The organism is Falsiroseomonas sp. CW058 (assembly GCF_050563535.1).
Classification (GTDB): Bacteria; Pseudomonadota; Alphaproteobacteria; order Acetobacterales; family Acetobacteraceae; genus Falsiroseomonas.
The window spans coordinates 54,303-166,758 of the sequence record NZ_JBNXUO010000001.1 but is presented as its reverse complement, the minus strand read 5'-3'; the positions used below and the strand labels follow the sequence as shown (position 1 = coordinate 166,758).

Sequence of the window (112,456 nt, the reverse complement as noted above, 5' to 3'; positions counted from 1 at the left end):
GCAGGCTGCGGCGGCTGGCGCGGGCCAGCGCGGCGCCGAGGACGTGCGTGCTGCCGGTGGAATAGATCATCGCGCCGCCCGGCTCGTCCACCATCGGGCGGGACAGGGCGAAGCGCAGCCAGTCCCGGCTGGCGACCCAGGCGCCGTAGTTGCGGCCGGAGGTGGATTCGAGCCCCGCCCGCATCGCCAGCAGGTGGCCGACCGTCACCTCCCGCAGCCGCGGATCGGCCTCGGGCGGGATGCGCCCGGCCAGCAGCGGGGCGACCGGCTGGTCCAACCCGTCCAGCACGCCGCGCGCGATGGCGATGCCCGCCAGCATCGCGACGACCGTCTTGGAGGCCGACTTGATGTTGACCGGCGCATCGAGCCCCGGCCCGCGGAAGGCGCGGGAAAACAGGACTTCCCCCTGCCGCGCGACGATGAGGCTGCGGAGGTCGGCCGTGGCCGCCGCAGCGCGCAGCACGGGATCCGTGTCGATGTCCTGCGCCAGGGCGGGCAGGGGCAGGAAGGACAGCAGCGCGGCACGGCGACCGGGGCGGGGCGGCATCCCGCGCATATGGGGCCCGGCCGCCATCCGCGTAGCCCGCCCCCGCTACCGTTCCGGCAGGAGGCTCCGGATGCGCGGTCGGAAGACGTTCACGAGCGCGCAGGTCAGCGGCACGAGCCAGGCCAGGTGGCGTTCCGCGGAGTCGGGCTCGAAAGCCTCGGTGCGGTACACGTCGACCGAGGTCGCGCCCTTCCCCTCGCTCCATTCCGACCACTTCAGCGGCACGCCGGGCATGGCGGCGGCGAAGGCGGCATCGATCGCGGCCGCATCGGCGCGGAGCGCATCCCAGATGCGCCGGCCTTCCGCTCCGCGCAGCCGGACGAAGCCGCCGATCTGCGCCCAGCCACGGGCGCGATAGATGGTGACCCAGACATCGGGATGGCCCAGCGAGGCGCGCGCATTGCCCAGGCTGCGCGGCGTCGGCACGGGCTGGGCGGGGTCGTCGAAGGCGAGGCGGCGGGCGAATTCCGCCCAGAAGGCACGGTCTTCCGCCAGGGCGCGCAGCCTGGCCTCGCCCTGCGGGGCGGCTTCCTCGGCGGGTTCCTCCGCCACCGGCTCCTCGCTGCCGGCCGGCGCATCGACCGTACGCACCACGATCCGCTCCACTTCCCGCGTGCGGGCCAGCAGGCGAGGCTGCACCAGCAGGCCACCATCCGGAAGCGCGAAGCCGCGCACCTCCATCAGGCCGAGCGTGAAGCGCAGCGCGGCATGGTCCTGCACGTATTCGGCGATGGCCTCCGTCTCCTGCCGGATGCCGTCGCCCGCCACGAGCAGCAGGAAGCGCCCGCGCGCCAGGTTGCGCGACACGGCATCCACGAAGGCCGCCTCGTCCAGCCCCGGATGCCGAGCCGCCACGGTGCCGAACAGCGAGGATGCGCGCCCCAGCCGCTGGCTGACCGCCGCCTGGAGGTCGGCATAGCCCCAGCGCGACAGTTCCTTCGCATAGTCCAGGATCTGCGCGATCACCTCCCGCCGGGCCTGCGGGTTGCGGAACAGCTTGCACTCCACCAGCAGGATGGCGCCGTGGCGGTTCACGAACAGGGCGTCGAGCGGCCCGGCGGGGGTCCGCAACTCGCTGCAGATTGCGACCGGGCCGTCGAAGGCCGCGTCGATCTCGGCCGCGGGCAGGACCTCGGGATGGTCGAGCAGGAAGTCGCGCAGCCACGCCTCGTTGCGCGCGCCGCTCGCCATCGGCACCTGCGGCAGGACCAGGCCCGGGCCCGCCCCGCCGCCGGTGAGCACGAGCCGCGGGAAGGCGCCGGCGCTCATTCAGCCATAGACCTTGCGCGCCTGTTCCTCGCTCACCAGCCCATCGGCCAGGTCGCGCTCCACCAGGGCGCGGTCGCGCTGCCGCGGGTCGCCCATGCCGCCGCCGCCGGGCAGCTTCAGCAGCAGGTGGCGGCCCTTCGGGATCACCTGGAAGCCCTTGGTGCGCAGCCGCGTCCCGTCATCGAGCCCGACCCAGCCGGGCGCGCCGTCGCCGCCGCCGTCGCGGCCGCGCGGCGCATTCGCCACGCGGTCGAAGATGGCGTTCACGGCGAATTCGGCATCGCCCTTCGCGCCGATCTCCATCACCTTGCCGAAGCCGCCGCGGGTGCGGCCGGCGCCGGCGGAATCGGGGCGGATCTCGTTCTTCCAGAAGATCACCGGCGCGACGTTCTCCGTCGCCTCCACCGGCATGGTCCGCACGCCCGACGGGAAGGCGGTGCCGTCCAGCCCGTCCTTCGTGGGGCGCGCGCCGGTGCCGCCGGAGTTGAAGGTGATGATCTCGAAATCCGGCAGTTCGGCCGCCGCGCCGCTCACCTGCGCCCCGCCCCGCAGCGGCGGGTTCCAGAGCGCGGAGGAGCCTTCCGCATTCACCCGCCCCGGCACCGCCTGGTGCAGGCAGCCCATCATCAGGTCCGGCAGCAGCTGGCCCACCACATGCCGCACGCTGACCGGATAGGGACGGGGCGCGTTCAGGATGCAGCCTTCCGGGATCTCCATGCGGAAGGGCGCGAGCGAGGCCCAGTTGTTCGGGATCTCCGGCGCGACGACGCATTTGATGCCGAAGCAGGCATAGGCGCGGCAATAGGCGGCCGGCACGTTGATCCCCCGCCCCGACAGGCCGGAGGTGCCGGCGTAGTCCACCACGATGCCGTCGGTCTCCACCGTCATCGCCGCCTTCAGCGTCACCGGTGCCTCGTAGCCGTCGCTGGTGATCTGCGCGCGCCAGGTGCCGCGCGGCAGCTTCGCGATCTCGGCGAGCGTGGCGGAGAGCGAGGCGTCGAAGATGTATTCGGCAAGGGGGTCGATGCTCTCCATGCCGTACTCGTCCATCATCTCCACCAGGCGCTTCGCCGCGGCGTCGTTGCAGGCGCAGAGCGAATAGACGTCGCCCTCCAGCTCGACCGGCGTGCGGGAACCGGCGCGGAGGAAGTCGAAGAAGGTGTCGTTGGCGCGGCCCTGGTCGAAGCACTTGACGATGGGGATGTAGAGCCCCTCCTCGAACACGCTGCGGCCTTCCGGCCCCATGCCGAGCCCGCCGACATCGATGACATGCGCGGTGTTGGCGAAGAGCCCGACGATGCGCCCCCCCCGGAAGGCCGGCGTGACGACGGTGAGGTCGTGCAGGTGCCCGGTGCCGAGCCAGGGGTCGTTGGTGATGTAGTGGTCGCCCGGCCGCATCGTCGCGGCCGGGAACTTCGCGAGGAAGTGGCCGACGCTCTCCATCATCGAATTGACATGGCCCGGCGTGCCGGTGACCGCCTGCGCCAGCATCCGCCCCTTGAGGTCGAAGATGCCCGCCGAAAGGTCGCCCGCTTCCCGCACGGTGGTGGAGAAGGCGGTGCGGATCATCACCTGCGCCTGTTCCTCGACCACCGCGATCAGGCGGTTCCACTGGATCTGGCGCTGGATGGTGGCGAGGGCGTCGCTGGCGGCCATCACGCTTTCTCCCGCGTCAGTTCAAGGTAGCCCAGCCCGTCCACCGCGGCGCGCCAGCCGGGGCCGACCAGGGTGCTCGTCTCCGCCTCGGCCACGATGCAGGGGCCGCGCACGCTGCAGCCGGCGGGCATCGCCGCGCGGTCGTAGATGGCCCAGTCCGTCACCTCGCCCGTCGCGGTGTCGCGCACGGACTGCGTCCGCAGCGGCGGCGGGGCCGGCGCGGCGGTCACGGCGGCCACCGGCTCGATCGCGTCGACCGGCGTCGAGACCGTGACGGCGAAGGCCAGGATCTCCACGTCGCTGCCCGGCACGGGGCGGTCGTAGAAGCGGGTGTATTCGGCGTCGTAGGCGGCGCGGATCGCGGGCACGTCCGCTTCCGCCAGCGCGCGCGCGGGCAGCGCCACCGCGATCTCGTGCCCCTGGCCGACATAGCGCATGAAGGCCAGCCGGTGCTCCACCGTCGCGGCGCCGAAGGCGCCTTCGGCCACCACGCGCGACGCCTCGGCCGACATGGCGCCGAGCAGGGCGTTCACCGCGCCGAGGTCGAAGCTGCCGAAACGCTGGTAGAGCGACTTCACCACCTCATACGCGACCGGCGCGCGCAGGAAGCCGATGGCGCTGCCCACCCCCGCGCCCGACGGCACAAGCAGGCGGTCCACGCCGATCTTCTCGGCCACCCGGCAGCCATGCACCGGCCCGCCGCCGCCGAAGGCGATGATGGCGCGGCCGCCATAGCCCTTGCCGGATTCGATGGCATGGACGCGGGCGGCATTCGCCATGTTCTCGTCCACCATCTCGACCACGCCGAGCGCCGCCATCTCCGGCGACAGGCCGAGGCGGTCGCCCACATCCGCGGCCAGCGCGGCGCGCGCGGGCCCCGTATGCAGCTTCAGGGCGCCACCCGCGAAGCGGTCCGGGTCGTAGCGGCCGAGCAGCAGGTTGGCATCCGTCACGGCCGGGTGCGTCCCGCCGCGGCCGTAGCAGGCAGGCCCCGGATCGGCGCCCGCGCTTTCCGGCCCCACCTGGATGCGGCCCATCGCGTCGAGATGCGCGAGGCTGCCGCCGCCCGCGCCGATCTCCACCATCTCGATCACCGGGATGCGCAGCGGCAGGCCGGAGCCCTTCCTGAAGCGGCCGACGCGCGCCACCTCGAAGCTGCGGCTGGCCTGGGGGGTGAAGCCGTCGATCAGGCAGACCTTGGCGGTGGTGCCGCCCATGTCGAAGCTCAGCACCTCGCCCCAGCCGCGCTGGCGCGCGACATGGGCCGAGAAGATGGCGCCGCCCGCGGGGCCGGATTCGACCAGGCGGATCGGGAAGCGCGCCGCCGTTTCCAGCGTCGTCAGCCCGCCGCCCGACAGCATCAGGAACAGCGGGCAGGTCAGCCCGGCCTCCCGCAGCCCGACCTCCAGCCGATGCAGGTAGCTGGCCATGCGCGGCTGCACATAGGCATTCGCGGCGGTGGTGGAGAACCGCTCCCACTCCCGCATCTCCGGCGAGACCTCGCTGCTGAGCGAGACCGGAAGGTCGGGCCACATCTCCCGCAGGATGGCGGCGGCCCGCTGCTCATGCACCGGATTCACGAAGGCATGGAGGAAGCCGATGGCCAGCGCCTCGATCCCCTCGGCGCGCAGGAACTCCACCTGCCGGCGCACCGCCGCCTCGTCCAGCGGCAGCAGCACCCGGCCCTCGTTGTCCAGCCGCTCCGGCACCGTCACGCGCCAGCGGCGCGGGACCAGGGGCTGCGGCAGGTCGATATTCAGGTCGTACTGGTCGTAGCGGGATTCGTTGCCGAGCGCGAGGACGTCGCGGAACCCCTCCGTCGTCAGCAGCGCGGTGCGCGCGCCCTTGCGTTCGATGATGGCGTTGGTGGCCAGCGTGGTGCCGTGGATCAGCAGCGCGACGTCGCCGGGCGCGAGCCCGGCGCGCGCCAGCACCACCCGCACGCCTTCCAGCACGCCCCGCTCCGGCGCGGCGGGGGTGGTCAGCACCTTGGCTGTCCAGCGTTCTCCGTCGCGTTCCAGCGCGAGGTCGGTGAAGGTGCCGCCGATGTCGACGGCAAGGCGTGCGGTCACTGCGCCATCTCCTGCGCCCAGCGCGTGACGACCGCGCAGGCGGCGGCGAAATCCTCCATCCGCATCGCTTCCTTCGGGTTGTGGCTGCCGTTCTGGTTGCGGACGAAGACCATGCCGGCCGGGATGCCCGCCTGCGCGAAGGCCGCCGCGTCATGCCCCGCGCCCGACGGCATCATCCGGTGGGCGATGCCGAGCGACCGCGCGGCGCGCACCAGCCCCGCCTGCACGTCGGCATCCATCGGCGCCGCCTTGCTGCCCGTCTCGGCGCCGAGTTCGAAGGTCACGCCGCGGCGCGCCTCGATCCCGGGGATGCAGTCGTAGAGCGTCTCCATCAGCGCATCGACGCTGTGCGGGTTGACGCTGCGGACATCGAGCTGGAAGCGCGCCTCGCCGGCGATCTTGGTGAAGCCCGCCTCGGCGGTCGTGCCCATGACGCAGAAGGTGCAGACCAGCGTGTGGCCCATCGCCTCCAGCTCCACCCAGCGGTCGTCGACGCGGTGGGCGAGTTCCGCCAGCGCCACCGCGGCGTCGCGCCGGTACTTGCGCGGCGTCGCGCCGGAGTGGTTGTACTCGCCCAGCACGCGCGCCGCGCGCAGCCGCCGGCTGCCGGGGATGCCGGTGACGATGCCGACGGGGATGCCCTCCGCCTCCAGCACCGGGCCCTGCTCGATGTGGAGTTCGAGGAAGGCGGCGGTGTCCTCGGCGCTGAAGGTCGTCCCGCCGCGCTCGGCGAAGGCGGGATCGAAGCCTTCCGCGCGCATGTGCTCGGCCAGGGTGCGGCCGGTGTCCTGCCGCTTCACCGCCAGTTCGGCCGGCTTCAGCAGGCCCAGCGCGCCGCGGCTGCCGGGGTAGGAGATGGGGAACCAGCTTCCCGCCTCCTCCGCCCGCACCGCCACCACGGCGACGTCGCGCGCCGGCACGAAGCCCGCGCGCTTCATCCCCGCCACCGCGGCGAGGCCCGCCAGCACGCCCGCCGCGCCGTCGTAGTTGCCGCCCTCCGCCACGCTGTCGAGATGGCTGCCCAGCAGCACCCGCTTCGCCGCGCGGTCGGCGCCGGGCAGCGTCATCACCAGGTTGCCGACCGGGTCGGCGCGGCAGTCGAGGCCGATCGCCTCGGCCGCCTGCCGCACGATGGCATGCGCCTTCCGCTCGCCCTCGCCATAGGCGTCGCGGGTGATGCCGGTGCCGTCGAAGGTCGCGTCCCGCAATTCGGCGAACAGGCGCTCCGCCAGCTCCAGGTCCGGCGTCAGGTTGGGCAGCATGGCCACCTCCGGTCAGAAGCTGCGGACGATGCCGCCGTCGATGCGGATGATGTTGCCGGTGATGTAGGCGCCATGGGCGGAAGCGAGGAAGGCGGCCATCGGGCCGAACTCCTCCTTCGTGCCGAGGCGGCCGGCCGGGATCTGCGTCGCGCGTTCCCTGATCTGCTGCTCCACCGGGATGCCGCGCTTCTTCGCCAGGCTGCCCTGCGTCTCCAGCTGCCGGTCGGTCAGGATCGCGCCGGGGGCGAGGATGTTGCAGGTCACGCCATCGGCCGCGACCTCGCCGGAGAGCGACTTGTTCCAGCCGACGATGGCGGCGCGCAGGATGTTGGAGATGGCGAGGTTCGGGATGGGCTGCACCATCCCGGTGGAGCCCACCGTCATGATGCGCCCGTAGCCCTGCGCGCGCATCGCCGGCAGCAGCTTCATGGCGAGTCGGATCGGGTGCAGCACCATGCGCGGGAACCATTCGGCCAGCTGCGCCTCGGTGATCTCGAGCGCGGTGCCGGGCGGCGGGCCGCCGTGGTTCAGCACGAGGATGTCGACGCCGCCGAGCAGGCGCACCGCCTCCTCGCCCAGCCGGTCGATCCCCGCCCCGTCGGCCACGTCCGCCGGCACGCCATGCGCGGCCGGCGCGCCCGCCGCGCGCAGCTCGGCCGCCGCCGCATCCAGGCTGCCCTGGTCGCGGCCGGAGACGACCAGCGACACCCCTTCCGCCGCCAGGCTGTCCGCGATGGACCGCCCGAGGCCCTTGGAGGCGCCCATCACCAGCGCACGCTTGCCCCTGAGACCGAGATCCATCGCGACCACTCCTTTCCGGCGAGAGGGCGCGAACCTGCCGCCGCCCGCCCCGGCTGGCAAGGCGTGCCGTTCCTGCTACCACCCGGGGAAAGCCAGGAGACGTCACATGGCCAAGCCCGTCCTGCTGATCACCCGCAAGCTGCCGCCCGCGATAGAGGCGCGCGCCGCGCGCGACTACGACGCGCGGCTGAACGCCGCCGACGATCCCTGGTACCGCGACGGCGCCGAGATCGCGCGGCGGGCGGCGGAATGCGGCGCGGCCGGCATCCTCTGCGCCGCCGGCGACCCGATGGGGGCGGCGACCATCGCGGCGCTGCCGGATTCGGTGAAGGCGGTGGCCACCTTCTCCGTCGGCTACGACCATGTGGACGTGGCGGCGGCGAAGGCGCGCGGGCTGGTGGTGACGAACACGCCGGAGGTCCTGTCCTTCGCGACCGCCGAATGCGCCTTCACCCTGATGCTGATGGCCGCGCGCCGCGCCGGGGAGGGTGAGCGCATGGTCCGCGCGGGCCGGTGGGAGGGCTGGGCGCCGACGCAGCTGATGGGCGTGACGCTGGAAGGCAAGGCGCTCGGCATCGCCGGCTTCGGGCGCATCGGGCGGGAGCTTGCGGCGATGGCACGCGGCTTCCGGATGCGCATCCACTACCGCGACCTGCACCGCGCGCCGCCGGAGCTGGAAGGGGACGCCACCTTCCACGACACCGACGAAGGCTTCCTCGGCGCGATCGACATCCTGTCGATGCACATGCCGGGCGGCGAGGCGACGCGGAAATGGCTGAATGCGGACCGGCTTTCCCGCATGCGCAAGGGCAGCATCGTCATCAACACCGGCCGCGGCGGGTCGGTGGACGACGCCGCGCTGGCCGAGGCGCTTCGCTCCGGCCACATCCGCGCCGCGGGGCTCGACGTGTACGACGGCGAGCCGAAGGTGTTCCCCGGCTATCTGGGCCTGGAGAACGTGGCCCTGCTGCCGCATCTCGGCAGCGCGACGGAGGAGACGCGGGACGCGATGGGCCACCGCGCGCTGGAGAACCTGGACGCCGTGCTGCGCCACGGCACCGCCCCACCGCACCGCGTCGCCTGAGTCGCGCGGCATGAGGCGGGCCACGCGCGTCACCCTGTTCGTGCATGACAACAACCCGCGGGCGGACATGGTGCCCGACATGGATGTGCTGCACCTGCTGCTGGAACAGGTGCCGCTGATCACCCGCAACGACGACGGCAGCCGCACCTTCGTCTTCGACCTGGCGAACCCGGCCGAGGCGCTGGCGGGCATGCCACCGGCCGCGCCCTCGCTCGACCGCCTGCGCCATCTCAGCCACGCCCTCGCGCAGGAGGCGCGCGCGCTCGGCCTCGACCTCGCCGCCGGCCTGGCGGAGTCGGCGGAACTGGTGGCCGAGGCCGAGGCGGGGATGCGCCGCCCGCCGGGCCGGGCCTGACCTCGACAGCGGCCGCGCCCTCGCACAGTCTGCGCCGCGATCGACCCCTGAAGGCTCCGGCATGCTGTTCGACTTCGACGCCATCCCCAAGGCGAACCACTACAAGCTCCTGGTCTCGACCATCGTGCCCCGGCCGATCGCCTGGGTGGTGACGCAGGACGCGCAGGGCGTGTACAACGCCGCGCCCTATTCCTTCTTCAACGCCTTCGGGGACGACCCGCCGATCATCGCCATCGGCGTCGGGCCGCGGCCCGGGGGGCAGCCGCAAGGACACGCTGGCGAACATCGAGGCGGTGGGGGAGTTCACGGTCTGCCTGGTGCCGGAAGCGGCAATGGAGCGGATGGTGGTGACCGCCGCCGATTTCGCGCCGGGGGTGGACGAGATCGCGGAAGCCGGGCTGGCCACCCTGCCCTCGGCCAAGGTGAAGCCGCCGCGCATCGCCGAAAGCCCGGTGGCGATCGAATGCGTGCTGCACCAGGTCGTCCCGATCGGGCACCACACGATGGTGCTCGGCCGGGCCGTGGCGGTGCATGTGGCCGACGAGGCGGTGCTGGACGCCGCGCGCTGCTACATCGACACGCCGAAGCTCGGCCTGGTCGGGCGGATGCATGGCCGCGGCTGGTATGCCCGCACGGCGGACCAGGTGGAGGTGAAGCGGATCACCGCCGCGGAATGGGAGGCCCGCAAACGCGGCGGGGTGTAGTCGGCGCGGGGCTGGTGTAGTCCTCGACCCATGTCCGCGACCTCGGCGGGACCCCTGCCCGCCCCCCTGCCCCGCCCCGCCGCGCCGCGCCGCCGGCGATCCGCCCCCGCCTGGGCCTGGGCGTCGGTGGTGGTCGCGGCGCTGATGGCGGCGCCGCTCGCCTCCGTGCTGGTCACCGCCGCGGCGCCGGGGGGGGAGGCCTGGGCGCATATCGCGCGCACGCTGCTGCCGGACCTGCTGGTCAATTCCGTCCTGCTCGCCCTGCTGGTGGGGCTGATGGCGGCCAGCATGGGGGCGGTCAGCGCCTGGCTGGTCGCCGCCTGCAGCTTCCGCTTCCGCGCGGTGATCGAGGTGGCGCTGCTGCTGCCGCTGGCGATGCCGGCCTATGTGTGCGGCTACGCCTATGTGTGGCTGCTGGACGTGGCGGGACCGGTCCAGGGCGCGCTGCGCGATGTCACGGGCCTGTCCTGGGGGCAGTACTGGTTCCCCGAGATCCGCAGCCTGCCGGGCGCCGCGCTGATGCTGGCTGCGGTGCTGTATCCCTATGTCTACCTGCTGTGCCGCAGCGCCTTCCTGACGCAGAGCGTCTGCCTGCTGGAGGCGAGCCGCACGCTGGGCCACGGCCTGCCCCGCACCTTCCTGCATGTCGCGCTGCCGATGGCCCGCCCGGCGCTGGCCGGCGGCGTCGCGCTGGCGCTGATGGAGACGCTGGCCGACTACGGCACGGTGCAGCATTTCGCGGTGCGGACCTTCACGACCGGCATCTACGACGCCTGGTTCGGCCTGGGCGACCGGCCCGCCGCCGCGCAGCTGGCCGCCTGCCTGATGGGCATGGTGGCGATGCTGCTGCTGGCGGAGCGGCTGTCGCGCGGGGGGCGGCGCTTCCACCCCACCACCACCCGCAGCCCGCCGCTGCGGCCGGTGGTGCTGCGGGGCTGGAAGGAAGCCCTGGCGATCCTGGCCTGCGCCATGCCGGTGCTGCTGGGTTTCGTCATCCCCGCGGGCACGCTGCTGGCATTGATGCTGCAGGCGGGCGACCCGCTGGACCCACGGCGGACCGTGCCCTTCGCGCTGAACAGCCTGACGCTGGCCGCGCTGACGGCAGGGCTCGCGGTGGCGCTGGCCGCGCTGCTGGCCTGGGGGCAGCGGCTGCATCCCTCCGCGCTGCGGGCAGCGGCGAACCGCGTCGCCTCGCTCGGCTACGCCGTGCCGGGATCGGTCATCGCAGTCGGCGCGCTGGTGCCCTTCGCGCTGTTCGACAACGCGCTCGACGCCTGGATGCGGGCGCGCTTCGGCGTCTCCACCGGGCTGCTGCTGTCGGGGACCATCGCGGCGCTGGTCTTCGCCTATCTGGTGCGCTTCCTCGGCGTCGCGCTCTCGGCCGTGGAAAGCGGGTTGACGCGGATCAAGCCCAGCCTGTTCTCCGCCGCCCGCGTGCTCGGCCGCAGCCCCGGCCAGGCGGTGCGGGAGGTGGAGTTGCCGCTGGCGCGCGGCGCGCTGCTGACCGCGGCCGTGCTGGTCTTCGTGGACACCATGAAGGAACTTCCCGCGACGCTGATCGTGCGCCCCTTCGACTTCGACACGCTGGCGGTGCGCGTCCACAGCCTGGCCGCGGACGAGCGCCTGGCGGAGGCTTCGACCGCCGCGCTGCTGATCGTGGCCGTCGGGCTGCTGCCGGTGGTGGCGCTGGTGCGGGCGATGCGGAAGCCCTGACCGCCCGGCCTTGTGGCCGGGCGGGGCGGGGCGTCAGCCCTTGGCGGCGTCGCCGCCTTCCTGTTCGTCGGCGGGTTCGCTGTTGAGGAGGATGTAGCGCTCGATCCCGATCTGCTTGATGAGGTCGAACTGGCGGTCGAGGTAGTCCTCGTGCTCCTCCTCATTCGCCAGGATGCGCAGCAGCAGGTCGCGCGAGACGTAGTCGCGCACGCTCTCGCAATAGGCGATGCCCTCCCGCAGGTCGGCCAGCGCCTTCTCCTCGAGCTTCATGTCGGCTTCGAGGATCTCCTGCACGCTCTGCCCGACCAGCACCTGGTTCAGGCGCTGCACGTTGGGCAGGCCGCCGAGGAACAGGATGCGCTCGATCAGCCAGTCGGCGTGCTTCATCTCCTCGATCGATTCCTCGTATTCCTTGCGTCCCAGCCGCGTGACGCCCCAGTGGCGGAGCGTCCGCGCATGCAGGAAATACTGGTTGATCGCGGTCAGCTCGTTGGTGAGCTGGATGTTCAGGTGTTCGACCACCTTGGGGTCGCGCAGCATCCCGGTCCCTTTCCTTCCTTTCGAGGGAGGGAGGGACACCGCGCGCCGCCGTCAGCCGGCGCGGGCCGCCCCCCCTTCCCGCACCATCGCAAGAATGGTGCCCGTGCAGCAGCCGCACTGGGCCTTGCAGCCGCAGGCGGCGTAGACTTCGCGCGGACGGTCGGCGCCCCCCGCCACGGCGGCGGAGATCTGCTTGTCCGTCAGCGCATTGCAATTGCAGATGTACACGGTCCCGTGCCCCTGTCGGTTCGCGTTCGCGCGATCAGCGCCAGCCAGCGCGCTGCATGATGCGCAGCGCCTCGGCGGCGTTGGCGGCCAGGCGGTCGCCGTTGATCGCCTCGGCCCGGAAGCGGCCCATCGCGGCCAGCGCCGGATGCAGCGGCACGTCGTCGACGACCGGGTATTCCATGTTGCCCAGCGCCAGCACCTCCTGCGCCTCGCGCGTCGTCAGGTAGTCCAGGAAGCGGGCGGCGTTGTCGCGGTTGGGCGAGGTGCGGACGAGCGCGGCGCCGGAGACGTTGACATGCGCGCCGCGGTCGCCCGCGCCCTGGTTGGGGAAGATCACGCCGATGCGCTGGAACAGCTCCCGGTCGGCCGGCGCGTCGGAAGCGCCGAAGGCCGCCAGGTAGTAGGTGTTCGAGATCGCCAGGCGGCACTGGCCGGGCGGGATCGCGCGGAACTGGTCGCGGTCGCCGCCCTGCGGCGGGCGGGCCAGGTTCTGCGCCACGCCGCGCGCCCAGGCTTCCGTCGCCTCCGCCCCGTCGGCCGCGAGGAGCGAGGCCGCCATGCTGACATTGTAGGGGTGGTTCGCCGCGCGGACGCAGATCTGCCCGCGGAATCGCGGATCGGCCAGGTCCTCGTAGCGGGTCAGGCCTTCCGGCAGGCCGCGCTGCTTGTCGTACATGACGACGCGGGCGCGCTGGGAGATGGCGAACCAATGGCCCTGCGGGTCCCGCAGCCCGGCCGGGACGCGGCTCTCGACCGCGGCGGAGCCGTGCGGCTGGGTGATGCCGGCATCCTTCGCCCGCGCGAGCCGCGCGGCATCGACGGTGATGAAGACGTCGGCCGGGCTGTTCTGGCCTTCGGTGCGGATGCGCTCGATCAGCTGGTCCGCATCGCCCTCGATCAGGCGGACACGGATGCCCGTCTCCCGCGTGAAGGCCTCGTAGAGGCGGCGGTCGCTGTCGTAGTGGCGAGCGGAATAGACCGCCACCTCGCCGCGGGCGGGCGCCTGGGCATGGGCGAGGGGGGAGCCGAGCAGAAGGGCGGCGAGGCCGGGGAGCAGGACGCGACGGAGCATCGGGGCACCTCAGGGTTGCAACCGCGCCAATATCGCAAATGAGAACCATTCGCAAGTCTTGTCGCAAAGAAAGGGGCCGCAGCCCCTTTCCCTTCCTCAGCCCAGGCCGCGCAGGAACCCCGCCCGCTGCGTGCAGGCCGCCATCAGCAGCGAATGGTCGCTTCCCGCGAGCACGAAGCGGGCGCCGAGCCGGATGTAGTCGGGCGCCACCTTCTCGTCATAGACGCCGCCCATGCCCATGACCTTGCCGTGCCGCGCGCAGGCGGCGCCCACCGTTTCGTAGGCCTTCCGAACCTCCGGATGGCCCATCTGGCCTGGGATGCCCATGGTGGAGGTGAGGTCGGAGGTGCCGAACATCAGCACGTCGACCCCCGGCGTGGCGGCGATGGCCTCGGCGTTGCGCACCGCCTCCGGCGTCTCGATCATCACCACGACCAGGATCTCCCGGTTCAGCTCCGCCTGCGCCTCGGCCGCGGCGACGGGGCGCAGGCCGTAGGCGAAGGGCGGCCCGCCCCAGCTCCGCTCCCCCACCGGCGGGAAACGATAGGCGCGGACCACCGCCGCCGCCTCCTCCGCCGTGTCCACATGCGGCACGACGACGCCCATCGCGCCGTTGTCGAGGCACCGCGTCCCCTCGTGCAGGGCGTCCTTGCACACGCGCACGATCGGCGTCACGCCCTGCGACAGCGCGGCGATGCAGATGCGCGTGGCGTCATCCACGCTCATCGCGCCATGCTCCATGTCGATGAACAGCCAGTCGTAGCCGGACGCGGCCGCGATCATGCCGACGGCGCTGCCGCGCAGGTGGTGCACGCCGAGGCCGAGCGCGATCCCCCCTTCGGCAAGCCGGGCGCGGACGGGATTGGGCGGCAGGGGCATGGCGGTTCTCCTCGACCCGCAGGCGACCACGCGCGGCGGCCGGGGGTCAATCCGGGCCGGGCGGTGCGTCGCCCGCGATCATCGCCTCCAGCGTCTCCAGCCGGTCCGCCTCGGCCGCGGGCTTGTCGGCGCGCAGCCGCGCGATGCGGGGGAAGCGCAGCGCGACGCCGGACTTGTGGCGGGTGCTGCGCTGCGCCGCATCGAAGATCACCTCCAGCACCAGCGCCTTCTCCACCTCCCGCACGGGGCCGAAGCGGGCGGTGGTGTGGTTGCGGATCCAGCGGTCCAGCCACAGCAGTTCCTGGTCGGTGTAGCCGCTGTAGGCCTTGCCGACCGGCACCAGTTCGCCGTCCGCGCGCCACAGGCCGAAGGTGAAGTCGGAGTAGTAGCTGCTGCGCTTGCCGTGGCCGCGCTGCGCGTACATCAGCACGGCGTCGACGCTGAGCGGCGCGCGCTTCCACTTCCACCACAGGCCCTTGGCGCGGCCCGCCACATAGGGGCTGTCGGCGCGCTTGATCATCAGCCCCTCGATCGCCGCGTCCCGCGCGCCGGCGCGGATCCCCGCCAGCTCGTCGAGGGTGGCGAATCGGATCATCTCCGACAGGTCCATGCGCGCGGGCCGCGTGCGCGCGAACCAGGCTTCCAGCCTGGCGCGCCGCGAATCGAAGGGCAGGCCGCGCAGGTCCTCCGCGCCGTCGAACAGGATGTCGTAGAGCCGCACCGCGACGGGGAACTGCGCCATCATGCGGGCCGTCACCACCTTGCGGTTCAGCCGCTGCTGCAGCTCCGCGAAGGGCGCGACGATGCCACCCGCGGGGCCGTCGCGCAGCACGAGCAATTCGCCGTCCACCACGGCGCGGAAATCCATCGCCTCGACGATCTCGGGAAAGGCGGCCGAGATGTCCTCCGCCCCGCGGGACCAGATGCGCCGCCCGCCTTCGGTGGCGGAAAGCTGCACGCGGATGCCGTCCCATTTCCACTCCGCGCGGTGCGCGGCGGGGTCGAGCGCGGCGAAATCCGGCTCCTCCAGCGGATGCGCCAGCATCAGCGGGCGGAACACCGGCGCGCCTTCCGGGTCCGGGCGCGGGCCGCGGCCTTCCAGCCAGGCGAAGAGCGGGAGGTAGGGCGGCTCCAGCCCGTGCCAGACCTCCTCGATCGCATCCACCCCCTGCCCCGCCCATTCGGCCAGCGCCGTCTTGGCCAGCCGCGCGGAGACACCGACGCGAAGGCCGCCCGTGACCAGCTTGATCAGCGCGAAGCGGCCATTGGCGTCGAGCGTGTCGAGCCAGCCCGCGATGAGCGCGGGCAGGTCCGCCTTCGGCGTGACCTCCATCGCCTCGACCACCTCGGCAAGGCCCGGCGGCGGCGCGTTCACGCCGTCCCGCCCCGGCCAGATCAGCGCCACCGTCTCGGCGAAGTCGCCGACATAGTCGTGGCTGAGGGCGAGCAGCACGGGGTCGGTCCGCCCGGCGACGAGGTCGCGCACCAGGGCCGGCTTGGCCGCCCGCAGCGTCAGCTCCCCCGTCAGCGCCGCCAGGCCGATGCCGCGGTCCGGGTCCGGCTGCGACGCGAACCAGTGCCGCAGCAGCGCAAGCTTGGCGTTGCGGCCCGGGGTGAAGACCAGGCGTTCCAGCAGTTCCGCGAAGGCGGGAAGGGTCATTGTTCCCTGCCCTCAGACGGCGGGCGCCGCCCCAGGCGGCTTGCCTCCGCGCCGACGCGCTGCCACGCCGGGCCATGCGGATACGCTGCGCGCGGCGCCCTCCGGGCGCTGGACGCGTCCTGCCAGGACGGGCGCCGCCTCCGGCGGCTTGCTGCTTCCGCCGTCACGCGGGCTCGGGCTGCGCCGCCGGCGCGTCCTCGTCCTCCTCCCCGCGGCCAAGCAGGTGCAGCGCGCGGCCGCGCACGCCGCGCTGCGCGAGCGCATGGATCAGCGCGTCTTCCCGCCCATGCGTCACCCAGATCTCGGGCGCGGCCACCTCCGCCGCAGTCAGCAGCAATTCCTCCCAGTCGGCGTGGTCGGAGACGATCAGCGGCAGTTCCACCCCCTTCGTCCGCGCGCGCTGGCGCACCCGCATCCAGCCCGAGGCGGCACAGACCACCGGTTCCGCCAGCCGCCGGACCCAGGGCGTCGCCTCCGCGCCGGAGGGCGCGAGCACGATCTCGCCGGGCAGCAGCCCGCCCCCGCCGCGCTTCGCCGGCGCCGGCACCGGGCGGAGGTCGCCGAGTTCCACGCCGAGCCTGCCGTACAGTTCGCTCAGCGCCACCAGCCCGCCATGCAGGTGGATGGGCCGGTCCCAGCCGGCGTCCCGCAGCAGCCGGATCACGCGCTGGCACTTGCCCAGCGCATAGACGCCGATCAGGTGCGCGCGGTCGGGGAACAGCCGCACGCTGTCCAGCAGCCGCGCGATCTCGCGCCCGGCGGGCGGATGGCGGAAGACCGGCAGGGCGAAGGTCGCCTCGGTGACGAAGACGTCGCATTCCACCGGCTCGAACGGCGCGCAGGTCGGGTCGGGGCGGCGCTTGTAGTCGCCGGACACCACGATGCGGCTGCCCTGCCAGTCCAGCACCACCTGCGCCGAGCCCAGCACATGCCCCGCCGGCACCATCCGGATGGAGACGCCATTGTGCGTGACCGTCTCGCCCGGCCGCAGCGCCTGCTGCCGCCGGCCGGCGCGGTCCTCGCCCATCCTCTGGCGCATGATCGCAAGCGTCTCGGGCGTCGCCAGCACATGGTCGTGGTCGGGGCGCGCATGGTCGGAATGGCCATGGGTGATGACGGCGCGCGGGACCGGCCGGAGAGGGTCGATGAAGAAATCGCCCGCCTCGCAATACAGCCCCTGCGGGGTCACGCGCATCCAGCGGTCCGGGTGGGGCATGACGGAAAGATCGGGCCGCTTCCGCCCCGATCAAGGGCTTGGCGCCGCGCGGATGGGTCAGGTCGCCACGCGCCGCGCGGCATGCGCCAGGCGCAGCACCTCGCGCCGCGCAAGGTCGGCCGCAGCTTCCCGTGCCTCGCGCGGCGTGCCGGGGGCGGCGAATTCCTCGACCTCCCGCGCGAACTGCTCCACCCACCCGTAGCGCGCCGCGATGGTCGGGCCGCGGGCCAGGTATTCCGGCATTTCCGCCACGCGATGGACCAGCGCGCCGCCGCCCGGCATCCGCGCCTCGTGCCCGACCGGCACGATCCGCTGCGGGCTGAAGCCGCGGCCGTCGACGCTGCCCGGCAGCAGCGCGTTCAGGTCGAGGCACCGGAACCCCCCGGCCGCGGCCAGTTCGGACGGCACGAAGATCTCGCAATGCGTGCCGCGCGGATCGGGGGCGCCTTCCGCCGCTTCCCGCAGGCGGGCGCGGTACAGCGCCTCCACCGCGCGGGGCGACAGGCCGGTCAGCGCGAAGAAGATCTTCAGCGGCTCGGCATGGGCGCTCCGGAAATGGGTGCGGCGGTAGGGGCCGAAATGGCTCGCCACCATGTCCGGCAGCGGCCCCGGCACGTCCCGCAGCGCGCGGTGCAGCGCCCGCCAGTATCCCGATGCGGGATCGCGCAGCGCCACGTCATGCTCCACCATCAACCAGAAATCGGCATCGTCGCGGCCGAGCACCGTCGCGTAGTAGGCATAGTCGCCGCAGAACCAGAGCGCCCTCGGCGGAATCCGCAGCCCGAGCGCGCCGAGGCCGCGCAGGTCATGCGACAGCTTCGCGAAGCCGCCGGCCTCCACCGGCCCCTGCGTCTCGTCGGCGGCGATGCAGACCGGATCGAAGCCGGCATCCCGGATCTGCCCGGCGAGGGCCAGCACATGGCCCGACTGCGCGAGATGCGTGCGCACCAGCGCACCGATCCGCCGCCCGCCGCCCCGCCGGTCCGTCTCCGTCATGCCGCCGCCCTCCCGGTCCGGACCCGCCCGCGCCGGGGCGTGTAGCGCCGGCCGGCCGGGGCTGGCCAGACCGGGCGGCCCTTCCAAGGTCCCGCCGTCGCGGCCATATTGGCGGGCAGATGGGAACATTGCCGGAACTCTTTGCGGGCTGGTTCGCCGGGCGCGGCTGGTCGCCGCGGCCGCACCAGCTCGCCCTGGCCGAAGCCGCGGCGCGGGGAGAGAGCGCGCTGCTGGTGGCGCCGACGGGCGGCGGCAAGACGCTGGCGGGCTTCCTGCCCTCGCTGGTGGATCTGCATGCGAGGCCCGCCGCGGGGCTGCACACGCTCTACGTCTCGCCGCTGAAGGCCCTGGCGGTCGACATCGCCCGCAACCTCGCCGCCCCGGTCGAGGAGATGGGCCTGCCGGTCCGCATCGAGACCCGCACCGGCGACACGCCGGCCAACCGCCGCGCCCGCCAGCGCGCCGATCCGCCGCAGATCCTGCTGACCACGCCCGAGAGCCTGGCCCTGCTCCTGACGCTGGAGGACGCGCCGGCGCTGTTCGGCGGGCTCGGCGCGGTGGTGGTGGACGAGATCCACGCCATCGCCGGCACCAAGCGCGGCGACCAACTCGCGCTCGGCATGGCGCGGCTCGCCCGGCTCGCGCCCGGGGCGCGGCGCATCGGGCTGTCCGCCACCGTCGCGCATCCCGACCCGCTGCGCGCCTACCTGTCGCCCACCGGCCGGCACGAGGATGTGCGCCTGGTGCTCGGCGAGGGCGGGGCGGAGCCGGTGCTGGACATGCTGCTGCCGCAAGGGCGCCTGCCCTGGGGCGGGCATATGGGCCTCGCCTCCATGCCGGAGGTCTATCGCCGGATCAGGGAGGCCGCGGTCACCATCGTCTTCGTCAACACCCGCGCCCAGGCGGAGCTGTGCTTCCAGGCGCTTTGGCGGATGAACGACGACAACCTGCCGATCGGCCTCCACCACGGATCGCTGACGGTGGAACAGCGGCGCAAGGTGGAAGCGGCGATGGCGGCGGGAAGGCTGCGCGCCGTGGTCGCCACCGCCTCGCTCGACCTCGGCATCGACTGGGGGGCGGTGGACCAGGTGGTGCAGGTCGGCGCGCCGAAGGGCGTGGCGCGGCTGCTGCAGCGCATCGGCCGCGCCAACCACCGGATGGACGAACCCTCCCGCGCCGTCCTCGTCCCCGCCAACCGCTTCGAGGTCATCGAATGCACCGCCGCGCGCCAGGCGGTCGCGGCGCATGAGCTGGATGGCGACCCGCCGCGGCCCGGCGGGCTCGACGTGCTGTGCCAGCACATCCTGGCCTGCGCGGTGGCCGGCCCCTTCCTGCCGGAGGAGCTGTTCGAGGAGGTCACCCGCGCTGCGCCCTATGCGCGGCTGGCGCGGCGGGACTTCGACGACGCCCTGCGCTTCGTCGAGGATGGCGGCTACGCGCTGCGCGCCTATGACCGCTTCCGCCGCCTGTTCCGCGACGCGGAAGGCCGCGTGCATGTCCGCGGCCCGGCGGTGGCGCGGCAGCTTCGGATGAACCTCGGCACCATCGTGGAGACGCCGCTGCTGAAGGTGCGGCTGCGCGGCGGCCCGGTGCTGGGCGAGGTGGAGGAGTGGTTCATCTCCACCCTCGTCCCCGGCGACTGCTTCATCTTCGCCGGACAGCTCCTGCGCTTCGAGGGGCTGGACGCGCTCTCCGCCCTCGTCACCCGCGGCGGCGAGGGCGAGCCGCGCGTGCCCGCCTATGCCGGCAGCCGGATGCCGCTGAGCACCCATCTCGCGGCCCGCGTGCGGGCGATCCTGTCGGACCCGGGCGCCTGGGGCGCGCTGCCCGCGCCGGTGCAGGACTGGCTGCGCCTGCAGCGCCATGCCTCGCTCCTGCCGCCGAGGGACGGGCTGCTGGTGGAGACCTTCCCGCGCGGCGGCAGGTGGTTCCTCGTCGCCTACTGCTTCGAGGGGCGGCTGGCGCACCAGACGCTGGGGATGCTGGTGACGAAGCGCATGGAACGGCTGGGCATGGGCCCGCTCGGCTACCTCGCGACCGACTACGTGCTGGCCACCTGGTCCGCCTTCGAGCCGACGGGAATCGAACGCCTGTTCGAGCAGGACATCCTGGGCGAGGAGCTGGAGGAGTGGATGGCGGAATCCTCCATGCTCCGCCGCAGCTTCCGCGGCATCGCCACCATCGCCGGCCTGATCGAGAAGCAGCATCCCGGCGCGCAGAAATCCGGGCGGCAGATGACGATGAACGCCGACCTCATCTACGACGTGCTGCGCAAGCACGAGCCCGACCACATCCTGCTGCGCGCCACCCGGCAGGAAGCCGCGGCCGGGATCACCGACGTGGCGCGCATCGGCCTGCTGCTGGACCGCGCGCGGGCGGGCGGCATCATCCACCGCCCCCTGCCCCGCGTCTCGCCGCTGGCGGTGCCGGCGCTGATCGAGGAGGGGCGCGAATGGGTCGCCGGCGGCGCCGAGGAGGCGCTGCTGGCCGAGGCCGCGGCCCTGGTCGAGGACGCGACCGAGGGCCTGGACCATTTCGAGGAAGTGCTGGCCGCGGTGACCGAGGGCGTCCGCGCGCGCGGCGACCGCGACCGCGTGCGCCGGCCCCGGCCGCAGGACGAGGCCCGCGCCCGCGCCGGCCGCAACGCCCGCTTCGTCCGCAGCGCACCCAGGGGACTGACCACGCCGCGATGAAGCTGCACCGCTACCTCACGCCCGACGGGCGCTTCGACTACGCCCGCTACCGCCAGGTCCAGATCGAGGGCAACCGGCGCAAGCTGCATGCGCGCTGGGTGCATCGCGGCACGATCGACTTCCTGGCGGGGTGGCTGCGCGACCATGTCGCGCCGCTGCGCTTCGGGCTGTGCCACGGCACGCGCCGCGGCGACGAACAGGCCTGGTTCCGCGACGCGCTGGGCATCGAGGTGATCGGCACCGAGATCAGCCCGACCGCCGCGCAGTTCCCCCATACCATCCAGTGGGACTTCCACCGCGTGAAGCCCGAATGGATCGAGGCGGTGGACTTCATCTACTCCAATTCCTACGACCACAGCTTCAACCCGCGCCGCTGCTTCCGCGCCTGGGCGTCCTGCCTGCGCGTGGGCGGCGTGATGCTGCTGGAGCACACGCGCCAGCACCGGCCGGAGGCGACCAACGCGATGGACCCCTTCGGCATCGGGCGCGACGAGCTGGCGGCCTTCCTGGACCATGTCGGCCGCGGCGCCTTCCGCGTGCGGGAGGTCATCGCGGACCCGCCCTTCCAGCCCGCTGCCCATCTCGAGGAGCTGAGCTTCGTCGTGGTGGAGAAGACGCAGCGGATGGACGGGCGGTGACCGCCGCCCCGGTCCACTTGGCGGGGGAGCGCCTGATGCTCGACCCCGCGGGCCTCGTCGCCTGGCCGGCGCAGCGGCTGCTGGCGGTGGCCGACCTGCACCTGGAGAAGGGCAGCCACTTCGCCGCCGCCGGGCGCTTCGTGCCCCCCTACGACACGCGGGAGACGCTGGAGCGCCTGTCCCTCGCGCTCCGGCGCCACCGCCCGGCGCGGCTGGTGCTGCTGGGCGACAGCTTCCATGACGCGCGGGGCTGCCAGCGCCTGGCGGCGGCGGACGGCGCGCTGCTCGGCCGGATGCTGGCGGGGATCGAGGTGGTCTGGGTGCTGGGCAACCACGACCCGGTGCCGCCGGAGGGCCTGCCCGGGACGGCGGCGGAGGAATGGCGCTGCGGCCCGCTGGTGTTCCGCCACATCGCCCAGCCGGGCGCGAGCGGCGAGCTGTCGGGCCATTTCCACCCCAAGGCGACGATGCCGACCCGCGCGGGCGGCGTCACCCGGCCCTGCTTCCTGTCGGACGGGCGGCGGGTGCTGCTGCCGGCCTTCGGCGCCTATACCGGCGGGCTCGACATCCGCGACCCCGCGGTGGCGGCGCTGTTCCCGCGCGGCGGGCGCGCCTTCCTGCTGGGCGAGGCGCGGCTGTACAGCTTCCCGACCGGGCCGCTGCGCGGGCGCGTCGCCTCACTCTAGCTCGCTCCATTCCCGCGCCTTGCGGCTCACCAGCTTCTCGACGCCCGGGTACCAGCCGACATCGGGCGGCGGCTTGAAGCCGGTGAGCCAGAGCGCGTCCTTGTTCTCCGGGTCGTAGGGCTCCATCGCCTCCATCCGCTGCTGCGCGATGTCGCGGATCTGGCCGATCTGCGTGCGTTCGTCGTCGTCGGACGGGTTGGTCGCCGCCTGGTGGGCGCGGATGTCGGCCTCGCAGGCCTTGCGGAACGCGCTGCTGCCGAGCGGCGGGCCCGCCCCGCGGCCCATGTAGCGGTCGAGGGCCGCGGCTTCGTCGTCGGCCAGGAAGCACCGCATGTCGACCTTCGGCAGCGGCGGGATCACGCCGCCCAGCGCCGTCACCACATCGGCGCGCGTCATGCGCGGGCGGAGGGGCGGCCAGTACACGCCGGCCAGCAGGTCGTAGAGCGCGCCGACATACTCCGCGTAGAGCTTCGCCCGGAAGATCGAGAGCCGGTCGGGCGCATGCAGGTGCAGCGCGTGACCGAGCGGCGCGGCGTACATCTTGTCCCCGTCGCGATGCGCGAAGACGTCGCCGAAGGCGTGCAGGGACAGGCCGAGTTCGATCAGCGCGTCGCCCTGCGGCATCTTGTGGCGGCCGGAGATGGCGAGTCGCAGCTTCAACTCCGCCTCCACCCCGCGGCCGGTCAGGCAGTGCAGGCCGCGCTGGATGCGCAGCCAGCGCGTCTGCTGTTCCAGCCGCGCCTCCTCGATCGGGTTGTCCGGCATCATCGCCACCGGCATCGGCGTGCCGATCGACGAGATGTGGCCGAGCACGATCATCTTGCCGCCCATCGCCGCGTCGAAGTCGTTCACCTCGTCCGGCACCTGCGCCCAGAAGGCCAGGCGATAGGCGTCCTTCTTCGACGCGCCGACCGCGAGGGCCACGAAATAGACCGTGTAGTAGTGCCCGGCCTCGCCCCAGGCGGCCGGCACCCTGGGGTCCGCGGCCAGCCGGACCGGCGCGGGGAGGCCGGCCATCGCCGATGCGGTGGCGCGCCGCGCCTCCGCCTCCGCGGCCGGGGCGGGGGCCGCCCCCGCGCCGGCCATGGCGCGGCGCTGCTGCACGGCATGGACGAGTTCATGCACGATGACCTGCCCGCGCCAGGCGCGCGGCACGTCGCCCAGGAAGACCCTTCCCTCGACGGCGCAGCCCCAGCCACCGCCGGCCTCCGCCGCAATCCGGCGCGCCGCGGGCCCGGCATGGATCGGGATGTCTCCGAGATCGGCGCCGAGGGCGCCCTCGATCCGGGTCCTCCATGCGCCGTGCAACGTCGTCCTGCGGTCCATCGCCCCTCCCTCCGGCCAGCCCGCCCCGGGATGGGAAAGGGTAGCGCCCTGGGCGCGGAACGACCAAGCCGGGCGAAGGGCACGCGCGGCGTCTCGCGCATCCGGCGCCACGTCCCTACATGTCGGGGCGATGACACCCCCCGCCCTGATCTGGTTCCGCCATGACCTCCGCCTTGCCGACCACCCCGCGCTGACCGCCGCCCTCGCGGGCGGGGGGCGGGTGCTGCCGGTCTTCGTCCTGGACGACGGGGCCGCGGGACAATGGCGCCCGGGCGGAGCGGCGCGGTGGTGGCTGAAGGGCAGCCTGGCCGCCCTTTCGGCCGATCTCGCCGCCCGCGGCGCGCCCCTGCTGCTCGCCCGCGGCCGGGCGGAGACGGTGCTGCCCGCGCTTGCCGCCGCCACCGGCGCGGCGGAGGTCCATGCCGGCCGCGTGACCGACCCCTGGGCGCGCGACCAGGCCCGGCGCGTGCACGAGGCGCTGGCCGATGCCGGCCGGGCGTTGCACCTCCACACCACGATGCTGCTGCGGGAGCCGCACCTGGTCGCGAATGGCAGCGGCCGGCCCTATGCGGTCTACACCCCCTTCGCCAAGGCGATGCTGGCGGCCGGGGAGCCCGGCATCCCCCTGCCCGCCCCAGCCGCCATCCCGGGCGCCGAGCCGCCGGCGGGGGGCGAGGCGCTGGAGAGCCTCGGCCTCTACCCCGTCCCGGGCGAGCCCGACTGGGCGGCGGAGTTCGGCGCGCGGTGGCAGCCCGGCGAGGCCGGGGCCGCGGCGCGGCTCGCGCGATTCACGGCCGCCGCGATCGGGCGCTACGCCACCGGCCGCAACCGCCCGGGCATCGAGGGGTCGTCGGGCCTGTCGCCGCATCTCCGCTGGGGCGAGGTGTCGCCGCGCCAGGTCTGGCACGCGGCGCGCGCCGCGGGCGGCAGCGCCGACATCGAGACCTGGCTGAAGGAGATCCTGTGGCGGGAATTCTCCCACCACCTGCTCTGGCACCGCCCCGACATGCCGGACCAGTGCCTGCGCGCCGAATTCCGGGACTTCCCCTGGCGGGCGGATGCGGCGCTGCTGGCGGCCTGGCAGCGGGGCCGGACCGGCTATCCGATCGTCGATGCGGGGATGCGGCAGCTCTGGCGCACCGGCTGGATGCACAACCGCGTCCGCATGATCGCGGCGAGCGTGCTGGTGAAGCACCTCCTCCAGCCCTGGCAGGACGGCGCGGCCTGGTTCTGGGAGACGCTGGTCGATGCCGACCTCGCCTCCAACAGCGCGTCCTGGCAGTGGGTGGCCGGCTGCGGCACCGATGCCTCGCCCTATTTCCGGGTCTTCAACCCGGTGCTGCAGGGCGAGAAGTTCGACCCGGACGGCGCCTATGTGCGCCGCTGGGTGCCGGAACTGGCGAAGCTGCCCGACGCCGTGCTCCACCGCCCGTGGGAAGCGCCGGCGGAGCTGCTGCGCGCCGCCGGCGTCACGCCCGGCGCGACCTATCCGCGGCCGCTGGTGGACCCCGCCGAGGGCCGGGCGCGGGCGCTGGCGGCGCTGGCCACGCTGCGCGGCGCGCGGGGGGCTGCATGAGCCGCCATCCCGGCGACCTTTGGCGCGGCTTCGCGAAGCTGCGCGTGGTGGCGGACGTGCATGGCGACGCGGCCGCCTTCGAACACGCGGTGGAAGGTGCGCTGGCGGAGGACATGTTCGTCCTCCAGCTCGGCGACCTGACGGACCACGGGCCGGACAGCCCGGCGGTGCTGCGGCGGATGTTCGCCCTGATCGACGAGGGGCGCGGCGCCTTCCTCCTCGGCAACCACGACCACAAGCTGCGCCGGGCGCTGGTCGGCGTGCCGGTGCGCGCCCAGCCCGAGGGGCTGGGCCGCACCCTCGCGCAGCTCGACGCCGCGCCGGACGGGGCGGTGCTGAAGGCCCGCGCGGTCGAGGAGATCGCCCGCGCCCCGGCCTGGATCCGCGACGGCGGGCGCGTCTTCGTGCATGGCGGTTTCCATCCCGGCATGATGCACGCCGTCCCGCCCCCCGATGCCGGCGCGGGCAAGGCGCAGGGCCTGGTCACGCGCGCGCTCTACGGCCAGGTCACGGGGCGGATGCGCGAGGACGGCTTCCCCGAACGCGTGCATGACTGGGTGGACCGCATCCCGCGCGACGTGACGGTGGTGTGCGGCCACGACCGGCGCAGCACCGACGGACGGCCCTACGTGACGGATGGCGCGCAGGGGGGGCGGGCAGTCTTCCTGGACTGCGGCGCGGGCAAGGGCGGGCACCTCGCCTGGATCGACCTGCCCGCCTGGGCATGACGCCCGCCGCCCGGGTCCGCGTCACGGAATTGACATGGATCATGGGGCTTCCCGCATCGCGGGTGCAGGCTGCCCGCCACGCAGCCGCAAGCGGAGGAACGCCATGCCGGACGACGTGACCCCCATCGCCCCCCCGCCCGAGCCCGAGGCGGCGCGCAGCATCGTCGGCGCGGCGGCCGAGCTGGGCCGGCCCGCGCGCCGCGCCGCCGCCCTTCGCCACGACCCGGAAGCGGTGCGCCGCGCCTTCGAGACGGGCGAGTACCCCTACACCACGCGCCTGACCGAGAAGGAGTACGTGCAGCGCGTGAAGCCGCTGCAGGTGGAGCTGCTGAAGGCGCAGGCCTGGGTGAAGGACAGCGGCGAGCGCATCGTCATCCTGTTCGAGGGCCGCGACGCCGCCGGCAAGGGCGGCACCATCAAGCGCTTCATGGAACACCTCAACCCGCGCGGCGCGCGCGTCGTCGCGCTGGAGAAGCCGTCGGAGCGCGAGCGCACGCAGTGGTATTTCCAGCGCTACGTCGAGCACCTGCCGGCGGGCGGCGAGATCGTGTTCTTCGACCGGTCCTGGTACAACCGCGCGGGGGTCGAGCGCGTGATGGGCTTCTGCTCCCCGGCCGAATACCTGGAGTTCATGCGCCAGGCGCCGCAGGTCGAGCAGATGCTGACGCGGTCGGGCCTGCGCCTGTTCAAGTTCTGGTTCAGCGTCACGCGCGAGGAGCAGCTGAGCCGCTTCCAGGCGCGGCAGACCGACCCGCTGAAGCAGTGGAAGCTGTCGCCCATCGACAAGGCCAGCCTCGACAAGTGGGACGACTACACCGAGGCGAAGGAGGCGATGTTCTTCTACACCGACACCGCCGACGCGCCCTGGACCATCGTGAAGTCGAACGACAAGCGGCGCGCGCGGCTCGAAGCGATGCGCTTCTTCCTCAACGCCCTGCCCTATCCCGGCAAGGACGAGGCGGTGGTGCATGCGCCGGACCCGCTGATCGTCGGCGGGGCGGCGCATGTCATCGGGCGCAGTTCCCACATCCTCGGCGCCGCGATGCATCCCGAGCAGCGCCGCGGGCGGGGCTGAGGGCTCATACTGCCGTGCGTTTCCGTTGAGACGGAAACGCCTTCAGACGCCAGCGGCCCGCATCCGCGGGCCTCGGCTTCGCCGCAGGGGCGGCGGGCCGCCTTCGCGGCCTCGTCCGGCGCGAAGCGCGCCGGCCGCCATCGGATCACCATCAACCCCGGTCGGAATCACGCGCCGAACAGCAGCGTCACCCGGTCGCCGAGGCCGAGCCGGTCCCAGCGCGCCGGCGCGTCCTCCGCCGCCAGGCGGCGGGCGATGCGCTGCTGCTGCGCCGCGGTCAGTTCGGACCAGAAGCGCGTCACCCAGGGGTTCTGGCGCAGCAGCGCCGCGCGCCGGGCCGCGGGGTCGGGCGGCGGTTGCGGGTGCTCCGCCGCGGGGGGTTCCGGGACGGCCTCCGGCACGGGCCCGGCCACGACGTCCGGAGCGCGCGGCGGCGCGGCATTGACGGCCACCATGGGCGGCGGGGCGGGGATGGCGGCGGGCGGCGCGGGGGGCGGGCGGAAACGCTCCGGCTCGAAGACGCGGTCGAGCAGGTCCACGCGGCGCAGCGTCTCGTCCACCTGCCGGACCGGGCCGCATCCGGCCATGACGGCGAGGCACAGCAGCATCGCGGCCGGCCGCGACGCGGCGGATCTCCTTGCAGACGAAGCGCCCGGGGTCCACGCCATCGTCACCCGGAACGGGGCGGCGCCGGCCGGGGATGCGCGGTGTCGCGCAGCCGTGAAGGCATGGCGCGGCCGATCCGCCGCCCGCGCCTTCGCGAAGCGGGCCGCCCCCTTTGCCAGGTCACGCCTCAGGCCGGCTCGCGGGCCTTCCGCGCAGTGCCCGCCGGCGGCGGGGCGAGGTCGAGGCTGTCCTGCCGCGCCGGCACCGCCCACCCCGCCGCGCCATCGCCCATCGCGTCGAGGAAGGCGCGCGACTGGGCGCGCATCGCGGCGAGCTTCGCCGGGTCCATCCGCGCCAGCGTCCGCAGCGTCATGCCCATGCGCGGGTTGCGGCCCAGGCGTTCCGCGTGCCGCGCCACGAAGTCCCAGTAGAGGTGGTTGAACGGGCAGGCCCGCGCGCCGGTCGCCTGGCGCACGTCATGCGCGCAGCCCCGGCAGTGGTCCGACATGCGCTGGATGTAGGCGCCCGACGCCGCATAGGGCTTCGACGCCATCACCCCGCCATCCGCGTGCAGCGCCATGCCGTGCGTGTTCGGCAGTTCCACCCATTCATAGGCGTCGGCATAGACCACCATGAACCACTCGTTCACCTCCCGCGGGTCGAGCCCGGCGAGGAGGGCGAAGTTGCCCATCACCATCAGCCGCTGGATGTGGTGCGCATAGGCGAGGTCACGGGTCTGCCGCACCACCGCGGCGACGCAGGCCATCGAGGTCTCGCCGGTCCACCAGAAGGCCGGCAGCGGGCGCCGCGCGTCGAGGGCGTTGGTCGCGGCGTAGCCCGGCATCCGCAGCCAGTAGATGCCGCGCACGTATTCGCGCCAGCCCAGGATCTGGCGGATGAAGCCCTCCACGGCGTTCAGCGGCGCGCGGCCCTCCCGCCAGGCGCGTTCCGCCGCCGCGCAGGCCTCCCGCGGGTCGAGCAGGCCGGCATTCATCGCGGCCGAGATCAGGGCGTGGAACAGGAAGGGCTCGCCTTCCGCCATCGCGTCCTGGTGGTCGCCGAAGCGGGGCAGGCGATGGGCGATGAAGTCGTCCAGCACCGCGCGCGCCTCCTCCGCCGTCACCGGCCAGGCGAAGGCGTCGAGGCTGCCGAAATGGCCGGGAAACTCCCGCGCGACGAGGTCCATCACCTCCCGCGTCACCGCATCGGGCGGGATGCGGCGCGGCGGCGGCGGGCGCGTGCCGGGCGGAAGCGGGCTGCGGTTGTCATGGTCGAAGTTCCACTTCCCCCCGGCCGGCTGGTCGGGCGCCTCCATCAGCAGGCCGGTGGCGCGGCGCATCTCGCGGTAGAAGAACTCCATCCGCAGCGCCTTGCGGTCGCCGGCCCAGGCACGGAAGCGGGCCGGGGTGCAGAGGAAGCGCGCATCCTCCCGGATCTCGACCGGCAGGCCGATCGCCGCGCCCCAGCCCCGCATGTCATCCAGCACCCGCCACTCGCCCGGGAAGGTCGCGCAGATGCGCGTCGCGCCCACCCGCGCGGCGGCGCGCGCGACCTCGCCCGCCAGGGTCTGCGTGTTGGCGGGATCGTCGAGCCGGCTGTACTCCACCCGCACGCCGCGCGCCCGCAGCGCCCCCGCGAAGTGGCGCATGGCCGACAGCACGAGGGCGATCTTCTGCTTGTGGTGCGGCACATAGGTGCATTCCGCGCGCACCTCCGCCATCAGCACCGCGTCGCGCGCGGGGTCGAGCCCGTCGAGCGCCGACAGCCCCTCGGAACACTGGTCGCCGAGGACGACGCGCAGCACCGTCACGCGCGTTCGTAGCTCACCGCGCTGCCGTCCTCGCCCGTCGTGGCGAAGCCGATCCAGGTGCCGGCCGCGTCGTAGAGCACCTCCGCCCCCTCCCCGCCCAGCACGCGGATGCGCTGGCGCCCGGCTTCCGCGATGCGCTCGATCCGCGGCGAGACGGGCCGCCCCTCGCGCACGTCGAAGACCGGCAGGCCGGGGGCGAGGCTCGCCGCGCGCCACCAGGTCAGCGGGCTGGCCAGCGGCGGCAGCAGCACCTCCCCCGCCGCGCCGCGCAGGCGCAGCCCGCCGGCCTCGGCCCGCGCCTCGCAGGCGCCGGCGCGGCCGTTGCGGTCGCTGCGGCTGGCGAGCGCGACGAGGCGGTCGTCGCGCCAGGCCTCCTCGGTGTCCTGGGTGAAGCGGTAGACGGTGAAGCCGGCCAGCCGGACCTGGATGCGGATCTCGGTCCGCGCGCGCAGCAGCCCCTCCTCCTCGCGGAAGCGCACCGCATGGGTGCCGACGGGGGCGCCCTGGCGCATGACGCGGAAGGCGATGGCGGGCGGCGCGGCACGGGCCGCCCGCGCCGCCGGCAGGGCCGCGAGGCCGAGCAGCAGGCGTCGCCGCGTCATCGCCCCGCCACGGCCGCGCGGCCGCCATCGACGCCGATCACCTGGCCCGTCACCCAGCCATCCGGCCGCAGCAGCAGGTCGGCCATCGCCGCCACATCCTCCGGCAGGCCGAGCCGCGGGATGGGGTGCTGCTTCGCGATCGCCTCGGCCATCTGGGGGTTCCTCGTCAGCGGGTCGGACAGGGCGGTGCGGGTCAGGCTCGGCGCGATGCAGTTCACCCGCACATGCGGCGCGAGTTCGGCCGCCAGCGCGACGGTCAGCCCCTCCACCGCCGCCTTGGCCATGCCGATGGCGGCGTGGTTCGGGAAGCCGCGCCGCGCAGCGACGGAGGAGAACAGCACGACCGCGCCCTTCCCCGCCAGCAGCGCGGGCGCGGCGGCCTGCACCGCCAGCGCCGGGACCAGGGCGTTCAGCCGCAGCGCCTCGGCGAAGTCGGCCTCCGTCAGGCGGCCAAGCGGCTTCAGGACGATGGAGCCGATGCAGACCGCAAGCCCCGCCAGCGCGCCGCCCGCCGCCGCCACCGCGCCCCGCAGCGCCGCCGCGTCGGTCACATCCGCTTCATGCCAGGGCGCGCCGATCTCCCCGGCCAGGTCCCGCAGCCGGGCGCCGTCGCGCGCGACCAGGAAGGGCTGTTCGCCGCGCGCCGCAAGCCGCCGCGCAAGCGCGCTTCCGATGCCGCCGGTCCCGCCCAGCACCAATGTCGTCATGCCCGATCCGATCCCCGATCCGCGGCGGAGATGGGGCCGGCTTCGCCGCCGGGAAGGGTGGCGCGAGGCAGACAGGACCGTCCGGCCGTGCTTAGCTCCCGCCACCATGCGTCAATTGCTGCTGCTGCGGCACGCCAAGTCCTCCTGGGACGATCCGCGCCTGTCCGACCACGCCCGCCCGCTGAACGCGCGCGGCCGCCGCGCCGCCGCGGGGATGGCGGCGGCGATGCGCGACCTCGGCCTCGCGCCCGACCTCGTGCTGGTCTCCTCCGCGCGGCGCACGCTGCAGACGCTGGAGGCGCTGGCGCCGCTCGACGGCTCGCCGCTGGTGGAGCCGATGGACGACCTCTACCTCGCGCCCTGGCCGCGGCTGCTCGACGTGCTGCGCGGCGTGCGGGAGACGGTGCGGAGCGTGCTGCTGATCGGCCACAATCCCGGCCTGCACGAACTGGCCATGGCGCTGCCCGGCCCGGCCGCGATGGGCGCGGGCACGCCGGCCGCGCGGCGGCTGGCCGAGGGCTACCCGACCGCGAGCCTCAGCGAATTCGCCATCGCCCTGCCCTGGCACCTGCTGGAGCCCGGCAATGCGCGCCTGCTGCGCTTCCTGACGCCGTCCGAACTGCCGGGCGCCGAGCCCGGCGACACGGTGGAGACGATGGCGTGAGCGACGCGCCCGCCGAGCCGTCCTGCCACCTCGTCGCCGCCCCTGACCCGGCCCTGGCCGAACGCCTGCTCCGCGCCGCCCCCTTCGCCGCCCGGCGCGCGGGGCGGACCAGGGGCGGCGCGGTGGCGCTGACCTGGCTCGACACCGCCGGCGGCGCGCTGGCGGCCGGGGGGCTGGCGCTGGAACAGGGGCGCCGCGGGAGCCTGCGGCTGCTGCGCGCGCTGCCGGAGGCGGATGCCGGCTGGCGCCCGGGCGCGCCGGATCCCCTTGTCGCGCTGCTGGCGCCGGGCGAGGCGCCGGAGGAAGCGGGCGGCGCGCCGCTGGTCCCGCTCGCCGCCTTCGAGGGCCGGCGCAGCTGCGTGTCGCTGGCCGGCGGGGTGGAGGCGGTGCTGCTGTCCGGGCGGCTGCGCGCCGTGGCGGCGGAGGCGCCGGTGGCGCGGCTCACCCTGTCCGGCCCGCGGGGGGCGGTGCTGGAGGTCATGGCGGCGGCCGCGGCCGAGATGCCGCTGCTGCCTGCGCGGGTCGCGCTGGCCGAGGAGGCGCGGGCGCTGGCGCTGGGCGAGCCGCCGCGGCCGCGCCGGGCCGGCGCGCCGCGGCTCGACCCCGATCTCGGCGTCGAGGCCGCGCTGGTCCTTGCGCTCGGCCACCTGGCCGAGGTGCTGCTGTGGCACGCGCCGGTGGCCGAGGCGGGGCAGGACCCGACCGGGGTGCACCAGATGCGCGTGGCGCTCCGGCGTCTGCGGTCGCTGCTGCGCGCCTTCCGCCCGGCGGCGGACGGGCCGGCGCTGCGGCGCTGCGACGGGGCGCTGAAGGGGCTGGCGGCGGTGCTGGGCCCGGCGCGCGACTGGGATGTGTGGATCGGCGGGCTCGGCGCCGACATCGCCGCGGCGCTGCCGGAGGAGAGGCGGATCGCCGCGCTGCTGCGCGCCGCGCGGGACCGGCGCGAGGCGGCGTATGGCGCGTTGCGCGCGACGCTGCGCGGGGCGGAATTCCGCGCCCTCGCCTGGGATCTCGTCGCGCTGGCCGAGACGCGGCCCTGGCGCATGGAGGATGACCCGAAGGCGGCCGGGACGCGCGACCTGCCGCTGCCGGACTTCGCCGCGGGCGTGCTGGCCCGGCGCTGGAAGCGACTGGCGGAGGCGGGGACGCGGATCGACGCCCTGCCGGATGCCGAATTCCACGCCCTGCGGCTGGACGGGAAGCGGATGCGCTACGTGGCGGAGTTGTTCGCCCCGCTCTGGGGGCGCAGGAAGGGACGCCGCTTCCTCAAGCGCCTGGCCGCGGTGCAGGAGGAGTTCGGGCTGGCGAACGACACCGCGGTGGCGCGCGGCCTGGTCGGCCCGCTTGCGGGCGGCGGGGCGGGCACCGCCTGGGCGGTCGGCGTGGCGGAGGGCTGGGCGCTGGCGCGGGCGCGCCATGCGCGGGGCCGCGCGGCTTCGGCCTGGGCCGAGCTGATGGACGCGGACCCCTTCTGGGAAGCCGGCTGAACGGTTCCCATCCCGCGTCGGATTCAAGACAAATGAATGGGTTGCGGCCGGACTGGGCGCTGCGGTAGGGGTTGGCCCCAGTCTGGTGAACCACCCGTGTCTCGACGCCGTCGCATCTTCCGCCCCGCCGCTTCCCCCCGCCGCTGGCGTAGCGCCCTGGTCGCGCTGGCCGGGGTGCTGATGGTCGCGGGCCTGTCCGGACTGGGCGTGCCGACCGACCTCATGGGCTCGGCCCCGCGGGACCAGGACTGGTCGGCCCTGGCGGCCGAGGTGCGGGTGGTGGATGGCGACACGCTGCGCCTGGGCGACCGCACGCTGCGCCTCGCCGCGATCGACGCGCCGGAACGGGGGCAGGCCTGCACCGATGCGGCCGGGCGCTGGTTCGACTGCGGCGCGGCGGCGGCCGAGGCGCTGTCCCGCCTGGTCAATGGCCGGTCGGTTGTGTGCCGCGTCCGCGGGCGGGACCGCTTCGGGCGGGGGCTCGGCAGCTGCAACGCGGGCGGGGTGGAGCTGAATGCCGGCCTCGTCGCCTCGGGCTGGGCGCTGGCCTATGCCGAGGATGCGGAGATGACCGTGCTGGAGGCGCAGGCCCGGCAGGCGGGTCGCGGGCTCTGGGCCGGCGGCTTCACCCGTCCGGAGGAATGGCGCCGCCGCAACTGAGCGGTCCCCTCCCCCGCACGCGAATATGCTGGCCCGGCGCTCCGGGGGACTGATTGCCAAGCCGGCGCAGGCGCTTCTATCTTGCGCCGCACCATAACGGTGCCGCGAGCAGCATGCGGCGCCAGCCCCCCGCGAGGATCCAGGACATGGCCACCACGCCCAACGGCTCCGTCACCTTCACGCTCGACGGCAGCAACCGCAGCACCCGCCTTCCGGTGCTGAAGGGTTCGATCGGCCCCGACGTGGTGGACATCCGCAAGCTCTACGCGGATCTCGGCGTCTTCACCTTCGACCCCGGCTATGGCGAGACGGCGAGCTGCGAGAGCCAGATCACCTACATCGACGGCGACGAGGGCGTGCTGCTGTACCGCGGCTACCCGATCGAGCAGCTGGCCGAGAATTCCGACTTCATCGAGGTCTGCTATCTGCTGATGAACGGCGACCTGCCGACGCCCGCGCAGCTTGCCGACTTCCGCAGGGGCGTGACGCGCCACACGATGGTGCATGAGCAGATCCGCCGCTTCTTCGACGGCTTCCGCCGCGACGCGCACCCGATGGCGGTGATGTGCGGCGTGGTCGGCGCGCTCGCCGCCTTCTACCACGACAACCTCGACATCAACGACCCGGAGCAGCGGCGCATCGCCGCCTTCCGGCTGATCGCGAAGGTGCCGACCATCGCGGCGATGGCCTACAAGTATGCGCTGGGCCAGCCCTTCGTCTATCCGCGCAACGACCTGAGCTACGCGGCGAACTTCCTCTACATGCTGAACGCCGTCCCGGCCGAGCCCTACGAGGTCTCGCCGGTGCTGGCCAAGGCGATGGATCGTATCCTGGTCCTGCATGCGGACCACGAGCAGAACGCCTCCACCTCCACCGTGCGGCTCGCGGGTTCGACCGGCGCCAACCCCTTCGCCTGCATCGCGGCGGGCATCGCGGCGCTGTGGGGCCCGGCGCATGGCGGCGCGAACGAGGCGGTGCTGAAGATGCTGGCCGAGATCGGCCATGTCGACAACATCCCCTCCTTCATCGAGAAGGTGAAGGACAAGAACTCCGGCGTGAAGCTGATGGGCTTCGGCCATCGCGTGTACAAGAACTTCGACCCGCGCGCGAAGATCATGCAGCAGTCCTGCCACGAGGTGCTCGGCGAACTCGGCATCAAGGACGAACCGCTGCTGGACCTGGCGATGGCGCTGGAAAAGGTGGCGCTGGAAGACGACTACTTCGTCAGCCGCAAGCTGTATCCGAACGTCGATTTCTACTCGGGCATCATCCTCAAGGCGATGGGCATCCCGACGAGCATGTTCACGGTGATCTTCGCCGTGGCGCGCACCGTCGGCTGGGTGTCGCAGTGGAAGGAGATGATCGAGGACCCGGCCCAGCGCATCGGCCGTCCGCGCCAGATCTACACCGGCCCGGCCCGCCGCGACTACGTGGCGGTCGACCGGCGCGGCTGAGACGACCGAGGGGACGCAGGTCCCCTTCCATCCACGGACAGCAAGCCCCGCCCGGGATGCCAGGCGGGGCTTTCGCTTGCGTGCCGTCTCAAGGCGGCCGGGCAGCATCCTGACTTCCCAGGAATACTCCTGCCAGGATCGCCGGTACCGGCATCCCTAAGGAACGTGCAGTCCTTCGCTGACGGCCAATCCAGGAATAAGTACTTATCAGGAACATTCAACCTCAACGTGCAAAAACAGCCTGCATGCGCCGATTGTGCCTTGATTCGGAAAGGGAATGGCCGTGATTATCAACAATAAGTTGATATCGCCTGGAGAACACAAAACCCATGAGAGAGTGGCGTCGCGCCCCTTCGAAGGTCAGGGCTGACGACATCGTCCGCATGCGCCTGCGCCGTTGGCCGCAGCACCCGCCCGGCTCGCGGCCCAGCGCGAAGCAACCGGGCACCTGGCTGCGCGGGCGGCCGGACATGTCGCCTGTCGGCCAGCCCTTCCTGAAGCTGCCCGGCACCAACACCTACCGCACCATCCCGGACGGGCTCTGGCTGCATTTCAGCCCGGATCCGGCCGACCGGTGGGCGGACATCCTCTGCATCGAGGCCTGCAGTTCCATCTCCAACCTGCAGGACAAGCGCGCGCGCTTCGCCCCGTCCACCACCTCCCTCCTCGTGGTCTGCCCGGTCGCATGGCTGATGGAGCCGGTCGAGCCGGGCCAGACCATCGCCCGCTGGCAGCTGATCCGCCTGCTGCGCGAAGCACCGGTGGAGCCGCTGGTCCTGCCGGTGCGCGACATGCGCGTGCTGTATGGCCTGAAGTCGCGCATCTATGACGGCTTCCTGAAGACGCAGATGCCCCAGCCGCACGAGTATTTCTGTCCGATGGAGGTGCTGACCGACGAATACGGGCATGAGGACCCGGCGCTGACCGCCCTCATCTCCCGCGCCAGCGCCACATCCAATTTCATGACGCAGCCCTGACCGGGCGGGATTGCCACGCGAAGGTCACGCAGCCCCCCTCCCCGGCTCCGCCCGGGGCCGCTACAGCGTGCCCCGGTTTCCTGGATGACGTCGCGGCAGCCCATCGGGCGGCCGATCCACCGCCGGGGCGGGTCCGCCTTCGCGGACCGGGCGCTGGACGGGCCGCGGCAGGACGGAGGGGTGGCGGATGCGGCGGCGCGATCTTGGCCTGGGGCTGGCAGGGCTGGCGGCATGGCCGCGGCACGCCCGCGCGCAGCAGCCTTCCGGCCCGCTGGTGCTCTACACCTCCCAGCTGGAGCCGGACGCGGCGCAGACGGTGGACGCCTTCCGCCGCCGCCACCCGGCCGTGGCGGTGGAGTGGATCCGCGGCGGCACCGGCCAGATCATGACCCGCCTGCGCGCCGAGATCGCCGCCGGCGCCCCACGCCCCGACCTGCTGCTGCTGGCGGACAGCCTGACCTTCGAGGCGCTGAAGGCCGAGGGCCGCCTGCGCCCGAGCCCCGAACTGGCCACCGGCGGCATCCCCGCCGAGCATATCGACCCCGGGCGCACCTATTTCGGCACCAAGCTGATCACCACCGGCATCCTGCACCACGCCCGCGCGCCCTTCGTGCCGCGGCGGTGGGAGGACCTGCTGCAGCCGCGCGCGCGCAACCAGGTGGCCATGCCCTCGCCCGCCGTCTCCGGCGCGGCCGCCGTCCACCTGCTGGCGCTGGCGCAGAACCCGGCGCTCGGCTGGGGCTATGTCGAACGCCTGGTCGCCCATGGCGTGCAGGCGCGCGGCGGCAACGGGCCGGTGATCCAGGCGGTGGCGGGGGCGGAGCGCGCCTTCGGCATCGCCATCGACTACCTGCCGATCCGGGAAGCCCGGGCCGGCGCGCCGCTGCGCTTCGTCTTCCCCGAGGACGGGGTCAGCGCCATCACCGAACCCGCGGCCATCCTCTCCACCGCGCGCAACGTCCCCGCCGCGCTGGCCTTCCTGGGCTTCCTGCTGTCGCGTGAGGGGCAGGAACTGGCATCCCGCCAGGGCTTCCTCCCCGCCGACCCAGAGGTTGCACCCCCGCCCGGCTTCCCCGACCCGCGCGGCATCCGCACCATGCCGTTCGACGCCGCCCGCGCCGCGCGCGAGCAGGAGGAGACGCTGCGGCGCTTCGCGGCGCTGTCCGGGGGGTGATGCGCCGGGACCGGCCCCGGCCCGCCGGCGCGGCGGGAAGCGGGGCGATGCGCGCGGCCCGCCGCGCAGGCGCCGCCTGGGGGCTGCCGGCGGCGGCGGCGGGCTGGCTGATCCTCATCGGCGCGGTGCCGCTGCTCCGCCTGCTGGCCGAGGCGCTGGGCGGGCCGGCGCTCGGCGCCATGCTCGCCGAAGCGGCGGTGTGGCGCGCGGCGCTGAACTCGCTGCTCGTCTCGCTCGGCGCGGCGGGGCTGGCGACGGTGATCGGCGCGGCGCTGGCCTGGGCGCTGCTGCTGCGCGAGGTTCCGGGACGCCCCGTGCTGGTCTTCTGCGCGGTGCTGCCGGCACTGGTGCCGGCGCAGGTCATGGCGCTGGGCTGGATCCAGGCGGGCGGCCCGGCCTCTCCCCTGCTGCTGGCGCTCGACCTGGCGCCGCCGATCGGCACGCCCAATCCGGTCCACGGCCCGGCGGGCATGGTGGTGCTGCTCGGCGTGCAGGGGGCGCCGCTGGTGATGCTGGCCGTCGCGGCGCTGCTGCGACGGGTCCCGGGCGAGGTGGTGCTGGCCGCCCGCGGGCTGGGCGCCGGGCCGGGGCAGGCGCTGCGCCGCGCGGTCTGGCCGCTGCTGGCACCGGGGCTGCTGGCGGGGGCGGGGCTCGCCTATGTCGCGGCGCTCGGCAATTTCGGCGTGGGCGCGCTGATCGGCATCCCGGCGCGGGTGCCGGTGCTGCCGGTGATGATCTGGCAGCGGCTGTCCTCCGGCGGGGCGGCATCGCTGGCGCAGGCGGCGTCGCTCGCCCTGCTGCTGGCGGCGATGGCGGCGCCCGCGCTGCTGGTCCAGGCCGGGGCGGCGCGGCGGGTACCGGCTTCGGGAAGGATGGGCTTCGCGCCGCTGCCGCTGGGGCGGGCGCGCAGCGGCGTGATTGCGGCGGTGCTGGCCTATCTGCTGGTGGTGCTCGGCCTGCCGCTGGCGGCGCTGGTGGCGGCGGCGCTGGTGCCGGCGCTCGGGGTGGAGCTGACGGCCGCGACGGCCACCACGCGGCACTTCGCCGCCGCGCTGGCGCCGGGGGCGAACACCGCCGCGGCCTTCGCGAATTCGCTGCTGCTGTCGCTCGGCGCGGCGGTGCTGCTGGCGGCGACGGCGCTGCCGGTGGCACTGGCGATGCGCGCGCGGGCGGTGCGCGCGGCGGGGGCCGCGGCGGACCTGCCCTATGCGCTGCCTGGCGCCTGCACGGGGGTGGCGGCGATCCTGGTGGTGCTGACGCTGCCGGGCGGGGGCGCGCTGTACGGCACGCTCGGCCTGATCCTGTTCGCCTATCTCACCCGCTTCCAGGCGCTGGCGTTGCGTCCGGCGGCGGCGGCGGCGGCGCGGCTCGACCCGCTGCTCGACGATGCGGCGCGCGGGATGGGGGCGGGGGCGTGGCGGCGCATCCTGCGCGTCCACCTGCCGCCGATGGCCCCGGCCCTCGCTGCGGGCGGCATCCTGGTGGCGATCACCGCGGTGAACGAGGTGACCGTCTCCTCCCTGCTCTACGGGCCGGGGACGCAGACGCTCGGCGTGCTGGTCTTCGGTCTTCAGGAAAGCGGCCAGTCGCCGCTCGCCGCCGCGGTGTCCTGCCTGGCGCTCGGCCTGATGGCGGCGCTGATGGCGGCGGCGACGCTGGCGGCGCGGCGGCTGCCGGCGGGCACCCTGCCCTGGCGGCCGTGATCCGCCCGCCAGGGCCCGCCGGCCTCAGGCCAGCAGGCTGTAGAACATCCGGAGCGCGGTGACCGCCAGGAAGGCGGCGAAGGCGCGCTTCAGCAGAAGCGGCGGGATGCTGTGCGCCAGCTTCACGCCCCAGGGCGCCGCCAGCATCGAGGTCGGCACGATCAGCGCGAAGCCGATCAGGTTGACGTAGCCGAGGCTGGCCGGCGGCAGCAGCGGATTGCCCAATCCCGCCCAGACGAAGCCGATGGTCGCCGGCACCGCGATGATGATGCCGAAGGCGCTGGCGGTGGCGACCGCGCCGCGGATCGGCGCGCCGAACATCGACAGGATCGGCACCCCCACCGTGCCGCCGCCGATGCCCATCATGGCGCTGACCGTGCCGATGAAGCCGCCGATGCCGTGCCGCGGCGCGCCGGAGGGGAAGCTCTCCCGCAGGCGCCATTCCACCCCCGTCAGGCCCATGTTCAGCGCGACCGCAACGGCGACCAGCGCGAAGACCAGCGTCAGCGCCCCGCCCTTCAGCCAGATCGCCAGCAGGGTGCCGAGCAGCACGCCCACCGCGATGGAAGGCGCAAGGCTGCGCAGCAGCGCGACATCCATCGTGCCCTTGGCGAAGTGCTTCCGCGCGGACTGGATGGAGGTCGGGATGATGGTGGCCAGGCTGGTCCCGACCGCGAGCTTCATCTGCACCGCCTCCGCGATGCCGAACAGCGGGAAGACGTTGAACAGCACCGGCACGATGACGATGCCGCCCCCGACGCCGAGCAGCCCCGCGAGCGTGCCCGACACCAGGCCAGTGACCGCCATCGCCGCGGCGAGGCCGGCGAGCCAGATCGGGTCTTGCATGAAGTCCATCGGAATCGGTCCCGCGGAAAAGGTCAGCGGGCGCGACATAAGGCCTCGGGGGGCCTGCGTCACCCGCATGTCGGGACAGGCAGCCATGCATCGCCGCCTGAATCGGCTGCCGCCCGGCGGGGCCCGGGGCTAGGCTGCGCGCATGCCCATCATCACGGACCCGCTCTTCTGGGCGCTCGCCATCCCCGCCTTCCTCGTCTCCGGCATCAGCAAGGGCGGCTTCGCGTCGGGCGGGGGCAACCTGGCGGTGCCGCTGATGGCGCTGGCCATCCCCGCGCCGCAGGCGGCCGGCATCGCGCTGCCGGTGCTCTGCGCCATGGACATCGCCGGCCTGCGGGCCTGGTGGGGGCGGTGGAGCCGGCGGGAATTGCTCGCCGTGCTGCCGGGCGGCCTGGCGGGCATCGCGCTCGGCACCGCCGCCTTCGGGACGATGGGCGACCGGGCGGTGAAGCTGATGGTCGGGGCCATCGCGCTGGTCTTCCTGGCGCGCAGCCTGTGGCAGGCGCGGCCGGGGCGCGCGGCGCCACCCGCCTCGGCGCCGAACCGGGCGAAGGGGGGCTTCTGGGGCGCGGTGTCGGGCTTCACCTCCACCATCGCGCATGCCGGAGGGCCGCCGCTGGCGGTCTATCTCTATCCGCTGCGGCTCGACCGCGGGGCGCTGGCGGCGACCACGGTCGTGTTCTTCGGCGTGATGAACTACGTCAAGCTCGTGCCCTACTACTTCCTCGGGCAGCTTTCCGCGGGCAACCTGCTGACCAGCCTGCTGCTGCTGCCGCTGGCGCCGGTCGGCGTGCGGCTCGGCGTCTGGCTGGCGGGGCGGATGAGCGACGTGGTCTTCTACAGGATCATCTACGTCATGCTGGGCATGAGCGGCACGAAGCTGGTGTGGGACGGGCTGGGCCTATGACACGCATCCTCGGCGTCCTCGGCGGCATGGGGCCGCTGGCCTCCGCGCAGTTCATGCTGCGCCTGACGCTGCTGACGCCGGCGGCGCGCGACCAGGACCATGTCCCCTCCGTGCTGTGGTCCGACCCGCGCGTGCCGGACCGCACGGCGGCCCGCCTGGGCGGCGGGGAGGACCCGCTGCCCGCGCTGCTGCGTGGCCTGCGCGGGCTGGAGGGGGCGGGCTGCGGCGCCGTCGCCATCCCCTGCAACACCGCCCATGGCTGGTTCGACGCGATGCAGGCGGCGACGACGCTGCCGATCCTGCACATCGTCGACGCGGCGGAGGCGGAGCTGCGGCGGCTTGGCGTCGCGCCAGGTCCGATCGGGGTGATGGGCACGGAGGGCACGCTGGCGATGCGGCTCTACCAGGACCGTCTGGAGCCGCGGGGCTGGCGCTGCCTCGTCCCCTCGCCCGAGGAGATGCGGCGCCTCGTCTCCCCCGCCATCGCCGAGGTGAAGGCGAACCGCGTCGCCGAGGCCCATCGCCCGCTGGCCGAGGCGGCGCGCGTGCTGGTGGCTCGCGGAGCGCGCGCGGTGGTGCTGGGCTGCACGGAGATCCCGCTCGGCATCGCCGCCGGCCCCGCCCTGCCCTTCCCGGTCTGCGACACGATCGACGCGCTCGCGCGCACGGCCATCGCCTGGGCCGCGCAGCGGCATTGACCGGGCGGGCCGGGGTTCAGCCCGCCTCGGGGTCGAACAGGTAGCCGACGCCGCGCACGGTGCGGATCGCCATCGGCCGGCCCGGGACCCGCTCCACCTTCCGCCGCAGGCGCATGATGCGGAGGTCGATCGCGCGGTCGAAGGCCTCCGGCTCCTCCTCGCCCGAGATGCGCTCGAGCAGCCAGTCGCGGTGCAGGGCGCGGCCCGGATGTTCGACGAGGAGGCGGAGGAGGCTGAACTCGCCGTCGGTGAGCCGGTCCTCGCGCCCTTCGGCGGTGACCAGGATGCCGGATTTCAGGTGCAGCACCGCGCCGCCGATGCGGACGGCGCCCGGCGGCAGCGGACCGGGGGCGGCCGGGCCATGAGCGGGGGTGGCGGCACGGCGCATCACCGCCCGCAGCCGCGCCAACAGCTCGCGCGGTTCGAAGGGCTTGGTGATGTAGTCGTCGGCGCCGGATTCCAGGCCGGCGACGCGGTCCACCAGCTCTCCCGCCGCGGTCAGCATGATGATGCCCACCGTCGGCGACTGCGCGCGCAGCCAGCGCGCCAGCGCGACGCCATCCTCGGCCCCCGGCAGCCCGACATCGAGCAACGCGGCGTCGGGCAGGCCGGACCGCAGCGCGGCGCGGAAGGCGGCGCCGTCGCCCACGCCGTCCACCGCGAAGCCCTGGCCCGAGAGATAGGCGCAGACAGCCTCCCGCTGGAACGGATCGTCCTCCACCACGAGCAGCGCGGTCGTCCCGCCAGCCATCGGACCCCCCGGAGCGGCGGCGCAGAGTGCAACCCGCGCCGGGCCGCGCCAAGGGGATTCCCGTGCGCCGGGGCGGACGGCCGATGAAACAGGCGAAACGCTCCGGCGCGGTGCCCCCGCTGCGGGATGGCGCGAAAGCGGCCATGCTGCGCCGATGCACCCCCTTCTCCACCCCGTGCCGACGCCGGAGGAGACCGCCCGGCTGCAGGCGCAGGCCTTCCTCCATCTCGGGGAGCCCCTCGCCCTGTTCGCCGCCGACGGGCGGCTCGCCTCGGCCAACCCGCAGATGCGCGAGCTGCTGCCGGAAGGGGATGCGGCGCTGCGGCCGGGCGCGACGCTCAGCGGGGTGCTGGCCGCCATCGGCCGGCACGCCGCCCACCTCAACCCTGCCGTCGCGGCGCCCGGGGACCCTGCCACCTGGCTGCCCGGGGCGGGCGGGGAGGAGCGCGCGACCGACTGGCTCACCCCCGGGGGCCGCCGCTTCCGCATCCTTCTCCGCCGCCTGCCGGACGGGGTGATGCTGGCGGCCACCGCGATCGCCGCGCCGGCGCCGCAGGGGGAGGCGCCCGGGGCCGACCGCGCGCGTCGGGACGCCCAGCTTGCCGCCGCGCGCGACGCGGCTGAAGCGGCGAACCGCGCGAAATCCGCCTTCCTCGCCGCCATGTCGCACGAGATCCGCACGCCGATGAACGGCGTGCTCGGCATGATCGAGGTGCTGGAACGCACGCCGCCCGGCGAGGGCCAGGCGCGCTGCATCGCGGTGATGCGGGAGAGCGCGGGTGCGCTGCTGCGGATCATCGACGACCTTCTCGACTTCTCGAAGATCGAGGCGGGGCGGATGGAGCTGGAGAGCCTGCCCTTCTCGCTCCGTGGCCTGGTGGGGGGCGCGGTGGACACGCTGGCGGTGCAGGCGCGGAACAAGGGCCTGCACATCTTCGCCGACCCGCCCGGCACGGGGCCGGACATGGTGGCGGGCGACCCGGTGCGGGTGCGGCAGATCCTGTTCAACCTGGTCGGCAACGCCATCAAGTTCACCGAACGCGGCTTCGTTCGCGTGCAGTCCGGGACGCGGCTGGCGGGCGGCAGCGTCGAGGTGGCGCTGCAGGTCGAGGACAGCGGCGTCGGCATGACGCCCGACCAGATGGCGCGCCTGTTCGAACCCTTCGCGCAGGCCGACAGCTCCACTACCCGCCGCTACGGCGGCACCGGGCTCGGCCTGTCGATCGTGCGGCGGCTGGCGCGGATGATGGGCGGCGACGTGACGGTGGAGAGCACGCCCGGGCGCGGCAGCCGCTTCGCGGTCACGCTCCGGCTCGACCCGGCGGACCCTTTCGCGGCGACCGAGTCGGCGGCGGCTGCCGCGCCGATGGCGCCGGACGGCGCGGGGACGGCGCCGCGGCTGCTGGTGGTGGACGACCACCCGGTGAACCGCGAGGTGCTGGGCCGTCAGCTGGAACTGCTGGGCTGCATCGCCGACATGGCCGAGGACGGGGCGCGCGCGCTGGAACTTTGGCGGGCCCGGCGGCACCGGGTCGCGCTGGTGGACCTGCACATGCCGGTGATGGACGGGCTCGACCTCGCCCGCGCGATCCGGCGGGAGGAGGCGGCGGACCCCGCGCTCGGCCGCACCGCGCTGGTCGCGGTGACGGCGAATGCGCTGAAGGGGGAGGACGAGCGCTGCTTCGCCGCCGGCATGGACAGCTTCCTGCCGAAGCCGCTGGCGATGGAGGCGCTGGCCCGCGCGCTGGGCCGGTTCCTGCCGCAGGCGTCGCGCCCGGCGCAGCCGCCACCCGCCCTGCTGTGGGACCCGGAGGCGCTGCGCGGGCTTTTCGGCTCCGACCCCGCCCGCCTTGCGGGGCTGATCGCGACCTTCCGCGAAGGGGTGCGGCGCGACCGCGACGCGGTGCTGGCGGCGCTGGCGGCGGGTGACCTGGCGACGGCGGCCGCGGCGGCGCACCGGCTGAAGGGCGCGGCCCGCATGGCCGGGGCGCGCCCGCTGGCCGACCTGATGGCCGAGATCGAGAGCGCGGCGCAGGGGGGCGAGGCGGCCGCCGCCCAGCGCGCCGCGGCCGCCCTGCCGGCGCTCAGCGCCGGCACGCTCGCCGCGATCGAGGCGGGCGGCTGACGCGGGCGCGCCGGCGCGCCGTCGCGCTACATCGACGCGAAGTGGCGCAGCATCCGCTCATGGTCGGGCGTGATGCCGGTGAACAGGCGGAAGGCCTCCACCGCCTGGAACACCGCCATGCCGCCGCCGTCGAGCGTGCGGCAGCCGATGCGGCGCGCGGCGCGCAGCAATTCGGTCTCGAGCGGGAAGTAGATGATCTCGGACACCCAGATGCCGGGGCGGAGCAAGGTGACCGGCAGAGGCGTGCCGGGGTATTTCGCCATGCCGACCGGCGTGCAGTTGATCAGCCCGTCGGCGCGCGCCATCGCGGCATCGAGGTCCATCCCCGCCTCGGCCCGGCCCGCGCCGAAGCGGGCGCCAAGGTCGGCGGCCAGCGCCGCGGCGCGCGCCGCGTCGGTGTCGAACACGGTCAGGCAGCCGGCGCCGAGGGTGAGCGCCGCATGCGCCACCGCCGCCCCCGCCCCGCCCGCGCCGAGTTGCACGACGCGGCCCATCGGCACGCCAGGCAGGCCGCGCCGGAAACCCTCGGCATAGCCCCACCAGTCGGTGTTGTGGCCGATGCGCCGGCCATCCTTCAGGACCACGGTGTTCACCGCGCCGAGCGCGCGCGCATCCTCCGACAGATCGTCGAGCAGCGGCAGGACGGCCTGCTTGCAGGGATGGGTGATGTTGAGCCCGGCGAAGCCCAGCCGCTGCGCCGCGACCAGCAGTTCCTCCAGCGCCTCCACCCCGAGGCCGAGCGCGGCGAGGTCGATCAGCCGGTAGGTGCTGCGAAGCCGCTGCGCCGCGCCTTCGCGCTCATGCAGGGCGGGGCTGCGGGACGCGCCGATGCCGGTGCCGATCAGGCCGCAGAGCACGGCGGGCCAGGTGCTGGGGTCGTGGTCGGGGGTGGCGTGCGGGGTGACGCTCGGCATTGGCGGGTCCTCCTCCCGCGCGGGGGCGGGCTGGCTTGCCGGCGGCTATGGACTATTTGGTTAATTAGTGTCAAGCTGCCACGGCGGAGCACGGCAGGGCCGCGGCGCCGGAATGCCCTACGGAGGAAGGACGACCATGATCCCCGATGGCGAGTTCATCCAGCGCGACCGGGGGCAGCACCCCCCCGCCGTCACGCCCATCTACAAGACCAGCGTCTTCCGCGGCCCGACGCGGCCGCTGTGGTCGCTGCAGAACAGCCTTTCGGAGGTGACCGGCCCCGTCTTCGGCCAGGGTGACCTCGGCCCGCTCGACAACGACCTCCTCCGCAACTACGCGAAGGACGGCGAGGCGATCGGGGAACGCATCATCGTCCATGGCCGCGTGCTGGACGGCAATGCGCGCCCGGTCGCGGGCACGCTGGTGGAATTCTGGCAAGCCAACGCCTCCGGCCGCTACCGGCACCGCAACGACACCTACCTTGGCGCCATCGACCCGAATTTCGGCGGCTGCGGCCGCTGCCTGACGGATGCCGAGGGGCGCTACTTCTTCCGCACGGTGAAGCCCGGCCCCTACCCGTTCCGCAACCGCGTGAACGACTGGCGCCCGGCGCATATCCACTTCTCCGTCTTCGGCAGCGGCTTCGCGCAGCGGCTGATCACCCAGATGTATTTCGAGGGCGACCCGCTGATCCGCCACGATGCCATCATCAACACCATCCCCGACGCCGCCGCGCGCGAGAGGCTGGTGGCGCGGCTCGACCTCGACGCCTCGGTGCCGCTCGACACGCTCGCCTATCGCTGGGACATCGTGCTGCGCGGCACGCGCTCCACGCTGTTCGAGAACAAGCTGCAGGGGAACTGAGCCGATGATCGCCCCGAACGAGCTGGGCTACCTGCCCGAGACGCCGTCGCAGACCGCCGGCCCCTACGTGCATATCGGCCTGATCCCCCGACAGGCCGGCTTCGACATCTTCGACAACAACCTGGGCGAGGCGCCGGTCGGCCCCGCCACGAAGGGCGAACGCATCCGCATCGAGGGCCGCATCCTCGACGGTTCCGGCACGCTGGTGCGCGACGCGCTGGTCGAGATCTGGCAGGCCGACAGCTTCGGCCGCTACCCCCACCCGGCCGACCGCCAGCCGGGCCCGCGCGACGAGGGGTTCCGCGGCTGGGCTCGCACGGGGACGGATTTCGAGACGGGGCTGTGGTCCTTCGAGACGATCAGGCCCGGCCGCGTCGCCGGCCGCCACGGCCACCGGCGGATGGCGCCGCATGTGAACCTCTGGATCGTCGCGCGCGGGCTCAACATCGGGCTCTCCACCCGGCTCTACTTCGAGGACGAGGAGGCCGCGAACGCCGAGGACCCGGTGCTGCGCATGATCGAGCCGCCGGCGCGGCGCCGGACGCTGGTCGCGCGGCGCGAGATGCGCGGGGACGTGCCGGCCTACGTCCTCGACATTCACCTGCAGGGCGAGAACGAGACCGTGTTCTTCGACGTCTGACGGAGGGGTTGATGACTGCGTCGAAGCGCCTGCCGAAGTCCATCGCCACCGTCTGCCTGTCCGGCCCGCTCGCCGACAAGCTGGAGGCCGCGGCCGCCGCGGGCTTCGACGGCGTCGAGATCTTCGAGAACGACCTGCTGACCTTCGACGGCACGCCGGCCGAGGTGCGGCGGATGTGCCGCGACCTCGGCCTCGCGATCACCATCTTCCAGCCCTTCCGCGACTTCGAGGCGATGCCGGAGCCGCAGCGGGCCCGCAACCTCGACCGCGCCGAGCGCAAGTTCGACACCATGGCCGCGCTCGGCACCGACCTGCTGCTGGTGTGCAGCTCGGTCCATGCGGCGGCCATCGACGACCCCGCCCGCGCGGCCGCCGACCTGCACGAGATGGCGGAACGCGCGGCGCAGCGCGGTCTTCGCGTCTGCTACGAGGCGCTGGCCTGGGGCCGCCATGTCAACCGCTGGCGCCAGGCCTGGGAGGTCGTGCGGCGGGCCGGCCACCCCGCGCTCGGCCTCTGCCTCGACAGCTTCCACACCCTCTCGCTCGGCGACGACCTCGCGGGGCTGGCGGCGGCGGTGCCGGGGGAGAAGCTGTTCTTCCTGCAACTGGCCGACGCGCCGCGCCTGTCAATGGACGTGCTGTCCTGGAGCCGCCATCACCGGCTGTTCCCCGGCCAGGGCGAGCTGACCGTGGCCCCCTTCCTGCGCGACGTGCTGGCGGCGGGCTATGCCGGCCCCGTCTCGCTCGAGGTCTTCAACGACGAGTTCCGCGCCGCGCCTTCCCGCCGCATCGCGCGCGACGGCCTGCGCAGCCTGACCTGGCTGGACGAGGCGGTGGGCGCGGCGTCGCTGCCGGCGCTGCCGAGGCTGTCGGGCATCGAGTTCGTGGAATTCGCGGTGGACCACGAGGCACGGGAGGAGCTCGGCCGCTTCCTCGGCACGCTCGGCTTCCGCCGTGCGGGGCCGCACCGGTCGAAGGACGTGGAGCTGTGGCGCAACGGCGGCGCCAACCTCGTGCTGAACGCCGAGCCCGACAGCGCGGCGTCCGAACGCTTCGAGCAGCTCGGTCCCTCGGTCTGCGCCATGGCGCTGCGCGTCGACGACCCCGAACGCCTGGTCGGCCGCGCGCAGGCGCTGTCCTATCCGGTCTGGCGCGAACGCACCGGCGAGGGCGAGCGGCGCATCCCCGCGGTCCGCGCGCCGGACGGCACGCTGGTCTACCTGGTGGAGGACCCCGCCGCCGGGGCCCGGCCGATCTGGGAGGACGACTTCCGCCTGGACGCGCCGCAGGAACAGGGCGGGCTGCTCGGCGTGGACCACGCGGCGCAGGCGGTGGTGCCGGGGATGCTGGACAGCTTCGTGCTGTTCTACCGCGCCCTGTTCGGGCTGGAGCCCGACGCGCTGTGGGAACTGCCCGACCCCTACGGGCTGGTGCGGTCGCGCGCCTTCATCGGCGGCGGGGGCAGCGTGCGCCTGCCGCTCAACGTGTCGGAGAGCGGGCGGACGGGCACGGGCCGCTTCGTCTCGGCGCTGGCCGGGGCGGGGGTGCACCACATCGCCTTCGCGACCGGCGACGCGGCGGCGGCGGTGGACCTGGCCGCCACGCGCGGTGCGCCGCTGCTCGACATTCCCGAGAACTACTACGAGGACCTCGGCGCCCGCTTCGGGCTGGAGGACGAGGAGCTGGGCGCGCTCGCCGAGCGCCACCTGCTTTATGACCGCGACGGGTCGGGCGGCGCCTTCCGCCACGCCTACACCCATGCCTTCCGCGACCGCTTCTTCCTGGAACTGGCGGAACGGCAGGGCGGCTATGGCGGCTTCGGCGCCGCCAACGCGTCCGTCCGCATGGCGGCACAGCGCCGGCAGGGCAGCGGCGGGTGATGCGCGCGGCGGCAGGCGGTCAGCGGGGGAAGGCGGCCTCGTAGGCGGCGGGGCTGAAGCCGACCAGCGTCCGCCCGCCGAGGTCGAGGACCGGGCGGCGGATCATCGCGGGCTCGGCCAGCATCAGCGCGACGGCCCGCGCCTCGTCCAGCGCCGCGCGCTCGGCCTCCGGCAGCCTGCGGAAGGTGGTGCCGGCGCGGTTCAGCACCGCCTGCCAGCCATGTTCCGCCACCCAGCCGCGCAGGCGCGCCTCCTCCACGCCGTCGGCCCGGTGGTCGTGGAAGCGGTGCGCCACGCCGCGCGCCTCCAGCCAGGTGCGGGCCTTCCTCATCGTGTCGCAGTTGCGGATGCCGTGGATCGTCACCGGCGCCGCGCCGACCGTCGCCCCGGGCATCACTCCCACTCGATCGTGCCGGGCGGCTTCGAGGTGATGTCGTAGGTCACGCGGTTGATGCCGCGGACCTCGTTGACGATGCGGTTGGCCACCCGGCTCAGGAACTCCATGCTGAACGGGTAGACATCCGCCGTCATGCCGTCCGTGCTGGTCACGGCGCGGAGTGCGCAGGCCTGGTCGTAGGTGCGGCCGTCGCCCATCACGCCCACGGTGCGGACCGGCAGCAGCACCGCGAAGGCCTGCCAGATCGCGTCGTAGAGGCCCGCCGTCCTGATCTCCTCCAGGTAGATCGTGTCCACCTTCCGCAGCAGGTCCGCCTTCTCCCGCGTGACCTCGCCGGGGATGCGGATGGCGAGGCCCGGGCCGGGGAAGGGATGGCGGCCGACGATCGCCTCGGGGATGCCGAGTTCCCGGCCCAGCGCCCGCACCTCGTCCTTGAACAGGTCGCGCAGCGGCTCCACCAGCTTCATCCGCATGCCCTCGGGCAGGCCGCCGACATTGTGGTGGGACTTGATGGTGACCGAAGGCCCACCGGTCGCCGACACGCTCTCGATCACGTCGGGATACAGCGTGCCCTGCGCGAGGAAGTCGGCGCCGCCGATCTTGTTCTGCTCCTCCTCGAAGACCTGGATGAACAGGCGGCCGATCGTCTTGCGCTTCACCTCGGGGTCGGTGACGCCGCTGAGCTGGCCGAGGAACAGGTCCGACGCGTCCCGGTGGACCAGGCGGATGTTGAAGCGGTCGCGGAAGGTGGCGACCACCTGCTCGCTCTCGTTGGCGCGCATCAGGCCGTGGTCGACATAGATGCAGGTCAGCTGGTCGCCGATCGCCTCGTGGATCAGCACGGCCGCGACCGAGGAGTCCACGCCGCCGGACAGGCCGCACACCACGCGGCCGGCACCCACCTGGGCGCGGATGCGCCCGATCATCTCCGCGCGGAAGGCGCCCATGGTCCAATCGCCGCGGCAGCCGCAGACCAGGTGGGTGAAGTTCCGCAGCAGCGCCGCGCCGTGCGGGGTGTGGACGACCTCCGGGTGGAACATGGTGCCGTAGTAGTGGCGCGCATCGTCGGCGATCAGCGCGAAGGGCGCGCCCTCGCTCGCCGCCACCACGCGGAAGCCGGGGGGCAGTTCGGTGATGCGGTCGCCATGCGACATCCACACCTGTTCGCGCGCGCCGCGCGCCCAGACCCCCTGGGTGATGGCGCAGTCGCCGGTCACGTCGATGAAGGCGCGGCCGAATTCCCGCGCATGCCCGCCTTCCACCGTTCCGCCGAGCTGGTGCGCCAGCACCTGCTGCCCGTAGCAGATGCCGAGCACCGGCAGGCCGGAGGCGAAGACGTGGTCCGGCGCGCGGGGGCTCTCGCCCTCCGTCACCGAAGCCGGGCCGCCCGACAGGATGATGCCCTTCGGGTCGAAGGCGCGGATGCGGGCCTCGGGCGCCGCGTTGTAGGGCCAGATCTCGCAATAGACCCCGGCTTCCCGCAGGCGGCGCGCGATGAGCTGCGTCACCTGGCTGCCGAAGTCGAGGATCAGGATGCGTTCGTGGCGGGGGGCGCCCTGGGCGGGTGCGGGGGCGGGGGCGGAGTCGGCGGGGCGCGTCATGGCGGGCTAGGACCACAAGCCGGGCGGAAGGGCAAGCAGCGCGTGGCCCGGCGGCCAAGGAACGCTTGCCGCCGCCCCGCCGCAGGCGGCAGACTCGGCGCGCCGGGCAAGCCCTGGCCGCCGCCATGCCCCGTCCCGGGGCGGCGCCGGTCGTTGCGGAGCTGCGCCATGGCCCCCTCCCCTTCCCGCCGCGCCTCCGGCCTTGCCGCCCGCGGCAGGCTCGACGCGATGCCGGACCGGATCGACGCGCGCGACTGGTTCTACCGCCCCGGCCTCGCCGCCCCGCCGGACATGCTGGTGAACCTCCACCGGGTGCCGAAGGTGCTGGACCAGGGGCAGGAAGGCGCCTGCACCGGCTTCGCGCTGGCCGCCGTCATCAACTTCCTGCTCGCGCGGCGGGCGGGCACGCTGCCCGCCGCGCGCCTGGTCAGCCCGCACATGCTCTACGAGATGGCGCGGCGCTACGACGAATGGCCGGGCGAGGCCTATGAAGGGTCCTCGGCCCGTGGCGCGATGAAGGGCTGGGTGCGGCACGGCGTCTGCCCCGACGGGAAGTGGCGCAGCGCCGGCGCCGGGATCGAGGGGCTGACGCGGGACCTGGCGGAGCTGGCCCGCACCGCGCCGGGCGGCGCCTTCTACCGCGTGGCGCATCGCGAGATCCGCGACATGCACGCGGCGCTGTGCGAGACCGGCATCCTCTACGCCACGCTGATGGTCCATGACGGCTGGGACGAGCCGGGGACGGTGCGCGACGGCCGCGGCCGGCTGGTGCGCGACGCCGAAGGCCGGCCGCGCCGCGCGGCGGTGACGCTGACGCATGAGGTGGAGGGCCGGCCGCGGCAGGTCCGCCTGCCGGTCATCTCGCGCTGGAACCGCGCGGAATCGGGCCATGCGGTCGCGTTGGTGGGCTACACGCGCGAAGGCTTCATCGTGCAGAATTCCTGGGGCGAGGACTGGGGCAACGGCGGCTTCGCGCTGCTGCCCTACGAGGACTTCATGCTGCACGCCACCGATGTCTGGGTCGCGCAGCTCGGCGTGCAGGTCTCGCTCGACCTCTGGGCGAAGGGGGAGGTGGGCGACACCGACAAGGGGCTTGCCCGCGCCGGGAAGGCCATCCCGCTCGAGGACATCCGCCCCTATGTCGTCGATGTCGGCAACAATGGGAAGCTGTCGGCCCATGGCGACTACTGGACGACCGAGGAGGAGGTGGAGCGCCTGTTCCACGACACCATCCCCAATGCCGCGAAGGACTGGGAGAAGCGGCGCGTGCTGCTCTACCTCCATGGCGGGCTGAACAGCGAGGCGGCGACGGCGCGGCGGGTGGTGGCGATGAAGCAGCCGCTGCTCGACAACGGCATCTACCCGCTGCACGTCATGTGGGAGAGCGGCGCGGCGGAGACGCTGCGGCACATCGTCGAGGACATCTTCACCGCCCGCGACGACCGCGCCGGCTGGCTCGGCCGCCTGCGCGAGGGTGCGCGGGAGGCGTGGGACCGCACGCTGGAGCTGACGGCGGCGCGCCCGGGTTCGCTGATGTGGGAGGAGATGAAGGAGAACGCCGCCCTCTCCTCCAGCCATCCCGCCGGCACCGGCGCGATGCAGGTCATCGCGAAGCATGTCGCCGCGGCGCTGGCCGCGACCAGGCCCGCCGAACGCGCGAAGTGGGAACTGCATGTCGTGGCGCACAGCGCGGGCGCGATCTACGCGGCGCATGCGCTCGGCCTCATCCTCGGCGCCGGGATCCCGCTGCGCTCGCTCCACCTGCTCGCGCCCGCGATCACGGTCGGGCTGTTCGAGGAGAAGATTCTGCCCCTCGTCGCCTCCGGCGCCTGCCCGATGCCGCACACCTACGTGCTGGGCGACGCGGCGGAACGGGACGACAGCGTCGGCATCTACCGCAAGTCGCTGCTCTACCTCGTCAGCAACGCCTTCGAACCGGCGCGCGGCACGCCGCTCCTCGGGATGGAACGCTTCGCGGCCGCGCTGGCGCCGGAGGTGGCGGCGCGGGTCCACCCGCAGTTGGTCGTGGCGGGCCGGGGCTCGCCCCTCCGCTCGGCGAGTTCGACGCATGGCGGCTTCGACAACGACCCGCGGACGATGAACGACGTGCTGGCCAACATCCTCGGCGCGCCGCCCGCGCGGCCCTTCGACCGCCGCGACCTCGACTACGACAGGTCCTGGTGGTCCGTGCTGCGGCCGCGTTGAGGGCGGGTCAGCCTTCCTTCACCGGCGCGGTGGCGGCCAGCAGCGTGTCGATCGGGTCCCACAGCACGGCCACCTGTTCCACCCCCTGTCCGGCCACGCGGATCGCCTCGTGCATCGCCGGGCGGCCGCCGAGGTGGCGGTAGAAGAAGCGGCTGGGGTTGTCCCGCAGCACCCAGGCCATGGCGGAGTTGCAGCCGATGGCGCGCAGATGCGCCGCCATGGCGCGCATCAGCCGGCGGCCCACCCCGCGTTCGCGGTAGTCGTCGAGGACGTAGAGCGTCTCGACCTCGCCCTCGCCGAGGCCGCGGCGGCGGTTGCGGCCGCCCGAGGCGAAGCCCACCACCCCCGCCTCGCCCCCCGGCGCGTCGCGCGGGTGGTCCTGCCCGGCGGCGGTGGCGACGAACACCGCATGGCCCTCGCGCCGGTCGAGGATCGCGCGCTGGTAGAAGGCGGCGAGCCGGGCCTCGGACAGGTTCGCCAGGTAGCGGTCGTCAAGGATGCCGGCATAGGCGCTGCGCCAGGCGGCCACGTGCACCGCCGCGATGGCGGGCGCGTCGCCAGGCCGGGCGCGACGGATGGAGATCATCGGGGCGGGCGCGCGGCCGGCGGCGGCCGGACCCTGCCGCACCGGCACGGCCGTGCGGGGGGGCGCGGCACGGCCATGCTCATGCCCCGCGTTCCAGCACGGCGGCGAAGAAGCCGTCCGTGTCGTGCCGGCCGGGCGAGAGGCTGAGATGCGGCCCTTCCCCCGGCGCCGGCGTGCCGGGGACGAGCGCGGACCAGAGCGCCGGGACCGGCAGCTCCCGAAAATCGGGATGGCGTCGCAGGAAGGCCTGCATCTGCATCTCGTCCTCCTCCGGCAGGAGCGAGCAGGTAGCGTAGACCAGACGCCCGCCCGGGCGCACCAGTTCCGATGCCTGGTCGAGGATCGTCGCCTGCTTCGCCGTCAGCTCCGCCAGGTCCTGCGCGCCGGTGCGCACCCGCGCATCCGGGTTGCGCCGCCAGGTGCCCGTGCCGGTGCAGGGCGCATCGACCAGCACGCGGTCGAAGCTGCGGCCGCTGCGCTTGCGCCACTTGTCCCCCGCCGCCAGCAGGTGCGTCTCGGCATTGTGGACGCCGGCGCGCCGCAGCCGCCGCGTCGCCCCCTGCAGGCGCGAGGTGGAGACGTCGCAGGCGACGATGTGGCCGCGGTTCTGCATCGTCGCCGCGATGGCCAGCGTCTTGCCCGCGGCGCCCGCGCAATAATCCGCCACCCGCATCCCGGGCCGCGCATCGGTCAGCAGCGCGATCAGCTGGCTGCCCTCGTCCTGCACCTCGACCAGCCCGCCCACGAAGGCGGCGCTGGCCGCCACTGGCCGGCGGTCCGCGATGCGGAGGCCCCAGGGGGAGAAGCGGGTCGGCACGGCGACGATTCCCTCCGCCGCCAGCGCCGCGACCGCGGCCTCCCGCGTGGTGCGCAGCAGGTTGGCGCGCAGGTCGAGCGGCGCCACCCCCTCCATCGCCGCCGCCTCCGGCGCCAGCGCCTCGCCGAAACGGGCGGCGAAGCCGGGGAAGGCCCAGTCCGGCAGGTTCAGCCGGATCGGCTCCGGCATCGCCGGGTCCACCAGGGGGCGCCCGGCGAGCCGGGCGATGGCCGCGGCCTCCTCCACGCTCGGCGCGGCGGGGGCGAAGCGCTCGCCCGAGTAGTTCTGCGCCAGGCCCTGCGCGGTCCAGCCCTCGGTCAGCAGCAGGTGCGCGGCCATCAGCAGCCGCGGCGTCGGCCGCGCGCCGATCTCGGCGAGGTGCCAGCCGAGCCGCAGCCGCTGGCGTATGGCGCCCCAGGCGCGGTCCGAGACGTTCCGCCGATCCGACCCGCCGATGTAGCGGCGCGTGCGGAAGAAGTCGTTGGCGATGGCGTCTGCGGGACGACGGGGCTCGGCCTCGACGGCAGCGAGCAGGTCGATGGCGGCGGCGATGCGGGCGGAAGGGGTCATGTGCCCAGCAATGTAGGGAGTTCGGCGAGCGTTGCGATGCGCGCGGCCGCAACCCTGTCCAGCCAGTATTCGGTGGGTTGCGGCGCGCGGTTCAGCCAGTGGACGCGGAAGCCGAAGCGCGCGGCGCCATAGGCGTCCCACGCATTGCCCGACACGAAGGCGATCTCGTGCGGCTGGCAGGCGAAGCGGGCGGTGGCCAGCGCATAGACCGACCGGTGCGGCTTGTAGCGCCGCAGCGGGTGCACCGACAGCACGGCGTCCAGCAGCGGGGCGAGGCCGGCGGCGTCCACCGCTTCCTCCAGCATCGCGGGCTCCCCGTTCGACAGGATCGCGGTGGCGATGCCGGCGCGGCGCAGCGCGGTGAGCGCCGGCGCGGCGTCGCCGAAGGCGTCGAGCCGCCGGTAGGCCGCGAGCAGGTCCGCCCGCAGCGCGGCATCCGCGATGCCGTGCGCGGCCAGCGCGACGCCGAGCGCACGGTCGGTGACGGCGGCGAAATCCTCGTAGTCGCCGGCCGCAGACAGGATCCAGGAATATTCCAGCTGCTTCGCGCGCCACAGAGCCGAGACGGCGGCCGCCTGCGCCCCGAGCCGCGCCGCATGCCGCGCGACGGCGGCATGGACGTCGAGCAGCGTGCCATAGGCGTCGAAGACGCAGGCCCGCGGCGGGGCCGCGATGGGCGGCATGGGGTCTGGTCCTTCCTCGGCCGGCATGGTCGCCGGCCGCGCGCGGAAGGGCAAGCCGCATCGGCGGCCCGCCCGCCCGGCGGACGGCGCGCTACCCCTCGATGCGGTAGTTCGGCGCTTCCCGCGTCACCGCCACGTCGTGGACATGGCTTTCCCTCAGGCCGGCATTGGTGATGCGGCGGAAGCGGGCCCTGGTCTGGAGGTCCGGGATGGTGGCGCTGCCGGTGTAGCCCATGGCCGCCTTCAGCCCGCCCACCATCTGGTGGACCACGGCGCCGACCGGGCCCTTGTAGCCGACGCGGCCCTCGACCCCTTCCGGCACCAGCTTCAGCTTGTCCGACACCTCCGCCTGGAAGTAGCGGTCGGCCGAGCCGCGGGCCATGGCGCCGAGGCTGCCCATGCCGCGATACGACTTGTAGCTGCGCCCCTGGTAGAGGAAGACCTCGCCCGGCGCCTCGTCCGTGCCGGCGAAGACGCTGCCCATCATCACGCAATCCGCACCCGCCGCGATCGCCTTGGCGATGTCGCCCGAGGAACGGATGCCGCCATCGGCGATGGCGGGCACCCCCTTCTCGCGCGCGGCGGCGGCGCTTTCCATCACCGCCGTCAGCTGCGGCACGCCGACGCCGGCGACGATGCGGGTGGTGCAGATCGAACCGGGGCCGATGCCGATCTTCACCGCATCGGCCCCCGCCTCGATCAGCGCCAGCGCGCCTTCCGGCGTGGCGACGTTGCCGGCCACGATCTGCACGCTGTTGGACAGCTTCTTGATGCGCTCGATCGCGCGCAGCACGCCGCCGGAATGGCCATGCGCGGTGTCCACGACGATGACGTCCACCTCCGCCTCGACCAGCAGGGAGGCGCGGCGGAAGCCGTCCTCGCCGACGCCGGTGGCGGCGGCGACGCGCAGGCGCCCCATCGCGTCCTTCACCGCCGCAGGGTTGGCCTGCGCCTTGTCCATGTCCTTCACGGTGATCAGGCCGATGCAGCGATAGGCATCGTCCACCACCAGCAGCTTCTCGATCCGGTGCTTGTGCAGGAGGTTGCGCGCCTGGGCGGGCGTGACATCCGCCTTCACCGTCACCAGGTTCTCCCGCGTCATCAGTTCGTAGACGCGCAGGTTGGGGTCGGAGGCGAAGCGCACGTCGCGGTTGGTGATGATGCCGACCAGCCGGCCGCTGTCGCGTTCCACGACCGGGATGCCGCTGATGCGGTGGCTGTCCTGCAGCGCATGCACCTCGGCCAGGGTCTGGTCGGGATGGATGGTCAGCGGGTTCACCACCATCCCGCTCTCGAACTTCTTCACCCGCCGCACCTGGGCGGCCTGCTCCTCGGGCGAGAGGTTCTTGTGGACCACGCCGATGCCGCCGGCCTGCGCCATGGCGATCGCCATGTTGCCCTCCGTCACCGTGTCCATCGCGGCGGAGACGAGGGGGATGTTGAGCTGGATCTCCCGCGTGAGGCGGGTGCGGGTGTCCGTGTCGGCCGGCAGCACGGTGGAATAGGCCGGCACCAGCAGGACGTCGTCGAAGGCGAAGGCCTCCTCGAAGCGCGCGCGGACGGCGCTCGGCGTCTCGGACAGGGAATCGGGGGGCGCCATGGCGGGAACCTCGTGGGGGAACGCAACCTTGGCGGCCCCGCCTACACCCGAAGGGGGCGCGGCGTCCAGCGCGCCGCGTTGCGGGCGGATGAAGCTTCGGCATGGGTGCGGAAGGTGGCGGGCGCGGAATCACGGCCTCGTGGGGAAGACTCCCGCCCTGCCGGGCGTTAGGGGCGGCCCGAACGGACAAGGACGTGCCCCATGGCTTTCCGCCTCGACCTGCGACGGCTTGGCGATCTTCCCGTGTTCGAGGACGGCATCCGGCAGGTCGTGCAGGAAGGCTGGAACCTCGACCTCGGCGCCCTCGGCGAGCTTCAGCGCACCCTGCGGGAGCCGGGCCTGTCGGACCTGAACCGCCTGCAGGACCTTGCCGCCCGCCTGCCAGCCGGCCTCGGCGCGCCCGACGCGACGGGCGAGGTGCCGACCGGCAGCGCCGCGGTGACGCGGGAGGAGGCGGCGGTGGCCGCCAGCCTCGCCGCCGCCCCGCGCATCGTCGAGGCGCTGGGCCCGGATGCGCTGTCCGTGCAGGTGCGCGGCCAGTCCTTCGACGTGGTCGAGCGGTACGAGGACGATGCCAGCGGCTTCTCCGCCCTGCGGCTGCGCCCGGCGGCCGGCGGCGCGGAGGTCTTCGCCATCGACGGGCTCGAGGTCGGGTCCCGCGCGGATGAGGTGGCGGCGGCGGGGCTGGGCCGCATCCAGGTCACCTCCGACGCCTTCCGCGGGATGATCGCGGATGCCACGGCCGTGGCGCTGGAGGAGGGGCGGGAGATCCACTTCACCGGCCCGAGCCTCGGCGGCGCGGTGGCGCAGGTCGCGGCCCATGAGGCGGCGGAGGCACTGGCGCTGTCGGGCCGCGCCTTCCCGACCGGCGTGGTGGGCCTGGTCACGGTCGATGCGCTCGGCGGCCGCGACGCGGCGGAGGCGATCAACGGCGGCGCGCTGGACCCGGCGGCGCTGCGCCTGATCGAGGCGCTGAACCTGCGCACGGAGGGCGATGTGGTCTCCCGCATCGGCAGCCATCTGGGCGCGACGCTGACGCTGCCGGCGCTGGACGCGGCCGGCAACCGCGTGACGCTGGATGCGGCCGATGCGCATGTGAACGTGGTGTCGCTGCTGCAGGTGCTGGACAGCGACGCGCTGTTCGCAGAGGGCGTGGCGGGCGCGCCGGCCGAGATCTCCGGCTTCGCGCGGGCGGCGAACGGCGCCGGCGCGGCGCTGGGGCAGGCCTGGCTGCTGGCCGGCGGCCGCGACGACGGCGCACCGGGCGAGTTGCAGATTCCGGGCACCGCCAGCTTCGACGCGACCGGCACCGTCTGGTCGCTCGACGCCGATGACGACGGCTCGGTGGACATCGCCGTGGCGCTGGCGCAGCCGGTCAGCCCGGCGACGGCCGACCTCGTCCTCGGCTGACGGCGCCCCCTCCGCCCCGGCAGGTAGGCGGCGCGGGGTCCTGCCGGGCTCAGCCCTTGAAGCCGGTCGCGACCACGTAGAGTTCCGCGCTGTCCTTGCGGCTGGCGGGGGGCTTGGCGTGGCGCACCTGGGCGAAGCGTTGCTTCAGCGTGTCAAGGAAGGCCTTTTCCGACCCGCCCTGGAACACCTTCGCCACGAAGCCCCCGCCGGGTGCCAGCACGCGCAGCGCGAAGTCGAGCGCGAGTTCCGCCAGCGCCATGATGCGGAGGTGGTCGGTCGCGTTGTGGCCGGTGGTGTTGGGCGCCATGTCGGACAGCACCAGATCGGCCTGGCCGTCCAGCAGCCGCTCGACGCTCCGTTCCGCCTCGGGGTCCTGGAAGTCGCCCTGGAGGATCATGGCGCCCGGCACCGGGTCCACCGGCAGCAGGTCGAGCCCCACCACGCGACCCCGCTCCCCCACCTTGGCGACCGCCACCTGCGTCCATCCGCCCGGCGCCGCGCCGAGATCCACCACCCGCCCGCCCGGCTTCAGCAGGCGGAACTTCTCGTCCATCTCCACCAGCTTGAAGGCGGCGCGCGACCGGTAGCCGCGCGCCCGGGCGGCGGCGACATAGGGATCGTTCAGCTGGCGTTCGAGCCAGCGCTGCGACTGCACGCTGCGGCCCTTGGCCGTCTTGAGGCGCGCGGACAGCTGCCGGTTGCCGCTCGGGGGCTTGGTCATGGTGCGAGGCTATACGCGCGTCAGGCGCCCGGGTGCCAGCCGCCTGCTCCACGCGGCGCGGGCCGGCGTGCGGCGCGGTCGGCGCGCATCAGGCGCATCAGGATGCCCTCCCGCAGGCCCCGGTCGGCGACCGTCAGCCGCGGCACCGGCCAGACGCGGCGGATCGCGGCATAGACCGCGCAGCCGGGCAGCACGAACTCCACCCGTTCCGGCCCGACGCAGGGATGCGCCGCCAGCCCCTCCCGCCCCAGCGCGAACAGGTCGCCCAGCGCCTGGTCCGCCACCCCGGCATCGAGCGTCCGCCCATCCACCAGCGGCCGCCGGTAGCGCGGCAGCGCCATGGCGACGCCGGCCAGCGTGGTGACCGTGCCGGAGGTGCCCATCAGCCGCACGCCGCCCGCCCGGATCTCCTGCGCGATGCGGTGCACCGCGTCGAACCCCGCCAGCCGGTCCGCGACCTCGTCGACCACCGCATGGAAGCCGGCTTCGGTGAAGCAGGACGGGCCGCCGCGCTCGGACAGGGTGACGACGCCGACGGGGACCGAGATGTAGCCGACCAGTTCCGGCGCCGGCCGCCCGGGCTGGATGCGGATCCAGGCGATCTCGGTGGAGCCGCCGCCGATGTCGAACAGCAGCGCGCGCCGGTCTCCCGGATCGAGCAGGGGGGCGCAGGATTCGACCGCAAGCTCCGCCTCCTCCCGCGCCGAGATGATGCGGAGGCGGATGCCGGTCTCTGCCTCGACCCGCGCGAGGAAGGCGGCGCCGTTGGCGGCCCTGCGGCAGGCCTCCGTGGCGACGGCCTGGATGGCGCGCGGCCGGCGGCGGGAGAGCTTGTCCGCGCAGGCGCGCAGCGCCGCCAGGGCGCGGTCCATCGCGGCCTCGGACAGGCGGCCCGTCGCGCCCAGCCCCTCGCCGAGGCGGACGATGCGGCTGAAGCTGTCGAGCACGCGGAACCCGCCGCCCGCGACAGGCGCACCGACGAGGAGCCGGCAGTTGTTGGTGCCGAGGTCGAGCGCGGCGAAGCAGCCCGGCGCTCCCCCGTCCCGGCGTGGCGGCGCAGGCTCATGGCAGGCGCCGCGAGTGTCCGGGGGGATGCCGTCGAGGGCGGGGAGGAGGTCGTCTGGCATGGCGATTGGCGGCACCCCTCCCCGCCCTGCGGCGGGAAGATGGCGCCGTCCACATGATTGGTCGCGGCCGCGCGCCGGGCAAGGCATTTCCTTCCAGCCCCGCAGTTGCGGCCCGAGCGCCCGCATGCTAGCACGCGCCTCCCGCCGGCAGGGATGCCGTCGGCCACCGGATGGTGGGGGATAGTTTAGCGGTAGAACTCCGGATTCTGACTCCGGCAGCCTTGGTTCGAATCCAGGTCCCCCAGCCACCGCCGGCCTAACCTACGGCAAGCCCTTCCTTTTCCTCCGAGGATTTCTGCGCACTTCGGGCCGCTGGCCGGGGTGTCGCACAGACGTGTCGCACAAAGGTGTCACACACGGGACTCCCAGACAGAGGCCCCCGCTGGGGGAACGGATGGGACAGGCGAGCCACCTCTACCGACGCAGCAACCTCTGGTATTGGCGCCGGCGCGTCACCCGCGGCCCCGCCCGCGGCCGCCCGATCGCCCTCTCCCTCGGCACCGAGGAGCGTGCCCGGGCGCGCCGCGCCGGCGCCGCCCTCGACGCCGTCTTCGAGGAACTGATGTCAGAGGCCGACGACCGCGACCTGCCGCCGGGCACCTACGAGGCCATAATGCTGGCCGCCCGGGACGCCATCCTCCTTCGCCTCGCCGGCGAGCACGCCGCCCGCGGACCCGACCTGGTCCTGCCTGCGGCGCCGCCCATTCGCGACGAGGCCGAGGTGCCACCGAAGACCCAGGCGAAGCTCGCCGCCTTCCTCGCGAAGCTGGAGGCCCGAGAGGCGGACGCAGAAGACGAGGAGATGAGCGGGGCGAAGGTTCCGAAGGCGCTGGCCGACGAGCTACTATCGCTTCTGCCGAAGCCGAGCCCCCCGCCGAAGGGTCACAGGCAGGAGCCGACGCTCCCGTCCCGCACCACCGCTGCGCGCGCCCGCGCGCACCGCTCCAGGGCCTTCGCGGAGATTCTCCGCGCCGACCGCGCCGCAAACGACTTCACCGCCGCGAGAGAACTCGCCAGCACCGTCCTTGGTCGCCTCGGCCTGAGCCTCTCAGGGCGTGCCGCGCACCAGGCCGGATCGGCCGTCATGGAGGGCATGATGAAGGCCTACCTCCATGATGTCGACGTCAACCTCGGCCATGCCTCACCGACCGGGGTGCAGCCGCCGATTGGATGGACGGCGGACGCCACACCCATGCCGGCTCCGGCGAAGGGACAAGTCGAGGCACTGCCCGACCAGCCAGTAGCGCTACAAGTCACCAGCCCGGTCGCAGTCTCAGGACCACCGCCGGCGTGGGATGGCTCAATCTCCCCAGACATGCCCCTGTCCGAAGCCTTCAAACTCTTTGCGACATCGAAGAGCATCGGAGACGCGTGGAAGGACGACACGAGCGACGATGCCCAGCTCTCCCTCCGGATTTTTGTCGAACTCTTCGGTGACCTGCCCCTTCGGCAGATTACGAAAAAGACCGCGCTCGACTTCCAGGCCGCTCTGCACGAGATCTGCAGCGACTGGGGCCAGAACCGCCTTTACTCAGACCCGACCGCCGACAACCCAAACCGTCGCGTCCATGCGCGCCGCGCCATCGAGATCTCCCGCGAGCGCCGGAAAACCGAACCGAACCGGAGCACCCTCAGCCAGAAGACCATCGGGCGGTACACTGGCTTCCTGAACAGCGCCTTCAACTGGGTCATCGAAGATGCTGAATGCCGCACGCTTTCAAATCCGTTCAGAGGTCTGCAGAAAAAGCCGAAGGGTAGCGGCAGAAAAAGCGCCGCTAAAGACGCACGTGACGCGTTCCAGATCGCCGAGATGCAGCGGATCTTCACGTCGCCGCTCTGGTCATCAAAATCCCCGTTCACCGACGAGACTCGTACGGCGCTTAGGCGAGATGGACAGCCTCTTCTGTACTTCGGCATGCTGCTTGCCGCCTATTGCGGCATTCGCCAGCAGGAGCTCAGTCAGCTTCGAGTCGGTGACATCACCCTAAGGGGCGAACTCGCTGAAATCGCCGTCCAGCCCCTTGAAGAGGCAGACTACGCCGCTGAACTCGGGATAACCCGACACACCGAGGCCGAACAAAAAAACAGCCAAAAGTCAGTCGCCGCTGACCGCGCCGTCCCAGTCCATCCAGTCCTCCGGCGATGCGGCTTCTTCGAATACCTCACGCTCCGCGGTGGTCGCCGTAGCGACTTCCTCTTCACTGACATCGGAAAGGATGCAAAAGCGGGAGCGCGGAAACTCGCGAGGTTCTTCCTTCTGCTACGCAGGGAGCTCGACCTGGGCCGACCGAAGACAACCTTCCACTCGCTCCGCCATACGGTGCGGACCATGCTCGACTCCATAACAGGAGATGAACTGCGCGTGGACGCCATCATCGGCCACGAGAGCACGAAGGGGGGCGAGAATACCGGCGCAGTCTACCGAAAGGGCCGCTGGCTAAGGCCTCTACACGATGACCTCGCGAAGCTCAGCTACGGCATCCGGGCGCTGGGCGAGGACGATTTACTGGTGCGGCAGATGCAAGAGGACGGCTTTGTACTAAGTCGGATGCCGCTGATCGAGGAAACGACGACCTCAACATAATGCAGCATTGGAGGAAGACGCTAGACCTGCGCGACGCTTCATGGTCATGAGCGTCGCTTCCGTCACTGCATGACGCCGGAGAGCATTCTCGAGACCAGCCACGATAACGCGAGCGTCACTGCCACCTCGAGCTCCAAGCCCGGACATCGCCGAGCAGATCGCGCCACGAGCGGCCGCCACGCCGATTGTCAGCCGAAGTTGCGCCTCGAGCGCGAGTCGATAGCGGTTCAGGTAGCATGATCCGGATGGTGCAGGAGGCCGGGGCGCGCCCACGTCGCAGCGGTCCCCCAGCCAGCCATCCGGAGCCGTCAGGGTGCCTACCTCACGGATCCTCCGCCGAACCCGTTTCTGGTCGATTGGTGTCGAGGGTGGCGCGATCCCGTTCGCCCAGGCCCATGCATCGTAGCTCAGGAGGTCCGGATACCCCCTCCTGGCCAGTTCCTCCGCAGACCAAGTCGCAGACTTGTACAGGTAGTCAATCAATTGGATCCAGTCATCGCCGCGACGTCCCGGCGTCGAAGGCGTCTTCGTCACGATCGACGTCGCGTCGAGGTCCCGCCCCCGTGTAAGCATTCCCCGTGAGGGCAGAACGGGCGCCCCTCCCGAACGCTGCCGGAAAATGCTCTCGCGCAGCATCTCGAATGCGCGGTTCACATGCCGGGGCGGCACAACCGCCAGGATGTGAAAATGCGGTAGGCCCCGTTGCTTCCAAGGCTCTGCGCGCCACAGGATCAACGCGTAGGGGATCCTCGCCCGCGCCAACCTCGCAGTCCAGCGGTCGTGGATCTTCTTCTTCCAGCCGAACATCGCGTTGACTGGCAGGGACTCGTGCTCAACAAGGCGCCGAGGAACCGAGAGCGTCGCAACCATCCCGACGAGACCCGCCCGGAGCGCATCCGCGACAACCTGCGTACATCGGCGTGCGCGTCCGAGGGCAGCACGCCGACGAGACGCTGCAATCGCCACCTCGTCCCCGCGAAAACCTTTCGCTACCCTGGCCCGGGAAATCCCCGCGACGTACTCAGCGCGCATCTCCCGCGAAACCCACGCCGTCACCCGCCCCGCCCGTCTAAGCGCCTCCTCGCGCCAGACACGCTCGGTGCGCCGAGCTTTCCGTGAGATCGGCCTACGCGCCACTGTGATTACCTGGACAGCGCGCCCTGACGCGGACCGGAGGAGGCGTTAGCGGCTCCCGCCGCGCGCGACCGCTCGACATATCGCCGGAGCGCGGCCGAGCAGGTCACCCGTCTCACCACCGGCGTCGGGCGTCCCATGCGGCGCTCGTGGGCGAGGAACGCCTCGAGCCTCGCCTGATCGTCCGGCATGTTGAGGAACATGAGGATGTGGTCCCGGTGCCGGGCCGGCATATGGATGCCGACGCCACCTTCGAGCCCAACGCCAACGACCTGCTCCGCTGCGATCTGATCCGTCATCCTTCTGGCTCCGTCCTGCGTCCACGGACAGATGCTCAGGCGCACCATTCCCGTCAACCCTTTGTTTTTGCTGGAAACGCCTCGTTAACGCTTTCGGTCGTCATCGCAGACGCTGCTAGCTTGCCACCGCGTACCGAGCTCGTGCTCACGCACCCCGTTCCGTTCGACGGTCGGAGTAGAAGGGAGCGCCGAAGCCGGCGACAATTCGCCAAGCATTCCGGACCGCCTATGGCGCAGGATCATCGACGCCCGCTTCGCACCAACTGAGCCGGGAGGATCGACGATAAATGGCGAGAAGACGTCGAAACGGCATGCCGTCGCCAGACTGACGCGTGACATGCAGATGCTGCAGGGTCCCGTTTGAAAGGAATAAGGCCCCGCCTACATCTCCTTCGTCGCTGCGGTGACGACCGCATCAACATCGCCGGCTCGCAAAGCGTCCACCGGCTCCCGTCCGCCCAACGCTGCAGAGGGCAGCACCAACCACTGCAGGACGTGCCAGCCCCCCGCGCCGGTCTTCGCGGCGGCAGACACTACGCGATCTATCCCGGGCAGGATCCCGAGCGGCAACACGTCCGCCCTGAACTGGATTCGTGGCAGGACAGCGCGGCCGCGGAGCGTGACGACGAGCACCTGGCCCTGCCTTATCATCGCGACCACGGCATCGATCGTCGTTCCGAACAGCCTCGCGGCTTCTGCCACGCCGACGGCACCGCCGGTATCGTAGAGCAGCTCATCGTCCTCGGGCGCGCAGCCGAGCTCAAGGCGTGCCCGCGCGAGCATAGGACCAACGTCACCTCCATCCGCAACGGCCTTCTCGATGTCTCTGCAGAGGCGGCTCAGGTATTCGGCCGTCGGCGCATCTCCTCGTGTGTTCGCGTCGATGCTCACGGCAAGGAGCGCGGCGACGAAATCCCTGGGCGCAACCGGCCCACTGAGCAGTGGGCCGCGCACACTTGGCCAGGTCTCACTGTTCTCATCGTCCCCGTCGCCGGTCGTCATCCTGCCATTTCGCCCCTCACCGCGGTCGCAGGCTGCCGTCCTGATCACGCCCCCAACCGCCCGCCCCGCGGGGCGGGCGGTGTAGAATGCGAAGGACTGGCCAACCCAGGCCACACCAGCCCTTCGCCCTCCTTACACGACGCCGGTCGCGCGCCGGCGCCGAACCTCCTGCCCTTCGATCTCTGCGAAGGGGTCACCGGACATGACGAATCGCGCGACCTCGGCATCCAGCTCCGCGCGCGACAGCGCGCCGGCGCCGCGGACCGCGCACTCCCACATCCACAGGACGCGGTAGCCGAGGCCCAGGAGGTCCGCCCTGTTCGCGGCGTCCCTCCTGCGGTTCCGGCCAAGCTTGCCCTGCCAGTCGAACGACGACTGCGGGATGCGGGCCAGGCCGCAGCCCTCATGGTGGTGCCAAAAACATCCCATCGCGAAACACGCGATGCGGGCATCTGACATCACGGCGTCCGGCGTCCCGGGCAGGCCGGCAACCTGCACCAGCGGCTCGCTCCCGGTCACACGCAAGATAGACCTGATCATCTCCCGCTCCGGCCGGGTGCCAGACACGGGAACACAGGCCATGAACCCCATGGCGAAAACTCCAGTCATGTTGTCGGGAAAGGCGGTCTTGGGCTTTGCCCATGGGCAGACCGGAGAATTGCACTTAAGGTGCATATCGCCATGGCGAACGTCAAGTCCAAACCGCAATGGATCTGCGCTGCGCAGCTCCGCGCCGCCCGTGCCCTTCTGGGCTGGACGCAGACCTGCCTGGCCGAGGCGTCGGGCGTCTCCCTCCGCCGCATAAAGACCCTCGAAGCTCCAGACAACGGCGCCGACCTCGCGCCGCTCGCCTGCCGGCCAGCGACCGAGGCGCAGCTCCGTGACGCCCTCGAGCGCGCCGGCATCACCTTTGCCCACAACAGCGGCGCCGTCGCCGTTGCGCGCCAGAGCTAGGAAGACGACAGCGAGCACTCGCTGAAGCCCCGGCGCGCGCAACCGACGCGCGGCGGCGCCGGCATCCTGGCGCCTGCCCTGGCCAGCCGCTGATCGTCTTCGGGAACTCGGAAGAGGGAGGAATGGAGGGCCGCTGCACATCGGCGCGGTGGTTGGCGGGTCGGGGCGACCGCCACCCCACCGCGCCCGATGCGCAGCGGAAGAATGGGGACGTGGTCGAGACCCACGCCAGCATCCGGATACGGACTATGCCAACCCCATGTACGCTTTCGCTCAACCTTCCCATCGACACCGACACCGCCATCGCCCGATGGGCCGCCGCCCTGCCGGCGCCTTCGTATCTCGTCACCGCGACGAACATCGCGGGTGTCGAGGTCTGGCGGCGCTGGTGGCCGGCGGATCTCCTCCGCGTCGCCGCAGGATGGCTCCGCGCCACGGCCGAGGAAGGGGCCGCGATCGGCGCCCGCCCCTGGTTAACCACCCACGTCCTCGTCCGCGGCCTGCGACCCGCCGGATACGCCAGGCTGGCCGAGCACCACCGCATCGCCGCAGCCATCGAGCCTGCCACTGGCCTCATCGAGGCCTGGATCACCATCGCGGAGGCCCCGGTGGACGTCCTCGTCGCGGCGCGCACCGCGGCCGTGCTCGCGGCGCGCTACGGCGGCGACCTGCTGCGCGCCAACGCCGGCGCCACCGGACATCTCCCTGGCCTGCCGAACGTTGTGGCCGCGCCCTCGACGGACAGCGCCCCCACCACGCGCCTGCTCATCGCCGGCGGGCCGGTCGTGGACGCCACCGCCGCTGCCATCATGCAGGAGCAGGCCAGAATGCTCGGCAGGCCCGCCATATGGCAGGGCCGAACGAGCATGGCCCGGCCGGAGCGGTCCCGCCCGGCGATGAGGACGCGTCGGACGCAGCCGACTGGCCACCGGGTCCCGAGCCCGATCTGCGCTTGGCCGCCGGCGTTCCTCCGGCGAGGACACGACGCCTCTACGGGACAGCGGGCGGGCCGCAGCTCCGTTGCTATCGGCGGTCGCGAAACGCACCTGTGACGCCGAATCGTCACCGCCAGCGTAGGCGTCGCGTCCGTCGCGCGCCGCTCTCAGGACCACGCCAGCCCTACGTGTCCCAGGCGTGCCGGATGGCGCTCCGCCGCGTCCAACGGAAACGCGTCGAGGCAGAGGTCCTGGGGAACGCGCCTCCGGGTCGCGACGGCATTGACGCCCTCGTCCGTGAGGGACGCGTCACGGGTCTTCTCGGTCGTCGGCGCATGGTCGCTATCGCCTTCGACCTCGACGCCATCGATCTCGACCACTCGCTCTGGCGCACCGGGGCCCGCAGCATCGACGAGCTGATCACGGCCGCGCTCCTGGCCGTCATCCTCACCGGACAGCCACACCGGCACCGTCCGCGCCGCAGGTAGCGGGCGCGCCGCCAGGCACAGGCTTCCGTCCCACCAGCACTCTGCCGGCGGGCATATCAGCGCCGGCTGCATTCCACACGAACACCATGCGCTCGCGGGAAAGCCAGCCCCCCGCGCAGCAGGCTCGCACAAGGACATCAGCACCATGAGCTACATCGACACCAACGGCGCGCAGCCCGCCGCCGCGCACATCACCGAGCGCCCGATCCGCGGCCTCGAGGACATCCCGGTCTACGCGTCCGATCTCACCCTTCTCCGCGGCATCGTCACCGCGGCCCACCCCGGCATTGCCTCCATTCACCGCGACGCCGACGGCTGGCGCACCGGCGAGGAGACCACCCGCGGAGAGAAAAAGAACTTCTTCACCCGGGGCGGCCGGCGCGGCCTCGTCTGGTCGCCGATCACCGCAGCAACCAGGCGCCTCGTCATCGCTCCTGGCCCCCTCCCGATGGTCTGCATCGCCGCGCTCGAGAGGGAGACTGCCGTCGCCGCCGTCACCGCCTATGCCACCCCCGGCGGCGTCTGGACGGAGGCGGCCGCCGAGGCGGCCGAGCGCCGGATCGCCGAGATCAGAATCCCACTCGTGATCGTCGCCTGCACTGGCCTTCTCGCCAAGCGGATCATGGCCGACCTCCCGGAGCGCGTCGCGAACCTCAACACCGACGTTGTGCACGTAGAGCCACCCCCGGATGGCTGGGTCGCGGAGCTCCGCCGGCGCCGGGCCGGCCACCCCGTCCGCATCTGAAAAGCGCCGCCACACGGGGGCATCGCCGATCAAAGACACCGCCATGAGCAGAAGGTCCGATCCGGCATCCGCGGCCGGACGCTTCCACGCGCTCCAACACCATTAGGCCGAGCGTCATGCCCGAAGCCTCTCGGCCGAACCTCATCCTCGCCCAGCTCCACAACGCGGCGCCGATCACCCATGACGACCTGCGCCGCCGCGCCGAAGCGGGCGTAGCCCTCCTTACCGGGGCAACGCTTCCCCTGCGGTGCGGTGCCGAAGGACAGAGCCTCGTACTCACCGGCTTCTACCTCGAGGCAGGGGCAAAGCGCAGGACAGACCCGGTCACCACGGAGACGCGCGGCGGGACGAACGGGTAGCCGAAACCTCACCTGGGAGGCACCGGCTCCAGGTGCCCCCGTATCCAGCAAACGACACCAAGAGCGGCATTTTCACCATGCACATCTTCGTCCCGGGCGGACGTACCCACGACGCCATTTCCCAGCAGACCCTCCGCCGCTGGCTCGAGGCGCTTCCTGCACCATCGTACCTCGTCGTCCTCCGCCAGGAGGAGAGCGGCCGCGTCCTCCGTCGCGTCTGGTCGCCCGACGTCATCGTGCAGGCCACCGCCTGGATGCGACACATGAACGCGGCCGGCTGGTCGATCCTGGGCCGGCCCTGGTGCGGCGGTCGGCATGTCCTCGTCGACGACCTCGCCACCGTCACCCTCGCGCGCCTCGCGGACGCCTACGCCCCATCAGCCGTCGTCGAGAGCAGCCCCGGCTCATTCCAGGCCTGGGTGACGGTCTCGCAGCAGCCAGTCGGCGCCGAACTCGCAGGCGCTGTCGCGCGGCTCCTCGCACGCAGGTTCGGCGGCGACATCGGCGCCACGGCCTGGAGCCAGCCCGGGCGCGTCCCCGCCTACACGTCGAGAAAGCCGGGGCGCCGAATGGCCGACGGGCGCTACCCCTACGTACGCCTGGTCTCCGCGGATGGCCCGACGGTCACGCCCGGCGCTGACGCGCTGCTCGCTGAGGCACGGGGCGGTGAGGGCGGAGCGCCGCCCGTCGCTGCTCCGCCACCCCCTCCGCCTTCGACGCCGCCCACGTCGGGTGGACCACGCCTCATTCCTCGGTTGCCGGCCGAAGAAGTGGCCGAGGCGACGAGGCGGCTCCGGGAGATGCTTCCAGTCGGAACGCCGGTCGACCGCTCGCGCCGCGACTACTCCATCGCGTATCGCCTTGCCCGGCATGGCGCCTCGCCAGCGCACATCGCCGATGTCCTGGCCGCGAGCGACAAGGTCGAAAGGCGCCCGGCAGGGGCCGTGGACGCGTACATCGATCGCACCGTCAGGGCCGCGATGGATGCCGTGGCGCGACGGCAGCACGGAGGCCGGAGCTGATGAGGAGCGCCGCGGACATGCGCCTCGCCTTCCTCGACCTCGAGGCCTCGGGCAACGTCGAGGACTCCTATCCAGTGGAGGTTGGAGTGGCGATCCCGACCTGGACGGGCGCCGGTTGGACGGTCACCGTCACCTCCTGGCTCATCCGCCCCATGGAAGCCTGGAGCGTGCGGGCGGATCTATGGTCGCCCGTCGCCGAGGCGATGCACGGCCTCGCGCCCGAGTATCTCCGCGCCGCTGGAACCCCGGCAGCCGACGTCGCAGCCGAACTGGACAGCATGCTCGCCGGGCACATGGTTATCAGCGACACGGGGCGGCACGGCTGGGACGCGGCCTGGCTTTCCGTGCTCGGGGTGGCAGTCGGAGACCCGCAATGGCCGCGGCGCTGGCGCCTCGCGCGCGAGACCGCGGGCGAGCTCATCACCGGCCTTGCCCAGCGGAGCAGGATCAGCAGCGAGGTGCTGTCCTCGGTGCTGGCCCGCGCGCCGCGGCACACCCATGCGGCCGGCGAGGATGCCCTCCGAGAAGCGTGGCTCTGGTGCTCGGTCCATGCCCTGGGCACGCCGCCGACGATCTCACCCGAAAGCCGGTACCGGCGGAGATGCAGCAACGTGAGCCCATGAGCCTGGGACCGAGGCGCCGCGGCGCCGAGAGATGACAGGCGCCGACAGCCTTCACCGCGTAGTTCTGACGTAGGACGGGCAGGGAGTACGGTCTGGATCGTGAGGTCGACGTGCTTGAAGTCACCACACCAGCAGCAGGGCTGTCGTGCCGGCGAGGGCAGCGAGCGCCCCGGCGATCCCGATCACCTCGCGGCGGGACTGCAGCAGGGCACCCGCCAGGAGGTGGCCGATCACCGACAAGGCCTCCAGCGCGGCCCCGGTCGCCGAACGGAGGCGCGCCTCGGCCATAGCGAGCCGGCGCCGCAGGCGGCTTCCCCGCGCGAGGCGATCGGCTGCAATCCTCAGCGCTGCGTCTGGCCCAAGGGCCGCAGCGACGACGGGAAGCTGTGACGCGAGCTCCCCGTCGTCGGCGCTTCGAAAACTCCGCCCGGCCTGGGCTCGCCGCGCGGCATTCCGGCTTCGGGCCGCGTCACGAGCGGCCCGAACTGCGGCGAGGCTGGGGGGCCGTCCTCCGTCCATCACCCGCGCCGTGCGATGAACGCCTCGACCATCGGGCGGAGAACTTCGGTCACCTCGAGGAGCCAGTCCTGCAGGCCTTCGAGGGCGCGACCGGCGCGGAGGCGTGGGATGCCATGCGCGCCGAGGTCCGCTTCGCTGATGAGCGCCACACGGTCAAGACGTCCCAGGTTCTTCAGGATGCCGAAGTCGGGCGCGCGGCACGACGGGAGGACGAGCGCCTGCTGGCAGCGCGCCTCGCGGATAAGCTGCGCTATGCCAGGGTGCTGCAGGTTGATGCCGCCGGCCACCTCGTTGAAGATGAGCCAGGTCTGCGCCTTTGGCAGGTTCGCTGCAATCGCCCGCGCTGAGGCGAGCGTCCCTGTGAGGCTGTCGGAGTCCGACGTCGCGACGAGGGCGAAATGCAACCCGCTGCCGTCGGCGAGGGCAGCGCGGACCGATCGGGATGATGCCCAGCGCAGGAAGAGCGCCAGCGCGTTCGCGCCGAAGTCGCCGAGGGTCGTGCTCTCCATGACCTGCCCGTAGACGCTGTCCCAGAAGACGTTCAGGGCGTCGGGATCCCGGGCGAGAGCCTTTGCATCGGCACCATGAAGACGGTGATGCTGGACACGGTCGCCGAGGCGGCGGCCCAGGCGCTCGTCGGCCTCGACTTCCGCGACGGAGTGCTCGACGCCCATGTCCTCGAGCACGATGCTGATGATCTCGGCAAGGGTCGTCTTGCCGACGCCGCCCTTGTCGGCGCCGACGAGGAGGGCGTGCGGCGACACCGTAGACTGGAGGGCGGCTCGGCTGCCGCCATCAGAAGGAGAAAAGGGGATCGTCATCGTCGTCCGTTCCTTGGAGCGGCTCGCCGGCCCGCCGGCGCTCGACCGCGTTGAGGTCGTACGGATCGAAGGTTTCGTTGCCGGGAATGGCGATGTTCCGGCCGGCCCTGATCTGGGCCAGCAGGCCGCCACTAACGGCCGCGTTGGGCTTCTGCGTGGTGCCGTACCTCACCTCCCCATCCGCCAGTCCAGCGGGCTGGACCGGCGTCGGGGGCGCCTTCTGGCTGCGTCCAGGGACCGGCGGACGCGCTCCGGCGAGGGCACCACCTTCCGGAACGGCATGCCCATGTGGACCATGCCGATTCCCGGCAATCCCCTGAAGCCGGTCGACGATGCCCTCGAGCACCGCCGCCATCCGCCGATCCGCACCGCGGGTCGCCCGCCTCGCGGCGCGCTTGGCCATCTTCTCGGTGTCGAGGATGGTGTTCGCGAGGCGGATCTCGGTGGGCGGGATCCGATACCCCTCACGGTCTAGGAGGAGGACCACCATCGACCGCACCCGCCCGGCGTCGCCGCCGGCTGCCTTGCGGACGGCCGCGAGCCCGACGACACGCCCGTTCAGGTAACCGACCTGAACGCCACGCCGCCGGACCTCGGCGACTGCGGCAACGACGTCATCAAAATCCGTCTGGATCGGCGCGCCCATCTGCGTGCTCCCTGGACAGCCATGAAGATATCACGGCCAGCCGCTTTCTGCACAAATCCCAGGGCTGGGATTTTCCAGACTGCACAGAAATTCCGGCGCAATTCCGGGAATTTCGGCAACACCCCTAGCGAAGCTTCATAGTCGATTCTGGTGCAGAAGCAGGAAGACAGCGAAGCTTCACGGGTCTCGCGTGAGGGCTACTATGGCGCCCCTGGAAACCCAACTCAGGTTTTGGTTCGACGCAGGTCCTCACCCGGCGGGGAGGCCAGCCGGAAAGGCCCCGGGGCTGGGTGTCCACTCCATCCTCACGCCCGCGGAGCATCGCACCACAGGGGCAGAACGAACCCGAAAAGTGGAGCCCCAGCACGAAACAGTCCTCAAGAACAGGTTACCTAGGGACGTTCCTGCGGCATCATCCGCATCGAAATCGGAACGAAAACCGGCCCCGGATGGACAGTACCTTCTTCGAACGGCCCATCCTCAACTCGCCCTACGCGTCACCCGGCCAGCACTGGGAGCTGGATGGGGATGGCCAGCCCACCGGCCGCATCGTCGACGGGCGCCGCCGGTCGGACCTCATCACCCCCGTCCCGAAGCCGAAACGGCGCAAGAAGGCAAAGGGCGCCGGCCAGTCGCAGTTTACCTTCGAGGACGCCGGGGGGCTCTCCTCCGCCACCCAGGAATACAACCCAACCCCGATCATCAACGAGATCCGGAGCTACGTCGAAGCCTGGCGCAACCTGCCCAACCCCGACCAGTGGCAGGTCACGCCCGAGACGGCGCGCCTCCTCCAGCACTGGCGGCACCATCCCTTCCAGGGCGTCCGGCCCTTCTTCTGCCAGGTCGAGGCGGTCGAGACCGCGATCTGGCTGGCCGAGGTCGCCCCGAAGCTCGGGGCCCGCACCGCCAAGTTCATCGAGCATCTGAAGAACGCGAACGCCCAGGCGAACCCGGAAATCCTCCGCACCGCCCTCAAGCTCGCCACCGGCGCCGGGAAGACCACCGTGATGGCCATGCTCATCGCGTGGCAGACCGTCAACGCCGTCCGCCACGCCAACAGCAAGACCTTCTCGCGCGGCTTCCTCATCGTCACGCCCGGCATCACCATCCGCGACCGCCTGCGGGTCCTGATGCCGAACGACCCGGAGAGCTATTACCGCGAGCGCGAGCTCGTCCCCGCCGACATGCTCCCCGCCATCGCCAAGGCGAAGATCGTCATCACCAACTATCACGCCTTCAAGCTGCGTGAGCGGATGGAGGTCTCGAAGGGCACCCGCGCGGCGCTGGAAGGCTGGCGGGAAGAAAAGCTCCAGACGGTCGAGACCGAAGGGCAGATGCTCCAGCGCGTCATGCCCGACCTCATGGGCCTCCGGAACATCGTCGTCCTCAACGACGAGGCCCATCACTGCTACCGCGAGCGCGTCCAGGATGATGACGACGACGACCTTAAGGGCGACGAGAAGGCCGAGGCCGAGGACAACAACGAGGCCGCCCGCCTCTGGATCAGCGGCATTGAGGCGGTGAAGCGCAAGCTCGGCCTCGCCATGGTCTACGACCTCTCGGCCACGCCCTTCTTCCTCCGCGGGTCGGGCTATGCCGAAGGCACGCTCTTCCCCTGGACGATGTCAGACTTCTCGCTGATGGACGCGATCGAATGCGGCATCGTGAAGCTGCCCCGCGTCCCGGTCACCAGCAACGTCAACGACGACAACATGCCGGTCTTCCGGAACCTCTGGGAGCATATCGGCAGGGAGATGCCGAAGAAGGGCCGCGGCGCCGGCGGCAGGCAGCTCGACGCCCTCAAGCTCCCCATCTACCTCCAGACCGCCCTCGACGCCCTCTACGGCCACTACGAGGAGACCTACCGCCTCTGGGAGGAGAAGGGCATCCGCGTCCCGCCCGTCTTCATCGTCGTCTGCAACAACACCGCCAGCTCGGAGCTGATCTACCGCTACATCGCCGGCTTCCGGCACGTGGCGGAGGACGGCACCGAGACCTTCCACCAGGGCGCCCTGCCGCTGTTTCGCAACTACGACGACTACGGCAACCGCATCGCCCGTCCGAACACCATCCTCGTGGACAGCGCCCAGCTCGAATCCGGGGAGGCGCTGGACAAGGACTTCCGCGCCATGGCCGCGGACGAGATCGAGCGCTTCCGCCAGGAGATGGTGGAGCGCAGCGGCGACATCCGCGCCGGGGAGAGCATCGACGACGCCACCCTCCTCCGCGAGGTCATGAACACCGTCGGCAAGACGGGGCGGCTCGGCGAGCAGATCCGCTGCGTCGTCTCCGTCTCCATGCTCACCGAGGGCTGGGACGCCAACACCGTCACCCACATCCTCGGCGTCCGCGCCTTCGGCACGCAGCTTCTCTGCGAACAGGTCGTCGGCCGCGCCCTGCGGCGCCAGTCCTACGAGCTGAACGACAGCAACCTGTTCAACGTCGAATACGCCGACGTGCTGGGCATTCCCTTCGACTTCACCGCCAGGCCCGTCGTCGCCCCCCCGCCACGCCGCGCGAGACCGTCCGCGTCCACGCCGTCCGCCCCGAGCGCGATGAGCTCGAGATCACCTTCCCCCACGTCGAGGGCTACCGGGTCGAGCTGCCGGAGGAGCGGCTGGAGGCGAAGTTCGGGCCGGACCACACGCTCGAGCTCACGCCCGAACTGGTCGGCGCCACCCGCACCCGGAACCAGGGCATCATCGGCGAGGCTGCCGACCTCGACCTCGACCATCTCGACGATGTCCGTGAGTCGACCGTCCTCTTCCACCTCACGCGGCACCTGATCTACCGCACCTACCGCGACCCGAACGGCGCGCCCAAGCTGCACCTCTTCGGGCAGATCAAGCGCATCGTCCGGCAGTGGCTCGATGGCGGCCACCTGGTCTGCAAGGGCGACACGAAGCCCGGGCAGCTCCTCTACCTGGAACTCGCGGAGAGGGCGGCGAACAAGATCAAGGCCGCGATCGCCGAGACGCTGGTCGGCGAGCGGCCGGTGAAGGCGATCCTCGACCCCTACAACCCGACCGGCGCGACGCGCTTCGTCAACTTCACCACCTCCAAGCCGCTGCGCTTCAAGACCGGCCACGACCGCAGCCACGTCAACTGGGTGGTCTGCGACAGCGAATGGGAGTCCGACTTCTGCCGCGTGGTGGAGCAGGAGAAGCGCGTCCTCGCCTACGTCAAGAACCAGGGCCTCGGCTTCGAGGTCCCCTACCTGCTCGGCAGCGGGCAGCGCCGCTACCGGCCGGACTTCATCCTGCGCTTGGATGACGGCGGCGACGAGCCGCTGAACCTCGTCGTCGAGGTGAAGGGCTATCGCGGGGAGGACGCGAAGGAGAAGGCGAACACCATGCGCGCCTACTGGGTGCCGGGAGTGAACAACCTCGGCGGCTTCGGGCGATGGGCCTTCGCCGAGTTCACGGCGGTCTACGAGATGGAGCGGGAGCTGGCGGCGCTGCTCGACAGCCTCGCGGCGCCCGTCGCGGCGCCGGCCGCATGATCCCCACCACCCGATCCCGCAGCAACCCGACGCCGCCCCTCCCCGCGACCCTGGAATCCCGATGAGCACCGACCAGCAGAAGGCGAAGTTCCTCGACACCCTCGAATCCCTCGGCGGCTCCGCGGGCAATGCCAGCCTGCGGGACGCGCTGGGGTGGCAGGAGAGCACCTATGAGCGGGTGAAGGAGGCGCTGATCGAGGAAGGCCGGATCGCGCGCGGCCGCGGGCGCGGCGGGTCGGTGCAGCTGCTGGAGCCGGAACTGGCCATCCCGGCGCCGGCGGGAAGGGCGCGGGAGCAGATGGCGCCGGCGCGGCCGGCGCCGCCGGTGGGGCCGGCATCCGCGCCGAAGCCCGCCGCGAAACCTGGGCCGATGGCTGCGAAGCCCATCGCCACCTACCGCCACACCGACGACACGCGCCGCAAGATCCCCACCGCGGAGCTGGAGACGGTGCTGCGGGATGAGGACCGGTCCCCCATCCAAGTCGCCTATGCGCGCCGGAACCGCGACCTGGACCCGCAGCTGGTCTGGCGCGGCAAGGACATGCAGGACTGGTCGGACCTGATCGTCCAGGCGCCGCCCCTCTACATCCAGGAGAAGGTGCACCCCCAGGCGCTGATCGAGGACATCCGCCGCCGCGGCGCGAAGCCGGCGGATGGGGCGATGCCGGACCTCTTCGCCGACTTCAACGGGCTGAAGGACCGCGCGGCGGCGACGGAGTTCTACCGGCACGACCAGCACTGGTCGAACCGGATGATCCTGGGCGATTCCCTCAGCGTGATGGCGAGCCTGGCGGAGCGCGAGGGGCTGCGCGGGCAGGTGCAGTGCATCTATCTCGACCCGCCCTACGGCATCCGGTTCAACAGCAACTTCCAATGGAGCACGACCAGCCGCGACGTGAAGGACGGCGACAAGGCCCATGTGACGCGCGAGCCGGAACAGGTGCGGGCCTTCCGCGACACCTGGCGCGACGGCATCCACAGCTACCTGACCTATCTGCGCGACCGGCTGAGCGTGGCGCGTGATCTGCTGCATGAGAGCGGCAGCATCTTCGTGCAGATCGGGGACGAGAATGTCCATCGCGTGCGGGCGGTGATGGATGAGGTGTTTGGAGAAGAGAATTTTGTCAGCGAGATTGTAGTTCAAAAGACCTACGGTTTCTCAGCCGACGCAATTTCGAACGTTTCGGACTACGTACTGTGGTTTGCCCGAAATAGATCGCAATTGAAGTCGAGGCCGATCTACCGTGAGAAGCCGTTTGAACTTGGTCGCGGCAATGCGACATGGCTCATGCAGCCGGATTTCACATACCGGGGCGTCAACGCAGACGAGAAAGCTGGGCGTGTAACAATTCCCGCCGGCGCCATGCCCTACAATCCCGATAATCTGATCTCTCAGGGTCGCGCTTCTGAGCCGCAGCCGTTCAGCTTTCGCAAAGGGGATCAAGACCCCTATCCTAAAAACTCGCATTGGAAGCCAAACTACCCAGTAGGCATGTTTCGGCTTCTTCGTGCAGAGCGCATCCATGTTGCGGAAAACAGCTTTCGCTATCGTCGCTTTCACAGTGACTTTGGCGTAATGCCCCATTCGAATATTTGGACTGATACCGGAACTGGTAACTTTACCGACGAGAAAATTTACGTCGTACAAACTGGTTCGAAGGCCGTAGAACGCTGCATTCTCATGGCCACCGATCCCGGCGACCTTGTCCTCGACCCCACCTGCGGCTAGGCCGAGATCGACGCCGCCGCCTGGTCCAGCCTGAACAGCGACGTGAGCTACCCCTTCCCGAAGCCTGCCAGCGGCCGGATCGCGGTGAAGGTCATCAACCACCTCGGCGACGAGGTGATGAAGGTCTTCGCGGTGTAATGTTGGCATGGCAAAGATGAGAGCGGTGCCAGATCATCCGCGACGCGACCATGCCCCGGAGACGACCATCTCGGAGGTGCTGGCGGAGCTGCTTCGCCACTGCTTCCGCAGCCTAGAGCATGAGAACGCTGTCGCCCAGTTGGAAGCAACCGAGCACCTCAAGATGTTGCTGGACCTGCTGTCGCGATCGGGCTCGGTCAGGCTGGACGAGGTCGTCCGGCGTGCCGTCTGGCGTCTCAGCCAGGATGTTGCACCCACTTCCGAGCATCAGGCGCTCGACAATGCGGCCCTCGCCGGTCTTCGGCTTCTCGCAGCCCGAATGGCCCATGACGAACCATCGGAGCGGCGCGTCACGGTAAGGCGCCAGTCTTTCCGGGATGCAATCGCGGCCACACGCATCGCGCCGGTGACGGCGGCACCTGCCGTACCAACGCCGGTCACCAAGGCCACGCCAGCAGCTGGACTGGACCTGACCACGAAGTCGCTCGAGGACACCGTCGAGCTCTGGCAGGCTGCGCTCCGCGTCCTCGCCGCCGAGGACAGCAACGGCCGTCACGCCGCCGCGCACCGCCGGATTGAGGCAATTCGCCAGGAATGGACCCGGCGCGCCGCGCAGCCGGGATTCCGCTGGCCGACAACCACGGCGTCGGGAGGTGGTGGAGCGGGCCTGGACACAAATCACTGGCTCCGGCACGGCGTGTTCCAGTTCGTCGGCTACCGCGTGGGTAAGACAGCCGGGCTGCCCCAGCGCCTGCGTGAGCGGATCCTCGCTGAAGTCTTTGCTGGGCCAATCCCCCCTGCCTTCCCCAAGGACTACGTCGAGGAATGGGGCAAACCACACTCGGCGGCACGCCTTCGGAAAATGGCGGAGACGCTCGCCGCCCTCACCCGTAACGCGAAGCGGCGGGACGACCGCTCGATGGCCGCGGCGGTGGCGGACTGGGAGCATGACCTTAGGCATCTCCACGACCGCTACTACGTCGGCCACTTCGCCTTCGCCTGGCCGGGAACGGCGAGGCGCTGATGGTCAAGGCGGTGCTCACCACGAAGGTCGACCCCAGCTACGACGACCTGCCCGAGCACCGCTACCATTTTCCGCGCACCTATCTGCGCCAGGTCGAGGCGGCGAAGGGCGACTGGATCGTCTACTACGAGCCGCGCCGCAGTTCCGCCGACCCGTCCAGCCGCGGCGGCCGCCAGGCCTATTTCGCGACGGCCCGCATCGCCTCCGTCATCCCCGACCCCACCACGCCCGACCACTTCTACGCCCTGGTCGACTCCTACCTCGACTTTCCCCGCCCGGTGCCGTTCCAGGAAGGCGGCTCCTACTACGAGGCAGGCCTCCAGCGCGCTGACGGCGGCACCAGCAAAGGCGCCTTCGGCCGTGCGGTCCGCGCGCTGCCTGACGCCGAGTACGAGCGCATCGTCCAGGCCGCATTCGCCACCCTGCTCCCCCGCCCCGATGCGGCGCAGCCGCTGCCCGCCAGCGAGATCGCCGGCTTCGCCCAGGAGCAGGAAGCCTTCGAGCGGCCGATCATCGAGAGGGTCGTCGCACGCCCGTTCCGCGAGGCCGCCTTCGCCGGCTCGGTCAAGTTGGCCTATGCCGACACCTGCGCCTTCACCGGTCTGAAAATCATTAACGGCGGCGGCCGGAGCGAGGTGCAGGCGGCCCATATCCGGCCTGTCGCCGCCGATGGGCCGGACTCGCTCCGCAACGGCCTCGCCCTCTGCTCCACCTTCCACTGGATGTTCGACCGCGGGCTGATCTCGATCGCGGACGACCACCAGCTGCTCCTCGCGAAAGGCGTCGTGCCGCCGGCCGCCGAACGCCTCATCAACCCCGACCGCATCCTCCTTGCCCCGCGCCGCGCCGACCAGGCACCCCACCCGGTCTTCCTGCGCTGGCATCGCGAGAACGTCTTCAAGGGCTGATCAAGGTGGAACCCTCGTCGATGTTGCTCCCGTCCATGCTCGTCCCTGTCAGCTGGGCGGCATCTCTCGACACACCGGCCTGACGCAGGAACATCATGGAATTCCGCATCGCCGACAGCTTCACGACCAGCCTCGGCCGCCTGACGGCCGCGGAGCAGAGAGCGGTCAAGACCACCGCCTTCGACCTGCAAATGGATCCGTCCTCGCCGGGCCTGTCGTTCCATAAGCTCGACAGGGCGAAGGACCCGAACTTCTGGTCGGTCCGCGTCAACGACGACATCCGCGTAATAATCCACCGCACCGGCGCCTCCCTCCTGCTCGCCTATGTCGACCATCACGACAAGGCTTATCGCTGGGCCGAGCGCCGGCGGATCGAGCGCCACCCGACCACGGGCGCCATGCAGCTGGTCGAGGTGCGGGAGCGGGTCGAGGAGGTCGCGGCTCCTGCAGCCACTCCGGCCGGCCCGAAGCTGTTCGGCCGGCTCCGGAAGCCTGAGCTCATGGCCTTCGGCGTGCCCGAGGATTGGGTCGAGGACGTGCGCAACGCCACCGAGGCTACGCTCTTCACGATCCTCCCCCACCTGCCCCAGGAGGCCCAGGAAGCCCTTCTCTCGCTCGCTGTCGGAGAGCAGCCACCCGCACCGAAGCCGGTCCAGGCGGAGGCCGATCCCTTCGCCCATCCCGATGCCGAACGGCGCTTCCGCGTCCTCAACGACGTGGAGGAACTCCGGCGTGCGCTGGACTACCCCTGGGATCGCTGGGCGGTCTTCCTGCATCCCGCCCAGCGCGACCTCGTCGAGCGGCGCCATGCCGGCCCCGCCCGCGTCACCGGATCGGCGGGCACTGGCAAGACCATCGTGGCGCTCCATCGCGCCGCGCACCTGGCCCGCCGCGACCCGAAGGCGCGCGTCCTCCTCACCACCTTCTCGAAGCCCCTCGCCCGCGCACTGGCCCAGCGCATGGCGAGCCTCGTGGCGGGGGAGCCGGCGCTCGCAGCCCGTATCCGGGTCCAGGCCCTGACCGGCTTCGCCTACGACCTCTACGCGGAGGCCTTCGGCCAGCCGCAGCTGGTGGCGGACGCGATCCTCCACCAGATGCTTCGGAAGGCAGCGGGCAGCAGCACCTTCTTCCCGATCGCGTTCCTCCTCAATGAATGGAGCGAAGTGGTCGACGCCCAGCAGATAACCTCCTGGGAGGGCTACCGCGATGCACCCCGCCTCGGGCGCCGCACGCGGCTCGGCGAGAAGCAGCGCCAGGCGCTATGGACGGTCTTCGCCGAGGTCCAGGCGGCGCTGGATGCGAAAAAACTCGTTACCTGGGCCAGGGTCTTTGAACGCCTGACCGAGCTGGCGCGCAAGGGGAAGGACCTCGGGGTGGACCACGCTGTCGTGGACGAGGCTCAGGACCTGAGCATGCCCGAGGCGCGGTTCCTGGCGGCGCTCGCCGGCGGAAAGCCCGATGGCGTCTTCCTGGCCGGCGACCTGGGCCAGCGGATCTTCCAGCAGCCCTTCTCCTGGAAATCGCTGAGCCTCGACGTGCGGGGGCGGTCGAGTACGCTTCGCGTCAACTACCGCACGTCCCACCAGATCAGGACACAGGCGGACCGTCTGCTTCCCGGCGCGGTCACCGACGTCGATGGCGAGCGGGACAGCCGGAAGGGCACGGTGTCGCTCTTCGACGGGCCACCACCGACCATCCAGATCTTCGACAACGCGGCGGCGGAAAGCGGCGGGGTGGGCAGCTGGGTCGCGGCCCGTCTTCGGGAGGGCATGGCGCCGCACGAGATTGGTGTCCTGGTCCGGTCGACCGGACAGCTCGGCCGCGCCCGCGCTGCCGTGAAGGCTGCCGGAGTATCTGCCTCGGAGTTCGAGGACCGGATGGAGGCGGTGACCGGCAGCGTCTCCCTTGGCACCATGCATCTCGCGAAGGGTCTCGAATTCCGCGCGGTCGCGGTCATGGCCTGTGATGACGAGGTGCTCCCGCTCCAGGAGCGGGTCGAAGGTGTGACCGACGAAGCCGATCTCGAGGAGGTCTACGAGACCGAGCGCCATCTCCTCTACGTCGCCTGCACGCGGGCACGGGACCATCTCTGGATTTCAGCGGTGAGGCCTGGTTCCGAGTTCCTGCGCGACGTGCGGGGATGATCGCGCGGGCTATGACCGGGCTGCCCGGCTGGAGGAGCTGTCCCGACGCAAGGTGACCCGGGCGGATCTGGAAAGCCAGCAGCACATCAATTGAGCATATAGACATGCCGATTATGTTGACATGTCGCATTGCTCGTTCCATGTTGCGGACGTGCTCACCGAACCGACCCTCGCCGACCTCGCCGCTGCCTCCGGCCTTCAGCCCAGGACCATCCGCTCCTGGGTCGCCCAGGGCATCCTCCCCGGCCCGCTGAACCGCGGACCCGCCGCGCGCTACCCGGCCGACACCCTCCATCGCCTGCTCGCCATCCGCGCCATGCGCGACCTCCTCGGCATGCCGCTCGGCGCCATCCGCCAGGAACTGCTCGTCGCCACGCCGGAGCAGATCGCGGCCCACGCGGCCAAGGCCACGGGCCTCGGCCCGGAGACGCCGGAGCCGCCCGCCGCCGTGGCGCCCGCGCCCGACGCGGCGCTCGACTACCTCCGCGGCCTGCGCGCCAAGGCCGCCGCGCCCACCCCGCTGCCCGAGGCCAGCATGTCCGCCCGCGCCCTCGCGCCCGTCGCCAGGCCCGGCCCGGCCTCGGGCTTCGAGGCGTTGGAGACGCGCCTCGGCCAGGGCCGCGCTGCGCCGGCCGCCCGCAAGGCGCGCGCGGAGGAATGGCTCCGCATCCCCATCACCCCCGACGTCGAGTTCGCAGTCCGCGGACGCCTCGACGCCGAGGCGCGCGCCCGCATCGAGCGCTGCGCCGACCTCGTCCGCGACATCCTGCTCGGGAGGGACCGATGAACCAGACCACCACCCCCGCCACCCTGGACCTGGCGCTCGGCCTCGACCGCGCGCTCGCCTGGCACGAGGGCGGCTCCGTCCGCTACGCCGTCGCCGAGCTCCGCGCCGAGGGCGGCGCACGCCGCGACGAGGCTCCGCCGCTGAACCTGGCGCTCGCCGTGGACGTCTCCGGCTCCATGGGCGGGCCGAAGATCGCGGCCGCCCGCGACACCGCGCTCGCCGTCATCGCCGCCCTCACCCCGCGCGACCGCCTCACCCTCGTCGCCTTCGACAGCACGGCCGAGCTCCTGCTCGACGCGCGCCCGATGGACGAAGCTGGGCGCGCGGCCGCCACCTCCGCCGTCCGGCGCCTTCAGCCCCGCGGCGGCACGAACCTCTGGGAGGGCTGGCTGCTCGCGGCCGAGCACGTCGCGACCGCCATGGCCGCCGACGCCCAGGCCTCCCACCGCGTCCTGCTCCTCTCCGACGGCCAGGCGAACGAGGGCATCTCGGAGGCCGCCGAGCTCGCCCGTCACACCCGCGGGCTGCTCGAGCGCGGCATCATCACTTCCGCCGTCGGCATCGGCGACGGCTACGACGAACTCCTCCTCGGCGGCATGGCCGAGGCCGGCGGCGGGCGGCTGCACGATGCCGAGCATGCCTCCGAAATCTCCGAGGTCGTCCTCGGCGAGCTGCTGGAGGGCCGCGCCGCGCTGGTCGAGCGCGCCACGCTGCGCCTGACCGTGCCAGCGAACCTCCGCGCCGAGATTGTCGGCGGCTGGGCCCACACCGTCCTGCCCGGCGCCATCGAGGTGCTGGTCGGCACCATGCTCCCCGACCGCCCCGTCCGAGTCGTCTTCCGCCTGCACTGCCCGGCGGGCCAGCCGGGCACCGCCATCGGGTTGGGCGGCGTCGCCCGGGGAGCCGAGCCCGGCACCGGCGAGGCGGTCGAGGCCGTGCCGGCCGAGGCGGCGCTCACCCTCGCCCGCGGCCCGGAGAACAACGCCCAGCCGCGCCATATCGGCGTCTCCGTCGCGGTGATGACCGCCTGGCAGGCCGAGGCGATGCGCCGGGCCGTCGCCATGAACCGGGATGGCGACCGGCGCGGGGCGAAGCACTTCCTCGAGCGCGAGGTCCGGTGGATGGAGCGCTACGCCCGCGGCCTGCCCGGCGCCGATGCGCTGCTGGCCGAACTCGTGCTGCTGCTCCGCCGGGTGGAGGAGGAGCTGGACCCGCGGCTCAGCAAGGAGATCTATGCCGCCGCCTCCATGCGGAGCTTCGCCAAGGCGGACCACCGCGCCGCACCGCGCGCCGCCCTCTCCGAACGGCTGCGCCGGGACCAGGGCTGATGGGCATGCGCTACCTCGCCTACGGCTCCAACCTCTGTGCGGAGCAGATGGCGCGGCGCTGCCCGGCCGCCGTGCCGCTGGGCGCGGCGGAGCTGCCGGGCTGGCGCTTCGCCATCAACTGCCGGGGCGTCGCCACCCTGGTCGAGGAGCCGGCCGCCCGCGCCTCCGGCCTGCTCTGGGACCTTTCGCCGGCCTGCGAGGACGCGCTGGACGAGGCGGAAGGCGTGAAGCACGGCACCTACCGCCGGGCCGAGGTCGAGGTGGGCGGGGCGCCAGCGCTGGTCTACCTCGCCGCCGAGACCCGCCCAGGCATGCCGCGTCCGGGTTACCTGGAGCGCATCCTCGCCGCCTGCGGCCGGCTCGGCCTGTCCACCGCCGGCATCAAACCCTGGGCGCGGCCCGTCCAGCCCTGGCTGGTGCGGGAGGTGATGGCGGGCTACGGCCTCGACCCTGGCGGCATCCATGGCCCGGCACACTGGCTCCGGGTGCGGGCGAACGGCCTGACGATGGCGGCGCGCACGCCCGGCGCGGATTCGGGCGTGGTGGAGCTCTTTGCCCTGCTGCACGACTGCCGGCGGCGGGAGGACGGGCGCGACCTTGGCCATGGGGAGCGCGCCGCCGCCCATGCCGGACGCCTCGCGCGGGACGGGCTCATCCGGCTGGACCCTGCGCGGCTGGACCTGCTGGTCGCCGCGTGCGCCGGGCACGAGCACGGCGGCACCTCCGCCGACCCCACCATCGGCTGCTGCTGGGACGCGGATCGGCTGGAGCTGTCCCGCCTGCACCGCCGCCCCATCGCGCGCTTCCTCAGCACCGACGCCGCCCACGACCCCGCGCTACAGGCCGGGGCGTGGCAGCGCGGGGCGTCGGAGATGGTCGACACCGAAGGCGCTGCGGCCTGGGGCATCGGCGACGTCTTTGCCGGCGGGGCAGTCATCGCGGCGGCATGTCGCGCGTGACCAGCGTGTTCCACATCAATACGGCGAGCCGGCTCACCAGGCTCCAGCGCGCGGAGTACGAGAGCGAGGACCTGCTGCAGCGGCTTCTGGCCGAGCACCCTTCCGTGCTGGGCGCCACGGGCTCGGCCGATGGCCGCCTCCTCCTCGTCTGTCGCGAGGCCGGGATACCCGACGATGACGGAGCGTCCGACCGCTGGTCGCTCGACGGCACCCATACCGGTCGGCCTCGAACACCGCCGACACGGCCCGATGAAGGAGCTGGTATCGCAGGGCCCGCACCGCGTCCGGATCGAGCCCAAGCACCCCGCACAATCCCGCCAGCCGAGCCCGCTTTCCCGGCGAGCCGTCATCCCACTCCGACACCAGCAGGCCGAAAGCCTCCTCGACCTTCCCCTCGACCGCCAGCACGGCAAACTCTCCACCGACACGCAGGAGGACGAGAAGATCGGTCTGGCTGGCGCGGCCGAGTGTTCGAAGGTCCACCTGCCGCTCGAAGAACCCCTCCACCAGCTCGGCCCCGCGATACTCGTCCGAGGTCTCCAGCACCGCACGGACAGAGGCCGGAATACAGTCGGACGCCGTAACCCAGGATCTCGCCAGCTCGCTGGCCGAGTAGCCCGGCTTCCAGTGCAGCTCGGGCTTCCCGAGGAACGGGATGACGTTTTCCGGCCTGCGGATCTCCGTCAGCGCGAAAAACCTCGTCACAGGCGAGCTCCCCCTTTACCGGTCCAGGGACGGCGGGCAGACGTCGATGACCATGCCCGGAAACACCCGCTCACCCTGCATCTCGCCGAGCCTGCGCCGCGGGAGCGGGCGCGCTGAGATCTCGATCCCCTCGTCGGCGATCCGGTAGGTCGCGAGGACGTCGCCGATCGTAGACCCGTGCGGCACGGAAAGGGCGAACTCCTCGACCGCCCCGCCCTCATCTGCCACCCGCACCAGGACGCGCGCCAAGCGGGAGGTCAGCAGGTCAAGCACCGGAATGCGCCCCTGCACCAGCGGCGACCAGACCTCGTCGTCGACGATGTCGATGCCGACGGCAGAAATGCCGCCGCGCGACGGCACAGGAGTGGCCGCGAAGGCGCGGATGCCAGACAGTTGCGCGGCAAGGCAGTAGGGGGGCTCGTCCGTCCGCGACGGTCCCGCCGCCATCAACCCCATGGCCACCTGGCTGAACCCCGCCTGCTCGACGGCACGCAGCGCCTCCTTCGTCGCCTCCGCCACGACGGCGAGACTCCGCGCCTCGTCGTCGTGGCGGGCATGGTCGAGCTCGCGCGCAGCTAGGAGGAACACCGGGATCGGCTCGCCGCGGACCAGCACCCGGAACATGCGGCCCTGCGGCAGGGCGGCAACATCCACGAAACGCGTCTCCGCGCGGCGCCCGGGCCCAACGAAGTGGCGGAGGAAGCTGCGCGCCTGGCTGCCAAGCCCAGGCTCGAAGCGACCACCAACGCGGTCGCGCCCGACGCTCAGCACGACACATCCGCCGTCGGGCGGTGCCTCGACCGGTCCATGCCGGAGCTCGACCGCTACCGGGCTGGCGCCGCCGTTCGCCCCCCGCGGGATGGTGAAGGTCATCCGCGTCAGGCCGAAGGCCCGCGCCCTGGGCGCGGGTGCGGCGGTGTCACGCCCGATGGCTTCGAGCGCCGCCGGCAGGTCGGCATGGCTGGCGCCGTACCGGACGGGGGTGATGCCGAGGCGGACGGCCAGGAACTCCGGGTCCACGCGGCCCTGCAGGTCGGCGTCGCAGAAGAGGGCGAAATGCGTCTGACTGCTGGGCCCGAGGGAGAAGAGCGTCTCGGCGATGAGGTTCACGAAGTAGCTCTCGGCAAGGCCGCTCCCGACGAAGAGCAGCGAGCGGCGGCGGAAGACCTCTGAGAAAGCGCGCCGGAAGGAGGTGCTGGCGTTGATGGCCTGCTGGTACTGCTGGTGCCCGACGACCACCTCGTCCAGCAGCGACCGCCGCACGGCGCCCTCCCCGACATGGCCCTGGACGTACCAGACGATGGGACTGGCGAGGACATCGAGGGAGCGGACAACCCGCGCGCAGTCGTCGCGCGACCGGCCGAGGATGGCAAAGTCGCCGGCCGCGTCGCCAGGGCGCCGGCGCCGATACGCGCGCGGCACGATGTCGTCGTAGTTCGTCGTGATGACGAGCGGCCAGTTGAAGGAGGCCAGCGCGACGGCCTGGGGCGGAAGGTCGGACATGTCCGGGTCGTGCAGCGCCTTCCGCAGGAGCTCCAGCCTTTCCTCCGGGGGGCGGAGGCGGAGCCAAGCCGCGACGCGGTCGGCGGCGCGGTAGAGGCTCTCGGGGTCGGCGGCGGCGAGGGTGGGCGCTGTCACACCATCGAAGCCGCGGTAGAGCGCCTCGATAAACTGCGGCCATCCCCGACAGCTTGGGCGACTGAGGCCGGCGCCGACGAAGGGCACGACACGGCCCCCTCCGCGGGCTGCGCGGAGGCTCGGGAGGGCGTCCTCGAGATCCTGAACCCGCCCCGCTCCGTACATGGCCGCCCCCTCACGATGGGCGAGTCTTCCTTCGGCAGCCGCCCGCGATCAAGGCGCGCCGGTCCAGGTCTCGGAGGCTTCCAGGAGCGTCAGACGCTGCCGACGACGTCGTCCCATCAAGGTAGCACCCCAATGTCCAGACCGAGCGCACAGGAGCGAACCTCAGGGGGACGGCAGCGTCCGTCCGGCGCCGCCCCGGAATAGTCCAGCCCATCTCGCACCTTGGCGGACCCGCGCGGCGAGAGCGGTGGGGTGCGGCTGGGAACATACGAGAAACAGGGGACGTCGTTCATCCGCTTCAGAAGGCTCGTCAGCCACAAGGCGCAATAGACAACATACCTGAGTAGAAATTTAGACCTCCTCCAGCAACTCTTTGGCGTTATGCTGTGAGCGAAGGGAAACGCGCCGGCCGGCACGCGACCTGCTCCATGTCCGCTGTCGAAGCTTCGGCGAGCTCCCGGAGGAGAATTTCGGTGGTTGACCAAATACTTGCCGCTGCCTTCAGTGATCCGCTCAACCGTGCCTTTTCCTTCACGATCCTTGGCCTCGCAACGATTGCGGTTATCGGAGCCTTCGTACGCAGCGGTCCGCTTCAGCGCATCACTCAGGCTGCCCCCGCCCTTCTCACCGCCATCGGTGTGCTCGGCACTTTCGTCGGTATCCTGATTGGACTTCTCGGCTTCGACGTCTCGGACCTGTCGCAGAGCGTTCCCCGGCTTCTGGATGGAATGAAGACCGCCTTCGTCACCAGTGTCTTCGGCATGGGTAGCGGGATCCTCGTCAAGCTCGTGTCTGAGGTCGGCGGCCAGCGCCAAGTCGTGGACGAGCCCAGAGGGGTCGAGGATGTCCTCACCGCCCTCGACAGCCTTCGAAAGGAGGAGGAGCAGACGCGGCGGGATCTCGCTGCCGGCCTCGACCGCGTCAGGATGGGGCTGACGGGCGACAATGAGAGCAGCCTCGTCACCCAGATCCAGCGACTCCGCACCGACGTGACAGATGAGATCAAGGCAAGCCGGAAGTCGAATGCCGAGCTGGTCGGCGGCATCTCCGACGAGATCCGAAAGATCTCAACCACCCTTACCGAGAACACCTCGAAGGCCATCATCGAGGCCCTCGAAAGGTCCATTCGTGACTTCAACCAGAAGATCACCGAGCAGTTCGGGGAGAACTTCAAGCAGCTGAACATCGCGGTCGGCAGGCTTCTGGAATGGCAAGATAACTACCGCCAGCAGATGATCGCCAACGCAGAGGCGCTCCGCGAGGGCGCGGCTGGCATCCAGGCTTCCCGCGCTGGGATCGAGGCCATTGGGACACAGGCCGGCGCCATGGTCCGCGCGGCTGCCGATATGCAGGCATTGCTCGAAGGCCTCGGAAAGACCCGGGCGGAACTCGATGCACGGCTTCAGGCCTTCCGTGACATGGCCGCGTCGGCGGCGACGGCCATGCCCACGATCCAGGCCAGGATCGAGGACCTGACCACCGGCTTCTCCCGTCAGGTCGAAGCGGCATCTCAGCGCGTCACCCAGTTGGCAGACGGCCTTCGCACGACGATGCAGACCCACGAGGAGAGCCTGCAGGCGGCCAGTGGAAGGTTCGTGGAGGCCGTCACCCAGGCCTCTACCCAGGCAGGCGCCGTGGCCACCAGGACGGCGGCGGAGCAGGCGAAAATGCTGGATGAGCTCTCCCAAGGATACGCCCGCCTGCGCGAGGATGCCGCCAACGTCGGGACGGACATGCGCGCGGCGATCAAGGAAGCGAGCGACAGCCTCAGGACGTCCCTCGCCGAGACGGCGGCAGAACTCCAGAAGACCTCGGGCGAGAGCGTGAGGAACGTCGGGCAGCAGCTCCAGCGCGTAGCCGACGAGGAATTCCGCCGCATCGCGACAAGCCTCGACGGTCAGGTCAAGCAGCTGGATGAGGCCATGGCGCGGGAGCTGGAGCGTGCCCTCAGCGCGATGGGCAGCCAGCTCGTCTCCCTTACCGGCAAGTTCGTGGACGACTATCGCATCCTGACGAACAGCGTGCAGGAGGCGGTCCGCACAATGCGGCGGGATGCTGCATGAGCAGCAGCCTCTTCCGGCCGCGGGCCCGTCGGGGCGACGACGGGGAGCAGTGGCTGACCGTGTCCGACCTCATGTCGGGCCTCATGATCATCTTCCTGTTCGTCGCCATCACCTACCTGCAGCCGCTATCTCAGAAGGCCACCGAACTCGAGGAGAAGGCCGGGCAGCTGCAGGAGTCGAACGCGGGTCTCGCCGCCGCACGCGAGCGGATCCGCGAGATCGTCGTCGCCTTCAACGAGGACGAGGCTCGGCTTGCCGCAGAACTCGAGCGCGAACTGGCGCGCGACCTGCCGCGCTGGGGCGCGGAACTCGACCGGCCCACCCTGACCATCCGCTTCCGCGCGCCCGACCTCCTCTTCGAGGTGGGGGAGGCACGCCTGACACCCCAGTTCCGTCGCCTGCTCGACGAGTTCCTGCCCCGCTATCTCGCCATTCTCCACGCCAACCGGGCGAGCATCGAGGAGGTGCGCATCGAAGGTCACACCTCCAGCGAATGGCGCGGCGCCGCGAGCCCGACGGAAGCCTTTTTCCGGAACATGGACCTTTCCCAGCAGCGGACCCGCGCGGTTCTCGAGGTCATCCTGACGGCACGGGGCCTGGAGCCCTTCCGCGACTGGGGGCGCACGACCATCACGGCGAACGGCATGGCCTCCGCGAGGCCCGTGATGCGGCCGGGAGCCTCCGGCGTCGAGGATCCGGACCGCTCGCGGCGGGTCGAGTTCCGTGTCGTCACGCGCGCCCGGGAGCGCGTCATGCGGGTCCTCGAGGAAGTCCGATGAGGCTCGACGTCAGCTTCCGCGGGCTCGACGCTCATCGGCAGAGGATGGGAGCGCCGCTCCGGCGGTGGGAGGCGAAGATCGGCCTCGAGCCCGTCGTGGACCTCACCTACATCCCGCACGAGCGCGAGATCGCGGACTTAAGCGTCCTGCAGGTCGGCGACGGCGATACGATCCTCCACGATGGCCACCGGGTCTTCCTCTACATCCGGGTGTTCAACGTCAATGCGGACACCTTCGAGGAGGCCTCTAGCGACCCCGAAACCCTCCGCAAGTTTCATATCGTCTGGTGTCGCACCTTGGCGCAGATGAAGGCGGAAGGCCGCTTCGAACGGTACGTAGCCAGCGACCGCGTCGACGAGCCCTTCGGCGTTGCACTCCGCACCAGGACCGGGACGTGGGCATGCGGCGATACGGAACTCCACGTCTGCCAGAACTGCCTCAACCACACCAACTGGGAGGGCTTCAAAGCGACCACACGCAAGCGGAAGACGGAGATCGTTAGGGGCTTCTCCAGAAGGCGCTTCCTGGAGACAGATCACACTCGCTTCGCCGAGCTTCCGCCCGAAACAGACAAGACGGCCCCCACGATGGGCTATGCGGCCGACTGGGCCGATCGCTCACGAGCTTACCGGCAGTCCGTCAGCTTTCGATGCGAGGACTGCGGCGTCGACTGCGCGGCCAACAAGAGCCTTCTCGACACACACCACCAGAACGGCGTCACCACCGACAACCGGATCAGCAACCTCCGCGCGCTCTGCAAGACCTGCCATGCCCAGCGGCACCCGAACTGGTACCAGGTGTCTCCCCAAGACCGCGCAACCCTCGACGCGCTCCGCACAGAACAGGCGGCGGGCGGCGGGCGCTGAAGCTGACCGAGAGGCGCCGATCGCGCGATGCCTTCGTTCGCCAACTCAGCGAGCTTGCGTCCAGCCCGCCGTCGTCACCTAGGCTGCGCGGGGCCAAGAGCCATAGATGCCGGTATCCGCGGATCCCGCGTACTCCAGTCCGACAGGGAGAAGGACACCGCCGTCCGGGGCATCTCGCGGACGGCATCGACCCTGTCCCGCCGAAGAAGGAGCCGCCATGTCTCCCGCATGGTCGGAGCCCGCGCGGCGAGGGCCGCCGGCGAGAGGAGGGCGAGATTGGCTCCCCTGCCGGGGTCGCGGACCGCCTCATAGCGGATCGCTTCCAGCCCGCCTGCCCGGGCTGCATCGGCGAGATCCTGGCATGGTCCATAGTCGGTCGGGTGGGTCCAGACCGCATGGTCGCGGTCGAGCGGCGGGCCGGTCAGGTCGAGGGCCCGCGCCGTCTGGACCGGCACCCGGAAGGCGGTCCGCTCCTGCGGGTTCCGGGGCAGCGGCGTGCCCGGCGAGGCGAGGAAGAAAGCCAGGTGGTAGAAGGCCGCCTCGGCGATGGCCGTCTCGACCCGCTCAGAGCAGTAGAAGGCGCCGTCCCGCTGGCGTGCACGCCGGAACCGGCTTCCATGCGGGTAGGGCGCGTAGCGGAAGGGCGTGGCCAGCAGGTAGTCCACGCCGGCGAGGGCGGCGGGCACGGCAGGCTTCGAGCGGTCAAGCTCGGCCTCAAGGATCGCCTGCTCATCGAGGCTGTCGACGAGCTTCATCGTCGCGACCTGGGACTGGCTCTCCACCACCCGCCAGGCCTCCGTGGCGAGGGGCCGGGCCTCAGAGGCGAGCGCGGGCGGCGTCCACATAGGCGACGGCCTCGACGAGGCCGCTCACAGACCGCACCTGGTCGGCGGGGATGCCGGCCAGGGCGAGGTTGGGGGAGCGCATCCAGGCGCGCATCGGCGCCTCCTCGCCGCCGACCATCGCATCGAGGCCGCGGAACAGGCGGATGAGGAGAAGGGCGAGTTCGTAGGGCTTGCCCGCCGGGTCCAGGGCGTAGGTGCCGGCGGCGAGGCGGGAGACCGTCGGCTCCGACAGGCCGAGGATGTCGGCCACGGCGGCATTGGTCAGCCCGAGGTGGCGTGCGGCGCGGATCACGGCCTTGCTGACGACGGACGCGGGGGTCGGGGCGCCTGCTGGCGCGGGGGTTGGTCGGCTCTGGGCCATGGCCTTTCCTCCGAAAGCAGAAGCTACGCTTCCTTCCACAGAAAGCCAAGCGCGAGGTCGGGTTCCCACCGGCGGATGCCCTGGCGGTGTCGCACAAAGGTGCTACACTTCGCGCGTTAACGGCGCAGTAACCCCTTGAGGGGGAACGGTTTGCCCAGCGCTGGCTGGGGGTCCAGGTCCCCCAGCCATCCCCGGCCGAATCTCCGGCAGACCCCTTCCTTTCCCTTCCAGGATTTCTGCGCACGAGAGGCCGCTGGCTTGGGTGCCGCACGGACCCGAGGTGGTCCTCGTCTTGGCTGGCCCCACTTGGACGGCACCCAGCATGACGCCCCGCCGCGCTTTCGGCACGGCCCCTTCACAACCGCTCGGGCAGGACAAGCCGGGGCGGGGCGGCGGCGTTGCGGGGGCGGGATGTGGGGAAGGGACAGCCATGCGGATCGCGGCACCGGCCAGCGCGGGCGGCGCGTGATGGAAGCCGGGCCTGCGCTCGCCCTTTTCGCCGGGGGCGGTGTCGTGGAAGCGCCGGTGCTGGTCCTCGCGGCGCATCCGGATGACGAGGTGATCGGGCTCGGCGGCCAGCTTCCCCGCCTGCGGCGGCTGCACCTCCTGCATGTCACCGACGGCGCCCCGCGCGACGGGGGGGATGCAGCCGCCCATGGCTTCGCGACAGTGGCGGACTATGCCGCCGCGCGCGGGCGGGAACTGTCGGCCGCGCTCGCCCTCGCCGGGCAGGACCCGGGCTGCGCGGCGGGCCTCGGCATCGCCGACCAGCAGGCGGCGCTGCAACTGCCGCGCCTGGTCGATGCCGTCGCCGCCGCCCTGCGGGCCCTGCGGCCGGCCATCCTCGTCACCCATCCGCATGAGGGTGGCCATCCCGACCATGACGCGACCGCCCTGGCCGCGCAGGAGGCCTGCCGCCGGCTGGCGCGGGAAGGCCTGCCCGTCCCCGCCCGGCTGGAGATGACCTCCTACCACGCCGCGCCGGGCGGCATCGCGGTGGGCCGCTTCCTGCCCGCCCCGGGCTGCCCGCCGGTGGCGCTGCGCCTGGACGACCATGCGCGCGACCTGAAGGCGCGGATGCTCGGCTGCTTCGCGACCCAGCGGCGGACGCTGGCGCAGTTCCCGGTGACGCCGGAGGAATTGCTGCGCGCCGCCCCCGCCTACGACTTCACCCGCCCGCCGCATCCCGGCCCGCTGTTCTACGAGACCTTCCCGTGGGGCATGACCGGCGAGCGGTTCCGCGCGCTGGCCGCCGCCGCCCTCGCCATGCGGGAGGATGCGGCGTGAGCCTCACAATCATCCAGGTCGCCTTCCCCTTCGCACCCGTCGGGCCCGATGCGGTGGGCGGCGCGGAGCAGGTCCTGACCCGGCTGGACGAGGCGCTGACCCGCATGGGCCATCGCTGCATCACCGTGGCCTGCGAGGGATCCCGCACGGCGGGCGAGCTGATCGCCACCCCGCTGCCCGCGGGCACCATCGATGACGACGCCCGCGCCCGCACGCAGGCGGCGCATCGCCGCGGCCTCGACCTCGCGCTGCGCCGGGGGGCGGGGCTGGTGCACATGCACGGAATCGACTTCCACGCCTGCCTGCCGCCGCCCGGCCTGCCGGTGCTGGCCACGCTGCACCTGCCGCCCGGCTGGTATCCGCCCGGCGTGCTGCACCCGTCCCGCCCGCGCACCTGGCTCAACCCCGTCTCGGCCACGCAGCACGCCGCCTGCCCGCCCTCCCCCGCCATCCTGCCGCCGGTCGGCAACGGCGTGCCGCTGGAGGATCTGGCGACGCGCGTGACGCGCCGCGGCCATGCGCTGGTGCTCGGCCGCATCTGCCCCGAGAAGAACCAGCACCAGGCGCTGGAAGCGGGGACGCGCGCCGGCGTGCCGGTGCTGCTGGGCGGCCAGGTCTTCCCCTATGCCGAGCACGAGGCCTATTGGCGGGCGGAGGTCGCGCCGCGCCTGGCGGGCGGGCACCGTTTCCTCGGCCCGCTGTCCCTGCCGCGCAAGCGGCGTTGGCTGGCCGCCGCGCGCTGCCTCGTCTCGGCCAGCCTGGCGCCGGAGACCAGCTCCCTCGTCGCGATGGAGGCGCTGGCCTGCGGCACACCGGTGGTCGCCTTCCCCTCCGGCGCGCTGCCGGAGATCGTGGAGGACGGCGTCACCGGCTTCCTCGTGCGCGACGTGGCGGAGATGGCGGCGGCCATCCGCGAGGCGCCGCGCCTCGACCCCGAGGCCTGCCGCGAGGCCGCGCGGCGCCGTTTCTCCGCGGAGAGGATGGTGGCGCACTATCTCGACCTGTACCGCGCGCTGATCGCGCGCGCCGCGGCGGGGGATGCCGATGCCGCCTGACGGGCTGCGCGTCGAGGAGGTGGCCGCGCTCGAGCCGCTGCGGGCGGAATGGCAGGCGCTGTGGGCGCAGTTGCCGGACGCCACGCCCTTCCAGTCGCCCGCCTGGCTGATCCCCTGGTGGCGGCATGTGGGAGAGGGCGCGTTGCTGACCCTCGCCTTCCGCACGGAAGGGGGCGGCGAACTCGTGGCGCTGCTGCCCTTCTATGTGTACCGGCAGGCGGATGGGCGGCGGATGCTGTTCCCGCTCGGCATCGCCACCACCGACTACCTCGATGCGCTCGTCGCGCCCGAGCATCGCGCGGCGGTGCTGCCGCGCATCCTGCCGGAACTCGCCCTGCGCGGGGACCGCTGGGATGCCTGCGAATGGCCGCAGCTGCGCGCCGGCTCCGCCCTGCTCGACGCGCCGCTGCCGCCGGGCTGGGCGGAGGACCGCGCCGAGGCCGATCCCTGCCCCGTGCTGCACCTGCCGCCCCGGATCGAGGAACTGGGCGAGGCAGTGCCGCGGGACCAGCTTGAGAGCCTCGGCCGTCGGCGCCAGCGCGCGGCGAAGAAGGGCGCGCTGGGCTTCGAGCGCGCCGGGCCGGGCAATGCCGCGGAATTGCTGGAGGCGCATCTGCGCCTGCACGCCGCGCGCTGGACGAAGCGGGGCGAGGAGGGCGTGCTGGCGGAGGATGCCGTGCAGGCGGCGCACCGCGCCTCCCTGCCCGACCTGCTGCGCGACGGGGCGCTGCGGCTCTATGCCATGCGGCTCGACGGGCGGATCGTGGCGACGCTGCAGGGCTTCGCCGATCCGCCGGGCCGCGTGGACCGGCGCGTCTACTTCTACCTCGGCGGCTTCGACCCGGCGGTGGAGCGGCTGAGCCCGGGGATGCTGGTGGTGGGCCACGCCATCGAGGAGGCGGTGCGCGAAGGCGCCGCCGCGGTGGACTTCCTGCGCGGGCAGGAGCGGCACAAATACCTGTGGGGCGCCGTCGACACGCCGACCTGGCGGCGCGCGCCGCGCCGGCCCGCGCCGTGACGGTGGAGGAAGCGGTGGCCGGCGATGCGCCGCCGGCCGTCGCGCTGATGCGCGTCATGCTGGCCGGGCATCCGGCGGCCGAGGTGGTCGCGCAACTCCGGGCGCTGCGCGCCGCACGGCCGGGCCCGCGCACCGAGGCGCTGGCCGCGCTGGCGGAGGAGGCGCAGGACGGGCTGGCGATGCTGGAGCGGATGGTGGCGGCGGGCGCCGACCATGCGGAGGCCGCCGATGCCGCGGCGGGCGTGGCCGGCGCGCAGGCGATGTTCGACCGCCTCGCCCGGCTGAGCCCGGAGGCGAGCGTCGCGGCCTATTCCCTCGGCGATCCCGCGCGGCTGCGCGCCGCGACGGGGGAGGTGGTGGACTGGCTGGACGGTTGCGGGCTGCTGGCCGGGCGGCCGCGCGTGCTCGACCTCGGCTGCGGCATCGGCCGGCTTTCGGCTGCCGTCGCGCCGGCGGCGTCGCTGGTGGTGGGCATCGACGTCTCGGCGGAGATGGCGCGTCTTGCCGCGCGGCGCTGCGCGGGGCTGCCGGGCGTCGCCATCCTGCGCGGCGGCGGGCATGACCTTGCGATGCTGCGCGACGGCGCCTTCGACCTGGTGCTGGCGGTGGATGTCTTCCCCTATCTCGTCCAGGCCTCCCCCGACCTCGCCGCACGGCACCTGGCGGAGGCCGCGCGCGTGCTGCGCCCGGGCGGCAGCCTGGCGCTGATGAACTACAGCTATCGCGGCGCGGAGGCGGACCGGCGGGAGATGCCGCGCCACGCCCGCACCGCCGGCTTCGCGCTGCTGCGGAACGGCGAAACGCCCTTCGCCACCTGGGACGGCGCGGCCTTCTGGCTGCGGAGGGCGTAGCGGCCCGCCCTACTCCCCCCCGATCCCGAGGATGCGCCGCGCCGCATCGCGGTCCAGCGGGCGGCGCAGCGCGGCGTCGAAGGGCGTCTCCGCCGTGGCGATGATGTGGCGGCGGATGAAGGGCGCGCCTTCGCGCGCGCCGTCCTCCTTCCGCTTCAGGACGCACTCCCACTCCAGCACCGCCCATCCGTCGTAGCCGGCGGCGGCGAGGCGGGAGAAGACGCCCGCGAAATCCACCTGCCCGTCCCCTGGCGAGCGGAAGCGCCCGGGGCGCCGCGCCCAGTCCTGGAAGCCGCCATGGACGCCGCTGCGCGGGCTGCGGATGAATTCCGCATCCTTGACGTGGAAGGCGCCGATGCGGTCCGCGTAGAGATCGATGAAGCCGAGATAGTCCATGTGCTGCAGCAGCATGTGGCTGGGGTCGAACAGGATGCGCGCGCGCCGGTGCCCGTCCACCAGGGCGAGGAAGCGGTCGAAGGTCGTGCCGTCGTGCAGGTCCTCGCCCGGATGCAGCTCGAAGCAGAGATCGACGCCGGCACTCTCCGCATGGTCCAGCAGCGGCCGCCAGCGGCGGGCCAGTTCCTCGAAAGCGGCGTCGATCAGGCCGGGCGGCGGCGGCGGCCAGGGATAGGCATAGGGCCAGGCGAAGGCGCCGGAGAAGGTCGCGACGCGTCGCAGGCCGAGCCGCGCCGCAGCCTCGATCGCCAGCCGCAGCTGCCGCATGGCCCAGGCGGTGCGCGCCCGCGGGTCGCCGCGCACCGCCGGCGCGGCGAAGACGTCCGACAGCTCGGAGAAGGCGGGGTTCACGGCCACGAGCTGCCCCGCGCGATGCGCCGCGAGTTCGGTGACCTCCACCCCGAGATCGGCGAGCCGCGCGCGGTAGTCCCGGCAATAGCCGTCCTCCGCCGCCGCGCGCTCCAGGTCGATCAGGCGGGGATCGTGGACGGGCACCTGCACGCCGGCATAGCCGAATCCCGCCAGCCAGCGCACCACGCCATCCAGGCTGTCGAAGGGCGCGGCGTCGCCCATGAACTGGCTCAGCATCACGCCCGGGCCGCGCATCTCCGCCATCGGCTACCAGCCCCGCGCCAGCAGCGCATCCACCTCGGCGCGCCCCGGCATCCCGGCCCAGCCCTCGCCGCGTTCGGCCTTCAGCGCGGCGGCGGCGGTCGCGAAGCGTGCCGCCTGCTCCACCGCCGCGCCCTCGGCGAGGGCGAGGGCGTAGGCGCCGTGGAACACGTCGCCGCACCCTGTCGTGTCGCGTGCCGCGACGCGGGGCGCGGGAAGCGGCACGATGCCGCCCTCGCGCCACCACAGGCTGCCCGCGGCACCGAGCGTGACGGCGAGCGTCCCGCGCAGTTCCGCCGCGGCCAGGGCGAGCCCGCGGCGCGGATCGTCGGTCCCCGCGAGGTCCACCAGGCCGCGCTGCGAGAAGACCACATGGTCGGCGTGCCGGGCGAGGCGGCGCAGCGTCTCCGGCGCGGCGATGTCGGCGTCCAGCACGCGCGGCAGGCCCTGGGCGGCGGCGATGGCGAAAAGCCGCTCCGCGCCCGACACCCAGCGCGGATCGGCCAGCACGGCACCGGCTTCCGCGACCAGGTCGGGGGGCACCGGCGCATCCTCCGGCAGGCCGGCGCCGGGGAAGACCGCCAGGATGCGTTCCCCTTCCCCATCCACCAGCACGCCCGAGGTCGGCGTGCGCCCGCCCGGCGCGACGGTGATGCCGGAGACCGCGACCCCATGCCGCCCGAGCGCCGCCAGCAGCGTGTCGCCCGCCGCATCGGCGCCGAGCCGCCCGCACCAGGCCGACCCGCCGCCGAGCGCCGCGACCGCCACCGCCGCCGTCGCGGCCATGCCGCCGCCCGTCACGCGCAGCCCGGCGGCGATGTATTTCCCGGGGGCGCTGGGCAAGGCCGGCAGTTCCCAGACCTGGTCCAGCACGCCGATCCCGGCGCAGACGACGCGGGCCGTCATGCCGCGCGGCCGGGGGCCGCCCCCGCGGCGGGGGCCCTGGGATCGGCGCCTGCGCTGGCCATTCCGGTGCATCCTCCCTGCGCGCCCCGCCCGCGCGTCGCGCAGGCCGGGGGCTTCGCCATGCAGGCGCATTGGGGCAGGTGCCATCCGCTTCGGCAAGACGGTGCGCCGGAACGCGGCCGCTGCGGCGCCGTCAGCGCGGCGCGTGCGGCATCGGCAGCCGCGGCACGGGAGCGAGGCCGAAGGGGGCGAGCGCGTCCAGCAGCGCCCGCGGCTCCGGCCCCTCCCCGATCAGCACCAGGCGCCCCGGCCCACTTGGCGGGTCCGGCAGGATCGCGGGGGGATGCACCATCGTCGCCGTCGCCTGGACCACGGCGCAGCCTGGCCGGTCGGCCAGCGGCAGCAGGCCCTTCGCGCGCAGCAGCCCGGCCGCTGCCGCCCCGCGCAGCGCGACGCCGAGCGCCTCGACCTCGGCGAAGGAAAGGGCGCGCGCCGCGAGCAGCAGCCAGGCATGGAACCGCGCCGCATGGTCCTGGCCGGGGTGGTCGTGGTGGTGATGCGGGTCGGCGCAACCCGGCGCGCAGGCGCCCCGCCGCGCGCCATCGGGCGCGTCCAGCAGCGCCGCCTCCACCCCCTGCCCCAGCGCGGCGGCGCGGATCGTGGCGGCGGGGTTCAGCGCGCGCAGTCGCGCGACCAGCGCCGCGACCGCCGCTTCCCCCGCGAGGTCCGGCTTGGTGACCAGCAGGTGGTCGGCCAGCACCGCCTGGCTCAGCGCCTCCGACTGGCGGTCCAGCACATCGGCGCCCGCCAGAGCGTCGCAGGTCGTGACCACGGCGCCGGGGCGGTAGAGCGCGGCGATGCGCGGGTCGTCGAAGACGAAGCCGATGAGCGGGCCGGGATCGGCCACGCCGGAGGTCTCGACCACCACGCGGTCGAAGTCGCGGAGGCGCCCTTCGGCGCGCTGCGCCCGCAGGTCCAGCAGCGTGTCCACCAGGTTGCCGCGGATGGTGCAGCAGAGGCAGCCATTGGCCAGCAGGATGGTGTCGTCGCTCGACGCCTCCAGCAGGTCGTGGTCGATCCCGGCCTCGCCGAACTCGTTGACGATGACCAGCGTGCCGGCCATGCCCGGCTGGCGCAGCAGGGCGGAGACGAGCGTGGTCTTGCCGCTGCCGAGGAAGCCGGTGACGAGGCTGACCGGGATCATCCGCCCGGCCCGCGCCGCGCCAGGAACCGCCCCTCGCCCGGCTTCGCATGCACCACGCCGTCACGCGCGGCGATGGTGCCGCGGCGCAGCGTCAGCACCGGCCAGCCGGACAGTTCCATCCCCTCGAAGGGGGTGTAGCCGATCGGGCCGTGGTGGCACCCAGCCGTCATGCGGCGCGTCAGGGCGGGGTCCAGCACGACGAGGTCCGCATCCGCGCCGGGCGCGATGGCGCCCTTCGCCGGCGCGAGGCCGAACAGCCGCGCGGGCCCCGTGCTCCAGGCCTCGGCCAGTTGCGGCAGGGTCAGCCGCCCCGCCTGCACGCCGAGCGTCCAGAGCAGGGGCAGCCGGTGCTCCACCCCCGGCACGCCGTTGGCGATGCGGTCGAAGGACTCCGCGCCGAGCGCCTTCGCCTCCGCGCTGTAGGATGCGTCGTCGGAGGTGACGGCTGCCAGGCTGCCGCCCGCGACCCCTGCCCACATCGCATCCCGCGTGACGGCGTCGCGCAGCGGCGGACTCATCACGAACAGGTGGCCGTCCGCGCGGTCCATCACCTCCGCCGTCAGCGCCAGGTAATGCGTGCAGGTCTCGGCCGAGGCGGGCTGCCCGCGCGCCTGCGCCGCCTCGACCAGCGCCAGGGCCGGTGCGGAGTTCAGGTGGAAGATGTGCAGCGGGCAGCCGGCATCGGCGGCCAGCAGCAACCCGCGGGAGACGGCCTCGGTCTCGGCCAGGGCGGGGCGCGAGAGGGCGTGGAAGCGCGGCGCGACCTCGCCGGCCGCAAGGTGCCTCGCGATGGCGTGGTCGATCAGCGACGCATTCTCGGCATGGAGGCCGACCATGCCGCCGGCGCGGCCGAGCGCGCGCATGAGGTCGTGCAGCGGCCCGTCCTCGACCTTCAGCTGCTCCTTCTCGTAGACCGTGTAGACCTTGAAGGAGGAGGCGCCGGCCGCGACCGCCGCCGGCACCTCGGCCAGCGTCGCGGCGTTCACGTCGGTGGCGATCAGGTGCAGCCCGTAGTCGCACGCCACATGCCGGTCCGCCTGCACGCGGCGGTGCCTCAGCCCGTCCATCAGGCTGCGGCCGCGGCGCTGCAGCGCGAAGTCGATCACCGTGGTGTTGCCGCCGCGCAGCGCCGCCGCCGTGCCCGACCAGAAGTCGTAGACGCTGCGCTGGCCCATGAAGCCGATCAGGAAATGCACATGCGCATCGACGCCGCCGGGCAGCACGACGCGGCCGGCGGCGTCGATCACCTCGGCGCCGCGCCCCACGCCCGGCTCCACGACATCGAGGATCCGCCCGTCCTTCACCAGCAGGTCGGCCGGCCCGGCCGCGTCCGGCCGCACCACCGTGCCGCGCGCGAGGACGAGGTCCGCCGTCACCGCAGCATCTCGCGCGAGATGACGATGCGCAGGATCTCCGACGTGCCGCCGCCGATCTCCGCGAGCTTGCTGTCGCGGAAATGGCGCTGCATGTCGTATTCCATGAGGTAGCCCCAGCCGCCCATCAGCCGCATGCCGTTGAGCGCCGCGCGCACATAGGCTTCCGAGGAGTAGAGGTTGGCGATGGCCGACTGCCGGTTGTTCGGGATGCCACGGTCCACCAGGCCGGCGCTGCGGTAGAGCAGCAGGCGCGCCGCGTCGATCTCCATCTCCATGTCGGCGAGCTTCGCGCGGCTCATCTGGAAGCTGGCGATCTTCTGGCCGAACTGCTCGCGTTCCTTCGTGTAGGCCAGCGCCTTGTCGAGGCAGGACTGCGCGGCGCCCACATTGACCGCGGAAAGGCAACAGCGTTCATAGTCCAGCGTCTTCAGCACGTTGCGCCAGCCCTGGTTCACCGCGCCGACGATTGCGTCCTTCGGCACGCGCGCAGCGGTCAGGAAGATCTCGTTGAGGTCCATGGGCTTGAGGCCGAGCTTGCGGAGCCGCCGGACCTCCACGCCCGGCGCCTTCGGGTCCAGCAGGAACATGGTGATGCCGTCATGCTTCGGTGCATCGGCATCGGAGCGCGCCATCAGCAGGATGTAGTCCGCCACCTGCGCGCAGGAACAGAACATCTTCTGCCCGTGGATGACCCAGTGGTCGCCGTCGGGCACGGCGCGCGTGCGGAGCGAGGCGGCGTCGGAGCCCGAATTCGGTTCGGACAGGGAGAAGGCGAAGCGGATCTCGCCGCGCGCAAGCCGCGGCAGCAGGGCGCGCTTCTGCTCCTCGGTGCCGAAATGCGCCAGCGCGTCGGCGGCGATGACGACGGTGGTGTAGTAGCAGTTCGCCGCTGCCTCGAAATGCCAGGCGAGTTCCTCGAGGAAGACGGCGAGGTCGGTGCAGCTGCCGCCGGTGCCGCCGTATTCCTCCGGGATCGGCAGGCCGAGCCAGCCTTGCGCCGCGAGCTTGCCGAACAGCTCCACCGGGAAGCGTTCCGCCTCGTCGCAGTCGCGGACGTATTCGATCGGGCATTCGCGCAGCAGGAAGGCGCGCAGCGCGTCCCGCATCCCGCGCTGCGCCGGCGTGAGGTCGAAATCCATCCTGCCTCCTCTGCCTCAGCTGCCGGTCCAGCGCGGCGGCCGCTTCTCGGCGAAGGCGCGCGGGCCTTCGTAGTAGTCGGCGGAGCCGCGCATGCGCCGATGCGCCGGCAGGCCGGCCTGGAACAGCGCGAAGGCCTGCGCGTCCGGCAGCACCTCCGCTTCGCGCGCGATCTCCAGCAGAGCCTCCACCGCCAGCGGCGCGGACGCCGCGACCCGCAGCGCCATCTCCCGCGCCGCATCCATCAGCGCCGCGCGCGGCACGATGCGGTTGACGAAGCCGAGGCGCAGCCCCTCCTCCGCCGTCAGGCGGCGGCCGGTCAGCAGCAGCTCGTTCGCGATGCTGCGGGGCAGGCGGCGGAAGACGCGCCAGAGCCCGCCCGCCTCCGGCAGGAAGCCGCGCTGCAGCTCCGGCAGGCCGAATTCGGATTCCGGCGCGCAGACCACCATATGGGCGTGCAGCGCGAATTCGAATCCGCCGCCGACCGCGAGGCCGTTCACCGCCGCGATCACGGGGCGGGTGAATTGCCGCCTGAGGCCCATGAAGCCGTTTGGCCCGAAATCCTCGCCCCGGTCGCCGGCCGCCACCGCCTTCAGGTCCCACCCGGCCGAGAAGATGCGGTCGCCCGTCGCGGTGACGATGCCGCAGCGCAGGCCGGGCGCGTCGCAGAGCCGGCCGAAGGCGGCGTCGAGGTCGCGGCAGGCCTGCTGGTCGAAGGCATGGGCGGGCGGGTGGTCGAAGGTGATCTCGAGGAGGGGGCCGTTCTCCTCGACCCGGATGCGGGAAGTCATGCCCGGAATTCCCGCAGGACGTCCTTCGCGATGATGTCGCGGTGGATCTCCGACGTGCCTTCCCAGATGCGTTCCACCCGCGCGTCCCGCCAGAAGCGTTCCAGCGGCATGTCCTTCGTCACCCCCATGCCGCCCATGATCTGCAGGGCGTTGTCGGTGACGCGCCCCACCATCTCCGACCCGTAGAGGTTCACCTGCGAGGCCTGGCGCTGCGTGATGGTGCCGGCATCCATCCGCGCGGCGGCGTCGAACACCATCAGCCGCGTCGCGTGGATCTCGGTCGCCATGTCGGCCAGCTTGAAGCCGGTGCCCTGGAAGCTGCCGATCGGCCGGCCGAAGGCGACGCGTTCGTTGGCGTAGCGCGCGGCGATGCCCATGGCGCGTTCCGCCAGGCCCACGCAGTTCGCCGCCAGCATCACGCGGCCCGAGAAGATCCAGTTCTTCGCGATGGCGAAGCCGCCGCCCTCCTCGCCGAGGATGTTGCGGTCCGGCACGCGGACGCCGTCGAGGCCGATGATGCAGGACTTCATGCCCCGGTTCGACAGCACGTCGAGCGGCGTGACGGTGATGCCCGGCGTCGCCTTGTCCACCAGGAAGGCGGTGATCCGCTTCCGCGGCCCCTGCGCCGTCTCCTCGCTGCCCGTGACGGCGAACAGGATGATGTAGTCCGCCCGCATGGCCATGGTGATGAACTGCTTGGTGCCGTTCACCACCCAGTCGTCGCCGTCGCGCACCGCGCGGGTGGCGATGGCCCGTGCGTCGGACCCCGCGCCGGGTTCGGTCAGCGCGAAGCATTCCCATCGCTCGCCGCGGATGGTGGGCTTCAGGTAGGTCTCCACCTGGTCGCCGCGGCAGGCCTTCAGGATGGGCGCGGGGCGGTTGCAGATGATGCCGAGCGCCCGGCTGACGCGGCCGAACTCCACCTCCGCCACGGCGCGTTCCCGGGCGGAGAGGCCGCCGCCCCCATGCTCCTCCGGCATGTTGAGGGCGTAGTAGCCGGCGCGGATCGCCTTGCGCTGGAGGTCGCGGAACAGGTCGTCCGGCACGGCGTCCAGCCGCTCCACCAGCTCCTCATGCGGGAGGAGCTCGGTTTCCACGAAGGCCCGGACCCCCTGCGCGAGCAGGTCGTCCTCGCCGGGAGCGGCCAGATCCATCCGGATCTCCCCAGGGGCCGATGGCGGCCCTTGTTTCAGATAGAAAAACGCTGTTTCATTCTTCCGGTCTCCACTGACGGTGTCAACGGCGTCGCGGATCGGGCTAGCGTCCCCGCGCCCGCCCAGGGATGGAGGAAGGTGATGCGTCGTCGTGACTTCGGGGCCGCCGCGGCCACCCTCGCCGCCGCCGGCGCGCTGCCGCCGCGATGGGCCGGGGCGCAGACCCGGGCCGAGAGCCTGCGCATCCTGAGCCAGGCGGGGCCGAATTCCTTCGACCCGATCGGCGTCGGCGTGAACCGCAACGCTATCCAGCTGCACTGGAACACCTACGACCGCCTGCTGCGCTTCGGCACCACGACGCGGCCGGATGGCACGCTCTACTACGACTACTACCGGATCGAGGGTGAGCTGGCGGAGCGGCACGAGGTGTCGGAGGACGGCCGCGTCATCACCTTCCACCTGCGCCGCGACGCCACCTTCCACGACGGCTCCCCGGTGACGGCAGAGGATGTGAAGTGGTCGCTCGACCGGGTGGTGGCGAGCCCGATCGGAAGGTCGCAGTTCTCCACCGGGTCGATGACCAGCCCGGACCAGTTCACCGCGCTGGACCGCCACACATTCCGCATCACCCTGCCGCGCACGGACCGCTTCACCCTGCCGAATCTCGCGGCCACCTTCGGCATCATCGTCAATTCCCGCCTGGTGCGCGCGCAGGCCGGCGCCGCCGATCCCTGGGGCAGCGAGTGGCTGAAGACGAATGTCGCGGGGGGCGGCCCCTTCCGGCTGGACGCGCATGTGCCGGGGCAGAGCCTCACCCTCTCCCGCTTCGACGGCTGGCGGAACGGCGCGCTGCCGGGCTTCCGGCGCGTGCTGTGGCAGGTGGTGCCGAACGGGCAGTCGCGCCGCGCCTCGCTGGAACGGGGCGACGCCGACATCGTGCAGGACCTGTCGCCGCAGGACGCGGTGTCCATGGCGCAGGCGGGTCTGCCATCGGTCCGCGTGCTCGGCGTGCCGATGGCGGGCGCCTTCCAGTTCATCGGCATGAACAACGCCATCGCGCCCTTCGACAACGTGAAGGTGCGCCGGGCCATCGCCCATGCCCTGCCCTACCGCCAGATGTTCGAGGCGGCGCTGTTCCAGCGCGGCCAGCCGCTGTTCGGCGGTGTCCCGGACGAGGCGGAGGGCACCGAATGGCCGCAGCCGCATGGCTACGACACCGACCCCGCCCGCGCCCGCGCCCTGCTGGCCGAGGCCGGGCTGCCCAACGGGTTCGAGACCACCTTCTCCTTCGAGCTGTCGCTCGCCCCGGTGGCGGAGCCCGTCTCGCTGCTGGTGCAGGAGGCGCTGGGCCGCATCGGCATCCGCGTCGCCATCAACAAGGTGCCGCCCGGCCAGCTCGGCACCCTGTTGGAGCGGAAGGAGGTGCCCTTCTTCTTCGAGGGCTCGGCCGCCTACCTGAACGACCCCGACTACTTCTTCCGCATCTTCTACCACGGCCCGACGCGCTGGAATTTCGGCACCTACAACAACCCCGAATTCGCCGCGCTGGTGGAGCGGACGCGCTACGAGACGGACCGCGCCGCCTATGAACGCGACATCCGCCGCATGATCGCCTTGGCGAAGCAGGACATCCCGATCATCCTGCTGTGGCAGCCCGCGCTCGACACCGGGATGCAGCGCAGCGTCGACGGATACAAGTACCTGTTCCACCGGCAGCTGGAACTGCGCACCCTGAAGCGGGCCTGACGACAGGGGACGGGAAGGAGCCGACGGCGGTCCATGGGGTTCGTGTTCCGCCGCCTGCTCGGCCTGGTCCCGACGCTGGCGGGCGTCGTCGTCGTGACCTTCCTGCTGACGCGCCTGCTGCCCGGCGACCCGGCGGTGTTCTTCGCCGGCAACCCGACCATGGACGCCGCCGCCGTCCAGGCGGTGCGGGAGAAGCTCGGGCTCGACCAGCCGTTGTGGAGGCAGTTCCTGATCTATGTGGGCCAGCTGCTGCGCGGCGACCTCGGCCAGTCCATCACCACCGGGCAGCCGGTGGCGCGGGACATGCTGCAGCGCCTTCCGGCCTCGGCCGAGCTGACCTTCGCCGCCTTCGCGCTGGCCGTCGCGGGCGCGCTGCCGCTCGGCATCGCGGCCGCGCTGCGGCCGGGATCGCTGGTGGACCATGCCTGCCGGCTGGTGGCGACGGCCGGGGTCGCCCTGCCCACCTTCGTCAGCGGGTTGCTGCTGATCTACCTGTTCTACTACCTGCTCGGCTGGGCGCCGGAGCCGATCGGGCGGCTCGACCCCTTCGCGGTACCACCGCCCGTGGTCACCGGCTTCCTGCTGGCGGACACGCTGCTGGCCGGCGACGGGGAGGGCTTCGCCTCCGCGCTCCGGCAGCTGGTGCTGCCGAGCGTGACCATGGCCTTCTTCGCGCTGGCGCCGCTGGCGCGGATGACGCGGGCGTCCATGCTGGCCGCGCTGGGAAGCGACTTCATCCGCACCGCGCGGGCCAACGGGCTGCGCTGGCGCACCGTCGTGCTGACCTATGCGCTGCGCAACGCCATGCTGCCCATCGTGACCACGCTCGGGCTCGTCTTCTCCTACATGCTGGGTGCCAATGTGCTGGTGGAACGGGTCTTCGCCTGGCCGGGGGTGGGGTCCTACGCGCTGGATTCGCTGCTCTCGCTGGACTATGCGCCGGTGCAGGGCTTCATGCTGGTGATGGCGGCGGTCTTCGTGCTGGTGAACCTGCTGGTGGACCTGCTCTACGCCGTCGTCGATCCCCGCTCGGACCTGGCGCGCCATGGGTGAGAGGCTGCGGGTCGCGCGCCACGTCCTGGCCGGCAACCCGCTGAACCTGCTGGCGCTGGCGCTGCTGGCGCTGCTGCTGGGCGCGGCGCTGGCGGGCCCTTCGCTGGTGCCCTTCGACCCGCTGGCCACCAACACGCGCCTGGCGCTGCAGCCGCCTTCCGCCGCGCACTGGTTCGGCACGGACCAGCTGGGGCGCGACATCCTTTCCCGCGTCGTGGTGGCGACGCGGCTCGACCTCGCCATCGCGGCGGCGGCGGTGCTGCTGTCGTTGTCCGTCGGCGCGGTGGTGGGGGCGGCGATGGGTTATTTCGGTGGGCCGCTGGACCGCGGCGTCGGGCGCGCGGTCGACGTGCTGATGGCCTTCCCGCTCTTCGCGCTGGCGATGGGCGTGGTCGCGGCGCTGGGCAATTCCGTCTCCTCCGTGGTCTATGCCACCGCGGTCATCAACCTGCCCTTCTACATCCGGCTCGCGCGGGCCGAGGTCGCCGTGCGACGCAACCTCGGCTACATCGAGGCGGCGCGCGTCGGCGGGTCCTCCCATGCGCGCATCCTGCGGGTGTTCCTGCTGCCGAACATCATGGCGCCGCTGGTGGTGCAGGCCTCGCTCAACCTCGGCTGGGCGGTGCTGAACGCGGCGGGCCTGTCCTTCATCGGGCTCGGCGTGCGGGCGCCGACGCCGGAATGGGGCATCATGGTCGCGGAAGGCGCCCAGTTCATCGTCTCGGGCCAGTGGTGGCTGACGCTGTTCCCGGGCCTCGCGCTCATGCTCGCGGTGTTCTGCTTCAACCTGCTCGGCGACGGGCTGCGCGACATGCTGGACCCGCGGAGCCGGACGTGACCGCGCCGCTGCTCTCCGTGCAGGACCTCTCGGTCGAGTTCCGCACCCGCGGCGGCACCGTCCATGCGCTGGACGGCGTGACCTTCGACGTGCAGCCCGGCGAGATGCTCGGCATCGTGGGCGAGAGCGGGTCGGGCAAGTCCGTCACCGCCTACAGCCTGCTCGGCCTGCTCGATGCCGCGGCGCGCGTCACCTCGGGCCGCGCCGCCTTCGGCGGGCGCGACCTGCTGCGGCTGGACCGGGCGGCGCTGGACGACCTGCGCGGGCGGGAGATCTCGATCGTCTTCCAGAACCCGCGCGCGGCGCTGAACCCGATCCGCGGCGTCGGCCAGCAGATCGCCGACGTGGTGGCGCGGCACGACCCCTCGCCCCCCGCCGCCATCCGCGCGAAGGTGCTCGGCGCGCTGCGCCGGCTGCGCATCCCCGACCCCGAAAGGCGGCTTCGCGCCTTTCCGCATGAGCTGTCGGGCGGCATGTGCCAGCGCATCGGCATCGCCATGGCGCTGGCCTGCGCGCCGCGGCTGCTGCTGGCGGACGAGCCGACGACGGGCCTCGACGTCACCACCCAGGCGGTGGTGATGGACCTGTTCCGCGACGCGGTCCGTGGCCAGGGCGCCAGCGCGATCCTCATCACGCACGACCTGGCGCTGGCGTCGGAATACTGCGACCGCATCGTGGTGATGCATGCCGGCCATGTGGTGGAGGACGCGCCGGTGGATGCCATCTTCGGCCGGCCCCGCCACCCCTACACCGCGCGCCTGCTCTCCAGCGTGCCCTCCGCGGTGGCGAGCATCGACGAGTTGCTGCCGATCGAGGGGGCGCTGCCGGACCTTCGCCGCGACGACCTGCCGCCCTGCCGCTTCGCCGAACGCTGCACCCGCCGCGCGCCGGATTGCGACCTGGCGCCGCTGCGCCTGGCCCCGGCCGGGCCGGGCCGCCGCGTGGCCTGCCGGCACCCGCTGTGACCCCCGTGCTGGAACTGCGGGGCGTCAGCCGGCGCTTCGCCGTCCCCCGCCCGCGTCGCGGCCTGGCCGGCCTGCTGCGGCGCCCGCCCGACAGCGTGCTGCAGGCGGTGGAGGAGGTGGACCTGGCGATCCTGCCGGGCGAGGCGCTGGGCCTGGTCGGCGAATCGGGCTGCGGCAAGTCCACGCTGGCACGGATGGTCAGCCGTCTGATCGAGGTGGATGCGGGAGAGGTGCTGCTGGACGGCGCGCCGGTCGGTGCCATCCCGCCCGCCCGCTTCGCCGCCCTGCCGCAGCGCCGGCAGGTGCAGATGGTGTTCCAGGACCCGACGGAGAGCCTGAACCCGCGCTTCAGCGTCTTCGACGCCATCGCCGATCCGGTGCGCCAGCTGATGCCCGGCAAGGGGCGGGACGCCGTCCGCCGCCAAGTGGAACGCGCGGCCGCACAGGTGGGCCTGCCGGCGGAGCTGTTCCCGCGCTTCCCGCACCAGCTCTCGGGCGGGCAGAAGGCGCGTGTCGGCATCGCGCGGGCCATGGCGGTGGAGCCGCGGCTGCTGGTGCTGGACGAGCCGACCTCGGCGCTCGACGTCTCGGTGCAGGCGGTGGTGCTGAAGCTGCTGATGCGGCTGCGACGGGAAGCCGGGGTCGCGCTGCTGTTCGTCAGCCACGACCTGAACGTGGTGCGGCTGCTCTGCGACCGGATCGCGGTGATGTATCTCGGCAAGGTGGTGGAGACGGGGCCGGCGGCGCAGGTCTTCGCCGCGCCGCGCCACCCCTATACGCGCGCGCTGCTGTCGGCGATCCCGCGCCTGCCCGGCACCCCGCGCCCGCCCCGCGAGCGGCTGGAGGGAGAGCCGCGCAGCCCGATCGACCCCGACCCCCATGCCTGCCGCCTGGCCGGGCGCTGCGCGCGCCAGACCGCGATCTGCACGAGCGCCGCGCCGCCACTGGCCGAGGTCGCGCCCGGCCAGTCCGCGCGCTGCCACCACCCGCTGGATGCGACGCCGGCATGAGCCTGCACGATCCCTTCTGGCCCGCCGGCGTGGCCCGCATGCCCGCCGACCTGCCGCCGACCCTGAATGCCGCGCTGCGCCGCGCCGCCGCGCGCCGGCCCGGGGGGCTGGCGCTGGCCTTCTACGGGGCGGAACTGACCTTCGCGGAGCTGCTGGGGCGCGTCGAACGCCTGGCCGGCTTCCTCCAGCACCGATGCGGCGTCGGGCATGGCGACCGCGTGCTGCTGGACATGCAGAACTCCCCGCATTTCGTCATCGGCTACCATGCGGTGCTGCGCGCGGGCGGGGTGGTGGTGCCGGTCAGCCCGATGAGCGTGACACAGGAGCTGGCCTTCCTCGCCGAGGACAGCGGCGCGCGGGTGGCGCTGGCGGGGGCGGAGCTGCTGCCCCGCTTCGCGCCGCTGCTGCCCGGCGCGCTGTCGCAACTGATCCTTGCGCCCTACGGGGACGAGGTGCCCCGGCCCGCCCCCTTCCGCCTGCCCGCGGTGATGGCGGAATCCGTGCTGCCCGCCACCCTGCCCGCGGGCTGCATCCCCTGGCACGAGGCGCTGGCCGGGGCCGCGCCGCCCCGGCCCGACGGCGTGGCTGCGCAGGATCTCTGCGTCATGCCCTACACCTCGGGCACCACCGGGCGCTCCAAGGCCTGCGTGCATCCCCACGCCAACGCCGTGTTCACCGCCGCCGCGCAGGCGGAGTGGTACGGCTATGACGACGCCACGGTGATCAGCGGCTTCATGCCGCTGTTCCATGTGGCGGGGATGCAGGTCTCCATGAACGGCGGCATCGTCGCGGCGGCGCCGGTGGTGCTGATGGCCCGCTGGGACCGGGACCTGGTGGCGCCGCTGTTCGAACGCTACGGCGTCACGCTGTGGAGCGCGGCGCCGACCATGGTGGTGGACGTGCTGCACGCGCCGGACTTCCGCGAAGCCGCCTTCGCCCGGCTCCGCACGCTGACCGGGGGCGGGTCCGCCATGCCCGCCGCCGTGGCGGAGGAACTGCAGCGGCGCTGGGGCCTGCGCTTCGTCGAGGGCTACGGGCTGAGCGAGGCGATCGCCGCGACGCACCTGAACCCGCCGGACCGGCCGAAGCCGCAATGCCTCGGCATCCCCATCCAGGGCACCGACAGCCGCATCATCGACCCCGCGACGCTGGAGGAGCTTCCCCCCGGCGAGGTGGGGGAGATCATCGTCGCGGGCCCACAGCTCATGCGCGGCTACTGGCGCCGGCCGGATGCGGATGCGGAAGCCTTCCTGCTTCGCGACGGCAGGCGCTTCCTGCGGACCGGCGACCTCGGCCGGGTGGACGCCGAGGGCTACTTCTTCCTCGTCGACCGGCTGAAGCGCATGGTGGACGTCAACGGCAACAAGGTCTGGCCGGCCGAGGTGGAGGCGCTGCTGTACCGCCACCCCGCCGTGCAGGAATGCTGCATCGTCGCCGCCCCGGGCCCGCGCGGCGAAGTGGTTAAGGCCTTCGTGGTGCGCCGGCCCGGCATGGCGCTGGACGCCGAAGGGCTGATCGGCTGGTCGCGCGGGATCATGGCCGCCTACAAGGCGCCGCGGCTCGTGGAATTCGTGGACAGCCTGCCGCGTTCCGGCAGCAGCAAGATCGACTGGCGGCGCCTGCAGGAGGCCGAATGGGCGAAGCCGCGATGACCCCGCAGGTCTGGTACGAGGATTTCACGCCGGGGACGGTGCTGGAAAGCGCGCCGCGCACCATCACCCTCGCCGACATCGACGCCCATGCGGCGCTGACCGGCGAACGCCACCCCGTCCACATGGACGACGCCTTCGCCCGTGCCGCGGGCTTCCGCGGCCGCATCGCGCATGGCCTGTTCGGCCTGGCGCTGATCGAGGGGCTGAAGTCCGGGCTCGGCTGCTTCGAGCGCAGCGTCGCCGCCTCTCTCGGCTGGGACCGGGTGCGCTTCCACGCGCCGCTCGAGCCGGGGGACCGCGTGCATCTGCGCCTGACGCTGGCGGAGAAGCGCCCGGCCTCGAAGCCCGGGCGGGGCATCGCCGTGGAACGCGCCGAGCTGGTGAAGGCGGACGGCACGGTGGCGACCAGCGGCGACCACACCGTCCTGCTGCTCTGCCGTCCCGTGGAAGGATAGCCGCGCGTGCCCAGCCTCGATCTCCGCCGCCCCCATCTCGACCGGCTGCCGCCGGGGCTGCGCCGCCCGGGCCATGACCCTGCGCAGGTCCGGCCCGGCATCGTCCATCTCGGGCCCGGCGCCTTCCACCGCGCGCACATGGCGCGCTACACGCATGAGGTGATGGCGCGCGATCCCGGCGCGCTCGGCTGGGGGATCCTCGGCGCGGGGCTGCTGCCGGGCGACCGGCTGGTCCGTGACAGCCTGCTGCCGCAGGACTGGCTCTACACGCTGGTGGAACGCGACGGCGCGCAGGAGAGCGCCGCCGTCATCGGCTCCCTCGCCGGCATCATCGACGCCTCCGGGTCGAGCGAGGCGCTGCTGGCGCGGATCGACGATCCCGCCATCCGCATCGTCAGCCTCACCGTCAGCCCGGCCGGCTACTGCCTGAACCTGGCGACGCGGGAACTCGACCCGGCGCATGGGCTGATCCGCGCCGACCTCGCCGCGCCGGGGGCGCCGCGCAGCGCCATCGGCGTGATCGTGGAGGCGCTGCGCCGCCGCCGCGCCGCGGGCCTCGGCCCCTTCACCGCGCTCAGCTGCGACAACATCCAGGACAACGGCGCGGTGCTGCGCCGCGCCGTGCTGGCGCTGGCGGCGCTGCGCGACGATGGGCTGGCCGCCTGGATCGAGGCCGAGGGCGCCTTTCCCAACACCATGGTGGATCGCATCACCCCGGCGACGCGGCCCGACCACCTCGCGCATCTCGAACGGGCATACGGCCTTCGCGACCGCTGGCCCGTCTTCGCCGAATCCTTCACCCAATGGGTGATCGAGGACCGCTTCGCCGCCGGCCGCCCCGCCTGGGAG

Annotated in this window: 99 protein-coding genes, 1 tRNA gene and 1 pseudogene (2 of these 101 only partly in view); 55 read left to right on the top strand and 46 right to left on the bottom strand. The window is 72.4% G+C overall.

Annotated features, from left to right (window positions below; translation table 11 throughout):
* The 6 genes in view from ACK8OX_RS00780 to ACK8OX_RS00755 are tightly spaced (at most 45 nt apart) and all read right to left on the bottom strand, a layout consistent with a single transcriptional unit that may run on beyond the window.
* On the bottom strand, positions 1-547 hold the 5' portion of the coding sequence (locus ACK8OX_RS00780; RefSeq protein ID WP_430662002.1) for a serine hydrolase domain-containing protein. Its footprint begins 449 nt before the window's first position; 547 of the gene's 996 nt are visible here — the first part of the coding sequence; the start codon lies at positions 545-547; its stop codon lies beyond the left edge, outside the window.
* A 45-nt stretch (positions 548-592) separates the two neighbouring features.
* Positions 593-1,816, bottom strand: a complete 1,224-nt coding sequence (locus ACK8OX_RS00775) for a hypothetical protein (RefSeq protein ID WP_430662001.1) — start codon at positions 1,814-1,816, stop codon at positions 593-595.
* The gene (locus ACK8OX_RS00770) at positions 1,817-3,472 is read right to left on the bottom strand and encodes a hydantoinase B/oxoprolinase family protein (protein WP_430662000.1); all 1,656 of its coding nucleotides are present in this window, start codon (positions 3,470-3,472) and stop codon (positions 1,817-1,819) included.
* Positions 3,472-5,544: a hydantoinase/oxoprolinase family protein gene (locus ACK8OX_RS00765; RefSeq protein WP_430661999.1), complete on the bottom strand. Its 2,073-nt coding sequence runs from the start codon at positions 5,542-5,544 to the stop codon at positions 3,472-3,474. Before ACK8OX_RS00765 ends, ACK8OX_RS00770 begins: the two co-directional genes overlap by 1 nt.
* Complete coding sequence (locus ACK8OX_RS00760; RefSeq protein WP_430661998.1) at positions 5,541-6,806, bottom strand: Zn-dependent hydrolase; 1,266 nt, start codon at positions 6,804-6,806, stop codon at positions 5,541-5,543. Before ACK8OX_RS00760 ends, ACK8OX_RS00765 begins: the two co-directional genes overlap by 4 nt.
* Positions 6,807-6,818: 12 nt before the next feature.
* Positions 6,819-7,607: an SDR family oxidoreductase gene (locus ACK8OX_RS00755; RefSeq protein WP_430661997.1), complete on the bottom strand. Its 789-nt coding sequence runs from the start codon at positions 7,605-7,607 to the stop codon at positions 6,819-6,821.
* A gap of 106 nt (positions 7,608-7,713) precedes the next feature.
* On the opposite strand from ACK8OX_RS00755, the gene ACK8OX_RS00750 reads away from it, so the two are divergent.
* The 4 genes from ACK8OX_RS00750 (at position 7,714) to ACK8OX_RS00735 (ending at position 11,463) form a co-directional block, all read left to right on the top strand.
* A complete protein-coding gene (locus ACK8OX_RS00750; RefSeq protein ID WP_430661996.1) occupies positions 7,714-8,691 on the top strand; it encodes a 2-hydroxyacid dehydrogenase in 978 nt (325 codons plus the stop codon).
* 10 nt (positions 8,692-8,701) lie between these two features.
* The gene (locus ACK8OX_RS00745; protein ID WP_430661995.1) at positions 8,702-9,046 is read left to right on the top strand and encodes a hypothetical protein; all 345 of its coding nucleotides are present in this window, start codon (positions 8,702-8,704) and stop codon (positions 9,044-9,046) included.
* 293 nt (positions 9,047-9,339) lie between these two features.
* Positions 9,340-9,750, top strand: a complete 411-nt coding sequence (locus ACK8OX_RS00740; RefSeq protein ID WP_430661994.1) for a flavin reductase family protein — start codon at positions 9,340-9,342, stop codon at positions 9,748-9,750.
* Positions 9,751-9,780: 30 nt separating this feature from the next.
* The gene (locus ACK8OX_RS00735; RefSeq protein WP_430661993.1) at positions 9,781-11,463 is read left to right on the top strand and encodes an ABC transporter permease; all 1,683 of its coding nucleotides are present in this window, start codon (positions 9,781-9,783) and stop codon (positions 11,461-11,463) included.
* Positions 11,464-11,496: 33 nt separating this feature from the next.
* Here ACK8OX_RS00735 and bfr read toward each other — a convergent pair whose 3' ends face one another.
* The 7 genes from bfr to ACK8OX_RS00700 form a co-directional block, all read right to left on the bottom strand.
* Entirely contained in the window at positions 11,497-12,003 is a 507-nt protein-coding gene (gene bfr / locus ACK8OX_RS00730) for a bacterioferritin (protein ID WP_430661992.1), read from the bottom strand.
* A 51-nt stretch (positions 12,004-12,054) separates the two neighbouring features.
* On the bottom strand, positions 12,055-12,231 hold the full coding sequence (locus ACK8OX_RS00725) for a (2Fe-2S)-binding protein (RefSeq protein WP_430661991.1): 177 nt from the start codon (positions 12,229-12,231) through the stop codon (positions 12,055-12,057).
* A gap of 34 nt (positions 12,232-12,265) precedes the next feature.
* Positions 12,266-13,303 (bottom strand): Fe(3+) ABC transporter substrate-binding protein, encoded by a 1,038-nt coding sequence (locus tag ACK8OX_RS00720; RefSeq protein WP_430661990.1) that lies wholly within the window; start codon positions 13,301-13,303, stop codon positions 12,266-12,268.
* Between the two features lie 96 nt (positions 13,304-13,399).
* Entirely contained in the window at positions 13,400-14,182 is a 783-nt protein-coding gene (locus tag ACK8OX_RS00715) for an HpcH/HpaI aldolase family protein (protein WP_430661989.1), read from the bottom strand.
* A 46-nt stretch (positions 14,183-14,228) separates the two neighbouring features.
* Entirely contained in the window at positions 14,229-15,842 is a 1,614-nt protein-coding gene (locus ACK8OX_RS00710) for a cisplatin damage response ATP-dependent DNA ligase (protein ID WP_430661988.1), read from the bottom strand.
* Positions 15,843-16,005: 163 nt separating this feature from the next.
* Complete coding sequence (locus ACK8OX_RS00705) at positions 16,006-17,058, bottom strand: ligase-associated DNA damage response exonuclease (RefSeq protein WP_430661987.1); 1,053 nt, start codon at positions 17,056-17,058, stop codon at positions 16,006-16,008.
* 57 nt (positions 17,059-17,115) lie between these two features.
* Entirely contained in the window at positions 17,116-18,054 is a 939-nt protein-coding gene (locus tag ACK8OX_RS00700; protein ID WP_430661986.1) for a hypothetical protein, read from the bottom strand.
* Between the two features lie 119 nt (positions 18,055-18,173).
* Here ACK8OX_RS00700 and ACK8OX_RS00695 point away from each other — a divergent pair, with 119 nt between their 5' ends.
* The 3 genes from ACK8OX_RS00695 to pdeM are packed head-to-tail and all read left to right on the top strand — an operon-like array spanning position 18,174 to position 22,071.
* Positions 18,174-20,747 carry a ligase-associated DNA damage response DEXH box helicase gene (locus ACK8OX_RS00695; RefSeq protein ID WP_430661985.1) on the top strand — a complete coding sequence of 858 codons (2,574 nt, stop codon included), beginning with the start codon at positions 18,174-18,176 and terminating at the stop codon, positions 20,745-20,747.
* Entirely contained in the window at positions 20,744-21,385 is a 642-nt protein-coding gene (locus ACK8OX_RS00690; RefSeq protein WP_430661984.1) for a hypothetical protein, read from the top strand. The genes ACK8OX_RS00695 and ACK8OX_RS00690 overlap by 4 nt, the downstream gene beginning before the upstream one ends.
* The gene (pdeM, locus tag ACK8OX_RS00685) at positions 21,382-22,071 is read left to right on the top strand and encodes a ligase-associated DNA damage response endonuclease PdeM (RefSeq protein WP_430661983.1); all 690 of its coding nucleotides are present in this window, start codon (positions 21,382-21,384) and stop codon (positions 22,069-22,071) included. Before ACK8OX_RS00690 ends, pdeM begins: the two co-directional genes overlap by 4 nt.
* On the opposite strand, the gene ACK8OX_RS00680 is transcribed toward pdeM, so the two are convergent.
* Positions 22,063-23,397: an eCIS core domain-containing protein gene (locus ACK8OX_RS00680; protein ID WP_430661982.1), complete on the bottom strand. Its 1,335-nt coding sequence runs from the start codon at positions 23,395-23,397 to the stop codon at positions 22,063-22,065. The genes pdeM and ACK8OX_RS00680 overlap by 9 nt on opposite strands.
* Before the next feature lie 130 nt (positions 23,398-23,527).
* Between ACK8OX_RS00680 and ACK8OX_RS00675 the strand changes: the two genes are divergently transcribed.
* The 3 genes from ACK8OX_RS00675 (at position 23,528) to ppk2 (ending at position 26,776) form a co-directional block, all read left to right on the top strand.
* The gene (locus ACK8OX_RS00675) at positions 23,528-24,973 is read left to right on the top strand and encodes a cryptochrome/photolyase family protein (protein WP_430661981.1); all 1,446 of its coding nucleotides are present in this window, start codon (positions 23,528-23,530) and stop codon (positions 24,971-24,973) included.
* A complete protein-coding gene (locus ACK8OX_RS00670) occupies positions 24,970-25,701 on the top strand; it encodes a metallophosphoesterase (protein WP_430661980.1) in 732 nt (243 codons plus the stop codon). The genes ACK8OX_RS00675 and ACK8OX_RS00670 overlap by 4 nt, the downstream gene beginning before the upstream one ends.
* 103 nt (positions 25,702-25,804) lie before the next feature.
* Positions 25,805-26,776 (top strand): polyphosphate kinase 2, encoded by a 972-nt coding sequence (gene ppk2, locus ACK8OX_RS00665; RefSeq protein ID WP_430661979.1) that lies wholly within the window; start codon positions 25,805-25,807, stop codon positions 26,774-26,776.
* 167 nt (positions 26,777-26,943) lie between these two features.
* Here the strand turns inward: ppk2 and ACK8OX_RS00660 are convergent, their stop codons facing one another.
* The 4 genes from ACK8OX_RS00660 to ACK8OX_RS00645 form a co-directional block, all read right to left on the bottom strand.
* Positions 26,944-27,384 carry a hypothetical protein gene (locus ACK8OX_RS00660; protein ID WP_430661978.1) on the bottom strand — a complete coding sequence of 147 codons (441 nt, stop codon included), beginning with the start codon at positions 27,382-27,384 and terminating at the stop codon, positions 26,944-26,946.
* 185 nt (positions 27,385-27,569) lie between these two features.
* Positions 27,570-29,192, bottom strand: coding sequence for a cryptochrome/photolyase family protein (locus ACK8OX_RS00655; protein WP_430661977.1), 1,623 nt, complete (start codon positions 29,190-29,192; stop codon positions 27,570-27,572).
* Positions 29,189-29,794 (bottom strand): DUF6134 family protein, encoded by a 606-nt coding sequence (locus ACK8OX_RS00650; protein WP_430661976.1) that lies wholly within the window; start codon positions 29,792-29,794, stop codon positions 29,189-29,191. Before ACK8OX_RS00650 ends, ACK8OX_RS00655 begins: the two co-directional genes overlap by 4 nt.
* Complete coding sequence (locus tag ACK8OX_RS00645; protein ID WP_430661975.1) at positions 29,791-30,501, bottom strand: SDR family NAD(P)-dependent oxidoreductase; 711 nt, start codon at positions 30,499-30,501, stop codon at positions 29,791-29,793. The genes ACK8OX_RS00650 and ACK8OX_RS00645 overlap by 4 nt, the downstream gene beginning before the upstream one ends.
* 106 nt (positions 30,502-30,607) lie before the next feature.
* Between ACK8OX_RS00645 and ACK8OX_RS00640 the strand changes: the two genes are divergently transcribed.
* The 7 genes from ACK8OX_RS00640 to ACK8OX_RS00610 all read left to right on the top strand — a co-directional run bounded on the left by ACK8OX_RS00640 (position 30,608) and on the right by ACK8OX_RS00610 (position 38,620).
* A complete protein-coding gene (locus tag ACK8OX_RS00640; RefSeq protein WP_430661974.1) occupies positions 30,608-31,165 on the top strand; it encodes a SixA phosphatase family protein in 558 nt (185 codons plus the stop codon).
* On the top strand, positions 31,162-32,652 hold the full coding sequence (locus ACK8OX_RS00635) for a CHAD domain-containing protein (protein WP_430661973.1): 1,491 nt from the start codon (positions 31,162-31,164) through the stop codon (positions 32,650-32,652). The genes ACK8OX_RS00640 and ACK8OX_RS00635 overlap by 4 nt, the downstream gene beginning before the upstream one ends.
* Positions 32,653-32,748: 96 nt before the next feature.
* Positions 32,749-33,312, top strand: a complete 564-nt coding sequence (locus ACK8OX_RS00630; protein ID WP_430661972.1) for a thermonuclease family protein — start codon at positions 32,749-32,751, stop codon at positions 33,310-33,312.
* A gap of 146 nt (positions 33,313-33,458) precedes the next feature.
* Positions 33,459-34,766: a citrate synthase gene (gltA, locus tag ACK8OX_RS00625; RefSeq protein ID WP_430661971.1), complete on the top strand. Its 1,308-nt coding sequence runs from the start codon at positions 33,459-33,461 to the stop codon at positions 34,764-34,766.
* Between the two features lie 470 nt (positions 34,767-35,236).
* Positions 35,237-35,743, top strand: a complete 507-nt coding sequence (locus ACK8OX_RS00620; protein WP_430661970.1) for a hypothetical protein — start codon at positions 35,237-35,239, stop codon at positions 35,741-35,743.
* A gap of 187 nt (positions 35,744-35,930) precedes the next feature.
* Positions 35,931-36,917, top strand: a complete 987-nt coding sequence (locus ACK8OX_RS00615) for an ABC transporter substrate-binding protein (RefSeq protein ID WP_430661969.1) — start codon at positions 35,931-35,933, stop codon at positions 36,915-36,917.
* Between the two features lie 47 nt (positions 36,918-36,964).
* On the top strand, positions 36,965-38,620 hold the full coding sequence (locus tag ACK8OX_RS00610) for an ABC transporter permease (RefSeq protein WP_430661968.1): 1,656 nt from the start codon (positions 36,965-36,967) through the stop codon (positions 38,618-38,620).
* A gap of 24 nt (positions 38,621-38,644) precedes the next feature.
* Here the strand turns inward: ACK8OX_RS00610 and ACK8OX_RS00605 are convergent, their stop codons facing one another.
* On the bottom strand, positions 38,645-39,475 hold the full coding sequence (locus tag ACK8OX_RS00605; protein ID WP_430661967.1) for a sulfite exporter TauE/SafE family protein: 831 nt from the start codon (positions 39,473-39,475) through the stop codon (positions 38,645-38,647).
* Between the two features lie 142 nt (positions 39,476-39,617).
* Between ACK8OX_RS00605 and ACK8OX_RS00600 the strand changes: the two genes are divergently transcribed.
* Entirely contained in the window at positions 39,618-40,382 is a 765-nt protein-coding gene (locus tag ACK8OX_RS00600) for a sulfite exporter TauE/SafE family protein (RefSeq protein ID WP_430661966.1), read from the top strand.
* Positions 40,379-41,080: an aspartate/glutamate racemase family protein gene (locus ACK8OX_RS00595; RefSeq protein ID WP_430661965.1), complete on the top strand. Its 702-nt coding sequence runs from the start codon at positions 40,379-40,381 to the stop codon at positions 41,078-41,080. The genes ACK8OX_RS00600 and ACK8OX_RS00595 overlap by 4 nt, the downstream gene beginning before the upstream one ends.
* Positions 41,081-41,096: 16 nt before the next feature.
* Here the strand turns inward: ACK8OX_RS00595 and ACK8OX_RS00590 are convergent, their stop codons facing one another.
* A complete protein-coding gene (locus tag ACK8OX_RS00590) occupies positions 41,097-41,831 on the bottom strand; it encodes a response regulator transcription factor (protein ID WP_430661964.1) in 735 nt (244 codons plus the stop codon).
* 154 nt (positions 41,832-41,985) lie between these two features.
* Here ACK8OX_RS00590 and ACK8OX_RS00585 point away from each other — a divergent pair, with 154 nt between their 5' ends.
* Entirely contained in the window at positions 41,986-43,956 is a 1,971-nt protein-coding gene (locus tag ACK8OX_RS00585; RefSeq protein WP_430661963.1) for an ATP-binding protein, read from the top strand.
* Between the two features lie 26 nt (positions 43,957-43,982).
* Here ACK8OX_RS00585 and ACK8OX_RS00580 read toward each other — a convergent pair whose 3' ends face one another.
* Positions 43,983-44,870 carry a shikimate dehydrogenase gene (locus ACK8OX_RS00580; RefSeq protein WP_430661962.1) on the bottom strand — a complete coding sequence of 296 codons (888 nt, stop codon included), beginning with the start codon at positions 44,868-44,870 and terminating at the stop codon, positions 43,983-43,985.
* A 136-nt stretch (positions 44,871-45,006) separates the two neighbouring features.
* Here ACK8OX_RS00580 and pcaH point away from each other — a divergent pair, with 136 nt between their 5' ends.
* Genes pcaH through ACK8OX_RS00565 form a run of 3 tightly spaced genes read left to right on the top strand, consistent with a single transcriptional unit; the run spans position 45,007 to position 48,252 of the window.
* Positions 45,007-45,732, top strand: a complete 726-nt coding sequence (gene pcaH, locus ACK8OX_RS00575; protein WP_430661961.1) for a protocatechuate 3,4-dioxygenase subunit beta — start codon at positions 45,007-45,009, stop codon at positions 45,730-45,732.
* 4 nt (positions 45,733-45,736) lie between these two features.
* On the top strand, positions 45,737-46,372 hold the full coding sequence (gene pcaG, locus ACK8OX_RS00570) for a protocatechuate 3,4-dioxygenase subunit alpha (protein WP_430661960.1): 636 nt from the start codon (positions 45,737-45,739) through the stop codon (positions 46,370-46,372).
* Between the two features lie 11 nt (positions 46,373-46,383).
* The gene (locus ACK8OX_RS00565; protein ID WP_430661959.1) at positions 46,384-48,252 is read left to right on the top strand and encodes a bifunctional sugar phosphate isomerase/epimerase/4-hydroxyphenylpyruvate dioxygenase family protein; all 1,869 of its coding nucleotides are present in this window, start codon (positions 46,384-46,386) and stop codon (positions 48,250-48,252) included.
* A 19-nt stretch (positions 48,253-48,271) separates the two neighbouring features.
* Here the strand turns inward: ACK8OX_RS00565 and ACK8OX_RS00560 are convergent, their stop codons facing one another.
* Together ACK8OX_RS00560 and guaA are read right to left on the bottom strand one after the other, a co-directional pair.
* On the bottom strand, positions 48,272-48,646 hold the full coding sequence (locus ACK8OX_RS00560) for an ArsC family reductase (RefSeq protein ID WP_430661958.1): 375 nt from the start codon (positions 48,644-48,646) through the stop codon (positions 48,272-48,274).
* Positions 48,646-50,250 (bottom strand): glutamine-hydrolyzing GMP synthase, encoded by a 1,605-nt coding sequence (gene guaA, locus ACK8OX_RS00555; RefSeq protein WP_430661957.1) that lies wholly within the window; start codon positions 50,248-50,250, stop codon positions 48,646-48,648. The genes ACK8OX_RS00560 and guaA overlap by 1 nt, the downstream gene beginning before the upstream one ends.
* A 168-nt stretch (positions 50,251-50,418) precedes the next feature.
* On the opposite strand from guaA, the gene ACK8OX_RS00550 reads away from it, so the two are divergent.
* A complete protein-coding gene (locus ACK8OX_RS00550; RefSeq protein ID WP_430661956.1) occupies positions 50,419-52,455 on the top strand; it encodes a C1 family peptidase in 2,037 nt (678 codons plus the stop codon).
* Positions 52,456-52,462: 7 nt separating this feature from the next.
* Here ACK8OX_RS00550 and ACK8OX_RS00545 read toward each other — a convergent pair whose 3' ends face one another.
* The 4 genes from ACK8OX_RS00545 to guaB all read right to left on the bottom strand — a co-directional run bounded on the left by ACK8OX_RS00545 (position 52,463) and on the right by guaB (position 56,711).
* A complete protein-coding gene (locus tag ACK8OX_RS00545; RefSeq protein ID WP_430661955.1) occupies positions 52,463-53,041 on the bottom strand; it encodes an N-acetyltransferase family protein in 579 nt (192 codons plus the stop codon).
* 79 nt (positions 53,042-53,120) lie between these two features.
* Positions 53,121-54,428, bottom strand: coding sequence for an RsmB/NOP family class I SAM-dependent RNA methyltransferase (locus tag ACK8OX_RS00540; RefSeq protein ID WP_430661954.1), 1,308 nt, complete (start codon positions 54,426-54,428; stop codon positions 53,121-53,123).
* On the bottom strand, positions 54,425-55,111 hold the full coding sequence (locus tag ACK8OX_RS00535) for a haloacid dehalogenase type II (RefSeq protein WP_430661953.1): 687 nt from the start codon (positions 55,109-55,111) through the stop codon (positions 54,425-54,427). The genes ACK8OX_RS00540 and ACK8OX_RS00535 overlap by 4 nt, the downstream gene beginning before the upstream one ends.
* Before the next feature lie 91 nt (positions 55,112-55,202).
* Positions 55,203-56,711 (bottom strand): IMP dehydrogenase, encoded by a 1,509-nt coding sequence (gene guaB, locus ACK8OX_RS00530; protein ID WP_430661952.1) that lies wholly within the window; start codon positions 56,709-56,711, stop codon positions 55,203-55,205.
* A 201-nt stretch (positions 56,712-56,912) separates the two neighbouring features.
* On the opposite strand from guaB, the gene ACK8OX_RS00525 reads away from it, so the two are divergent.
* Positions 56,913-58,121: a hypothetical protein gene (locus ACK8OX_RS00525; protein WP_430661951.1), complete on the top strand. Its 1,209-nt coding sequence runs from the start codon at positions 56,913-56,915 to the stop codon at positions 58,119-58,121.
* Positions 58,122-58,170: 49 nt separating this feature from the next.
* On the opposite strand, the gene ACK8OX_RS00520 is transcribed toward ACK8OX_RS00525, so the two are convergent.
* On the bottom strand, positions 58,171-58,842 hold the full coding sequence (locus tag ACK8OX_RS00520) for an RlmE family RNA methyltransferase (RefSeq protein WP_430661950.1): 672 nt from the start codon (positions 58,840-58,842) through the stop codon (positions 58,171-58,173).
* A 20-nt stretch (positions 58,843-58,862) separates the two neighbouring features.
* Positions 58,863-59,969 (bottom strand): Ppx/GppA phosphatase family protein, encoded by a 1,107-nt coding sequence (locus ACK8OX_RS00515; protein WP_430661949.1) that lies wholly within the window; start codon positions 59,967-59,969, stop codon positions 58,863-58,865.
* A gap of 174 nt (positions 59,970-60,143) precedes the next feature.
* On the opposite strand from ACK8OX_RS00515, the gene ACK8OX_RS00510 reads away from it, so the two are divergent.
* Both ACK8OX_RS00510 and ACK8OX_RS00505 read left to right on the top strand, forming a co-directional pair.
* A tRNA-Gln gene (locus ACK8OX_RS00510) sits at positions 60,144-60,217 on the top strand.
* A gap of 146 nt (positions 60,218-60,363) precedes the next feature.
* On the top strand, positions 60,364-62,553 hold the full coding sequence (locus ACK8OX_RS00505; RefSeq protein ID WP_430661948.1) for a hypothetical protein: 2,190 nt from the start codon (positions 60,364-60,366) through the stop codon (positions 62,551-62,553).
* 1,142 nt (positions 62,554-63,695) lie between these two features.
* On the opposite strand, the gene ACK8OX_RS00500 is transcribed toward ACK8OX_RS00505, so the two are convergent.
* From ACK8OX_RS00500 to ACK8OX_RS00490, 3 genes are all read right to left on the bottom strand, one after another.
* Complete coding sequence (locus ACK8OX_RS00500) at positions 63,696-63,986, bottom strand: hypothetical protein (protein ID WP_430661947.1); 291 nt, start codon at positions 63,984-63,986, stop codon at positions 63,696-63,698.
* A 381-nt stretch (positions 63,987-64,367) separates the two neighbouring features.
* Positions 64,368-64,988, bottom strand: a complete 621-nt coding sequence (locus ACK8OX_RS00495; RefSeq protein ID WP_430661946.1) for a hypothetical protein — start codon at positions 64,986-64,988, stop codon at positions 64,368-64,370.
* A gap of 132 nt (positions 64,989-65,120) precedes the next feature.
* Positions 65,121-65,960, bottom strand: a complete 840-nt coding sequence (locus ACK8OX_RS00490; protein ID WP_430661945.1) for a hypothetical protein — start codon at positions 65,958-65,960, stop codon at positions 65,121-65,123.
* Positions 65,961-66,154: 194 nt separating this feature from the next.
* Between ACK8OX_RS00490 and ACK8OX_RS00485 the strand changes: the two genes are divergently transcribed.
* Positions 66,155-66,994 carry a hypothetical protein gene (locus ACK8OX_RS00485; protein WP_430661944.1) on the top strand — a complete coding sequence of 280 codons (840 nt, stop codon included), beginning with the start codon at positions 66,155-66,157 and terminating at the stop codon, positions 66,992-66,994.
* A 50-nt stretch (positions 66,995-67,044) separates the two neighbouring features.
* Here ACK8OX_RS00485 and ACK8OX_RS00480 read toward each other — a convergent pair whose 3' ends face one another.
* Complete coding sequence (locus tag ACK8OX_RS00480; RefSeq protein WP_430661943.1) at positions 67,045-67,437, bottom strand: hypothetical protein; 393 nt, start codon at positions 67,435-67,437, stop codon at positions 67,045-67,047.
* Between the two features lie 73 nt (positions 67,438-67,510).
* On the opposite strand from ACK8OX_RS00480, the gene ACK8OX_RS00475 reads away from it, so the two are divergent.
* From ACK8OX_RS00475 to ACK8OX_RS00460, 4 genes are all read left to right on the top strand, one after another.
* Positions 67,511-68,110, top strand: a complete 600-nt coding sequence (locus ACK8OX_RS00475) for a hypothetical protein (protein WP_430661942.1) — start codon at positions 67,511-67,513, stop codon at positions 68,108-68,110.
* A 116-nt stretch (positions 68,111-68,226) separates the two neighbouring features.
* Complete coding sequence (locus tag ACK8OX_RS00470; RefSeq protein ID WP_430661941.1) at positions 68,227-68,469, top strand: hypothetical protein; 243 nt, start codon at positions 68,227-68,229, stop codon at positions 68,467-68,469.
* A 77-nt stretch (positions 68,470-68,546) separates the two neighbouring features.
* Positions 68,547-69,491, top strand: coding sequence for a DNA-primase RepB domain-containing protein (locus ACK8OX_RS00465; RefSeq protein ID WP_430661940.1), 945 nt, complete (start codon positions 68,547-68,549; stop codon positions 69,489-69,491).
* 17 nt (positions 69,492-69,508) lie between these two features.
* On the top strand, positions 69,509-70,114 hold the full coding sequence (locus ACK8OX_RS00460; RefSeq protein ID WP_430661939.1) for a 3'-5' exonuclease: 606 nt from the start codon (positions 69,509-69,511) through the stop codon (positions 70,112-70,114).
* Positions 70,115-70,632: 518 nt separating this feature from the next.
* On the opposite strand, the gene ACK8OX_RS00455 is transcribed toward ACK8OX_RS00460, so the two are convergent.
* Both ACK8OX_RS00455 and ACK8OX_RS00450 read right to left on the bottom strand, forming a co-directional pair.
* Positions 70,633-71,454: a hypothetical protein gene (locus ACK8OX_RS00455; protein WP_430661938.1), complete on the bottom strand. Its 822-nt coding sequence runs from the start codon at positions 71,452-71,454 to the stop codon at positions 70,633-70,635.
* The gene (locus ACK8OX_RS00450) at positions 71,429-72,100 is read right to left on the bottom strand and encodes a hypothetical protein (protein WP_430661937.1); all 672 of its coding nucleotides are present in this window, start codon (positions 72,098-72,100) and stop codon (positions 71,429-71,431) included. The genes ACK8OX_RS00455 and ACK8OX_RS00450 overlap by 26 nt, the downstream gene beginning before the upstream one ends.
* A gap of 449 nt (positions 72,101-72,549) precedes the next feature.
* On the opposite strand from ACK8OX_RS00450, the pseudogene ACK8OX_RS00445 reads away from it, so the two are divergent.
* The 8 genes and pseudogenes from ACK8OX_RS00445 (at position 72,550) to ACK8OX_RS00410 (ending at position 84,619) form a co-directional block, all read left to right on the top strand.
* Positions 72,550-75,602: pseudogene (locus tag ACK8OX_RS00445) on the top strand (BPTD_3080 family restriction endonuclease).
* A gap of 61 nt (positions 75,603-75,663) precedes the next feature.
* Positions 75,664-77,331: a DNA methyltransferase gene (locus tag ACK8OX_RS00440; protein WP_430661936.1), complete on the top strand. Its 1,668-nt coding sequence runs from the start codon at positions 75,664-75,666 to the stop codon at positions 77,329-77,331.
* Positions 77,332-77,545: 214 nt separating this feature from the next.
* Positions 77,546-78,493 carry a hypothetical protein gene (locus ACK8OX_RS00435; RefSeq protein WP_430661935.1) on the top strand — a complete coding sequence of 316 codons (948 nt, stop codon included), beginning with the start codon at positions 77,546-77,548 and terminating at the stop codon, positions 78,491-78,493.
* Positions 78,493-79,401, top strand: a complete 909-nt coding sequence (locus ACK8OX_RS00430; protein ID WP_430661934.1) for an HNH endonuclease — start codon at positions 78,493-78,495, stop codon at positions 79,399-79,401. The genes ACK8OX_RS00435 and ACK8OX_RS00430 overlap by 1 nt, the downstream gene beginning before the upstream one ends.
* A gap of 95 nt (positions 79,402-79,496) precedes the next feature.
* Positions 79,497-81,545 (top strand): 3'-5' exonuclease, encoded by a 2,049-nt coding sequence (locus ACK8OX_RS00425; protein WP_430661933.1) that lies wholly within the window; start codon positions 79,497-79,499, stop codon positions 81,543-81,545.
* A 151-nt stretch (positions 81,546-81,696) separates the two neighbouring features.
* Entirely contained in the window at positions 81,697-82,332 is a 636-nt protein-coding gene (locus tag ACK8OX_RS00420) for a helix-turn-helix domain-containing protein (RefSeq protein WP_430661932.1), read from the top strand.
* Positions 82,329-83,660 carry a vWA domain-containing protein gene (locus tag ACK8OX_RS00415; RefSeq protein ID WP_430661931.1) on the top strand — a complete coding sequence of 444 codons (1,332 nt, stop codon included), beginning with the start codon at positions 82,329-82,331 and terminating at the stop codon, positions 83,658-83,660. Before ACK8OX_RS00420 ends, ACK8OX_RS00415 begins: the two co-directional genes overlap by 4 nt.
* Positions 83,660-84,619 carry a gamma-glutamylcyclotransferase gene (locus ACK8OX_RS00410; RefSeq protein WP_430661930.1) on the top strand — a complete coding sequence of 320 codons (960 nt, stop codon included), beginning with the start codon at positions 83,660-83,662 and terminating at the stop codon, positions 84,617-84,619. The genes ACK8OX_RS00415 and ACK8OX_RS00410 overlap by 1 nt, the downstream gene beginning before the upstream one ends.
* Positions 84,620-84,652: 33 nt before the next feature.
* Here the strand turns inward: ACK8OX_RS00410 and ACK8OX_RS00405 are convergent, their stop codons facing one another.
* Complete coding sequence (locus ACK8OX_RS00405) at positions 84,653-85,324, bottom strand: DUF6946 family protein (protein ID WP_430661929.1); 672 nt, start codon at positions 85,322-85,324, stop codon at positions 84,653-84,655.
* 15 nt (positions 85,325-85,339) lie between these two features.
* Entirely contained in the window at positions 85,340-86,962 is a 1,623-nt protein-coding gene (locus ACK8OX_RS00400; protein WP_430661928.1) for an SIR2 family NAD-dependent protein deacylase, read from the bottom strand.
* A 638-nt stretch (positions 86,963-87,600) separates the two neighbouring features.
* Between ACK8OX_RS00400 and ACK8OX_RS00395 the strand changes: the two genes are divergently transcribed.
* Genes ACK8OX_RS00395 through ACK8OX_RS00385 form a run of 3 tightly spaced genes read left to right on the top strand, consistent with a single transcriptional unit; the run spans position 87,601 to position 90,835 of the window.
* Positions 87,601-89,190, top strand: a complete 1,590-nt coding sequence (locus ACK8OX_RS00395) for a hypothetical protein (protein ID WP_430661927.1) — start codon at positions 87,601-87,603, stop codon at positions 89,188-89,190.
* The gene (locus tag ACK8OX_RS00390; protein WP_430661926.1) at positions 89,187-89,969 is read left to right on the top strand and encodes an OmpA family protein; all 783 of its coding nucleotides are present in this window, start codon (positions 89,187-89,189) and stop codon (positions 89,967-89,969) included. Before ACK8OX_RS00395 ends, ACK8OX_RS00390 begins: the two co-directional genes overlap by 4 nt.
* Positions 89,966-90,835 (top strand): HNH endonuclease signature motif containing protein, encoded by an 870-nt coding sequence (locus ACK8OX_RS00385; protein WP_430661925.1) that lies wholly within the window; start codon positions 89,966-89,968, stop codon positions 90,833-90,835. Before ACK8OX_RS00390 ends, ACK8OX_RS00385 begins: the two co-directional genes overlap by 4 nt.
* Before the next feature lie 74 nt (positions 90,836-90,909).
* On the opposite strand, the gene ACK8OX_RS00380 is transcribed toward ACK8OX_RS00385, so the two are convergent.
* Positions 90,910-91,680 carry an RES family NAD+ phosphorylase gene (locus tag ACK8OX_RS00380; RefSeq protein ID WP_430661924.1) on the bottom strand — a complete coding sequence of 257 codons (771 nt, stop codon included), beginning with the start codon at positions 91,678-91,680 and terminating at the stop codon, positions 90,910-90,912.
* Positions 91,652-92,041 carry an antitoxin Xre-like helix-turn-helix domain-containing protein gene (locus ACK8OX_RS00375; RefSeq protein ID WP_430661923.1) on the bottom strand — a complete coding sequence of 130 codons (390 nt, stop codon included), beginning with the start codon at positions 92,039-92,041 and terminating at the stop codon, positions 91,652-91,654. The genes ACK8OX_RS00380 and ACK8OX_RS00375 overlap by 29 nt, the downstream gene beginning before the upstream one ends.
* A gap of 411 nt (positions 92,042-92,452) precedes the next feature.
* Here ACK8OX_RS00375 and ACK8OX_RS00370 point away from each other — a divergent pair, with 411 nt between their 5' ends.
* From ACK8OX_RS00370 to ACK8OX_RS00355, 4 genes are read left to right on the top strand one after another with little or no spacing between them, the layout of a single operon-like run.
* A complete protein-coding gene (locus ACK8OX_RS00370) occupies positions 92,453-93,328 on the top strand; it encodes a PIG-L deacetylase family protein (RefSeq protein ID WP_430661922.1) in 876 nt (291 codons plus the stop codon).
* Complete coding sequence (locus ACK8OX_RS00365) at positions 93,325-94,383, top strand: glycosyltransferase (protein ID WP_430661921.1); 1,059 nt, start codon at positions 93,325-93,327, stop codon at positions 94,381-94,383. Before ACK8OX_RS00370 ends, ACK8OX_RS00365 begins: the two co-directional genes overlap by 4 nt.
* Entirely contained in the window at positions 94,373-95,401 is a 1,029-nt protein-coding gene (locus ACK8OX_RS00360; protein WP_430661920.1) for a GNAT family N-acetyltransferase, read from the top strand. Before ACK8OX_RS00365 ends, ACK8OX_RS00360 begins: the two co-directional genes overlap by 11 nt.
* Positions 95,344-96,252, top strand: a complete 909-nt coding sequence (locus tag ACK8OX_RS00355) for a class I SAM-dependent methyltransferase (protein ID WP_430661919.1) — start codon at positions 95,344-95,346, stop codon at positions 96,250-96,252. Before ACK8OX_RS00360 ends, ACK8OX_RS00355 begins: the two co-directional genes overlap by 58 nt.
* 9 nt (positions 96,253-96,261) lie before the next feature.
* Here the strand turns inward: ACK8OX_RS00355 and ACK8OX_RS00350 are convergent, their stop codons facing one another.
* The 7 genes from ACK8OX_RS00350 to ACK8OX_RS00320 form a co-directional block, all read right to left on the bottom strand.
* Positions 96,262-97,323 (bottom strand): sugar phosphate isomerase/epimerase family protein, encoded by a 1,062-nt coding sequence (locus ACK8OX_RS00350; protein ID WP_430661918.1) that lies wholly within the window; start codon positions 97,321-97,323, stop codon positions 96,262-96,264.
* A gap of 3 nt (positions 97,324-97,326) precedes the next feature.
* Positions 97,327-98,226, bottom strand: coding sequence for a PfkB family carbohydrate kinase (locus tag ACK8OX_RS00345; protein WP_430661917.1), 900 nt, complete (start codon positions 98,224-98,226; stop codon positions 97,327-97,329).
* 193 nt (positions 98,227-98,419) lie between these two features.
* Positions 98,420-99,430 (bottom strand): CobW family GTP-binding protein, encoded by a 1,011-nt coding sequence (locus tag ACK8OX_RS00340; RefSeq protein WP_430661916.1) that lies wholly within the window; start codon positions 99,428-99,430, stop codon positions 98,420-98,422.
* Positions 99,427-100,806 (bottom strand): dihydropyrimidinase, encoded by a 1,380-nt coding sequence (hydA, locus tag ACK8OX_RS00335; protein WP_430661915.1) that lies wholly within the window; start codon positions 100,804-100,806, stop codon positions 99,427-99,429. Before hydA ends, ACK8OX_RS00340 begins: the two co-directional genes overlap by 4 nt.
* The gene (locus ACK8OX_RS00330; RefSeq protein WP_430661914.1) at positions 100,803-101,945 is read right to left on the bottom strand and encodes an acyl-CoA dehydrogenase family protein; all 1,143 of its coding nucleotides are present in this window, start codon (positions 101,943-101,945) and stop codon (positions 100,803-100,805) included. The genes hydA and ACK8OX_RS00330 overlap by 4 nt, the downstream gene beginning before the upstream one ends.
* A 15-nt stretch (positions 101,946-101,960) precedes the next feature.
* The gene (locus ACK8OX_RS00325; protein ID WP_430661913.1) at positions 101,961-102,734 is read right to left on the bottom strand and encodes an enoyl-CoA hydratase-related protein; all 774 of its coding nucleotides are present in this window, start codon (positions 102,732-102,734) and stop codon (positions 101,961-101,963) included.
* On the bottom strand, positions 102,731-103,888 hold the full coding sequence (locus ACK8OX_RS00320) for an acyl-CoA dehydrogenase family protein (RefSeq protein WP_430661912.1): 1,158 nt from the start codon (positions 103,886-103,888) through the stop codon (positions 102,731-102,733). The genes ACK8OX_RS00325 and ACK8OX_RS00320 overlap by 4 nt, the downstream gene beginning before the upstream one ends.
* 141 nt (positions 103,889-104,029) lie before the next feature.
* Between ACK8OX_RS00320 and ACK8OX_RS00315 the strand changes: the two genes are divergently transcribed.
* The 8 genes in view from ACK8OX_RS00315 to ACK8OX_RS00280 are tightly spaced (at most 33 nt apart) and all read left to right on the top strand, a layout consistent with a single transcriptional unit that may run on beyond the window.
* The gene (locus ACK8OX_RS00315) at positions 104,030-105,634 is read left to right on the top strand and encodes an ABC transporter substrate-binding protein (RefSeq protein ID WP_430661911.1); all 1,605 of its coding nucleotides are present in this window, start codon (positions 104,030-104,032) and stop codon (positions 105,632-105,634) included.
* A 33-nt stretch (positions 105,635-105,667) separates the two neighbouring features.
* Positions 105,668-106,687, top strand: a complete 1,020-nt coding sequence (locus tag ACK8OX_RS00310; protein ID WP_430661910.1) for an ABC transporter permease — start codon at positions 105,668-105,670, stop codon at positions 106,685-106,687.
* Entirely contained in the window at positions 106,680-107,525 is an 846-nt protein-coding gene (locus ACK8OX_RS00305; protein ID WP_430661909.1) for an ABC transporter permease, read from the top strand. Before ACK8OX_RS00310 ends, ACK8OX_RS00305 begins: the two co-directional genes overlap by 8 nt.
* Positions 107,522-108,490, top strand: a complete 969-nt coding sequence (locus ACK8OX_RS00300; RefSeq protein ID WP_430661908.1) for an ABC transporter ATP-binding protein — start codon at positions 107,522-107,524, stop codon at positions 108,488-108,490. The genes ACK8OX_RS00305 and ACK8OX_RS00300 overlap by 4 nt, the downstream gene beginning before the upstream one ends.
* Positions 108,487-109,500: an oligopeptide/dipeptide ABC transporter ATP-binding protein gene (locus tag ACK8OX_RS00295; protein ID WP_430661907.1), complete on the top strand. Its 1,014-nt coding sequence runs from the start codon at positions 108,487-108,489 to the stop codon at positions 109,498-109,500. The genes ACK8OX_RS00300 and ACK8OX_RS00295 overlap by 4 nt, the downstream gene beginning before the upstream one ends.
* Positions 109,497-111,152 carry a long-chain-fatty-acid--CoA ligase gene (locus ACK8OX_RS00290; RefSeq protein WP_430661906.1) on the top strand — a complete coding sequence of 552 codons (1,656 nt, stop codon included), beginning with the start codon at positions 109,497-109,499 and terminating at the stop codon, positions 111,150-111,152. The genes ACK8OX_RS00295 and ACK8OX_RS00290 overlap by 4 nt, the downstream gene beginning before the upstream one ends.
* A complete protein-coding gene (locus ACK8OX_RS00285; protein WP_430661905.1) occupies positions 111,134-111,607 on the top strand; it encodes a MaoC family dehydratase in 474 nt (157 codons plus the stop codon). The genes ACK8OX_RS00290 and ACK8OX_RS00285 overlap by 19 nt, the downstream gene beginning before the upstream one ends.
* A gap of 6 nt (positions 111,608-111,613) precedes the next feature.
* Positions 111,614-112,456, top strand: the 5' portion of a protein-coding gene (locus ACK8OX_RS00280; RefSeq protein WP_430661904.1) for a mannitol dehydrogenase family protein. The gene runs 648 nt beyond the window's last position; 843 of the gene's 1,491 nt are visible here — the first part of the coding sequence; it begins with the start codon at positions 111,614-111,616; the stop codon falls past the right edge of the window.

Coding starts and splice junctions, on each gene's coding strand:
- ACK8OX_RS00710 (WP_430661988.1), bottom strand. CDS start 15,842: ATGACCCTTCCCGCCTTCGCGGAACTGCTGGAACGCCTGGTCTTCACC.
- ACK8OX_RS00450 (WP_430661937.1), bottom strand. CDS start 72,100: ATGGGCGCGCCGATCCAGACGGATTTTGATGACGTCGTTGCCGCAGTC.
- ACK8OX_RS00690 (WP_430661984.1), top strand. CDS start 20,744: ATGAAGCTGCACCGCTACCTCACGCCCGACGGGCGCTTCGACTACGCC.
- ACK8OX_RS00675 (WP_430661981.1), top strand. CDS start 23,528: ATGACACCCCCCGCCCTGATCTGGTTCCGCCATGACCTCCGCCTTGCC.
- ACK8OX_RS00290 (WP_430661906.1), top strand. CDS start 109,497: ATGAGCCTGCACGATCCCTTCTGGCCCGCCGGCGTGGCCCGCATGCCC.
- ACK8OX_RS00735 (WP_430661993.1), top strand. CDS start 9,781: ATGTCCGCGACCTCGGCGGGACCCCTGCCCGCCCCCCTGCCCCGCCCC.
- ACK8OX_RS00615 (WP_430661969.1), top strand. CDS start 35,931: ATGCGGCGGCGCGATCTTGGCCTGGGGCTGGCAGGGCTGGCGGCATGG.
- ACK8OX_RS00770 (WP_430662000.1), bottom strand. CDS start 3,472: ATGGCCGCCAGCGACGCCCTCGCCACCATCCAGCGCCAGATCCAGTGG.
- ACK8OX_RS00515 (WP_430661949.1), bottom strand. CDS start 59,969: ATGCCAGACGACCTCCTCCCCGCCCTCGACGGCATCCCCCCGGACACT.
- ACK8OX_RS00775 (WP_430662001.1), bottom strand. CDS start 1,816: ATGAGCGCCGGCGCCTTCCCGCGGCTCGTGCTCACCGGCGGCGGGGCG.
- ACK8OX_RS00480 (WP_430661943.1), bottom strand. CDS start 67,437: ATGCAGCCGGCGCTGATATGCCCGCCGGCAGAGTGCTGGTGGGACGGA.
- ACK8OX_RS00680 (WP_430661982.1), bottom strand. CDS start 23,397: ATGGACCGCAGGACGACGTTGCACGGCGCATGGAGGACCCGGATCGAG.
- ACK8OX_RS00320 (WP_430661912.1), bottom strand. CDS start 103,888: ATGGATCTGGCCGCTCCCGGCGAGGACGACCTGCTCGCGCAGGGGGTC.
- ACK8OX_RS00425 (WP_430661933.1), top strand. CDS start 79,497: ATGGAATTCCGCATCGCCGACAGCTTCACGACCAGCCTCGGCCGCCTG.
- ACK8OX_RS00330 (WP_430661914.1), bottom strand. CDS start 101,945: ATGGATTTCGACCTCACGCCGGCGCAGCGCGGGATGCGGGACGCGCTG.
- ACK8OX_RS00540 (WP_430661954.1), bottom strand. CDS start 54,428: ATGACCCCTTCCGCCCGCATCGCCGCCGCCATCGACCTGCTCGCTGCC.
- ACK8OX_RS00350 (WP_430661918.1), bottom strand. CDS start 97,323: ATGGCGGAGATGCGCGGCCCGGGCGTGATGCTGAGCCAGTTCATGGGC.
- ACK8OX_RS00310 (WP_430661910.1), top strand. CDS start 105,668: ATGGGGTTCGTGTTCCGCCGCCTGCTCGGCCTGGTCCCGACGCTGGCG.
- ACK8OX_RS00715 (WP_430661989.1), bottom strand. CDS start 14,182: ATGCCCCTGCCGCCCAATCCCGTCCGCGCCCGGCTTGCCGAAGGGGGG.
- pcaG (WP_430661960.1), top strand. CDS start 45,737: ATGATCGCCCCGAACGAGCTGGGCTACCTGCCCGAGACGCCGTCGCAG.
- ACK8OX_RS00590 (WP_430661964.1), bottom strand. CDS start 41,831: ATGGCTGGCGGGACGACCGCGCTGCTCGTGGTGGAGGACGATCCGTTC.
- ACK8OX_RS00470 (WP_430661941.1), top strand. CDS start 68,227: ATGCCCGAAGCCTCTCGGCCGAACCTCATCCTCGCCCAGCTCCACAAC.
- ACK8OX_RS00640 (WP_430661974.1), top strand. CDS start 30,608: ATGCGTCAATTGCTGCTGCTGCGGCACGCCAAGTCCTCCTGGGACGAT.
- ACK8OX_RS00650 (WP_430661976.1), bottom strand. CDS start 29,794: ATGACGCGGCGACGCCTGCTGCTCGGCCTCGCGGCCCTGCCGGCGGCG.
- guaB (WP_430661952.1), bottom strand. CDS start 56,711: ATGGCGCCCCCCGATTCCCTGTCCGAGACGCCGAGCGCCGTCCGCGCG.
- ACK8OX_RS00495 (WP_430661946.1), bottom strand. CDS start 64,988: ATGACGACCGGCGACGGGGACGATGAGAACAGTGAGACCTGGCCAAGT.
- ACK8OX_RS00605 (WP_430661967.1), bottom strand. CDS start 39,475: ATGGACTTCATGCAAGACCCGATCTGGCTCGCCGGCCTCGCCGCGGCG.
- ACK8OX_RS00325 (WP_430661913.1), bottom strand. CDS start 102,734: ATGACTTCCCGCATCCGGGTCGAGGAGAACGGCCCCCTCCTCGAGATC.
- ACK8OX_RS00500 (WP_430661947.1), bottom strand. CDS start 63,986: ATGACGGATCAGATCGCAGCGGAGCAGGTCGTTGGCGTTGGGCTCGAA.
- ACK8OX_RS00600 (WP_430661966.1), top strand. CDS start 39,618: ATGCCCATCATCACGGACCCGCTCTTCTGGGCGCTCGCCATCCCCGCC.
- ACK8OX_RS00580 (WP_430661962.1), bottom strand. CDS start 44,870: ATGCCGAGCGTCACCCCGCACGCCACCCCCGACCACGACCCCAGCACC.
- ACK8OX_RS00700 (WP_430661986.1), bottom strand. CDS start 18,054: ATGACGGAGACGGACCGGCGGGGCGGCGGGCGGCGGATCGGTGCGCTG.
- ACK8OX_RS00560 (WP_430661958.1), bottom strand. CDS start 48,646: ATGCCCGGGGCGACGGTCGGCGCGGCGCCGGTGACGATCCACGGCATC.
- ACK8OX_RS00360 (WP_430661920.1), top strand. CDS start 94,373: ATGCCGCCTGACGGGCTGCGCGTCGAGGAGGTGGCCGCGCTCGAGCCG.
- ACK8OX_RS00520 (WP_430661950.1), bottom strand. CDS start 58,842: ATGACCAAGCCCCCGAGCGGCAACCGGCAGCTGTCCGCGCGCCTCAAG.
- ACK8OX_RS00505 (WP_430661948.1), top strand. CDS start 60,364: ATGGGACAGGCGAGCCACCTCTACCGACGCAGCAACCTCTGGTATTGG.
- ACK8OX_RS00465 (WP_430661940.1), top strand. CDS start 68,547: ATGCACATCTTCGTCCCGGGCGGACGTACCCACGACGCCATTTCCCAG.
- ACK8OX_RS00670 (WP_430661980.1), top strand. CDS start 24,970: ATGAGCCGCCATCCCGGCGACCTTTGGCGCGGCTTCGCGAAGCTGCGC.
- ACK8OX_RS00755 (WP_430661997.1), bottom strand. CDS start 7,607: ATGGATCTCGGTCTCAGGGGCAAGCGTGCGCTGGTGATGGGCGCCTCC.
- ACK8OX_RS00585 (WP_430661963.1), top strand. CDS start 41,986: ATGCACCCCCTTCTCCACCCCGTGCCGACGCCGGAGGAGACCGCCCGG.
- ACK8OX_RS00370 (WP_430661922.1), top strand. CDS start 92,453: ATGTGGGGAAGGGACAGCCATGCGGATCGCGGCACCGGCCAGCGCGGG.
- ACK8OX_RS00610 (WP_430661968.1), top strand. CDS start 36,965: ATGCGCGCGGCCCGCCGCGCAGGCGCCGCCTGGGGGCTGCCGGCGGCG.
- ppk2 (WP_430661979.1), top strand. CDS start 25,805: ATGCCGGACGACGTGACCCCCATCGCCCCCCCGCCCGAGCCCGAGGCG.
- ACK8OX_RS00460 (WP_430661939.1), top strand. CDS start 69,509: ATGCGCCTCGCCTTCCTCGACCTCGAGGCCTCGGGCAACGTCGAGGAC.
- ACK8OX_RS00695 (WP_430661985.1), top strand. CDS start 18,174: ATGGGAACATTGCCGGAACTCTTTGCGGGCTGGTTCGCCGGGCGCGGC.
- ACK8OX_RS00340 (WP_430661916.1), bottom strand. CDS start 99,430: ATGATCCCGGTCAGCCTCGTCACCGGCTTCCTCGGCAGCGGCAAGACC.
- ACK8OX_RS00390 (WP_430661926.1), top strand. CDS start 89,187: ATGAGCAGCAGCCTCTTCCGGCCGCGGGCCCGTCGGGGCGACGACGGG.
- ACK8OX_RS00455 (WP_430661938.1), bottom strand. CDS start 71,454: ATGACGATCCCCTTTTCTCCTTCTGATGGCGGCAGCCGAGCCGCCCTC.
- gltA (WP_430661971.1), top strand. CDS start 33,459: ATGGCCACCACGCCCAACGGCTCCGTCACCTTCACGCTCGACGGCAGC.
- ACK8OX_RS00475 (WP_430661942.1), top strand. CDS start 67,511: ATGAGCTACATCGACACCAACGGCGCGCAGCCCGCCGCCGCGCACATC.
- bfr (WP_430661992.1), bottom strand. CDS start 12,003: ATGCTGCGCGACCCCAAGGTGGTCGAACACCTGAACATCCAGCTCACC.
- ACK8OX_RS00645 (WP_430661975.1), bottom strand. CDS start 30,501: ATGACGACATTGGTGCTGGGCGGGACCGGCGGCATCGGAAGCGCGCTT.
- ACK8OX_RS00385 (WP_430661925.1), top strand. CDS start 89,966: ATGAGGCTCGACGTCAGCTTCCGCGGGCTCGACGCTCATCGGCAGAGG.
- ACK8OX_RS00595 (WP_430661965.1), top strand. CDS start 40,379: ATGACACGCATCCTCGGCGTCCTCGGCGGCATGGGGCCGCTGGCCTCC.
- ACK8OX_RS00535 (WP_430661953.1), bottom strand. CDS start 55,111: ATGCCGCCCATCGCGGCCCCGCCGCGGGCCTGCGTCTTCGACGCCTAT.
- ACK8OX_RS00305 (WP_430661909.1), top strand. CDS start 106,680: ATGGGTGAGAGGCTGCGGGTCGCGCGCCACGTCCTGGCCGGCAACCCG.
- ACK8OX_RS00380 (WP_430661924.1), bottom strand. CDS start 91,680: ATGTGGACGCCGCCCGCGCTCGCCTCTGAGGCCCGGCCCCTCGCCACG.
- ACK8OX_RS00760 (WP_430661998.1), bottom strand. CDS start 6,806: ATGCTGCCCAACCTGACGCCGGACCTGGAGCTGGCGGAGCGCCTGTTC.
- ACK8OX_RS00620 (WP_430661970.1), top strand. CDS start 35,237: ATGTCGCCTGTCGGCCAGCCCTTCCTGAAGCTGCCCGGCACCAACACC.
- ACK8OX_RS00705 (WP_430661987.1), bottom strand. CDS start 17,058: ATGCCCCACCCGGACCGCTGGATGCGCGTGACCCCGCAGGGGCTGTAT.
- ACK8OX_RS00745 (WP_430661995.1), top strand. CDS start 8,702: ATGAGGCGGGCCACGCGCGTCACCCTGTTCGTGCATGACAACAACCCG.
- ACK8OX_RS00660 (WP_430661978.1), bottom strand. CDS start 27,384: ATGCTGCTGTGCCTCGCCGTCATGGCCGGATGCGGCCCGGTCCGGCAG.
- ACK8OX_RS00415 (WP_430661931.1), top strand. CDS start 82,329: ATGAACCAGACCACCACCCCCGCCACCCTGGACCTGGCGCTCGGCCTC.
- pcaH (WP_430661961.1), top strand. CDS start 45,007: ATGATCCCCGATGGCGAGTTCATCCAGCGCGACCGGGGGCAGCACCCC.
- ACK8OX_RS00720 (WP_430661990.1), bottom strand. CDS start 13,303: ATGCTCCGTCGCGTCCTGCTCCCCGGCCTCGCCGCCCTTCTGCTCGGC.
- ACK8OX_RS00545 (WP_430661955.1), bottom strand. CDS start 53,041: ATGATCTCCATCCGTCGCGCCCGGCCTGGCGACGCGCCCGCCATCGCG.
- ACK8OX_RS00285 (WP_430661905.1), top strand. CDS start 111,134: ATGGGCGAAGCCGCGATGACCCCGCAGGTCTGGTACGAGGATTTCACG.
- ACK8OX_RS00430 (WP_430661934.1), top strand. CDS start 78,493: ATGGTCAAGGCGGTGCTCACCACGAAGGTCGACCCCAGCTACGACGAC.
- ACK8OX_RS00525 (WP_430661951.1), top strand. CDS start 56,913: ATGGCTTTCCGCCTCGACCTGCGACGGCTTGGCGATCTTCCCGTGTTC.
- ACK8OX_RS00550 (WP_430661956.1), top strand. CDS start 50,419: ATGGCCCCCTCCCCTTCCCGCCGCGCCTCCGGCCTTGCCGCCCGCGGC.
- ACK8OX_RS00440 (WP_430661936.1), top strand. CDS start 75,664: ATGAGCACCGACCAGCAGAAGGCGAAGTTCCTCGACACCCTCGAATCC.
- guaA (WP_430661957.1), bottom strand. CDS start 50,250: ATGACGCGCCCCGCCGACTCCGCCCCCGCCCCCGCACCCGCCCAGGGC.
- ACK8OX_RS00315 (WP_430661911.1), top strand. CDS start 104,030: ATGCGTCGTCGTGACTTCGGGGCCGCCGCGGCCACCCTCGCCGCCGCC.
- ACK8OX_RS00410 (WP_430661930.1), top strand. CDS start 83,660: ATGGGCATGCGCTACCTCGCCTACGGCTCCAACCTCTGTGCGGAGCAG.
- ACK8OX_RS00565 (WP_430661959.1), top strand. CDS start 46,384: ATGACTGCGTCGAAGCGCCTGCCGAAGTCCATCGCCACCGTCTGCCTG.
- ACK8OX_RS00750 (WP_430661996.1), top strand. CDS start 7,714: ATGGCCAAGCCCGTCCTGCTGATCACCCGCAAGCTGCCGCCCGCGATA.
- ACK8OX_RS00345 (WP_430661917.1), bottom strand. CDS start 98,226: ATGACGGCCCGCGTCGTCTGCGCCGGGATCGGCGTGCTGGACCAGGTC.
- ACK8OX_RS00375 (WP_430661923.1), bottom strand. CDS start 92,041: ATGGCCCAGAGCCGACCAACCCCCGCGCCAGCAGGCGCCCCGACCCCC.